At 41.0% G+C, this 112,376-nt stretch carries 113 protein-coding genes, 14 tRNA genes, 1 other RNA gene and 1 pseudogene (1 of these 129 cut by a window edge); 69 read left to right on the forward strand and 60 right to left on the reverse strand.

The window, feature by feature from the left end; genetic code table 11:
* Window positions 1-48, reverse strand: partial view of a TerC family protein gene (locus tag PF027_RS07590; RefSeq protein ID WP_270865458.1) — the beginning only. The gene continues 672 nt to the left of window position 1, outside the view; 48 of the gene's 720 nt are visible here — the first part of the coding sequence; its start codon is at window positions 46-48; the stop codon falls past the left edge of the window.
* Window positions 49-304: 256 nt separating this feature from the next.
* Between PF027_RS07590 and thiD the strand changes: the two genes are divergently transcribed.
* Entirely contained in the window at window positions 305-1,102 is a 798-nt protein-coding gene (gene thiD, locus PF027_RS07595; protein ID WP_270872558.1) for a bifunctional hydroxymethylpyrimidine kinase/phosphomethylpyrimidine kinase, read from the forward strand.
* 2 nt (window positions 1,103-1,104) lie between these two features.
* Here thiD and PF027_RS07600 read toward each other — a convergent pair whose 3' ends face one another.
* Both PF027_RS07600 and PF027_RS07605 read right to left on the reverse strand, forming a co-directional pair.
* Window positions 1,105-1,518 (reverse strand): VanZ family protein, encoded by a 414-nt coding sequence (locus PF027_RS07600; protein ID WP_270872559.1) that lies wholly within the window; start codon window positions 1,516-1,518, stop codon window positions 1,105-1,107.
* Between the two features lie 54 nt (window positions 1,519-1,572).
* Entirely contained in the window at window positions 1,573-2,838 is a 1,266-nt protein-coding gene (locus PF027_RS07605; protein ID WP_270872560.1) for a 3-isopropylmalate dehydratase large subunit, read from the reverse strand.
* A 95-nt stretch (window positions 2,839-2,933) separates the two neighbouring features.
* Between PF027_RS07605 and PF027_RS07610 the strand changes: the two genes are divergently transcribed.
* The 5 genes from PF027_RS07610 to PF027_RS07630 all read left to right on the forward strand — a co-directional run bounded on the left by PF027_RS07610 (window position 2,934) and on the right by PF027_RS07630 (window position 6,865).
* Complete coding sequence (locus tag PF027_RS07610; protein ID WP_270872561.1) at window positions 2,934-3,458, forward strand: nitroreductase family protein; 525 nt, start codon at window positions 2,934-2,936, stop codon at window positions 3,456-3,458.
* A 3-nt stretch (window positions 3,459-3,461) separates the two neighbouring features.
* Entirely contained in the window at window positions 3,462-4,778 is a 1,317-nt protein-coding gene (locus PF027_RS07615) for an NFACT RNA binding domain-containing protein (RefSeq protein ID WP_270872562.1), read from the forward strand.
* A gap of 49 nt (window positions 4,779-4,827) precedes the next feature.
* Window positions 4,828-5,589 carry a phosphatidate cytidylyltransferase gene (locus tag PF027_RS07620; RefSeq protein WP_270872563.1) on the forward strand — a complete coding sequence of 254 codons (762 nt, stop codon included), beginning with the start codon at window positions 4,828-4,830 and terminating at the stop codon, window positions 5,587-5,589.
* Complete coding sequence (gene dxr, locus PF027_RS07625; RefSeq protein WP_270872564.1) at window positions 5,583-6,668, forward strand: 1-deoxy-D-xylulose-5-phosphate reductoisomerase; 1,086 nt, start codon at window positions 5,583-5,585, stop codon at window positions 6,666-6,668. The genes PF027_RS07620 and dxr overlap by 7 nt, the downstream gene beginning before the upstream one ends.
* A 121-nt stretch (window positions 6,669-6,789) precedes the next feature.
* Window positions 6,790-6,865 (forward strand) — tRNA-Val (locus PF027_RS07630).
* 178 nt (window positions 6,866-7,043) lie between these two features.
* Here the strand turns inward: PF027_RS07630 and PF027_RS07635 are convergent.
* The 9 genes from PF027_RS07635 to PF027_RS07675 form a co-directional block, all read right to left on the reverse strand.
* Window positions 7,044-7,118: transfer RNA gene (locus PF027_RS07635), tRNA-Asn, on the reverse strand.
* A 12-nt stretch (window positions 7,119-7,130) separates the two neighbouring features.
* Window positions 7,131-7,215 (reverse strand) — tRNA-Leu (locus tag PF027_RS07640).
* 47 nt (window positions 7,216-7,262) lie between these two features.
* Window positions 7,263-7,339 (reverse strand) — tRNA-Arg (locus tag PF027_RS07645).
* A gap of 16 nt (window positions 7,340-7,355) precedes the next feature.
* Window positions 7,356-7,432, reverse strand: a tRNA-Arg gene (locus PF027_RS07650).
* A 5-nt stretch (window positions 7,433-7,437) separates the two neighbouring features.
* A tRNA-His gene (locus PF027_RS07655) sits at window positions 7,438-7,514 on the reverse strand.
* A 5-nt stretch (window positions 7,515-7,519) separates the two neighbouring features.
* Window positions 7,520-7,596, reverse strand: a tRNA-Pro gene (locus PF027_RS07660).
* Between the two features lie 98 nt (window positions 7,597-7,694).
* Complete coding sequence (locus PF027_RS07665; protein ID WP_270872565.1) at window positions 7,695-7,820, reverse strand: hypothetical protein; 126 nt, start codon at window positions 7,818-7,820, stop codon at window positions 7,695-7,697.
* A gap of 11 nt (window positions 7,821-7,831) precedes the next feature.
* Window positions 7,832-8,596, reverse strand: coding sequence for a hypothetical protein (locus PF027_RS07670; RefSeq protein ID WP_270872566.1), 765 nt, complete (start codon window positions 8,594-8,596; stop codon window positions 7,832-7,834).
* Window positions 8,597-8,658: 62 nt separating this feature from the next.
* Window positions 8,659-9,291, reverse strand: a complete 633-nt coding sequence (locus tag PF027_RS07675) for a non-canonical purine NTP pyrophosphatase (protein ID WP_270872567.1) — start codon at window positions 9,289-9,291, stop codon at window positions 8,659-8,661.
* Window positions 9,292-9,381: 90 nt separating this feature from the next.
* On the opposite strand from PF027_RS07675, the gene PF027_RS07680 reads away from it, so the two are divergent.
* Entirely contained in the window at window positions 9,382-10,695 is a 1,314-nt protein-coding gene (locus tag PF027_RS07680; RefSeq protein WP_270872568.1) for an MFS transporter, read from the forward strand.
* On the forward strand, window positions 10,685-11,884 hold the full coding sequence (locus PF027_RS07685; RefSeq protein WP_270872569.1) for a molybdopterin molybdotransferase MoeA: 1,200 nt from the start codon (window positions 10,685-10,687) through the stop codon (window positions 11,882-11,884). The genes PF027_RS07680 and PF027_RS07685 overlap by 11 nt, the downstream gene beginning before the upstream one ends.
* Before the next feature lie 76 nt (window positions 11,885-11,960).
* Here PF027_RS07685 and PF027_RS07690 read toward each other — a convergent pair whose 3' ends face one another.
* The 6 genes from PF027_RS07690 to PF027_RS07715 all read right to left on the reverse strand — a co-directional run bounded on the left by PF027_RS07690 (window position 11,961) and on the right by PF027_RS07715 (window position 17,726).
* Window positions 11,961-12,767 carry a hypothetical protein gene (locus PF027_RS07690; RefSeq protein WP_270865681.1) on the reverse strand — a complete coding sequence of 269 codons (807 nt, stop codon included), beginning with the start codon at window positions 12,765-12,767 and terminating at the stop codon, window positions 11,961-11,963.
* A gap of 13 nt (window positions 12,768-12,780) precedes the next feature.
* A complete protein-coding gene (locus tag PF027_RS07695; RefSeq protein WP_270876296.1) occupies window positions 12,781-14,490 on the reverse strand; it encodes a hypothetical protein in 1,710 nt (569 codons plus the stop codon).
* A gap of 79 nt (window positions 14,491-14,569) precedes the next feature.
* Window positions 14,570-14,887 carry a hypothetical protein gene (locus tag PF027_RS07700; RefSeq protein WP_270872571.1) on the reverse strand — a complete coding sequence of 106 codons (318 nt, stop codon included), beginning with the start codon at window positions 14,885-14,887 and terminating at the stop codon, window positions 14,570-14,572.
* Window positions 14,887-15,054 carry a hypothetical protein gene (locus tag PF027_RS07705; RefSeq protein WP_270858667.1) on the reverse strand — a complete coding sequence of 56 codons (168 nt, stop codon included), beginning with the start codon at window positions 15,052-15,054 and terminating at the stop codon, window positions 14,887-14,889. The genes PF027_RS07700 and PF027_RS07705 overlap by 1 nt, the downstream gene beginning before the upstream one ends.
* Entirely contained in the window at window positions 15,041-17,128 is a 2,088-nt protein-coding gene (locus PF027_RS07710; protein ID WP_270872572.1) for a mechanosensitive ion channel family protein, read from the reverse strand. The genes PF027_RS07705 and PF027_RS07710 overlap by 14 nt, the downstream gene beginning before the upstream one ends.
* Window positions 17,097-17,726: a carbonic anhydrase gene (locus tag PF027_RS07715; protein ID WP_270872662.1), complete on the reverse strand. Its 630-nt coding sequence runs from the start codon at window positions 17,724-17,726 to the stop codon at window positions 17,097-17,099. The genes PF027_RS07710 and PF027_RS07715 overlap by 32 nt, the downstream gene beginning before the upstream one ends.
* A gap of 165 nt (window positions 17,727-17,891) precedes the next feature.
* On the opposite strand from PF027_RS07715, the gene PF027_RS07720 reads away from it, so the two are divergent.
* The 6 genes and pseudogenes from PF027_RS07720 (at window position 17,892) to PF027_RS07745 (ending at window position 21,549) form a co-directional block, all read left to right on the forward strand.
* Window positions 17,892-18,593, forward strand: coding sequence for a Bax inhibitor-1/YccA family protein (locus PF027_RS07720; RefSeq protein ID WP_270872573.1), 702 nt, complete (start codon window positions 17,892-17,894; stop codon window positions 18,591-18,593).
* Between the two features lie 90 nt (window positions 18,594-18,683).
* A pseudogene (secG, locus tag PF027_RS07725) lies at window positions 18,684-19,004 on the forward strand (preprotein translocase subunit SecG); the annotation flags it as partial.
* A gap of 359 nt (window positions 19,005-19,363) precedes the next feature.
* On the forward strand, window positions 19,364-19,921 hold the full coding sequence (gene frr, locus PF027_RS07730; RefSeq protein ID WP_270858664.1) for a ribosome recycling factor: 558 nt from the start codon (window positions 19,364-19,366) through the stop codon (window positions 19,919-19,921).
* A 2-nt stretch (window positions 19,922-19,923) separates the two neighbouring features.
* Window positions 19,924-20,532, forward strand: a complete 609-nt coding sequence (gene pyrE, locus PF027_RS07735) for an orotate phosphoribosyltransferase (RefSeq protein WP_270872574.1) — start codon at window positions 19,924-19,926, stop codon at window positions 20,530-20,532.
* A 38-nt stretch (window positions 20,533-20,570) separates the two neighbouring features.
* The gene (locus PF027_RS07740) at window positions 20,571-20,996 is read left to right on the forward strand and encodes an RDD family protein (RefSeq protein ID WP_270872575.1); all 426 of its coding nucleotides are present in this window, start codon (window positions 20,571-20,573) and stop codon (window positions 20,994-20,996) included.
* On the forward strand, window positions 20,989-21,549 hold the full coding sequence (locus PF027_RS07745) for a ribonuclease HII (protein ID WP_270872576.1): 561 nt from the start codon (window positions 20,989-20,991) through the stop codon (window positions 21,547-21,549). Before PF027_RS07740 ends, PF027_RS07745 begins: the two co-directional genes overlap by 8 nt.
* A gap of 60 nt (window positions 21,550-21,609) precedes the next feature.
* On the opposite strand, the gene PF027_RS07750 is transcribed toward PF027_RS07745, so the two are convergent.
* Window positions 21,610-21,969 carry a hypothetical protein gene (locus PF027_RS07750; protein WP_270872577.1) on the reverse strand — a complete coding sequence of 120 codons (360 nt, stop codon included), beginning with the start codon at window positions 21,967-21,969 and terminating at the stop codon, window positions 21,610-21,612.
* Between the two features lie 434 nt (window positions 21,970-22,403).
* Between PF027_RS07750 and PF027_RS07755 the strand changes: the two genes are divergently transcribed.
* Window positions 22,404-23,033 (forward strand): DUF4197 family protein, encoded by a 630-nt coding sequence (locus PF027_RS07755; protein ID WP_270872578.1) that lies wholly within the window; start codon window positions 22,404-22,406, stop codon window positions 23,031-23,033.
* A 3-nt stretch (window positions 23,034-23,036) separates the two neighbouring features.
* Complete coding sequence (locus PF027_RS07760) at window positions 23,037-23,999, forward strand: DMT family transporter (protein ID WP_270871124.1); 963 nt, start codon at window positions 23,037-23,039, stop codon at window positions 23,997-23,999.
* Here the strand turns inward: PF027_RS07760 and PF027_RS07765 are convergent.
* The 3 genes from PF027_RS07765 to PF027_RS07775 are packed head-to-tail and all read right to left on the reverse strand — an operon-like array spanning window position 23,943 to window position 26,396.
* Window positions 23,943-24,746 carry a metal ABC transporter permease gene (locus PF027_RS07765; protein ID WP_270871125.1) on the reverse strand — a complete coding sequence of 268 codons (804 nt, stop codon included), beginning with the start codon at window positions 24,744-24,746 and terminating at the stop codon, window positions 23,943-23,945. The genes PF027_RS07760 and PF027_RS07765 overlap by 57 nt on opposite strands.
* Window positions 24,739-25,503 (reverse strand): metal ABC transporter ATP-binding protein, encoded by a 765-nt coding sequence (locus tag PF027_RS07770; RefSeq protein ID WP_270858657.1) that lies wholly within the window; start codon window positions 25,501-25,503, stop codon window positions 24,739-24,741. The genes PF027_RS07765 and PF027_RS07770 overlap by 8 nt, the downstream gene beginning before the upstream one ends.
* Window positions 25,500-26,396 (reverse strand): metal ABC transporter solute-binding protein, Zn/Mn family, encoded by an 897-nt coding sequence (locus PF027_RS07775; protein ID WP_270872579.1) that lies wholly within the window; start codon window positions 26,394-26,396, stop codon window positions 25,500-25,502. The genes PF027_RS07770 and PF027_RS07775 overlap by 4 nt, the downstream gene beginning before the upstream one ends.
* Window positions 26,397-26,473: 77 nt before the next feature.
* Here PF027_RS07775 and PF027_RS07780 point away from each other — a divergent pair, with 77 nt between their 5' ends.
* Genes PF027_RS07780 through PF027_RS07790 form a run of 3 tightly spaced genes read left to right on the forward strand, consistent with a single transcriptional unit; the run spans window position 26,474 to window position 30,545 of the window.
* A complete protein-coding gene (locus PF027_RS07780) occupies window positions 26,474-27,205 on the forward strand; it encodes a class I SAM-dependent methyltransferase (RefSeq protein WP_270872580.1) in 732 nt (243 codons plus the stop codon).
* The gene (locus PF027_RS07785) at window positions 27,168-28,028 is read left to right on the forward strand and encodes a cytochrome-c peroxidase (protein ID WP_270872581.1); all 861 of its coding nucleotides are present in this window, start codon (window positions 27,168-27,170) and stop codon (window positions 28,026-28,028) included. The genes PF027_RS07780 and PF027_RS07785 overlap by 38 nt, the downstream gene beginning before the upstream one ends.
* Before the next feature lie 9 nt (window positions 28,029-28,037).
* Complete coding sequence (locus PF027_RS07790) at window positions 28,038-30,545, forward strand: sensor domain-containing phosphodiesterase (protein ID WP_270872582.1); 2,508 nt, start codon at window positions 28,038-28,040, stop codon at window positions 30,543-30,545.
* 376 nt (window positions 30,546-30,921) lie between these two features.
* Here PF027_RS07790 and PF027_RS07795 read toward each other — a convergent pair whose 3' ends face one another.
* Window positions 30,922-31,896 carry a DUF475 domain-containing protein gene (locus PF027_RS07795; protein ID WP_270872583.1) on the reverse strand — a complete coding sequence of 325 codons (975 nt, stop codon included), beginning with the start codon at window positions 31,894-31,896 and terminating at the stop codon, window positions 30,922-30,924.
* Between the two features lie 83 nt (window positions 31,897-31,979).
* Here PF027_RS07795 and PF027_RS07800 point away from each other — a divergent pair, with 83 nt between their 5' ends.
* Both PF027_RS07800 and PF027_RS07805 read left to right on the forward strand, forming a co-directional pair.
* Entirely contained in the window at window positions 31,980-33,320 is a 1,341-nt protein-coding gene (locus PF027_RS07800) for a Na+/H+ antiporter family protein (protein WP_270858651.1), read from the forward strand.
* A gap of 218 nt (window positions 33,321-33,538) precedes the next feature.
* Window positions 33,539-34,510 (forward strand): alpha/beta hydrolase, encoded by a 972-nt coding sequence (locus PF027_RS07805; protein WP_270876302.1) that lies wholly within the window; start codon window positions 33,539-33,541, stop codon window positions 34,508-34,510.
* A gap of 38 nt (window positions 34,511-34,548) precedes the next feature.
* Here the strand turns inward: PF027_RS07805 and PF027_RS07810 are convergent, their stop codons facing one another.
* From PF027_RS07810 to ruvC, 3 genes are read right to left on the reverse strand one after another with little or no spacing between them, the layout of a single operon-like run.
* A complete protein-coding gene (locus PF027_RS07810; protein ID WP_270873413.1) occupies window positions 34,549-35,076 on the reverse strand; it encodes a cysteine hydrolase family protein in 528 nt (175 codons plus the stop codon).
* Window positions 35,073-35,834 carry a nitrilase-related carbon-nitrogen hydrolase gene (locus PF027_RS07815; protein WP_270876295.1) on the reverse strand — a complete coding sequence of 254 codons (762 nt, stop codon included), beginning with the start codon at window positions 35,832-35,834 and terminating at the stop codon, window positions 35,073-35,075. Before PF027_RS07815 ends, PF027_RS07810 begins: the two co-directional genes overlap by 4 nt.
* Before the next feature lie 13 nt (window positions 35,835-35,847).
* Window positions 35,848-36,327, reverse strand: coding sequence for a crossover junction endodeoxyribonuclease RuvC (ruvC, locus tag PF027_RS07820; protein ID WP_270862630.1), 480 nt, complete (start codon window positions 36,325-36,327; stop codon window positions 35,848-35,850).
* Window positions 36,328-36,437: 110 nt separating this feature from the next.
* Between ruvC and dnaA the strand changes: the two genes are divergently transcribed.
* From dnaA to PF027_RS07850, 6 genes are all read left to right on the forward strand, one after another.
* Window positions 36,438-37,775 (forward strand): chromosomal replication initiator protein DnaA, encoded by a 1,338-nt coding sequence (gene dnaA, locus PF027_RS07825; protein ID WP_270876294.1) that lies wholly within the window; start codon window positions 36,438-36,440, stop codon window positions 37,773-37,775.
* A 151-nt stretch (window positions 37,776-37,926) separates the two neighbouring features.
* Window positions 37,927-39,009, forward strand: a complete 1,083-nt coding sequence (gene dnaN, locus PF027_RS07830) for a DNA polymerase III subunit beta (RefSeq protein WP_270862632.1) — start codon at window positions 37,927-37,929, stop codon at window positions 39,007-39,009.
* Window positions 39,010-39,029: 20 nt separating this feature from the next.
* Complete coding sequence (gyrB, locus tag PF027_RS07835) at window positions 39,030-41,345, forward strand: DNA topoisomerase (ATP-hydrolyzing) subunit B (protein WP_270876293.1); 2,316 nt, start codon at window positions 39,030-39,032, stop codon at window positions 41,343-41,345.
* Complete coding sequence (locus PF027_RS07840; RefSeq protein ID WP_270876292.1) at window positions 41,345-42,796, forward strand: EAL domain-containing protein; 1,452 nt, start codon at window positions 41,345-41,347, stop codon at window positions 42,794-42,796. Before gyrB ends, PF027_RS07840 begins: the two co-directional genes overlap by 1 nt.
* Before the next feature lies 1 nt (window position 42,797).
* Window positions 42,798-43,178 carry a preQ(1) synthase gene (gene queF / locus PF027_RS07845; RefSeq protein WP_270858643.1) on the forward strand — a complete coding sequence of 127 codons (381 nt, stop codon included), beginning with the start codon at window positions 42,798-42,800 and terminating at the stop codon, window positions 43,176-43,178.
* Window positions 43,175-44,410: an HD domain-containing protein gene (locus tag PF027_RS07850; protein ID WP_270864643.1), complete on the forward strand. Its 1,236-nt coding sequence runs from the start codon at window positions 43,175-43,177 to the stop codon at window positions 44,408-44,410. Before queF ends, PF027_RS07850 begins: the two co-directional genes overlap by 4 nt.
* Window positions 44,411-44,413: 3 nt before the next feature.
* On the opposite strand, the gene ffs is transcribed toward PF027_RS07850, so the two are convergent.
* Window positions 44,414-44,511, reverse strand: an RNA gene (gene ffs, locus PF027_RS07855) — signal recognition particle sRNA small type.
* A 47-nt stretch (window positions 44,512-44,558) separates the two neighbouring features.
* Between ffs and PF027_RS07860 the strand changes: the two genes are divergently transcribed.
* The 4 genes from PF027_RS07860 to PF027_RS07875 all read left to right on the forward strand — a co-directional run bounded on the left by PF027_RS07860 (window position 44,559) and on the right by PF027_RS07875 (window position 48,728).
* Window positions 44,559-44,978 (forward strand): hypothetical protein, encoded by a 420-nt coding sequence (locus PF027_RS07860; protein WP_270858641.1) that lies wholly within the window; start codon window positions 44,559-44,561, stop codon window positions 44,976-44,978.
* Between the two features lie 60 nt (window positions 44,979-45,038).
* On the forward strand, window positions 45,039-46,847 hold the full coding sequence (typA, locus tag PF027_RS07865) for a translational GTPase TypA (protein ID WP_270872588.1): 1,809 nt from the start codon (window positions 45,039-45,041) through the stop codon (window positions 46,845-46,847).
* Between the two features lie 640 nt (window positions 46,848-47,487).
* A complete protein-coding gene (locus PF027_RS07870) occupies window positions 47,488-48,075 on the forward strand; it encodes an HAD-IB family hydrolase (RefSeq protein ID WP_270877259.1) in 588 nt (195 codons plus the stop codon).
* Between the two features lie 56 nt (window positions 48,076-48,131).
* Window positions 48,132-48,728 carry a hypothetical protein gene (locus PF027_RS07875; protein ID WP_270865703.1) on the forward strand — a complete coding sequence of 199 codons (597 nt, stop codon included), beginning with the start codon at window positions 48,132-48,134 and terminating at the stop codon, window positions 48,726-48,728.
* Window positions 48,729-48,882: 154 nt separating this feature from the next.
* On the opposite strand, the gene nikR is transcribed toward PF027_RS07875, so the two are convergent.
* The 3 genes from nikR to PF027_RS07890 all read right to left on the reverse strand — a co-directional run bounded on the left by nikR (window position 48,883) and on the right by PF027_RS07890 (window position 51,572).
* Window positions 48,883-49,302, reverse strand: coding sequence for a nickel-responsive transcriptional regulator NikR (nikR, locus tag PF027_RS07880; protein ID WP_270877260.1), 420 nt, complete (start codon window positions 49,300-49,302; stop codon window positions 48,883-48,885).
* A 10-nt stretch (window positions 49,303-49,312) separates the two neighbouring features.
* Window positions 49,313-50,584, reverse strand: coding sequence for a hemolysin family protein (locus tag PF027_RS07885; RefSeq protein ID WP_270864646.1), 1,272 nt, complete (start codon window positions 50,582-50,584; stop codon window positions 49,313-49,315).
* Window positions 50,585-50,756: 172 nt separating this feature from the next.
* A complete protein-coding gene (locus PF027_RS07890; protein WP_270872592.1) occupies window positions 50,757-51,572 on the reverse strand; it encodes a M48 family metallopeptidase in 816 nt (271 codons plus the stop codon).
* Between the two features lie 92 nt (window positions 51,573-51,664).
* On the opposite strand from PF027_RS07890, the gene PF027_RS07895 reads away from it, so the two are divergent.
* Together PF027_RS07895 and dsbI are read left to right on the forward strand one after the other, a co-directional pair.
* Window positions 51,665-52,360, forward strand: coding sequence for a thiol:disulfide interchange protein (locus tag PF027_RS07895; protein WP_270872593.1), 696 nt, complete (start codon window positions 51,665-51,667; stop codon window positions 52,358-52,360).
* The gene (gene dsbI / locus PF027_RS07900) at window positions 52,353-52,985 is read left to right on the forward strand and encodes a protein-disulfide oxidoreductase DsbI (RefSeq protein ID WP_270872594.1); all 633 of its coding nucleotides are present in this window, start codon (window positions 52,353-52,355) and stop codon (window positions 52,983-52,985) included. The genes PF027_RS07895 and dsbI overlap by 8 nt, the downstream gene beginning before the upstream one ends.
* Here dsbI and PF027_RS07905 read toward each other — a convergent pair.
* Window positions 52,982-53,575 carry a Crp/Fnr family transcriptional regulator gene (locus tag PF027_RS07905; protein WP_270858633.1) on the reverse strand — a complete coding sequence of 198 codons (594 nt, stop codon included), beginning with the start codon at window positions 53,573-53,575 and terminating at the stop codon, window positions 52,982-52,984. The two genes, dsbI and PF027_RS07905, sit on opposite strands and share 4 nt — an antisense overlap.
* A 133-nt stretch (window positions 53,576-53,708) precedes the next feature.
* On the opposite strand from PF027_RS07905, the gene PF027_RS07910 reads away from it, so the two are divergent.
* From PF027_RS07910 to PF027_RS07930, 5 genes are all read left to right on the forward strand, one after another.
* Window positions 53,709-54,293 carry a cytochrome C gene (locus tag PF027_RS07910; protein ID WP_270864651.1) on the forward strand — a complete coding sequence of 195 codons (585 nt, stop codon included), beginning with the start codon at window positions 53,709-53,711 and terminating at the stop codon, window positions 54,291-54,293.
* 10 nt (window positions 54,294-54,303) lie between these two features.
* Window positions 54,304-56,820, forward strand: a complete 2,517-nt coding sequence (locus PF027_RS07915) for a molybdopterin guanine dinucleotide-containing S/N-oxide reductase (protein WP_270872595.1) — start codon at window positions 54,304-54,306, stop codon at window positions 56,818-56,820.
* Window positions 56,821-57,092: 272 nt separating this feature from the next.
* A complete protein-coding gene (locus PF027_RS07920) occupies window positions 57,093-57,380 on the forward strand; it encodes a hypothetical protein (RefSeq protein ID WP_270872596.1) in 288 nt (95 codons plus the stop codon).
* Between the two features lie 65 nt (window positions 57,381-57,445).
* Window positions 57,446-57,793: a peptidoglycan-binding domain-containing protein gene (locus PF027_RS07925; RefSeq protein ID WP_270872597.1), complete on the forward strand. Its 348-nt coding sequence runs from the start codon at window positions 57,446-57,448 to the stop codon at window positions 57,791-57,793.
* 96 nt (window positions 57,794-57,889) lie between these two features.
* On the forward strand, window positions 57,890-58,753 hold the full coding sequence (locus PF027_RS07930) for an LptM family lipoprotein (protein ID WP_270872598.1): 864 nt from the start codon (window positions 57,890-57,892) through the stop codon (window positions 58,751-58,753).
* A 321-nt stretch (window positions 58,754-59,074) separates the two neighbouring features.
* Here the strand turns inward: PF027_RS07930 and PF027_RS07935 are convergent, their stop codons facing one another.
* Both PF027_RS07935 and PF027_RS07940 read right to left on the reverse strand, forming a co-directional pair.
* On the reverse strand, window positions 59,075-59,572 hold the full coding sequence (locus PF027_RS07935) for a DUF805 domain-containing protein (protein WP_270872599.1): 498 nt from the start codon (window positions 59,570-59,572) through the stop codon (window positions 59,075-59,077).
* Between the two features lie 9 nt (window positions 59,573-59,581).
* Window positions 59,582-60,628, reverse strand: coding sequence for a TM2 domain-containing protein (locus PF027_RS07940; RefSeq protein ID WP_270872600.1), 1,047 nt, complete (start codon window positions 60,626-60,628; stop codon window positions 59,582-59,584).
* Window positions 60,629-60,746: 118 nt separating this feature from the next.
* Here PF027_RS07940 and tpx point away from each other — a divergent pair, with 118 nt between their 5' ends.
* Window positions 60,747-61,244: a thiol peroxidase gene (tpx, locus tag PF027_RS07945; protein ID WP_270862651.1), complete on the forward strand. Its 498-nt coding sequence runs from the start codon at window positions 60,747-60,749 to the stop codon at window positions 61,242-61,244.
* A 55-nt stretch (window positions 61,245-61,299) separates the two neighbouring features.
* On the opposite strand, the gene PF027_RS07950 is transcribed toward tpx, so the two are convergent.
* Genes PF027_RS07950 through PF027_RS07985 form a run of 8 tightly spaced genes read right to left on the reverse strand, consistent with a single transcriptional unit; the run spans window position 61,300 to window position 70,378 of the window.
* Window positions 61,300-62,817, reverse strand: coding sequence for a hypothetical protein (locus PF027_RS07950; RefSeq protein WP_270872601.1), 1,518 nt, complete (start codon window positions 62,815-62,817; stop codon window positions 61,300-61,302).
* Window positions 62,805-64,607, reverse strand: coding sequence for a hypothetical protein (locus PF027_RS07955; RefSeq protein ID WP_270872602.1), 1,803 nt, complete (start codon window positions 64,605-64,607; stop codon window positions 62,805-62,807). The genes PF027_RS07950 and PF027_RS07955 overlap by 13 nt, the downstream gene beginning before the upstream one ends.
* Complete coding sequence (locus PF027_RS07960; RefSeq protein ID WP_270858624.1) at window positions 64,607-64,939, reverse strand: hypothetical protein; 333 nt, start codon at window positions 64,937-64,939, stop codon at window positions 64,607-64,609. Before PF027_RS07960 ends, PF027_RS07955 begins: the two co-directional genes overlap by 1 nt.
* A gap of 9 nt (window positions 64,940-64,948) precedes the next feature.
* A complete protein-coding gene (locus PF027_RS07965; protein WP_270858623.1) occupies window positions 64,949-65,545 on the reverse strand; it encodes a 4Fe-4S dicluster domain-containing protein in 597 nt (198 codons plus the stop codon).
* Window position 65,546: 1 nt separating this feature from the next.
* A complete protein-coding gene (locus PF027_RS07970) occupies window positions 65,547-67,805 on the reverse strand; it encodes a molybdopterin-containing oxidoreductase family protein (protein ID WP_270877261.1) in 2,259 nt (752 codons plus the stop codon).
* Window positions 67,802-68,932, reverse strand: a complete 1,131-nt coding sequence (nrfD, locus tag PF027_RS07975; RefSeq protein ID WP_270877262.1) for an NrfD/PsrC family molybdoenzyme membrane anchor subunit — start codon at window positions 68,930-68,932, stop codon at window positions 67,802-67,804. Before nrfD ends, PF027_RS07970 begins: the two co-directional genes overlap by 4 nt.
* Window positions 68,929-69,474: a molecular chaperone TorD family protein gene (locus tag PF027_RS07980; protein WP_270862658.1), complete on the reverse strand. Its 546-nt coding sequence runs from the start codon at window positions 69,472-69,474 to the stop codon at window positions 68,929-68,931. The genes nrfD and PF027_RS07980 overlap by 4 nt, the downstream gene beginning before the upstream one ends.
* Entirely contained in the window at window positions 69,464-70,378 is a 915-nt protein-coding gene (locus tag PF027_RS07985; protein WP_270875500.1) for a sulfurtransferase, read from the reverse strand. Before PF027_RS07985 ends, PF027_RS07980 begins: the two co-directional genes overlap by 11 nt.
* Before the next feature lie 248 nt (window positions 70,379-70,626).
* Here PF027_RS07985 and PF027_RS07990 point away from each other — a divergent pair, with 248 nt between their 5' ends.
* From PF027_RS07990 to PF027_RS08030, 9 genes are all read left to right on the forward strand, one after another.
* Window positions 70,627-71,727, forward strand: a complete 1,101-nt coding sequence (locus PF027_RS07990) for an efflux RND transporter periplasmic adaptor subunit (RefSeq protein WP_270877263.1) — start codon at window positions 70,627-70,629, stop codon at window positions 71,725-71,727.
* Between the two features lie 6 nt (window positions 71,728-71,733).
* A complete protein-coding gene (locus tag PF027_RS07995) occupies window positions 71,734-74,880 on the forward strand; it encodes an efflux RND transporter permease subunit (RefSeq protein ID WP_270877264.1) in 3,147 nt (1,048 codons plus the stop codon).
* Entirely contained in the window at window positions 74,870-76,321 is a 1,452-nt protein-coding gene (locus tag PF027_RS08000) for an efflux transporter outer membrane subunit (RefSeq protein WP_270877265.1), read from the forward strand. The genes PF027_RS07995 and PF027_RS08000 overlap by 11 nt, the downstream gene beginning before the upstream one ends.
* Window positions 76,322-76,402: 81 nt before the next feature.
* A tRNA-Ser gene (locus tag PF027_RS08005) sits at window positions 76,403-76,490 on the forward strand.
* A gap of 81 nt (window positions 76,491-76,571) precedes the next feature.
* Window positions 76,572-77,993, forward strand: a complete 1,422-nt coding sequence (locus tag PF027_RS08010; protein ID WP_270869840.1) for an SPFH domain-containing protein — start codon at window positions 76,572-76,574, stop codon at window positions 77,991-77,993.
* A 95-nt stretch (window positions 77,994-78,088) separates the two neighbouring features.
* Window positions 78,089-78,529, forward strand: coding sequence for a MarR family winged helix-turn-helix transcriptional regulator (locus PF027_RS08015; RefSeq protein ID WP_270858614.1), 441 nt, complete (start codon window positions 78,089-78,091; stop codon window positions 78,527-78,529).
* A 16-nt stretch (window positions 78,530-78,545) separates the two neighbouring features.
* Window positions 78,546-79,076 (forward strand): ester cyclase, encoded by a 531-nt coding sequence (locus tag PF027_RS08020; protein WP_270871330.1) that lies wholly within the window; start codon window positions 78,546-78,548, stop codon window positions 79,074-79,076.
* A 19-nt stretch (window positions 79,077-79,095) separates the two neighbouring features.
* Window positions 79,096-79,482, forward strand: a complete 387-nt coding sequence (locus PF027_RS08025; RefSeq protein WP_270862665.1) for a cupin domain-containing protein — start codon at window positions 79,096-79,098, stop codon at window positions 79,480-79,482.
* Window positions 79,483-79,595: 113 nt separating this feature from the next.
* On the forward strand, window positions 79,596-79,940 hold the full coding sequence (locus PF027_RS08030) for a phenylpyruvate tautomerase MIF-related protein (protein ID WP_270871331.1): 345 nt from the start codon (window positions 79,596-79,598) through the stop codon (window positions 79,938-79,940).
* Window positions 79,941-80,020: 80 nt separating this feature from the next.
* On the opposite strand, the gene PF027_RS08035 is transcribed toward PF027_RS08030, so the two are convergent.
* From PF027_RS08035 to PF027_RS08060, 6 genes are all read right to left on the reverse strand, one after another.
* A complete protein-coding gene (locus tag PF027_RS08035) occupies window positions 80,021-80,560 on the reverse strand; it encodes a hypothetical protein (RefSeq protein WP_270871332.1) in 540 nt (179 codons plus the stop codon).
* Between the two features lie 121 nt (window positions 80,561-80,681).
* Window positions 80,682-80,769 (reverse strand) — tRNA-Ser (locus tag PF027_RS08040).
* 6 nt (window positions 80,770-80,775) lie between these two features.
* Window positions 80,776-80,928 carry a hypothetical protein gene (locus PF027_RS08045; protein WP_270858610.1) on the reverse strand — a complete coding sequence of 51 codons (153 nt, stop codon included), beginning with the start codon at window positions 80,926-80,928 and terminating at the stop codon, window positions 80,776-80,778.
* A gap of 18 nt (window positions 80,929-80,946) precedes the next feature.
* A tRNA-Cys gene (locus PF027_RS08050) sits at window positions 80,947-81,020 on the reverse strand.
* An 18-nt stretch (window positions 81,021-81,038) separates the two neighbouring features.
* Window positions 81,039-81,128: transfer RNA gene (locus PF027_RS08055), tRNA-Leu, on the reverse strand.
* A 24-nt stretch (window positions 81,129-81,152) separates the two neighbouring features.
* Window positions 81,153-81,227 (reverse strand) — tRNA-Gly (locus PF027_RS08060).
* 115 nt (window positions 81,228-81,342) lie between these two features.
* On the opposite strand from PF027_RS08060, the gene PF027_RS08065 reads away from it, so the two are divergent.
* Window positions 81,343-81,418, forward strand: a tRNA-Ala gene (locus tag PF027_RS08065).
* 237 nt (window positions 81,419-81,655) lie between these two features.
* Complete coding sequence (locus PF027_RS08070) at window positions 81,656-82,108, forward strand: type II secretion system protein (protein WP_270862674.1); 453 nt, start codon at window positions 81,656-81,658, stop codon at window positions 82,106-82,108.
* Between the two features lie 59 nt (window positions 82,109-82,167).
* Here PF027_RS08070 and PF027_RS08075 read toward each other — a convergent pair whose 3' ends face one another.
* The gene (locus PF027_RS08075; RefSeq protein WP_270858608.1) at window positions 82,168-82,974 is read right to left on the reverse strand and encodes a transporter substrate-binding domain-containing protein; all 807 of its coding nucleotides are present in this window, start codon (window positions 82,972-82,974) and stop codon (window positions 82,168-82,170) included.
* Window positions 82,975-83,198: 224 nt separating this feature from the next.
* On the opposite strand from PF027_RS08075, the gene PF027_RS08080 reads away from it, so the two are divergent.
* Window positions 83,199-84,197: a putative transporter gene (locus PF027_RS08080; protein WP_270877266.1), complete on the forward strand. Its 999-nt coding sequence runs from the start codon at window positions 83,199-83,201 to the stop codon at window positions 84,195-84,197.
* Between the two features lies 1 nt (window position 84,198).
* A complete protein-coding gene (locus tag PF027_RS08085) occupies window positions 84,199-85,335 on the forward strand; it encodes an Mbeg1-like protein (protein ID WP_270877267.1) in 1,137 nt (378 codons plus the stop codon).
* 53 nt (window positions 85,336-85,388) lie between these two features.
* Here PF027_RS08085 and PF027_RS08090 read toward each other — a convergent pair whose 3' ends face one another.
* Together PF027_RS08090 and purB are read right to left on the reverse strand one after the other, a co-directional pair.
* A complete protein-coding gene (locus tag PF027_RS08090; RefSeq protein WP_270872611.1) occupies window positions 85,389-87,764 on the reverse strand; it encodes a ribonucleoside-diphosphate reductase subunit alpha in 2,376 nt (791 codons plus the stop codon).
* Window positions 87,765-87,949: 185 nt separating this feature from the next.
* Window positions 87,950-89,278 carry an adenylosuccinate lyase gene (gene purB, locus PF027_RS08095; protein ID WP_270877268.1) on the reverse strand — a complete coding sequence of 443 codons (1,329 nt, stop codon included), beginning with the start codon at window positions 89,276-89,278 and terminating at the stop codon, window positions 87,950-87,952.
* 70 nt (window positions 89,279-89,348) lie between these two features.
* Between purB and PF027_RS08100 the strand changes: the two genes are divergently transcribed.
* The gene (locus tag PF027_RS08100) at window positions 89,349-90,254 is read left to right on the forward strand and encodes a pseudouridine synthase family protein (protein WP_270877269.1); all 906 of its coding nucleotides are present in this window, start codon (window positions 89,349-89,351) and stop codon (window positions 90,252-90,254) included.
* 199 nt (window positions 90,255-90,453) lie between these two features.
* On the forward strand, window positions 90,454-90,891 hold the full coding sequence (locus PF027_RS08105) for a hypothetical protein (RefSeq protein WP_270872614.1): 438 nt from the start codon (window positions 90,454-90,456) through the stop codon (window positions 90,889-90,891).
* A 128-nt stretch (window positions 90,892-91,019) separates the two neighbouring features.
* Here the strand turns inward: PF027_RS08105 and rlmN are convergent, their stop codons facing one another.
* From rlmN to hisF, 3 genes are read right to left on the reverse strand one after another with little or no spacing between them, the layout of a single operon-like run.
* Window positions 91,020-92,087 (reverse strand): 23S rRNA (adenine(2503)-C(2))-methyltransferase RlmN, encoded by a 1,068-nt coding sequence (gene rlmN, locus PF027_RS08110; protein WP_270872615.1) that lies wholly within the window; start codon window positions 92,085-92,087, stop codon window positions 91,020-91,022.
* On the reverse strand, window positions 92,084-92,593 hold the full coding sequence (locus PF027_RS08115; RefSeq protein WP_333720401.1) for a purine-nucleoside phosphorylase: 510 nt from the start codon (window positions 92,591-92,593) through the stop codon (window positions 92,084-92,086). Before PF027_RS08115 ends, rlmN begins: the two co-directional genes overlap by 4 nt.
* A 2-nt stretch (window positions 92,594-92,595) precedes the next feature.
* On the reverse strand, window positions 92,596-93,354 hold the full coding sequence (gene hisF / locus PF027_RS08120) for an imidazole glycerol phosphate synthase subunit HisF (protein WP_270858598.1): 759 nt from the start codon (window positions 93,352-93,354) through the stop codon (window positions 92,596-92,598).
* Window positions 93,355-93,441: 87 nt separating this feature from the next.
* Here hisF and rsmA point away from each other — a divergent pair, with 87 nt between their 5' ends.
* The 7 genes from rsmA to ybaK are packed head-to-tail and all read left to right on the forward strand — an operon-like array spanning window position 93,442 to window position 100,958.
* A complete protein-coding gene (gene rsmA, locus PF027_RS08125; protein ID WP_270858597.1) occupies window positions 93,442-94,245 on the forward strand; it encodes a 16S rRNA (adenine(1518)-N(6)/adenine(1519)-N(6))-dimethyltransferase RsmA in 804 nt (267 codons plus the stop codon).
* The gene (locus PF027_RS08130) at window positions 94,226-96,280 is read left to right on the forward strand and encodes a ribonuclease J (protein ID WP_270862686.1); all 2,055 of its coding nucleotides are present in this window, start codon (window positions 94,226-94,228) and stop codon (window positions 96,278-96,280) included. Before rsmA ends, PF027_RS08130 begins: the two co-directional genes overlap by 20 nt.
* A gap of 10 nt (window positions 96,281-96,290) precedes the next feature.
* Entirely contained in the window at window positions 96,291-97,250 is a 960-nt protein-coding gene (locus PF027_RS08135; RefSeq protein ID WP_270872616.1) for a KpsF/GutQ family sugar-phosphate isomerase, read from the forward strand.
* A gap of 2 nt (window positions 97,251-97,252) precedes the next feature.
* The gene (locus PF027_RS08140; RefSeq protein WP_270872617.1) at window positions 97,253-98,023 is read left to right on the forward strand and encodes a pseudouridine synthase; all 771 of its coding nucleotides are present in this window, start codon (window positions 97,253-97,255) and stop codon (window positions 98,021-98,023) included.
* Between the two features lie 9 nt (window positions 98,024-98,032).
* On the forward strand, window positions 98,033-99,211 hold the full coding sequence (locus PF027_RS08145) for a hypothetical protein (protein WP_270872618.1): 1,179 nt from the start codon (window positions 98,033-98,035) through the stop codon (window positions 99,209-99,211).
* The gene (locus tag PF027_RS08150; protein ID WP_270872619.1) at window positions 99,211-100,464 is read left to right on the forward strand and encodes an HNH endonuclease; all 1,254 of its coding nucleotides are present in this window, start codon (window positions 99,211-99,213) and stop codon (window positions 100,462-100,464) included. The genes PF027_RS08145 and PF027_RS08150 overlap by 1 nt, the downstream gene beginning before the upstream one ends.
* 2 nt (window positions 100,465-100,466) lie before the next feature.
* Complete coding sequence (gene ybaK, locus PF027_RS08155; RefSeq protein ID WP_270867867.1) at window positions 100,467-100,958, forward strand: Cys-tRNA(Pro) deacylase; 492 nt, start codon at window positions 100,467-100,469, stop codon at window positions 100,956-100,958.
* Between the two features lie 44 nt (window positions 100,959-101,002).
* Here the strand turns inward: ybaK and PF027_RS08160 are convergent, their stop codons facing one another.
* The 3 genes from PF027_RS08160 to PF027_RS08170 are packed head-to-tail and all read right to left on the reverse strand — an operon-like array spanning window position 101,003 to window position 103,436.
* On the reverse strand, window positions 101,003-101,956 hold the full coding sequence (locus tag PF027_RS08160; protein ID WP_270872620.1) for a hypothetical protein: 954 nt from the start codon (window positions 101,954-101,956) through the stop codon (window positions 101,003-101,005).
* Window positions 101,953-102,876, reverse strand: coding sequence for a DUF3137 domain-containing protein (locus tag PF027_RS08165; RefSeq protein WP_270872621.1), 924 nt, complete (start codon window positions 102,874-102,876; stop codon window positions 101,953-101,955). The genes PF027_RS08160 and PF027_RS08165 overlap by 4 nt, the downstream gene beginning before the upstream one ends.
* Complete coding sequence (locus PF027_RS08170) at window positions 102,876-103,436, reverse strand: LemA family protein (protein WP_270872622.1); 561 nt, start codon at window positions 103,434-103,436, stop codon at window positions 102,876-102,878. The genes PF027_RS08165 and PF027_RS08170 overlap by 1 nt, the downstream gene beginning before the upstream one ends.
* Window positions 103,437-103,551: 115 nt before the next feature.
* Here PF027_RS08170 and PF027_RS08175 point away from each other — a divergent pair.
* Window positions 103,552-103,628 (forward strand) — tRNA-Met (locus PF027_RS08175).
* A 31-nt stretch (window positions 103,629-103,659) separates the two neighbouring features.
* Here the strand turns inward: PF027_RS08175 and PF027_RS08180 are convergent.
* The gene (locus tag PF027_RS08180; RefSeq protein WP_270872623.1) at window positions 103,660-104,556 is read right to left on the reverse strand and encodes an AraC family transcriptional regulator; all 897 of its coding nucleotides are present in this window, start codon (window positions 104,554-104,556) and stop codon (window positions 103,660-103,662) included.
* Between the two features lie 138 nt (window positions 104,557-104,694).
* On the opposite strand from PF027_RS08180, the gene PF027_RS08185 reads away from it, so the two are divergent.
* Window positions 104,695-105,837, forward strand: a complete 1,143-nt coding sequence (locus tag PF027_RS08185) for an iron-containing alcohol dehydrogenase (protein ID WP_270872624.1) — start codon at window positions 104,695-104,697, stop codon at window positions 105,835-105,837.
* Window positions 105,838-105,879: 42 nt separating this feature from the next.
* Here PF027_RS08185 and PF027_RS08190 read toward each other — a convergent pair whose 3' ends face one another.
* On the reverse strand, window positions 105,880-106,323 hold the full coding sequence (locus tag PF027_RS08190; protein WP_270872625.1) for a hypothetical protein: 444 nt from the start codon (window positions 106,321-106,323) through the stop codon (window positions 105,880-105,882).
* 29 nt (window positions 106,324-106,352) lie between these two features.
* Window positions 106,353-107,336 (reverse strand): phosphoribosylformylglycinamidine cyclo-ligase, encoded by a 984-nt coding sequence (gene purM / locus PF027_RS08195; protein WP_270872626.1) that lies wholly within the window; start codon window positions 107,334-107,336, stop codon window positions 106,353-106,355.
* Window positions 107,337-107,417: 81 nt separating this feature from the next.
* On the opposite strand from purM, the gene coaE reads away from it, so the two are divergent.
* The 5 genes from coaE (at window position 107,418) to PF027_RS08220 (ending at window position 110,814) form a co-directional block, all read left to right on the forward strand.
* Window positions 107,418-108,014 (forward strand): dephospho-CoA kinase, encoded by a 597-nt coding sequence (gene coaE, locus PF027_RS08200; RefSeq protein ID WP_270872627.1) that lies wholly within the window; start codon window positions 107,418-107,420, stop codon window positions 108,012-108,014.
* Complete coding sequence (locus tag PF027_RS08205; protein ID WP_270872628.1) at window positions 108,011-108,862, forward strand: diaminopimelate epimerase; 852 nt, start codon at window positions 108,011-108,013, stop codon at window positions 108,860-108,862. Before coaE ends, PF027_RS08205 begins: the two co-directional genes overlap by 4 nt.
* 9 nt (window positions 108,863-108,871) lie before the next feature.
* Window positions 108,872-109,246: a VOC family protein gene (locus PF027_RS08210; RefSeq protein WP_270867877.1), complete on the forward strand. Its 375-nt coding sequence runs from the start codon at window positions 108,872-108,874 to the stop codon at window positions 109,244-109,246.
* A 46-nt stretch (window positions 109,247-109,292) separates the two neighbouring features.
* Window positions 109,293-109,814: a hypothetical protein gene (locus PF027_RS08215; RefSeq protein WP_270872629.1), complete on the forward strand. Its 522-nt coding sequence runs from the start codon at window positions 109,293-109,295 to the stop codon at window positions 109,812-109,814.
* 664 nt (window positions 109,815-110,478) lie between these two features.
* Entirely contained in the window at window positions 110,479-110,814 is a 336-nt protein-coding gene (locus tag PF027_RS08220) for a hypothetical protein (RefSeq protein ID WP_270872630.1), read from the forward strand.
* Here the strand turns inward: PF027_RS08220 and PF027_RS08225 are convergent, their stop codons facing one another.
* Window positions 110,815-111,939: an AAA family ATPase gene (locus tag PF027_RS08225; protein WP_270872631.1), complete on the reverse strand. Its 1,125-nt coding sequence runs from the start codon at window positions 111,937-111,939 to the stop codon at window positions 110,815-110,817.
* 236 nt (window positions 111,940-112,175) lie between these two features.
* Here PF027_RS08225 and rpsJ point away from each other — a divergent pair.
* The coding region (rpsJ, locus tag PF027_RS08230) for a 30S ribosomal protein S10 (RefSeq protein WP_270877270.1) at window positions 112,176-112,376 on the forward strand (201 nt) is incomplete at its 3' end.

The raw sequence follows: 112,376 nt of genomic DNA on the forward strand, positions 1-112,376 counted from the left end.
CGTAGCTAGGCTTATCCACGCCTCAGGCGAGCTGATCCAATCAAACATTTTAATCCTTAAATTTAAAATAAACTCGCTATTATAGCGATGAAAATTTAATTTTTAGCAAGGTGAAATTTTATGAAATTTAAAAAATTTGCGCACGAAGTGCGCCACCGCTAGCGTCGGTCAGGTGGGGGTGCGGGGGCGGGCGACCCTCGCAACTATGAGCGCCGCCCCCACATAAAAAGGATTAGACTAAAAAATTTCCAAGCGGTAAATTTTGTAAAGTATAATTAATAAATTTTTGAGTTAAAGGAAAGCCATGAAAAAGGTTCTTACAATCGCGGGTGTCGATAGTAGCGGCGGCGCAGGTATTTCAGCCGATATCAAAACCATAACCGCCCACAAAATGTATGGCGAAAATGTCATCACAGCCCTCACCGCCCAAAACACGCTTGGCGTGCAAGGCGTGCTAAATATCGAGCCTGAATTTGTCGAAGCCCAGCTAGAAAGCGTATTTTGCGACATCGTCCCAGACGCTGTGAAAATCGGTATGATTTCTACTGCCGAGATTGCGCAAACCATAGCCAAAAGCCTTAAAAAATTTGGCGCGCGAAATGTCGTCACAGACCCTGTCATGGTCGCTACAAGCGGTGGCGTGTTAATGCAAGATAGCGCAATGAACGCGCTAAAATTCGACCTTTTTGGCATTTCAGCGATTATCACGCCAAATATCAAAGAAGCAAGCGCGCTAAGTGGCGTTAAAATCGAAAATTTCGACGATATGAAAACAGCCGCGTTAAAAATCGCCGAATTTTACGGCGGAGCGATTTTGGTTAAAGGCGGAGATTTAGAAGGCGCAGGCGAGGCGCGCGATATACTCTACGAAAATGGCGAATTTAGCGAGTTTAGCGCGCCCAAAATCATCACCAAAAACACTCACGGCACAGGTTGCACACTCTCATCAGCTATCGCTTGCGCCCTAGCGGCGGGGCTTGGCGTAAAAGAAGCGGTTGGTAGTGCGAAAGAATTCGTCCGCACTGCGCTAATGCAGGATTTGCACATTGGCAGGGGCAACGGCGCGATAAATCACTATTTTCGAATCCCAGAGATGTTTTAAATCTAAATTTGGCGGAATTTTAAAATTTCGCCAAATTTTACCCCCAAAAATACCCCAAAAACATTTAAAATTAAATCATCAAGCTCGAAAATTCCGCTTTTAAAGACAAATTGTGAAATTTCGATTATTAGCGAGAGCAAAAGGCCAAAAATCAAAATTTTTCGCATGCTAAAATTTGGGAAAAAATATCGCGCAAAGAGCCCAAACGGCACAAACCAGACTATGTTTCCCGCAAAAAGATAGATAAATTTTATCGCGCCAAATTTCAAAGTATTTGCGTAATCGCTAAATGGCACGAGATTATATTCGCCGACACGCCAAATTTGATCGAGCCTAAAATTTGCCCTAAAAATCGTGATTTTAAAGAGCGTACAAAGATAAATTATAAAAAGAAAACAAGCTTTGGATTTTTTCATTTGAAATTTAAAATTTGGGTAAATTTTGCCATTAAAAAATGGCAAAATTTTAGGTTATAAATCCCTAGGATCCGCGATTTTACCAGCGATTGCGCTAGCTGCTGCGACGGCTGAGTTTGCTAGATAAACTTCGCTTGTGCGATCGCCCATGCGGCCTACGAAATTGCGATTTGTCGTGCTCACGCATCTCTCTCCATCGCCCAAAATACCCATATATCCGCCAAGGCACGCTCCACAGGTTGGGTTACTCACAACGGCTCCTGCGTCGATGAAAATATCCATTAGCCCTTCTGCCCACGCTGCACGGGCGATTTTTTGCGTTGCAGGTGTGATGATAAGCCTTGTTTTTTTAGCGACCCTTTTGCCTTTTAAAATCCCAGCAGCAATTCGTAGGTCGCTAAGTCGTCCGTTTGTGCAACTTCCGATAAATGCTTGATCTACTGCTAGGTCATCTTTTACGGCTTGACGAACGCTTTTGCCGTTGCTTGGCAAGAAAGGATAAGCAATAACCGGGTCTAAATTTGCCGTGTCGATTTCTAGGACGCGCTCGTAGTTTGCCCCCTCGTCTGAGTAGTGAAATTTCGGCTCGCTTCGTAGCGTTCGCCCAGCCAAAAATTCTTTTGTTACCTCATCGCACGCGACGATTCCGCTCTTTCCGCCAGCCTCGATTGCCATATTACAAAGCGAAAATCTACTATCCATATCAAGGTGCGCAATCGCCTCGCCAACAAATTCTAGCGCTTTGTAGCGTGCGCCATCAACGCCGATTTGGCGGATTACTTCAAGTATCAAATCCTTGCCGTAAATGTGCGCACCCGGTTTGCCTTTGAAGATGACTTTTATGCTTTCTGGCACCTTAAACCAGTTTTTGCCCGTAATCATCGCATAAGCCAAATCCGTGCTTCCCATGCCGGTAGAAAACGCACCAAGTGCGCCGTGCGTGCAGGTGTGGCTGTCCGCTCCGATGATGACATCACCCGGCACAACTAGCCCTTTTTCAGGCATTAGGGCGTGTTCTATTCCCATATCTTTTTCGTCAAAATAGTTTTTTAGGTTGTGTTTGTAGGCAAATTCGCGTGAAATTTTGGCTTGATTTGCGCTTAAAATGTCCTTTGTAGGGATATAGTGATCCATCACAATCGCAAAGCCGTCTGGATTTGCCAAAGCTTTTGCGCCGCTTAGCTCAAACTGCTTTATCGAAATCGGCGTTGTGATGTCGTTGCCGATAACCATATCGATTTTGCTTTCTACTATTTGCCCTGCGCTGACCACTTCGCCTACATGTTCGCTAAAAATTTTTTCTGTGATTGTCTGTTTCATAACCTGTCCTTAAAAAATTTGGGCTAAATTCTATCAAATCTAACCATAAAACTTTATAATAAAAGGTATAATTTTGCTTTTGGAAAGGAAAAATCATGGAAATTTTAGAGATTTTAAAAGCCAGGCGCAGTGTGCGAAAATACGCTCCTGGCGAGATTAGCGATGAAATTTTAGACACAATCTTAAAGGCTGGTTTGCTAAGCCCTAGCGGACATGCAAGGAAATCTTGGGAGTTTATCGTAGTCAAAGATAAAGCAAACCTCGCCAAACTAAGCCTTGCGCGCACGGGCGCAGCCGATATGCTAAAAGGTGCAAATGCCGCTGTGGTCGTAATCGCCAATGAAAGCGTGCAAGATGTCTGGATCGAGGACGCCTCTATCGCTATGGCCTACATGCACCTGTGCGCGAGTGCGCTAGGCGTGGGGAGCTGTTGGATACAATGCAGACTGCGCGAGGCGCAAAATGGCGCGAGCAGCGAGGAATACCTGCGCGAAATTTTGGGTTTTAAGGGGAATTACAGAGCCTTAGCGATTTTATCACTTGGAAATCTAATCTCCACGCCCGCTCCACACGAGCTAGAAAAGCTAGAATTTAGCAAAATTCACAAAGAGAAATTTTAGGTTATGAAATACCAACACCTAATCCAAATTTGCGAATTTTTGCAAAATTTCAAAACTCTAAGCCACATAAAGCGCGTCGGCGACAATCTTTTTAAGCTTAGCTTTGATAGCTATGAGCTGTTTTTTGATATGAATAAAACCGCGTGCAATATCCACAAAAACGGCTCTTTCGTGGAAAATAAAATTTACAAAGCCCCATTTGACGGGGTTTTGGCTAAACGGCTTGTAAAATCGAAAATTTTGCAAATTTGCGTAGTGGAAAATAATAGAATTTTGCATATCAAAACTGAGCTAAAAGCCAGCTACAAGGCGTTTATCACAAATTTATACTTCGAATTTACAGGGCGATTTACAAATGTGATAATAACTGATGGAAACGGCATAATCCTAGAAGCGCTCAGGCACCTAGATAACGATGTGCGAAGCGTGCGCGTAGGGCGGGTTTTGGCGCCACTTCCGCCATATAAAATCAAAGAAAAAGATGTAGAAAAAATAGAGAATTTCGATGAATTTTTCGTGGGCGAGTTTAAAAAACTAAATTTGGCAAATTTGGCCCAAATTCGAAATTCAAAATTAACCCAAATTGATAAAAAAATCGAAATTTTGCATGCAAATTTAAATGCCGTGCCAAAAGAGAGCGAACTTTTATCAAAAGCCGAAAATTTGGCGAATCTCGGGCAGGTATTATCGGCGAATTTGTATAATTTAAGCGACTGGCAAAGGGAATTTTGCCTAAATGACGAAAACGGCGAAAGCGTGGAATTTCACCTAGAAAATCCGCCAAAAATCGCAATGAACGAATTTTTTAACGAAGCAAAAAAATTGCGCCAAAAAGCCGCAAATTCGCATATCCAAATCGCAAATTTAAACGAAAAAATTGAATTTTACGAAAATTTGAAAAATTTAATCGCAAACGCAAAAAGCGTCGAAGAGCTTGAAATTTTGCTCCCCAAAAAGCGAATTAGCGCGAATTTGAAGGAAAAAAACGCCGAATTCGTGCAGAGCTTTTATATCGGCGAGTTTAAAATCAGTGTGGGCAAAAATGAAAAAGGCAACGAATTTTTGCTAAAAAACAGCGCCAAAAACGACTTTTGGTTTCACCTAAAAGACCGAGCTAGCGCGCATGTCATCGTGAGAACAAACAAACAAAATTTAAGCGAAGAAATCGCAAATTTTGCTGCTAAAATTTGCGTAAATTTTAGCGTCAAAGAGGCTGGAAACTACCTCGTTGATTACACCAAACGCCTAAATGTAAGCCCCGTAAAAGGCTCGTTTGTGCATTATGTGGATTATAAAACTATCGGCGTTTTAAAGCCGTGATAAGGCGAAATTTTATATAATCTCGCGAAATCAAATCTAAGGAAATTTTATGAAACAAAGATTAGTAACTGGCGGAATTTTGCTCGCCGTTTTTTCTGTTTTAATCCTGATAAATAGCAGATTTATCAACTTTTTCGTATTTGCCATAATGCTTAGCATAGGGCTTTTGGAGAGCTACAAGCTCTATGGGCTAAAAAATGTCAGCCTTAAATGGCTAGCCCTTGCGCTCGCATTTTTCGCGCTAATTCCGTTTGCCCAAGACGACGAGCCATTTATCAGCGCGGTTAAAGTCTGTATCGCCTCGGTAGTCGTGGCGGCTTCGATTGTGGCTTTTAAAAAGCTTGAAAACGCGAAAATTATCCTGCCTTTTATCTATCCTTTCGCTCCGATTTGCCTAATGTGGGCGGTTTATGATGATTTGGGGATTTTCCACTTCGTCTGGCTTATCATCACCATAATCGCCTGCGATAGCGGTGCGTATTTCGCTGGCAAAAGCTTTGGCAAAACCCCATTTAGCCCTAGCTCGCCAAACAAAACCATTGAAGGCATTATCGGCGGAATTATTTTTGCATTTATCACAAGCTTCATTTACGCGCGTATTTTCACAAACCTGCCGCCGCTTGAAATTTTATGCAAAACCATAGTTATCGTAATTTTTGGCATTTTTGGCGATCTGTTTGAAAGCTATCTCAAACGAAGCGCAGGCGTCAAAGACAGCGGCAGCTTATTCCCAGGACACGGCGGCGTGCTAGACCGCATTGACGGGTATATGTTTGGCGCAGTGGCTATGGTGGTCGTGTATTCATGGTAGTGCTAGGCTCCACCGGCTCGATTGGCACAAACACCCTAGATATCGCGCACAAAAAGGGAATTTTAATCGAGGCTTTGGCGTGCGGGAAAAATGTGAGTTTGCTAAACGAGCAGATTGCTAAATTTCACCCTAAATTCGTCGCTATCGGCGAAGAGAGCCTAAAATCAGCCGTCAAACACGACAAGGTTTTTGTCGGTATGGAGGGGATTTTGGCAATGCTCGAAGAGTGCAAATCTAGCACCGTCGTAAATGCCCTAGTGGGCTTTGCTGGCATGCTCCCTAGCCTAAAAACGCAAGAACTTGGCAAAACGCTATGCCTAGCAAATAAAGAAAGCCTAGTCGTGGGCGGGAAATTCCTTGATATTTCAAAAATTCACGCCATTGACAGCGAGCATTTCGGGCTAAAATTTCTAATCCAAAACGCAAAAACCCCTATTTCTAGGCTAATCATAACAGCCAGCGGTGGGGCGTTTTACGATACCCCACTAACCGAGCTTGGAAGTGTGAGTGCCAAAGACGCGCTAAGGCACCCAAACTGGCAAATGGGCGCAAAAATCACAATAGATAGCGCAAGCATGGCAAACAAGCTTTTCGAGGTAATCGAGGCGTTTTGGCTATACGGCACGAAAAATATCGACGCCGTGATCGAGCGCACATCGCAAATCCACGCCCTAGTCGAGTTTATAGATGGCTCGACCACAGCGCACATTAGTGAGACTGACATGCGCCTAGCCATAGCGCACGCGGTTTTAGAGGGCGCGATTAGCGAGCAAATCGTAAAGCCCGTGAATTTGCTGGATTTAAGACCGATCAAATTCGCTCCAATCGACACGCTAAAATACCCTATTTTTGGGCTCAAAGACGCGCTTTTGGATAATCCGAATTTTGGCGTGGTGATAAATGCGGCAAACGAAGTTGGCGTTTATGCGTTTTTAGAAGGGCGGGCGAGATTTAGCGATATTTCGCGCGTAGTGCTAAAATCGGTAGAGAAATTTCACTCGCCAAACACGCCAGACGCGCATGCCCTAATCGAAATCGACCGAAGCGTGCGAGCGTATGCAAATGAGTTTTTGCGCTAAATTTGGAAAATTTGGCGCAAAATTTGGCACAAAATTTAAAAATTTTGGCAAATTTGTTTAAATTTTACATTTTTTAAATTTTATATTAGCTTTTTTTGCTATAATGCAAACTCTTATTTTTGGCCCCGTAACTCAGTTGGTAGAGTGTCACCTTGACATGGTGGAAGTCGTTGGTTCGAGTCCAATCGGGACCACCATTTAATCAAGCCTTAGCTTCAAGTATTTCAATTTTATTTCTTATCCAAATTTTAAATGCAAATTTTAATAATATTATGCGTGAGCGGAAATAAATTTTTTAAAAGGGTCAAATTAGGGGTCAATTAGTTTCCTTAAACTTCACAAACTACGATAAAATGGGGATTTCATAAGATAAAGTGGCTCCGGATGCTGGATTCGAACCAGCGACCAAGCGGTTAACAGCCGCCTACTCTACCGCTGAGCTAATCCGGAACGAGTATTAAATGGTGCGGATGAAAGGACTTGAACCTTCACGCCGTAAAGCACCAGATCCTAAGTCTGGCGTGTCTGCCAATTTCACCACATCCGCAAAAAAGAAAGCGCATTATAGCCAAAAGCTCTTAATGCTAGCTTAAATGGTACGCCCATCAGGATTCGAACCTGAGGCCTACGGCTTAGAAGGCCGTTGCTCTATCCAGCTGAGCTATGAGCGCATAAAAAACAAATCAGTGGTACGCCCGAAAGGAGTCGAACCTTCAACCTACAGATCCGAAGTCTGTTGCTCTATCCAATTGAGCTACGAGCGCGAAAGTGGGGTGAATTGTGGGAATCGAACCCACGACCCTCAGGACCACAATCTGATGCTCTAACCAACTGAGCTAAACTCACCACAATGGTCGGAGCGAAAGGATTCGAACCTTCGACCCTCTGGTCCCAAACCAGATGCGCTACCAGACTGCGCTACGCTCCGATAAATGATGTGGATTGAAAAAGGAAACTTGATTATATATAATTTTTAAAATTTTGTCAATGAAATTTAGCTTAAAAATTTAAAATTTAGAAAGAATTTTATTTATGGCGAATTTGCAAGCGACACAACACAAAAAACTCAAAGTTTTTCTTTGTTAAAAGTCTAGCTTCTGCTTTGTTTAGCTCAACTTCTGCTTTTGACACTCTTTTGCTTGAATTACTCATAGCAATCTCCTTTAAAAATAGATTTTTTCAACATTATCAATGTTTATGTTGTGTAAATTTAAAAAATATTCTTTAACTTCGCTATATTTACTGTGGTTACAAATTATTAAAGAATAGTATTGTGGTAAAAAATTACCAGCACTATACGGTATAAAATATGGCTCAGATAGTGCTATTTTTGGAAAGATTGTAAAAAATCTATCACCTTTTTTACCAATGATTATATAAAGAATAAAATTTGCCAATATAAAGCCAAACAAGCCAAATATTAAAAATCCTAAAAACCACAAAAAAGACATACTAATAGACATAATCAGAGCACATATAGCAAAAATACCAAATTTTACTTTATAATTTTCATTGCGTATAGAATAAACAGTAAAAGGCTTATAAATATTTTCTTTAATATCTTTTAATTCCACAATTCTTTTTAATTCTGAATTATTAAAAAAAATAGTTTTTTCATAAAATTCAACAACGGAATTTTTTATTAAAATTTTATTCTTAGAAGGTTTATTAAATATAAATACAGCAAGAAAAATCAACAATACCATACCAAATATTATTGCATTTACAAAAATTATATCAATAATGTCTTCGTTATCAAATATTGCATTGATATTTGTTGGTATAGAAACGCCAAATAAAAATGGGACAAGCAAAATGACAGCATTATGTAAAACTTCATAATCGTATAATTCAATCGGTTCTTTGTCATAATCCCTCAAATTCTTATTTTTATTAAAAATATCGTTTTTGAAATTTCTGTTTTCCAAATTTAATCCTTTTATAAAATCTCGGTCAGTATCTGTGATACTGAAATTTTAAATTTTATAAATCAGATGTTTTTAAAAGAGTTTATCAAAATTTTCATCAAGCTCAAACCTCGTGAGCGGTGCGAAATTTCGCCCTTAATCCGCGCTGGAAGCTCGCCTATGGTTTTGCCCAAATCGCCATCTCCAAGCTCTTCGTAGCGACGCGGAATAAACATAAAATCATACCCAAACCCATTTTCCCCGCGCTCTTCGCAAATCACTTCGCCGTGCATAAATCCGTGCGTGCAGTATTCACCAAAGTGCGATTTCAGCGCGATTGCAGCCACATAGTGCGCCCCTGAGCTATGCACGCCACGCGCGATTAGCTCGCTAGCTAGTTTCGCGCGATTGCTAGCGTCCGTCGCGCCCTCGCCACTAAATCTGGCCGAATAAATCCCAGGCGCGCCACCTAAAATATCCACGCAAATCCCGCTATCATCGCTCATCACGAGATATTCGCGGTGCAGGTCTCGCGCTAGTAGCCTCTCATAGACCGCGCGCACCTTTATCAGCGCATTTTCTTTGAAACTCTTGCCGTCTTCAATGATTTCAAAAGGCTCCAAAACCTCGCCAAGCCCGTAAATTTCGTCATTTTTGAAAAATTCTCTAATCTCGTTGAGCTTATCTTTGTTGCCAGTGGCTACTAAAATTTTCATATCAAATCCTTGCGTAAAAACGCTTATTTTATCCAAATTTGACAAAATTTTAGCTACAATCACGGACAAAAATAATCTTTAAGGCTTTCGATGTTAAATACAATTTTGCCACTTAGTTTTATCGCAGCGACCCGCTTTTTTGGGCTTTTTATCCTGCTTCCGGTGCTTAGCTACTATGCTTTGGAGCTTCGCGGTGCCAATGAAAAACTAGTCGGCGTTTTAATCGGCGTGTATGCGATTATGCAAATGCTCTTGCAGACCCCATTTGGCGCGCTTAGCGATAAAATCGGGCGCAAAAACACTATCGCAATCGGACTTGTGATTTTTATCGCAGGATCTGTGTTTTGCGCCTTTGCTAGCGACATTTACACTATGATTTTGGGGCGATTTGTGCAGGGTTGTGGGGCTATCGGAGCTGTGGCTACGGCGCTGATTAGCGATTTTACCACGGAAGAAAACAGAGGCAAGGCAATGGCGATAATGGGCGCGATGATAGGCTGTGCCTTTGGCGCGGCGATGATTTTAAGCCCGGTTTTGAGCGCGAAATTTGGGCTGGCAAGCCTTTTTTGGCTAAGTGTCATTTTGACGATTTTTTGCCTGATTTTGCTTTTTTCTCTCGTGCCAGCTGAACCCAAAATTCGCTCCAAAATGCCCAAAAAATCCTCACTCGCGCTTTTGCGAGATAAAAATTTATCCTTGCTAAATTTAAGCAATTTTTTCCAAAAAGCCTTTATGACGACCGCATTTTTCCTAATCCCCATAATGCTTCACTCTAAATTTGGCTTTGCGCAAGACGAATTTATCAAAGTCTATGGCATAGCTATGATTTTTGGCTTTTTGGCTATGGGCGCAAGTGGCGCAATTGGCGAAAAACGCGGACTTTCAAAGCAAATTTTGCTTCTTGGAATTTTATTTTTTATTGTTTCGTATTTGATTTTTGCTTTTGCAAACAACCCTTATTTTTTTATTTTTGGCGTGATTATATTTTTCGCCGGATTTAACGCGCACGAGCCCATTATGCAGAGCCTTGCGTCGAAATTCGCCAAAACCGCAAACCGCGGCGAAGCACTTGGAATTTTCACTTCGTTTGGGTTTTTTGGCAGTTTTATCGGGGGCGTGTGTGGCGGAGTGGCGTATGGCTGGGTCGGTATTTTGGGTATCGGGCTAGTCGTGGCAGTGCTTGGGGCGGTGTGGTTTGCGATGATTTTATCACTGCCAAATCCGAAAATTTTTAAAAATTTATATTTTGATAAAGCACTAAATTTCGATTTTAGCGCCATTAGCGGACAGGCTGGGATTGTCGAAATTTACGAAAACGGCGAGAATTTCGTCGTCAAATACAACTCAAAAATCATAAGCACAGAAGAGATTAAAAATTTGCTAGGAGCCACCGATGCAGTTTGAGAGTTTGCAAAGCGCGGTTGCGAGGTTTAAAGCCAGCGTCGCGCCCGAGAAAAAGAGCGAAATTTTGCCCCTAAACGAGGCTTTGGGGAGAATTTTAGCCGATGAAATTCGCGCACCATTTGCCAAGCCAGCGCACCCTACCGCCTCCATGGACGGATACGCACTAAATAGCGCAAATTTGGCGTGCGGGGCGAAATTTAAGGTCATCTCGCAAACTCCTGCTGGAAGCATGCCAATGTCTTCCCCGAAATCTGGCGAGTGCGTCAAAACCTTCACAGGAGCGATTATGGCGGAGGGTGCGGATACTCTCGTGCCTGTGGAAAATGTCAGTGTCTGCGACGATGAAATCATAATCGACAATCCTGTGCCTGCTGGCTTTGCCGTGCGAAAAATCGGTGAGAGCTACGAAAAGGGCGAGGTTTTACTAAGCGCAAACTCACGGCTAAATTTTGCAAGCATTGCGCTTTTGGCTGAGCTTGGCATGGCTAGTGTGGCAGTGTTTGCGCGCCCAAAAGTCGCTATAATCGCCACTGGAAGCGAAATCAAACGCCCGGGCGAGAGCTTAGAAAACGAGGCGCAAATTTATAGCTCAAACAACTTCGCGCTTTTAAATTTGGCGCGTGCAATGGGGTTTGAAGTGGTGAGCGAGCAAATCATCAGCGACGATAAAGACGCCCTAAAAAGCGCGCTCTTTGGCGCACTCACGCGCGCTGATATCGTAATTACAAGTGGCGGAGTGAGCATGGGGGATTATGATTTTATGAAGGCTTTGGTGAGGGAGAATTTCGAAATCCTAGTCGATAAAATCGCCATAAAACCGGGGCGCCATGTAAAAATCGCCAAATTTGGCGAGAAATTTATCTTCGCGCTGCCTGGATTTCCGCTTTCTAGCATTGTTACTGGGTTTTTGTTTTTGCGTGCGTTTTTGAGCGCGAAATTTGGGCTTGATGACGGGTGCGAGAGTAGCGCGATTTTAAGCAACGATTATGCGAAAAAATCGCCGTTTTTGGAGTTTGCACTTGGCGATATCAGCGTCCAAAATGGGCAAATTTTTATCTCTACTGCGGGTAAAAAGCAAGGATCTAGCGCGATTTTGAATAATTTTGGCCCAAATTCTGCCCTTCTAATCGCAGAGCAAAATTTAAGCGCAAATTCTGTGGTGAAAATTTTGCAAATCCCAAGGTGGTGAGGTTTGGAAAAAAATAAAATTTTTAAAAATTAGGCTAAATTTTGAAAATTTAAATTTTTTCAATCAAACTAAAATTTTAAATTTTACCGCCTAGAAGCATAAAAATCGCAATACCAAGAGCTAAAACTGAAACAATTAACGAAACTATGCTTATCAAACCATTGTTTTTAAGCTTAGATATTTCGCTTTCGAGCTTGGCTATTTGCCTGCTTTGTTCGGTGTCTAGGCTATCTTTTTCATCAAGTCTTGTTTTATTTGAGCTGATATTTATGGCATTTGCTCTTATATCTTTACTCTGTTTATCATCAAGCATATCTTTTTCATCAAGGCGTTTTGAATTTTGAAACACTTGTTTTCTTGTATCCTCAATTTTTTCTTCATTAGCTTTTAATCTAGCAACATGTTTCTTGCTACTCTCAATGATACTTATAACGCTTTGTTTAGATTGTTCGCTGAGTTCTAAAATTCTACCATCGCGCGTCGTAAAACCATCAGTTAGCATACCGCCCATTGTATCTATCATATACTCTGTATATTTTATAGAACCACAAGTAAGCCCAATAGAGCTTTGCACTATATTGGCTAACTCGCGAGTTGCTTCTGCATTTAGCTCGTTCATATCAGCAAGTAACTCGTCTCTTTTTTTACTACCATCATCCATTATGCCAAATGTAGCTTTATTTCCAATAAATCTAAAAAACCCACCGGTATCTTTACTGCGCCTAGATAAAGAACGAATTTCATCTAATTTTTCATCTATATTATGCAATTTTGCAAAGATATTTTGCTCTATAAATTCATTAACTTTGGCTTGTATCTCATCATTGCTTACCCCGTTTTTTATAGCCTGTTCTATTATAGTAACCGCTTTGTTGTTTTCCATTTTTTATCCTTATTTATAAATTTTCTAACTCACTAAGAGCATTATTAATCTCATCAAAATTTGATTTTATTTTATTTGAAGTTTTTTCGTCGCTTTGTCTTATCCTTTCTTTGGCTGTTTCAAGTGTTTGCTTGGAGTGAAGTGTGCTATCTAATAGCGTCTTATACCCATCGCCTAAGACAAACCAGCTTTGTGCTATGCTAAGCTGAACCACTTCACCACTTTTTGCCATTAACTGAAATTTGAGTTTTGATTGTTTAGCGTTTGAACGAAATTTATCCATATAATAAAGCACGATAGTAGTTAAAAGTCCGCCAAGTAACGCACTTATTGTTACCGAAAGGGCACTACCTACTGTGCCATGCTCCGAAAAAGGCAAAGGCAGAGCCATTATGGCATTTAGCCCCGGCACACTTGCTAAAAGCGAGTCGATCCCAGCAGAAAGCCCAAGCGAAGCCCCGCCTATAATGCCTGTAATCAAAATTTTAAAAGCTTCATAATAAACATCGTCTTTATCTACATTTTCTGGCGGATTTACTATCATTTTAATAGCCTGAACTAGCGAAACAAAACCGGCTCTAATTATGCTGACTATTTTTTTGAGCGTTGTAGTAACGAGATTGATTGCAAAGACTAGCAAATTTGAAAAAAATGCCGTTATAGCACCTTCAAGTGAGCCTTTTAATATATCTTTCCATTTGGCTTTGATATTTTCCCAAATTTCGCCAAGACGAGTTTTGAAACGCTTCGAAATTTCAGAAAAACTCTCATCGCCAAAATTTTTAAGCGTTATTTTTATTTCATCGATTGTAGCTTCGATAAATTCCCTAAGTATGAGCGCAAACACAGAATACACAGCCATTTTAACAGCATCTTTTCCACCTGTTATAGCAAGTTCTTTTCCGTCTTTTTTGACTTGGGCTTTGAATTTTTCCATATTTACGAATTTACGAGCCTCTTTATCTTTTTCGAGTGCAACCTTTTCATCCAAGCCAAAGTGTTCCGCGTTTGTTTTGCCGTCATCATTTCGTTTTTGTTTTATCCAATCTTTCATTTTTTTATTGCCTTTTGACTGATTTGGGCTATTTTTTACGGCAGCTAGATTTATCTTGTTTGTAGCTATTTTGGCTCTTTGCTCTGGTGTCATATATAAATTTAGTGCTGGGTCAAATTCTATTTCGTGAGCTGAGACAATATGGTCGATATTTGTATCGTTTCTCGAAATTTTACCGCTTCCATACTCGCAATCAATCGTATCGTTATTTGCAAATAGTTCGTTTTTCATTTTATCTAAACCATTATCGTAACCCCTATCTTTTCGCAAACCTTTACCTTTTTTGCTCCATATCTTTTCTTTATTGTTTTCCCATTCTTCGTATTTTTTTCTATCTTCGTCGTTTGCCGTTATACCTTGTTTGAAATTATGGGTTGTTGTTACGCTACCGCCGTCTTTGCTGGATATTACAAGACTAGCAAGTCCAAATTGTGAAGTGATTGTATTGATTGCATTTTCTTTGCAAAGTTCGAGCAACTTTGCACTATCGCCTTGCGATAGTTTATCTTTTAATTCGTTTAATTCAGTTATTGCTATTTCTAGCTCACCGCTTAACCGAATTCTAAGCGCGTCATAATCGAAGCCAGCTACTCTCTCTCTCTCTCTCTCGATTTCAAAAATAGAATTGTCGCTTAATTTTTCATCAAGCCAATCAATTTGTTTTTCCATTTATGCTCCAAATTCAATAAGAAATTTTAAAAATATATAACAAAATCTCTAAATTCTAGCGAATTTAGAGATTTCAAATTTACAAATCCGCTAGTTTGCAACTAGAAGTTATCGCAAATTTGGTCAAAAATGCCTTGTTTTCGCGATCGATCCTGCGAAGCTCGTCGATTTGAGCTGGGTCGTATTCGTGCGCAAAATCAAGGTCTTCTAGCGGAAATAGCGCCTTTTCAAGCTCCTTGCTCAAAGCCTTTATGCGCGCGCCGTCTTTGCAAGCTTCGAGCGATTTATGCAAATCTTGCATGATTTGTTCTGCCTTTTGGGGCGCGACCTTCATCGGCGTAAATTCCGCACCAAAAACGCAGGCGCAAAACGCGCAAATTAAAGCGATTTTTCTCATTAGTAATCATCTCCGTCGATGTTGTTGTAGTTTAACCCCTCGCCATCATCATAGCTATAATCGTCCTCGTCATAAGCGTAGTTATAGCCCTCTTCGCCCTCGATTATATCCTCATCGTAATCGTCCAAATCCTCGTATTCTTCGAAGTCTTCGTCAAACTCTCTCATCATCTCCTCCTTCACTAAATTTCGGGTTATCATAATCAAATTTTGGTAATTTTTCAACATACAAGCTCTGCGACGGGAAGGCAAATTCTAGCCCGTTGTTCTCGACAATCTGCATGATTTTAAACAAAATATCCTCTTTAATCTGCAAATAATCATCTCTCATAACGGTTTTTGTGAAGCAATACACTAGGATATTTACCGAGCTATCGCCGAAGCTATCGAGCACTACATTCATCGTGCTTTTATAGCCCGCTAGATCGTCGATCGAGACCATGTTTTGGCGCGAGCGCATACGAAAATCGCGCGAATTTGTCGCGCTATCGCCAGATTGAGCGATACGAGGGTGCGCTTTTAGCATTTCTTTGATATCTTCGATACACTTCCTGAGTTGCTCTGATCTAGCAGAGTATGTTACGCCCACGATGATATTGATATGGCGGCCGACCTTGCGGCGATTCCAGTTTTTGATATTTTGCGCCATAATGTTTGCATTTGGCACGAAAACAAGGGCATTATCAAAGGTTCTAATCGTGGTTTTTCTAAACCCAGTCTCCACGACCGTGCCCTCTATGTCGCCCACTACGACATGATCGCCTTGTGAAAATGAATTATCAAACAAAAGCATGATTGATTGGAAGAAATTTGCGATAATATCCTTGGTCGCAAACGCAATCGCCAAACCTCCGATTCCAAGCGAGGCTAGTATCGCGCTGACATCGAAACCTAGCCGTTTTAAAATAAGCAAAAGAGCAATTATTACTACGATGATATATAAAATTTTGATAACCAAATTTATAACATCTTTTCTAACGCCCTTTTTAGCGATATTTCCTAGCACGATTATGCCGTATCCGTCGATGATTTCGATGATGACCCACGCCCACAAAACGACATAGATTATCGACAAAATGCTAGCAAACCTTATCGGCACAGGGGCTGGATAGAAAAATATCACCAGCGAAATATCTATCGAATACGCTATCAAAAGCACGCCAAGCGGGCGTTTTATCGTGGCTACGACCTGCTCTTTTATGGTTTCTTTATCAATGGCTGTGGAGCGATTTATGATTTTAAAGACGAAATAAATCAAATTCGCTAACACCCTGCGAAGTGAGTAGAAAAAGAGCATTATCGCGCTAATTAGCACGATTTTGCCGAAATTTATGCGTCTATCTTTGATAGGGGAAATTTCATTTATGCTATCAATTGCGGATTTGAAATTTAGGCTAGTAAAAATCACGCTAGACGCGAGTAAATCGGCATTTGAGTGCAAATAGGATAAAATTTCCTCGTAAGTTGCTTTATCATTTTTAAGCTCGCTAAATTTAGCCACGAAATTTTCGGCATCTTCTTGCGATTTTAGGGCTTCTTTTAGCTTGGAAGTTTTATCTAGTGAATACTCCGAAATCCTGCTAAGCGCGTCCTCTAAGCTCATTTTTAGCTCATCTTTGCTAGCACCATTTACAAAAAGATTATCAAGTTTTAAAATTTCTTGATAAAAAATATCCCCAAGCGCCATTCTATCGGCACTAACTGCTGCGCTTACATACTCAATCGAATTTTGCTTTTTCGCAAATTTCGCCAGCGTATCCTCGATATTTTTCTTAATCTCAGCGTATTTTAAAAGCCCTTCCCTACTTAGCGTATTATTCGTAATCGCCATAGGAACGCTCTCTAAAAGCCTTGCTTTGTTTTCTTTGAGAGTTTTTAGCGAGCTATCTGTGGCGTTGGCTTCGCCTTTTGGCGAGATAGCAAGGATTTTTTTATTTATCTCTTTGATCTCATTTACCACGCGATAAAAGGAATTTGCGCCATTTGTTTCGTTTGCGTTAAGTTCGTTTTGTGCGACCTTATTTACGATCATATCATAGACTTCGCTTTTGTTCGCATCGCCCCCTGAAACCTCGCTCAAAAACTCTTCGACTTCCTTTTTTTTCTCTTCTAAATTTGGCGCAGGAACTGCGCTTTGGCTCGAATTTTGCTCGGTTAAATTTTGGTCGCTTTTATTCGCTTCTGCGTAGATAAAATTTAGGCAAAGCGCACTAATCAAAAAGCTGATGAGAAATTTTTTCATAGTCATAATCCTTGTTTAATAGCGCAAAATGGTCATTGTGCGGGTCGTAGTTGAAAATTTCGCCCGTTTCGATGATATAGTGCCAGCCAAAAATTTTAATCTCTCCTGCCATATAACCATCTTTGACATTTGGGTAGCTTAGCAGATTTCGTATCGAATTTACGATATTTAGGCGTTCGGCTAGCCACTCTCTTTTAGCTTTATCGTTGGCGCAGTGCTTTGAAATTTGATCTTTTACCCCAGACATCAAATTTATCCATTTTTTCACATTTGGGGTTTTTTGTAGTTTTGCCTCGTCATAAAACAGCGCCGCGCAACCGCCACAATTGCTGTGTCCGCAAACGATGATTTGTTTGATCCCTAAGGCATACAGCGCGTATTCGATAGCCGCTGTGGTAGCGACGAAATCATCACTAACGCGATATGGTGGGACGATGTTTGCGATATTTCGCACTACAAACATTTCGCCCGGTTTTGTCGAAGTTATGAGCCCTGGCACCACGCGCGAATCCGAACACCCGATAAAAAGCGTGTGTGGGGTCTGCGTATTTGCCAAAGAGCTAAAAAGCTCGGCGTGCTCGGCGTAGTTTTCTTCCATAAATTTAATTGCACCATTGATTAGTTGTTCAGCCAAAATTCTCTCCTTTTTAAAAAACGGCTGATTATATATTGCTTTTTTAAATAGAAAAAATTTTAGCTATTTATTATATATTTGGTAAAATTTTGCTAAACTCCCTACCCAAAATTAAAAAAAGGAGAGAAAATGAGTCTTTACGATAGAAATCATCTTACTAGCGAATACGACGCGAGCTACGATGCGCCATTAGAGCAAGGCAGAGTTAGCAAACTCATCAAAGAAACTTATGCTCTTTTAACAGCTTCTATGGTCGCAGCCGCCGCTGGTGCGTATGTAGCGATGAGCACAGGCGTAGCAATGGGACTAAATCCGTTGCTATATTTTATTTTGATGATTGGTTTGATTTTTGCAATGCAATTCGCCGTCAATCGCGGAGCTAACAGCCTTGCATTGGTTTTGCTTTTTGCCTTTACATTTATCACAGGTCTTACGCTAGGTAAGGTTTTATCGCTTTATATCGGTGCTGGTATGGGCGGCGTGGTAACGCAAGCTTTCGTGGCTACTGCGGTTACATTTGGCGCACTTACTGTGTATGCGATGAACTCAAAAGTCAATGTCGATAGCTGGGGCAAACCGCTATTTATCTCGCTAATCGCAGTGATTATCATCGGATTTTTGAACTACTTTTTCTTCAAAAGTTCGCTTGTAAGCTTGGGAACTTCTTGTTTTAGTGCGCTTTTGTTTTCGTCTTATATCATTTATGATACCAAAAATATCATCAACGGCGTCTATACTTCGCCAATCATGGCAGCTGTGGGTATGTATCTAAATATCTACAACCTTTTTATGTCACTTCTAAATATCCTTGGTTTTGCAAACAGGGATTAAAATTTAGGGCGCAAATTTGGCGCCCTTAACTTAAAATTTATATTTTTTTCATTATAATGCCAAATTCAATTTTTTTCAAAGGTTAATATTGTGACTACTTTATTTTTGGTTTTACAAGTAATTTTTGCTATCGTAATAACAATCGCCGTGTTGTTACAAAAAAGCTCATCTATCGGTCTTGGCGCATATAGCGGAAGCAACGAAAGTCTATTTGGCGCAAAGGGACCTGCTGGATTTTTGGCTAAATTTACAGCGTTTATGGGAATTTTATTTGTGGCAAACACTCTTGCTTTGGCATATTTTTATCAACAAGACGCAAAATCATCAGTAATCGACCGCGTCAAAGTAGAACAAAAACAAAGCGAAGCGCCTAAAAACGCCGTTCCAGCCGTGCCAAGCGCACCAAAGGCAAATAGCTTAAATGTAAAACCTTCGTTTGATAACGCAGCTAATGCTTTGCAAAGTGGAGCAGAAAAAATTTCAGAAGCAGTTGAAAACAACGCTAGCGCGGCAGTAGAAGCTGTGAAACAAAGCATAGAGGGCGTAGAAAACAATATCTCACAAGCTAGCGAAAAAATCGAACAAAAAGCTAGCGAGCTTGGCGCAGCAATCGAGGGCAACGCCACAGAGGCTCTCAAAACTCTAAGCGATCAAAATCAATCAAAATAATTCTAAATTTTTGCATTTAAAAATGTCAAATTTCGCATTTTTAAATGCAACTCTTATTTTTTTTACGCTACAATTCACAAATTTTTCTTAAAAGGATTTTAATGTTAGACTCTATTTATAAAGACCAGAAATCGCACTGCGACAAAGCTATTGAAGCCCTTAAAAAGGACTTTGGGACACTTCGCACCGGCAAGGTAAATATAAATATCCTAGACCACATTACGGTTGATTACTACGGAAGCCAAACCCCACTCAATCAAGTCGCTACCGTTTTGGCGACAGACGCTGTTACGATCACAATCACGCCTTGGGAAAAACCAATGCTAAAAACGATTGAAAGCGCGATTGCAGCGGCAAATATCGGCGTAAATCCGAACAACGACGGCGAGGCTGTGAAGCTGTTTTTCCCACCGATGACGGTAGAGCAAAGACAAGAAAACGCCAAAAAAGCCAAAGCAATGGGCGAAAAGGCAAAAATCAGCATTAGAAATATCAGAAAAGACGCGAACGACGAGGTTAAAAAACTAGAAAAAGACAAAGCTATTAGCGAAGATGACGCTAAAAAAGGCTACGATGAAGTGCAAAAAATCACCGATAACTACTCAGCCAAAATCGATGAAACCGTAAAAGCCAAAGAGGCAGAGTTATTGAAGGTTTGATAATGGAAATCGAAAGAATTTACAAAGAAAACGGCGCGTATTTGCACGGGCATTTTTTGCTCAGTAGCGGAAACCACTCCGAATACTACCTCCAAAGTGCAAAAGTTTTAGAAAACCCTGCCCTAGCCGGGGAGTTAGCAAGCCAGCTAGCGGGCGTCATAAAAAATGCTGGCATTAGCTATGATAGCGTCTGCTCGCCAGCACTTGGCGGAATTTTGGCTGGTTACGAGCTAGCCAAGCAAGCTGGCAAACGCTTTATTTTCACTGAGCGCGTCGAAAAGGTTATGAGCCTAAGACGCGGTTTTGAAGTCAAAAAGGGCGAAAAATTTGTAATCTGCGAAGATATCATCACCACAGGCGGCTCTGCCTTAGAGAGTGCGAAAATCATCGAGAGCCTTGGTGGCGAGGTTGTAGCTTTTGCGGCCCTTGCAAACCGCGGATTTTGCGCAGTGGCAAATTTAGGCAACTCGCGCCATGAAAGCTGCAAACTCCCATTTGATAAACCACTTTTTACGCTTGGAAATTTCAGCTTCGAAATTTACGAGCCAAATTCCTGCCCACTTTGCAAAAACGGAAGCGTGGCAATCAAACCTGGTTCGCGCGGAAACTAAATTTCGCGCGAAATGCAAATTTATTCAAGGAAATTTAAGTGGCAAAGCAAAAAGCGGTAATCGCGCCGGTGTTTTTACGCGTAAAGGCCTTTATCGTCGATATGTTTTTCATCGCAATGCCACTTTTTTATATCACGACCTACCTTGTTTTGGGCTCGAAAGAGGCTTTTCAAAGTAACCAAATCGCAATCGCACTAATCTGGCTAGCTTACGGGGCAATCTGCGCGGTTTTTTACGTCAAATCAGCCCAAAGCCCTGGCTATAAATTTTCAAATATCTATCTTATTGATCTTCGCTCAGGGCGCAAAATTTCATTTTTTCGCGCGTTTTTGCGCTTTTTGTGCTTTATTTTGGCGGGATTTAGCATGATTGGGCTATTGATCTGCTTTTTTCGCAAAGACAGGCTCTGTCTGCACGATATCCTAACCCACACAGCAGCTGTGAGGAAAAGCGACAATGGCTGAGATTTGCGGTATCGACGAGGCTGGCAGAGGCTGTATCGCAGGGCCTTTGTGCGTGGCAGGCTGTGTTTTGCATGCCCAAATTTCAGGGCTAAATGACAGCAAAAAACTAAGCGAAAAAAAACGCGAAGAACTATTTGAAAAAATCGTTAAAAACTCAAATTTTAAAATAGTCGAATTTTCTAGCGCCAATGTCGATGAAATGGGGCTTAGCGCATGTTTAAAAAGCGCGCTTGAAGAGATTGTGGCGCACTTTGGGGAGCAAAATTTCGACATTATTTTTGACGGAAATTCCAAATTTGGCGCAAGTGGATTTCGCACAATGGTTAAAGCCGATGCTAAAATCGCAGAGGTAAGCGCAGCCTCGATTTTAGCGAAGGTTACCCGCGATCGCAAAATGAGAGAGATCGCAAAAGCTTGCCCGCAATACGGCTTCGCAAAAAACAAAGGATACGGCGCAAAAGCCCATATCGAGGCGATTAAAAAATTTGGCTACACAGAATTTCACCGCAAAAGCTACCATTTAAAGGCGCTGGAAAAGTCGCTGTTTGATTGAAATTAATTTAAGTTATAAAAAAGATTAATTTTGCCAAATTCTTTGAATTTGGCAATTTTTTTAGCATTTACCTGCTTTTCTTAATAGCTTGTTGCAGTTTGCAGAGCCTTTTTGGCTAGATGAGCCACCTACCTTTGTGCATAATGAATCAGATTTTGTGCCGCCAAACAATGTGAAATTTCTCTCGAAATAGCAGCGATATGTATTGCCTTTTTTGTCTTTTACTTTGTAATTCACGGTATTATACATCCCGCTACCTTCGACATTGACGGAGTTTTCGACAATGGTTAGATTTGACTGATCGACGCCAGTTGCCATCTCTGCACTGTTTAAAATCTCGCTGGTTTGGGGTTGCTTGGCAGATCCACAGCCAGATAGCCCAAGTCCTGCGACTGCGCATAATAAAATAAGTTTTTTCATAGTGAAATCCTTTGAAATAAAATAGGTGCGTATGTTACCCCGCCCCCCATTAATTTTCGCTGAAATTATCATTAAATTTTTTTGGATTTTTTATAATACTGCGCTAAAATTTTAAATTTTAAAATGCAAAATAAAATTTCGGCGCAGTATTTAGGGCTTGGTGCGCCGAAATTTTACGCAGAAAATTTACGCTAAATTTTGCAACGAAATTTTGTGCAAAATTCCGCTAAAATAGGCAAAATTTAGCCGTTCCGCCCAAATTTCAGCTTTCGCCTTTTTTCATTTTTGCGATTGCTTCGAGGGCGGATTTATAGGCTCTCTCGCCGATTTCACGAGCCTTAGAGGCGACACTTTTTGATTAAAATTTTAAATCGCATTGAATAAACATTAAATTTTTTGCCATAAAATAGCGAAATTTTTTATGGGGGCAAATTTTGCTTAAAAAAATTATTTTGATTTTCGCGCCATTTTTTTTAATGGCTAGTTGGGAAGAGGTCGCTGTAAAGGGACTAGATGTGATGATAAGCGCCAATGTCGGCGACAGCGAAAATTTCAAACGCTCTCTTTCTTCGCTCATCGAGCGCGCCGCGAGAGAATACGCCAAATCAGGCATAACGCAATACGAGCTGGATTTGCCAAATTTCATCGCCAAAAAAACGAGCTCAAACTCCCCTGCTGCGCGCACCATGCGTCGCTCGCTAACCCAAAGCCTAACCCCTGCAATCCCAAATTTAAAGCAAATTTTGCAAACCAAAATCTCAGCTATGGACGAAAACTCCACGCAGGCCATAATGCGTGGCGAGCTAAGCTTAGCGCATTATATGAGAGTTAATGCCTTTAATGAAATTTACGCCGCCCTGCGCCCAAATATCGAAAACCTTGCCAGCGACACAAGCTTTGCCAAAAGCTACAAAAACGCCACAGGAAGCGAGATCGGCGATGATTTTGCGAACGAATTTACAAGCGAATTTTTAAACGACGCCTTTGATAAACTAGTCGCCCACGAGCGCGAATTTCGCAACAGCACAGAGGCGATGTTTAATATCCTAAAAACTATTCGCTAGCTTATGCGCTCTAAATTTAACCAGCCAAATTCAACCCTTATTTGGGAGCTTGCCCTAATTTGCGTCGCACTGATTTGGGGTAGCACATTTATCCCCGTTCAGCGCGCCACTGCAAACGCTGATATTTTTAGCTTTTTGTTTTGGAGATTTTTGCTCGCTAGCGTTTTTATGTATCTAGCAAGCCTGAAATTTAAGCCTAAATTCGACACAAAAACCATATTTTTCGGCATTTTTTGCGGGCTAATGCTATTTTTTGACTTTACCTGCCAGACCTTTGCCCTGCGCTACACTCTATCATCATCGGTGGCCTTTATTTTGGGGCTTAATGTCATTATGGTGCCATTTATGATGTATGCGTTTTTTCGCAAAAGTGTCGGAATTTTCGCTTTTTTGGGCGCTGGCGTGGCAGTTTTGGGGCTATTTTTTCTAAGTGGGGCTAGCAATGTTGGCTTTAACCTTGGCGAGCAACTCACGCTGATTTCTGCCTTTATGTATGCCCTACACATCGTATTTACCGGTGTTTGCGCTAGGAGGTGCAACCTGCACGGCTTTGTGGTGATGCAGTTTGTTTGCGTGAGTGTTTGCACACTTTTTGCCGCGATTTCCACGCCACACGAAAATTTCGCAAATTCCATAAATTTAATCGGAAATTTGACATTTTCCTTCAAATTTGACTTCATTTTCGCCCTGATTTTAACCTCGATTTTCGCCACTGTTTTTGCGTTTTTTATCCAAACACTAGCCCAAGAAAAGGGCGTCAGCGAGATCAAAACGGTGCTTATTTTCACACTCGAACCCCTTGGCGCTGGCGTGCTGGGATACATTTTTGGCGAAAAGTTAAGCCCGCTTCAAATCACGGGCGCAGGGCTCATACTAGGTGGAATTTTACTAAGCGAACTTGGCGGGATTTTAAGCGCGAAATTTAGCAATAAGCGCACTGGCGAAAAAGCAGACCGAAGCGATTAAAATTATCGCCGCACCGCTTGTGAGATTGTAAAAATAGCTTAGCGCTAGCCCGCTAAGGCAAAAAATCGCAGAAATTATCACAGCACTTATCATCATAATGCCTAAATTTTTCGAAATTTTCTCCGCGATAAATGGCGGGATCGTCATCAGCGAAATGACTAGTATCAGCCCCACAATCTGGATCGCGCTCACAATCGCAAAGCTCGCCATTATCACCAAAACATAATAAAACACGCTCGTATTTACCCCACGAAGCGTGGCAAACTCCCTATCGAAGCTAATTGCCAAAAACTGCCTATAAAAGCAGATTATAATCAGCACAAAAACAGCGTCGCAAATGAGAGTGAAATTCAAGGTCGCGCTATCAATAGCCAAAATCGAGCCAAACAAAAAGCTCATCAAATCGCTTTTATAACCCGGCGCAAGGTCAGCAAAAATAATCCCCAGAGCCATACCAAAAGCCCAAATTGCGCCGATTATGGCGTCAAATCGTTCATTATTTCTAGCCGTGATATAAGCGATTATCAGAGCCAAAAGTAGCGAAAACACGCTCGCGCCCAAAAGTGGCGAAAATCCAAAATATATCGCCATACCGACCCCGCCATACGCCCCGTGCGCGATTCCACCGGCGATGAAGCTCATTTTATTTATGACGATCAGCGAACCTATCACGCCACAAATCACGCTGACTAAAAGTGCGCCTATTAGGGCATTTCGCATAAATTCCAAAGCCAAAATTTCACTCATGCTCGTCCCCACAGTGGCAATCATTTAGCGCAAGCTCAACCGAGCAAAAATGCCCATGCTCCTCGCGCAGGTGCTTTAAAAACTTCGCCCTCCCACTCGGATGCACGCTGTGCATGTGAAGCGAACCACCACTGACATAAACAGCGCGGTTTGCGTAATTTAACGCCAAATTCAAATCATGACTAATCATAATAATGCCCGTGCCCTCTGAATTTAGGCTTTTTAATAGCTCATAAATCTGCACCTGCCCCATAGTATCGATACTAGCCAAAGGTTCGTCCAAAAGCAAAATTTTCGCATTTGCGCACAGAGCGCGCGCGATATAGACCCGCTGTCTCTGCCCCCCACTTAGCTCGCTGATTTTTGCCTCGCCAAGATCTCTCATACCCACTCGCTCCAAGGCTTCAAGGGCTTTTAGGCGATCTTTTTTGGTGTAAAATCCAAAAATTTTTTTATCTATTAGCCCCATTAAAACCACATCAGCCACGCTGATTGGAAAGCTTTTGTTAATAGCGATGAATTGGGGCACATAGCCGATTTGCTTCCTAGCAGCAACCGGGGATTTGCCAAGCACCTCGATTTTGCCACTATCTGGCCTTAAAAGTCCCAAAATCAGGCGCAAAAGCGTGCTTTTGCCACTGCCATTAGGGCCAAAAATTGATAAAAAATCGTTGATTTCATACTCTAAATTTATCGAATTTAAAATTTGGCGCTTTTCGTAAGAAAACGAAAGGTTGCTAAGCTTTACGGCGCTCATTTTTGCGCCCCCGCAGCCGAGATTTCATCTATTAATTTTTTAAGCTCGCTTTGCCACTCATAGCTTAAAAAATCGATTTGTGTGAGCTTTGCGCCTGTTTGGGTGGCTAGGATTTGCGCTGCCTTGCTTGCAAACTGCGGGCTAGTGAAGATCACGCCGATTTTTTCATCATTTGCTAGCTTTATCAAATCCGCCAAATCAGCCGGTTTTGGCTCGCCCCCACCTTGCTCGACTGCGATTTGTATGAGTTCATACCTGCGCGCAAAATACCCAAGTGTAGGGTGATAAATGATAAATTTCGCCCCAGATAAATTTGATAAATTTTGCAAGGCATAAGCGTGAAGCTCGTCTAATTCTGCCTCAAATTTAGCCAAATTTTGCTCGTATTTGGCGCAGTTTGCGCTGTTTAATTCGCATAAATTTTTAGCGATATTTTGCGAAATTTGTTTTACCAAAATCGGATCTAGCCAAATGTGCGGATCGGCTCCGTCGTGGGCGTGCTCGGCGTGGTCGTGTTTTTCGGCATAGTCGTGTTCTTCGCCCTCTTCGCCTAAATTTTCGAAATTTACCTTCTCTATCCCTGCGCTTAAATCATAAAATTTCACCCCGCTAGCGTTTGCGCTAAACCTTTTTAGCCACACCTCATCAAACTCCGTGCCTATGCCAAAATACGCCACGCTCTTTGCGATATCACGCATTGTGGCGGGTTTGGGCTCGTATGTGTGAGGATCGGCGCTCTTATCCACGACGCTTTTTATCACAAAATCATCATCTGCGATTTTTTGCGCGAAATATCTCACAGGCTCGATTGTTACGCTAATTTGCGCCAAATCTTGGGCAAAATTTGCGCTAAATAAAAATGGGATTATCAAAAATTTGGGCAAAATTTTCATAAATTCTCCTTGTAAAACTGACGATTATATCATTTATAATAGAAATTTTGGTATTATTGCGAGAATTTGAGGTCGTTATGGAAAATATCTGGGACAAAAAAGCCGAAACTTACGCTAAATTCGATACAAATTTAAATGAATTTGGACAAAATTTATTTAAATTTATCGAAGATGAGGGCATAAATTTCGCAGGCAAAAGCGTCATCGACATAGGCGCAGGAACCGGCGTGTATTCGCTATATATCGCTACTTTGGGCGCTAAGCTTTACGCTCTTGATAGCTCGGTTGCAATGCTTGGCGAGCTAAAAATCAGCGCGCAAAAACATGGCATTAATGTGGAGCAAATCATAAACGATGATTTTGCCAGTTTTACCCAGAAAAATGAGCTTAAATTTGACATTGCGTTTTTGAGTATGAGCCCTGCACTGCGCACTAAGCAGGACTTTGATATGTTTTTAAATCTAGCAAAACGCAAAATTTATGTAAATTGGGCGAGCGAGCGAAATTCCTCGATGTTGGCGCCGATTTTCGCGCATTTTGGGATAAAAAAATCTAGTCTAAATTTAACCACGCAAAATTTCGAGTTAAATTTAAAAAACAAAAATATCCCTTACAAATCGCGCGAGATTAGCGAAAGGCGCATACAAAGGCGAAATTTGGGCGAAGCGGTGCAAAATGCGCTGTGGCATTTGGGGGTAAATGGCGCAAATATCAGCGAAAAGGCGCTAGAAAATCTTTTGGAAAAACAGGTAAAAAATGGGATTATCACAGATGAGATCAACGCTACTTTCAAAGCTTTTATTATTTAGTATTGTCCCTATTTTAGGCATTTGCGATGATATTTTCATACCGCTAAAAATGCCAGCGTTTAGCCCCGAAAAAGCTAGCCTTGGCATGAAGCTTTACCGCGACGCTAAATTTAGCGAGCAAAAGCGCTCTTGCGATAGCTGCCACAATCTCTACCTAAACTCATCGGGCGCTAGCGTGCGAAATGGCGAAATCCCCACAATCCTAAACGCTTATTATATCGAGCGATACTCGGGCGGAAACTTTTTCCCTAGCCTAAATGAGCGCATTAAAACCTCGGTTTTAAGCCCCAAAGAGTTAGCCTCATCAAAAGAGAAAATCGAGCTAATAATCACCCAAAATATAGCCTACAAACGCGAATTTAAAAAGCTCTATGGCAAGGCAAATTTCGAAAATTTCGTCGATGCCCTAGGCGAGTATCTGAAATCAAAAACCACGATAAATTCTAAATTTGACCGCGTTTTGCGCAATGAGGAAAAATTCAGCGAAAGCGAATTTAAGGGCTATTTGCTCTTTATCGAGCTGTGTTCGTATTGCCACAATGGCGCGAATTTAGGCACCAACTCATACGCCAAAGTGCCTAATAAAAACCTGAATTTCAACCCAAACACAAGGATTTCAAACCATCGAAGCCACACTTACAACTATCGAAGCCACACTTACAAAAGAGTGCCGACCCTGCGAAATATCACCAAAACAGCCCCTTACATAAACGGCGAGTATTCGCTAGCGCGCTCGATTAAATTTTTGTTCCGCGATGTGTTTGATTACAGCTTAGATGATGATGATTTGCAAAATTTGCTGGATTTTTTGGCGACATTATAAGGAGTTATGATGAAAAAATTATTTTCAAATTTTAACCAAATTAGTAAAGACACCATAAACTGGATAATCATGAGTATTATCATGATAATAAGCCTTAGCTTCGCGCTAAGTTACTTTATCTCGCTAAAAAATGTCTCAGACTACAACGCCGTAACACGCCAAATGACGATGATTTATGATGCGAACACTAGGCTAAATACGCTCTTTTCCTCTGATAAACCTAGCCGCGATTTTAGCTCGATTAACGAAAATATGAAAGTCGTGTATAACACCCTAGATACGCTGGGACAAAATCCGCTGATTTTGGATAATTCATTTAGCAACGATGTCGAGTATCTAAAAACAGCCTTTGCTGAAAAAATCAAACTCATCGACGAGCTAGGCGCGCTAAATTCGCAAAATAGCGTCATCTTGCACGCGATAGAGCAAAAATACATCAACCCAAACTCACGCTACGAAGTGGTAAATATTTTCTCGCAAATCACGCAGCTAAACTACAATAACTACACCGAAATTTACGCCCTAAAAGAAAAAATAAAATACATAACTCCGCAAAATTTAACCGAGCAAAATTTCTTAAAAAACGCAAATTTGGTGCTTGATAATCTCACTAAGCTAAATTTAATCATCACCCGAAATGAAAGCGCAATCAACGGCAAATTCAAGGATTTAAGGGAAAAATTTGCGAATTTCAACGCCGAATTTTACAACTCGTTTTCCGAAATGACTATGGTTTTTACCGCGATATTTTTGACATTTTTGCTCATCACCTACATGGTAAATTCAGACGCAATCAGCAAAAAACAAAAACTCCGCCCATACAAAGCCCTAGTCGATAGGGACGAAAACGCCGTATTTTTGCTAAATCATAAATTTCAAATCACCTACGCTAACAAGCAAGTAACCGAAATGTTTGGCTACAAACTAGACGAGCTAAAAGGCAAGGATATCGGCATAATCGCAGCTAGCGAGGACCATGCCAAATTCGAAAAAAAACTTAAAGAAGAAAGCGATAAGATTGGATATTTCACGCAGCAGCTGCGTTTGCTAGATAAAAATGGCACGCCGATTAACTCCAAAATAAAGCTCTCAAAATTAGACGAAAAGTCCAAATACCCACACTATGGCGTTTTTATCAAAGATATGCGCCCAAATGAAGCTATGCAAGCTAGCCTAGCAGCAGCAGAGCAAACCCTGCTCGAACAAGGCTATGTCGATAAAATGACAAATTTCGGTAGCGAACTAGCCCTAAATGAAAGGATAATCAAACCAGAGATAGAAGGCTATATCATCTACCTAACAATCGCGAATTTTGATAATCTTAGACTATTTTATTCTAGCGATATTACTAGCCAAATCATAAAGGTATTTGCAAGGTCGCTTGATTTGTTTTTGGTCACAGAAAAAATCCCAGCCCAGCCATTTCGTATGCAAGGCGATGAATTTTGCCTATTTTATCCCGTTCATAAAGCTAGCAAAGAAAATATCGATAATAGAATTATTGTCGCAAATCATGTGCGCAAAATCATCGCAAAATTTACAAACCAACAGACCAAAATCGCAACCAAAGCTGGCGACATAAGCGTAACGATAAATGTCGTGGCTGGCGTAAGTAGCAATAAAGACAATAATCGCGCTACAAGGGTGTTTCAAGCGGTCATGGCGATGTATGAAGCACAGCAAAAAAACGAAAATTTGGAGTATTACCGCCCAAACAACCCAATCGAGCTAAAATACGCCCAAAACCAACTGATGATAAATACAATCCAGCAAGCGATCAAAACAAACCATGTCTTCGTGCTAGTCCAGCCGATTTTCGATATCTCAAAATCAGATCCAAACGGCAGAGAATACGGCACGCAAAGGACAAATTTCGTCCCTCTTGTCTATGAAATTTTAATCCGTCTAATCGATGATTCTGGCAGGGTTAGGCACCCGGGCGAGTTTATGGATGTCGCAAAACAGGCCTCACTTTACACTTCGCTGACAAAAATCGTAATCGAGGAGGCATTTAGGCTAATCGAAAATTTCCCAAATTCGAAATTTAGTATAAATTTGTCGTTTTTCGATATCGCAAACAACGAAATTCGCGCACTTTTGGAAGAAAAATTAGCAAAGGCAAAAAACGCGAAAAATCTCTTTATCGAAATTTTAGAGAGCGAGGAATTCGACGATTACGATAGCCTGCGAAAGTTTATCGCCACAGCCAAAAACCGCGGCTGCAAGATAGCTATCGACGACTTTGGCTCGGGGTATTCGAACTACTACCGCGTTTTGACGCTCGATGTGGATTTCATCAAAATCGACGGCGCACTCATCAAAGATATCGTAGCTGATGAAAGCTCGCGCGCGATTGTGGAGACTATCACAGCCTTTGCAAAAAACAGAAATTACGAAATCATCGCAGAATATGTCGAAAATCACCAAATTTCGACGATTTTGGAGAGCATGGGTATAAAATACATGCAAGGATTTTTTTACAGCAAACCAATGGAACCATCAAAAATCGCCGTGTAAGCTATATTTGCAAGGAAATGCGAAGCATTTCAGTAAAATTAAATCAGCTAAATTTAAAGCGAAGCTTTAAATTTAGCCACCTTAAAAGCGTCGTCGGGGGTTGGGGGATTGTAAGGGGGAAGGGGCGCGACCTCGCAATTCAAGCCCCATTCCCCCTTACGAGAAAAACACGGCGCAGGTTAAATTCAAAAAATAATTTAATGCTAAATTTAGGTTGAAATTTGAATTTAAATTTTACTGGATTGCTTCGGCGATAAATCGCCTCGCAATGACAAATCAAACAACACGCTCAATCTGTCATTGCGAGAATTTTGCGTAAGCAAAATTCGTGGCAATCTACGAACATAAAATTCAGGGGCAGTGTTTTTGCGGAATTTTACCCATTTTTTCTGTTATACAAAATCGAGCAAACAAAGGCAGAAAAAATAAAAATTATCCCCAGTGTGCCGGTTATCACCTCGCTGATTTCAAATTCGAGCTTGATAAACATAATCGCTGCAAGCGTGCCAATCGCATAATGCGCGCCGTGTTCTAAAAAAATAAACTTCGCCAGCGTGCCACGCTCGACCAAATATATCGTGAGTGAGCGCACAAACATCGCCCCAGCCCCAAGTCCTAGCATGATGATAAAGATATTGTTGCTTAGCGCAAACGCCCCAATCACGCCGTCAAAGCTAAAACTAGCGTCCAGCATTTCGAGGTAAATAAAGCCGTTTAGGCCGTTTCTAACGCCACCAGCACTAAAAATTTTATCAAACGACTTTATCAAAATAAACAAAATTATCGCGCTAAAATATGCGATAATCGCCGTTTTTGAGGGGATTAAAACAGCCAAAACTACGCCTAAAATCACAGCGAGTAAAATTTCAAATTTTGGGAAATTTTTGAGCCTTCTTACCAAAGCATTTTCTTCTAAAACCCGTATCCAAGGCTCTCTATCCTCATCGTCGAAGAAAAAGCTCAAAAACACCATCATCAAAAACGCCCCGCCAAAAATGTAAATGCCGTCTTTGTTTTCTTCTAAAATTTCACTATACCGCGCAGGGTTGTTTAGTGCTAAATTTAGGCTCTCGAAAAGCCCCAAATGCGAAGCAGCACTTACTATGATAATCGGAAATGCGAACCTCATACCAAAAACCGCCACAGGTATGCCCCATACGATAAACCTTTTGCGCCAAATCGCGTTCATATCCGCTAAAACTTTGGCATTTACCACGGCATTATCAAAACTTAGGCTGATTTCTAAAATCGACAAAAGCGCGCAAATATACGCCCCAGCAAATCCGCCTAAAAAAAACCCTACCAAAACAGCTATAAATAATATGAAAAATGATGAATAAAAATAACGCAAATTTTTCCTTTTTTTGAGCGATTTTAGCGTAAATTTGCCTTGAATTTAATATAATTTGCCCAAATTCCACACAAAGGCAAAAAATGTTAAGCAACCCAGTGTTTTTAAGCATACTTTTGATGAGTATTTTGTGTTTGCTTCGCTGTAATGTCATGCTAGCTATCCTAATCAGCGCGATTTGCGCGGTGCTGACTAGCCATATCCCGCTAATGGACGCCATAGGCTATTTCATCAACGGCAACCCGCAAACTGGCAGTGTCGGCATGGGCGGAAACTTGGAAACTGCGCTATCGTATATCCTACTTGGCGTCATCGCAAGTGCCGTAGCTCGCACAAATTTGACGGCGATTTTGGTGCGAAGCGTGGCTGGATTTATCAGCGATAAAAAATTTATTTTCATCGCTATGATTGCCTTTATTTCGTGTTTATCACAAAATTTAATCCCTGTTCATATCGCATTTATCCCGATACTAATCCCGCCACTTGTAAAAATTATGAACTCACTAAAACTCGACCGCCGCGCCATAGCCTGCGCGCTGACATTTGGTTTGCAAACCCCGTATATGGCGTTTCCTGTGGGCTTTGGTCTGATTTTTATGGGAATTATCCAAAAAGAGATGAGCAAAAACGGCATGGATGTAGGTATCAGCGATATCGCTGGGGTCATGTGGATGAGTGCCATACCTATGGTAATTGGCCTTGTTTTAGCCATGCTTTACTACCGCAAGCCACGAAGCTATACTCAAACCAAAGAGAGCATTGAAGCGCATTTTGAGGAATTTAAAATGCAAAAACGAGAATGGGGCGTGCTAGCTGGGATTATAGTGTGCTTCATCGCTCAACTTGTCCTTAGCATGGTAATCCAAATCGACGCTGGCTCAATGCCCTTTGCCGCTCTGGCTGGAATCCTTACAATGCTACTTTTAGGCGGTATTCCATGGGGCGAGTTAGATAGCATTTTCGACCAAGGCGTGCATATGCTAGGATACATCGCGTTTTTGATGCTTGTAGCTGGCGGATTTGGCACGATTATCAAAGAAACAGGCGGCGTGGGCGAGCTAGTAAGCGCAGTGGCTAGCCTAAGTGGCGGCAAAATCGGTGGAGCCGTGCTAATGATAGGCATAGGGCTTCTTGTAACAATGGGAATCGGATCTAGTTTTGGCACAATTCCGATTATCGCGACGATTTATTGTCCTTTGGCAGCTGAGCTTGGATTTAGCGTGGCTGCGACGATTTTTATCATCGGTGTGGCAGCAGGTCTTGGAGATGCTGGAAGTCCAGCCAGCGATAGCACGCTAGCCCCTACTGCTGGGCTAAACATCGATGGCGAGCATAACCATATCTGGGATACCTGCGTCCCGACATTTATATTTTTCAATATCCCGCTAATCATCTTTGGCGTAATTTTTGCGATAATTTTATAAATTTTTAGGGTTAAATTTCAAAATTTAACCCTAGATAAATTTTGAAATTTGCAGAATTAGGCAATAAATTTGGATAATCTTTCTAACTAAAATTTCTTAAATTTGCTAAAATTTTCTCACTAAATTTCAATCAAGGAGAAAATATGAAAAAAGTCCTAATCTCGCTAGCTCTCGGAGCTGTTTTAGCCACCACTGCAAGTGCCAAAGGCGAAGCGGATATGCCAAAAAATGTAGTGAGTGCGTGGGATAAAACCTTTGCAAAAAGCGACAAAGTAAATCACAAAAAAGTAGCCTTCAAAAACCGCTACGGAATTGTAATCGTTGCGGATTTATACACTCCAAAAAATATGAACGGCAAACTCCCTGCAATCGCCATTTCTGGCCCTTATGGCGCAGTCAAAGAGCAATCTAGCGGACTTCACGCGCAAACCTTAGCCGAGCGAGGATTTGTAACACTAGCCTTTGATCCAAGTTTCACAGGCGAGAGCGGTGGCGATGTGCGCGACATTTCTAGCCCTGATATAAACACAGAGGATTTTAGCGCAGCCGTGGATTATCTGGGCGTGCAAGACTTCGTCGATAGAGAAAAAATCGGAATTTTAGGCATTTGTGGCTGGGCTGGATTTGCGCTAAATGCTGCTATCAGCGATACTCGCATAAAGGCCGTTGCGACCACGACGATGTATGATATGACCCGTGTAACCGCAAAAGGATACAACGACAGCGTAGATGAAAATGCTAGATTTGAGGCCAAAAAGGCGTTAAATTTGCAACGCTGGACGGACTTCGAAAAGGGCGAGGTAGAGTATTTGCCAAGCGGAAATATCGACCCTAAAACCATTACCGAGCAAACACCAAAATTTGTCGCTGACTACGCGCTGTATTATAAAACCGAGCGTGGTTACCACGAGCGCGCAATCAACTCAAAAGAGCATTTTTGGAGCAAAACAGACGCGTTAGCGCGTATGAGCGATAAAATTTTAACTTACGCAAATGAGCTTCGCGCCCCTGTTTTACTAGCGCACGGCGAGGTCGCGCACTCACGATATTTTAGCGAGGACGCATTTAAAGAGCTTGGAAGCAAAAACAAAGAGCTTTTTATCGTGCCGGGTGCAAGTCATACGGATTTGTATGATAAAAAAATTCCGTTTGATAAATTTGAAGAATTTTTCAAGGCAAATTTGAAATAAATTTGGCAAATTTGGCGCGAATTTGCGCCAAATTTAACTTAAATCACCAAAATTCCAGCATTTCTCATTAAATTTAACGCGCACTTTTCATAATACTCGCGCTCATGATTTGGCGCGTCGTATGTCGCCACACACTCGCTTGGCACGACAATGTCCTTATTAATGTCATTTTCGTTGAAATATGTGCGAAGCGCAAGGGCAAATTGCAAAACGCAAATATCCGTGCAGCACCCCGTAATCACAAATCTATCAAATTCGCTCAAAATAGCCTTATCAAGGGCATAAAAGCCGTTTGTCGAGCGTTTTTTGGTGGTGTTTTGGGGGGTGGCAAATTCGGCTAGCTCGTCGATTATTTCGGCCTCTGGCGAGCCCTCGATGCAGTGCGCTGGGTAGCGTTTCATCTCCAAATCCCGCTCGCCGTGCGCGTCGCAGATGAAATGCACGCCTGCACTTCTGCGGATTTGCGAAGCGATTGCGGGTGCGATTTTAGCGATGTTTGGATCTGCCATTGCGCCAAATTTCGCAAAACCATTTACCATATCGATTACAAAAACTAAATCCTTCATAAAATCTCCTTTAAAATCTCTTTTCGCTCATCTTTTAAAATATCCATTTGCGCCCGAACTAGCGAAATTTGGGCTAGATTAATACCGCAAATTTCACTTTCTTGCTCCACTCCAAGCTCGCACAAAATCTCTCCCTCAGGGCTAATCACGCACGAATGCCCGCCAGAGGCGCTATTTAGGGCTACTAAAAAACACTGCGCCTCAATCGCCCTAGCCCGCGCGAGAGTGCGGAAATGCTCTATGCGAGAGTGCGGAAACTGCGCGATGACAAAGATAATTTGCGCGCCATTTTTGGCAAGGTAACGGAAAATTTCGCCAAATCGCAAATCATAGCAAATCGCAAGTCCGATTTTTACGGGTTTTTCATCATGCAAAATTTCACAAAGCCCGAATTTATCGCCAGCGCGGACAAATTTATTTTCACCTGAATTTGAAAAAAGAAAAATTTTATCGTAATGATAAATTTCACGCCCGTTTTGATACACCAAGGCACGGTTGTAAATTTCGCCATTTTCGTTCAGTGCTAGCCCAGCGATTGCGACTTTTTGCGCTGAAATTTCGCGTAAAAATTCGCGCGCTTTTTCGTTTTGCTCTGGCAAAATTTCGCTAAAAATTTCAGGCGCAAATCCGCTTAAAAATGTCTCAGGAAGCACGATAATATCGCAATCCCTCGCCTGCGAAGTCAAATTTCGCGCATTGGATAAATTTTGCTTGAATTTTAAAATTTCGCTTTTAATCTGCGCTAGTGCGATTTTCACTTTTCTACCCCTCTTATTTTTCTAGCCCTCTCATAGCGTTTGCGTGAGTGAGCGCAACCGCGATAGCATCGGTTATATCGAGCGGTTTGATCTCGCCTTTGAGCCCTAGTATTCGCTTAACCATGAAGGCGACCTGCTCTTTTGCGGCCTTTGCCTTGCCGGTTACGGATTTTTTGATTTGAAGTGGCGTGTATTCGGCGAAGTTACCATAAACTTGCAAAATTTTTAGCCCCAAAGCCCCGCGAAACTGCGCTAGTTTTAGCACGGATTGGGGATTGTAGGCGTAAAACATACTCTCGATTGCGACCTCATCGATTTTGTGTTGCGAAAATATAAGATCAATCGCCTCTGCCATTTGCGTCATCTGAAACTGCACATTTTCGGCCTTCATTTTCACTAAACCTGCTTCGACGAGCGAAATTTTATTCACATTTTTTTCTAAAATCGCATAGCCTAAATTTCTAGTCCCCGGATCAATTCCTAAAATTTTCATCACAATCTTTCACTTTAATTCACGCCTTATTCACTTGTGAATTACTTTATAAATTTAACACAAATTTAGCGAAATTTTGCTAAAATTAAGGATTAAACAAAGGAAAATTTATGGCAGAAACTCAACCACAAGAAATTTTATTAAGTTTAGCGGGCGAAATTCCACCACTAGACTTCGAAAGATATATCAAAAATTTAAAATTTAATGAAAAAAACTCTACCTCTGAATTCTTTGTTTATCACACAAACAACGAGCTTGTGGCTAGATATATACAGAGTAAATACGCCGTGAAAATTAAAAATGCGCTAGTTAAAAAATTTGGCGTTAGCAATATCACGGTCAAAATCACTTCAAAAGCCAAAATTTCCCCAAAAGAAATTTCAAAAATGATCCCGCAAGACAAGCCAAAAAGCACGATTGTCAATGAAAATTACACATTTGAAAATTTCGTCGTGGCTGATTCGAACAAACTCGCATTTTCCAGCGCAGTCAGTGCCGCCAAAAACCCCGGCAACAAAATGTATAATCCGCTGTTTTTATACGGACCGAGTGGGCTTGGCAAGACCCATTTGCTCCAATCGATCGCAAATCACTGTATCAAAAAAAATCTAAGCGTCATTTGCGTAAGCAGCGAGGGGTTTGTAAAAGAATTTATTTCAAGTTTAGAAAATCAAACAATGGATAAATTTAAGCACAAATACCGCAACTGCGATATTTTGCTAATCGATGATATTCAGTTTTTGGTAGGCAAAAGCTCGACGATTGAGGAATTTTTCTTCACTTTCAACGAACTAAGAGAAAAAAAATGCCAAATCGTCCTAACCAGCGACATCGCGCCAAAATACCTAAAAGGCTTTGAGGAGCGCATGATTTCGAGATTTAGCGACGGGCTAATCGCTGATATCATGCCGCCAGAGTTAGAGACAAAAATCGCAATCATCAAGCGCAAAAGCGAGGAAAATAATTTTTATCTCCCAAACGATGTCATACAATACATCGCCACAAATATGGGCGATAATATCCGCGAAATCAATGGCGCAATAAACAAACTAAACGCATTTTCATCAGTTATAAAAGTCAAAATTGATTTACCATTTGCCAAAATCGTACTTCAAGATCATATCAAAGAACACTACCAAAATGTCGATTTGGAGCAGATTATAAGCGTGATTTCAAAAGAGCTAAATGTCAAACCAAGCGAGCTAAAAAGCAAAACAAGGGCCAAAAATGTCATCGAAGCGCGCCAAATTTGCATATATTTAGCCAAAATTTTAACCAAAAATTCAATGCCAAAAATCGCGTCGTATTTCAATCTCAAAGATCACAGCGCCATTAGCAAAAATATCAAAAAAATCAACGAAACGATTGAGAAAGATGAATTTTTTAAAATCAAAATCGAAGAGTTAAAAAACAAAATAACCCAAAAGGAAAATAATGAAAAAATATGAAATAAAATCAAAATTTGTGAATAATGGTGAATAAAATGGCAAATTTAATTCACAAAGCAAATTTCGCTAAATTCAGCATTTGCGCGGGGTATTCACTAAATCCCACACTCTACTATAACAAAAACAAAAATTTAAAATTTAAAGGACAACTATGAAAGTCATAATTGCAAAAAAGGTTTTAGAAGACATTGTTTCAAACACCAATCCTTACCTTGACAAAAAGGATTTAAGCTCAATTACTTCTCACATTTTAATCAGGGCTAGAAACGGCGAACTAAGTATTAAAGCCACAGATCACGAAATCGGCCTTAGCTATGTTTTGCCTTATGCTATGATCGAAGAAGAGGGCGAAGCCACAGCCAATGGCTCAAAACTTCTTAGCGTAATCAAGGGTTTGGGCGACGAAAATGTTACATTAGAGACAATGAACGGAGCGCTTTTTGTAAAACAAAAAAAATTAAAATACAAACTCCCTATGTTTGACTCAAAAGATTTCCCAAATTTCCCTACAATCGAGGGCAAAAACAGCTTCAATGTAAATGCTTTGGTGCTTGGCAGAAGTCTTAAAAAAATATACTCTTCAATCGACACAAACAACCCAAAATACGAGCTAAACGGAGCTTTGATTGATGTAAAAGACGGGTATTTAAATTTAGTCGGAACCGATACTAAACGCCTTAGTGTCTTTGTGCTAAATACAAATATGGGCGAATTTGCCAAAAAAGATACCCAAATTTTAATCCCTAAAAAGGCAATTGGCGAAATTCAAAAGCTATTTTCAGATAAAATCGAAATTTATTATGACGAAAATGTCCTTTTAGCAGTGAGCGAAAATTTCGAATTTTTCACAAAATTAATCAACGGAAAATTCCCAAATTATGAGCGTGTAATCCCAACTGAGACAAATTTTAAAGTGATTTTACCACGAGATAAATTTGTCGGTGGCGTAAAAGCAATCAACGCAATGTGCGAGGAAATGAAGGTTACGATTAAGCCTGATGGCATTATTTTTGAGAGCATAAACGAAGATAATTCTGAGGCAAAAGCCGAAATTGAGGCAAATATCGCAGTTTCATCAAATTTGATTTTTGGCGTTAAAAACAGATTTTTACTCGATTTTCTAAACAGCGTCGAGGACGATATGTTTGAGCTAGATTTTAACAACTCAGAAACAGCATTTGTGCTAAGCTCAGGCGAACTAAAAACGGTCGTAATGCCGATTAATAAAATTTAAGAAATTTAAGGGAAAATTTAATGGAACAACAAAATTACGGTGCAGGAAATATTAAAGTTTTAAAAGGTCTTGAAGCGGTTAGAAAACGCCCAGGAATGTATATCGGCGATACAAATATCGGAGGACTACACCACATGATTTATGAGGTTGTGGATAACTCTATCGATGAGGCTATGGCTGGGTATTGTGATACTATCGATGTAGAAATCACGCGCGAGGGCAGCTGTATCGTCACAGATAATGGCCGTGGAATCCCAGTAGATATGCACCCCACAGAGCATTTGCCAGCAGCGACTGTGGTTTTGACCGTTTTGCACGCTGGTGGTAAATTTGACAAAGACACTTACAAGGTCAGTGGCGGACTTCATGGCGTGGGTGTAAGTGTCGTAAATGCGCTCTCATCAAAGCTTGTGCTTACAATCAAACGCCAAGGCAATGTTTATCGCCAAGAATTTTCACAAGGCAAGCCAACTACCGATTTAGAAATCATAAAATCCACAAACCGCACTGGAACGACTGTGGAATTTTGGCCAGATGGCGAAATTTTTGAAATTTTAGAATTTAATGCCGATACTTTGTCAAAAAGATTTAGAGAATTAGCATATTTAAACCCAAAAATTACCATAAATTTTAAAGACCAAAGAGACGGCAGAAATGAGAGTTTTCATTTCGAGGGCGGATTAGAAAGCTTCGTAACTGATATGAACAAAGCCTCACCAGTTAGCAAGGCAGTTTCATTTAGCGATAGCGTCGAAGATGTCGCTGTGGATATCGCGCTAATGTATAATTCAACCTACGATGAAAAATTATTAAGCTTTGTTAATAATATCAAAACCCCAGACGGCGGAACGCACGAAGCTGGATTTAGAGCGGGACTAACTCGCGCTATCACAAACTATATCGCAGCAAACGCAGCCGCACGCGAAAAAGACACCAAAATCACCGGCGATGATGTCAGAGAAGGCCTAATCGCAGTCGTAAGTGTCAAAGTGCCTGAACCGCAATTCGAGGGTCAAACTAAGGGCAAACTTGGTTCAAGCTATGTCAAACCAATCGTGCAAAAAATGACCTTTGAGGTGCTTTGCAAATATTTCGAAGAAAACCCAAATGAAGCACGAGCGATTATGGAAAAGGCTCTTTTAGCTGCCCGTGGTCGCGAAGCAGCGAAAAAAGCGCGCGATTTAACGAGAAAAAAAGATAACATAAACTCAGTCGGCACACTTCCAGGAAAACTCGCTGATTGCACCAGTAAAGATGCTAGTATGAGTGAAATTTTCCTTGTCGAGGGCGATAGTGCGGGCGGATCTGCCAAAGGTGGTAGAGATAGGGATTTTCAAGCGATTTTGCCTTTGCGCGGTAAAATTTTAAATGTCGAAAAAGCGCGCTTGGATAAAATTTTACAATCCGAAGAGATCAAAAACATGATAACCGCCTTTGGTTGTGGCGTGGGCGAGGAATTTAACGCCGATAAACTTCGCTATCACAAAATCATCATTATGACAGATGCCGATGTCGATGGTAGCCATATCCAGACCCTGCTTTTGACATTTTTCTTCCGCTATTTGCGTCCGATTATCGAAAACGGCTATGTTTATATCGCTCAACCGCCACTTTTCAAATACAAAAAGGGCAAAAAAGAAATTTATCTAAAAGATGAGCGCGCATTGAGTGAATTTTTGATCGAAACTGGTATCGATATGGGCGAATTCGAAGGAATCGGCAACCAAGATTTAATCGATTTTCTAAAAATCGTTTCAAACTACCGCTCACTTTTAAACGAGCTTAAAAAGCGTTTTAGCGTCATTTCTGCGATTAGGTATCTAATCGAAAACGACGAAGCGCGCTCTATGGAATATTCTGCGCTTTTTGAAGTGATTAAAACGCGCTTAGAGAGCGAGGGATTTAATATTTTAAATTCAAATGTCAGCGAGAGTGAAATTCGTATCTATGTCCAAACTCCAAATGGTTTGGAGCAACTAAATATCAACGAAGCCTTGCTTACAAATCATATTTTTGCCGAAGCAATCCGCGTGTATGGGCTAATCAAAGAGCGTGAGGTCGATTTTGGCAGGGATTATATCGAGGTTTTGGACGAGATTGAGCGAAATTCGAAAAAAGGTGCGTATATTCAACGCTACAAAGGTCTTGGCGAGATGAACCCAGATCAGCTTAGAGAGACCACGATGAGCAAGGAAAATCGTCGTTTGCTTCGCGTGGGTATAGCTGATGCGCAAAGCGCTAGCGATACATTTAACCTTTTTATGGGCGATGAAGTGGAGCCTAGGCGAAACTATATCCAAGACCACGCAAAAGATGTTAAAAATTTGGATATTTAATGGGTAAATTTATCGAAAACGAAGTAATTCTAGTCTCAGAGCAAAAAGAGCGCGAAAATAGATTTGCAACGGCACTTAAAATTTCAGTGCCATTTGTCCTAGTGCTGATTGCCTTTGGTTACACTATGTTTAAGGAAAATCACTTTCATAGTGACGATGTGATACTTTTTTCACTACTTTTGATATGCAATGTGTATTATGTAATTTATCAAATTTACTTTGGTTTTAAAAAGACGCTAATCGATCCAGTCAGCCATGTATTCGTGCGCGATGAGATCGAGCGAATTTTAAAAAAACAGATGAAAAAAAACAAAATCAACCATGTGGTTTTGCTTCGTATCAAAAATATCGCCGATATCAACGATAGATATGGTTATCAAAACGGCGACGATATTTTGTATAATTTTTGCAAAGAATTTGCGAAATTTATGGCAAATCAGGGCTTTAAAAATTTGCATATTGGGCGTTTTATCAACGGCCACTTTATCTTTGGGCTTAATGGCAAAATGGCGAATTTAACGCACATTTTGAAGATGTTCGAGCATAAAATTTCAAACCAAAGCATAAACAATATCGAGATTAAAACCGAATTTGAAATCATGCCTACTTCGTATGACAAAAATCTCAGCAATATCACAAACGCGCTATTTTTTAAGATAAATCGCAAAGAGGTCGAAGAGGAAAAATCCAGCGAAAATATTGATTTGAATAAAATTTTGCTCGATGATTTTAACAAAGATGTCGTTGATGCGATTGACAATGAGAGTTTTAGCTTTAAATTTCAATATGTCGCGGATAAAAATGGCGTTAAATCGCATATAAACTTAATCCCAAAACTAGATCTCAGAACCGGCGATAAGGTTACAAAAAGCCGAATTATTGATATTTTGCACTTTAATAATTACGATATCAAATACGATATTGCGATGATTAAGCAAATTTCGCGCATTATCTATTTTAAGGATATCGAGCATAAAATTTTTATCGAAATCATGCCTCAGACACTGCGAAATGCCGAGTTTCGCAACGAAATTTTAAAGCTAATTGACAATAATTTAATCGATCCAAGCAAGATTGTTTTGGAGTTTAACGAGGAAGAAATTTACTCTGAAACAAAGCGATTTGCCGAAATTTTGCTTAAATTTAAAGAGCTGGGATTTAGCTTTGGACTTAGCCAGTTTGGCGGTGCGAACGCGAGTTTCGAGTATTTTAAATTTTTCGATATTGATTTTGTGATTTATGATATCGAGTATAATAAAAATTTAGGCAACGAAAAAATAAAAAATGTTTTTATGAAATTAAACGAAATGTGCCAGAAATCGGGCATTAAAAGCATTATTCGCTTCGTAGATAAGCCGAAATTCCAAGACGAACTCTACGAGCTTGGGGTCGATTTCGTGCAGGGTTTTTGCGTAGGCAAACCAGAAGATATTATAAATTTAAGGAAATAAAATGCGTTATGGCGAAAAAGAGATAAAAGAATTTGACATAGAAAAAATGGAAATTTGGCCAAATAAACACGAAAATGATTATTTGATCAAAATCACGCTTCCGGAGTTTTGTTGCCGCTGTCCGCGCTCAGGATACCCTGACTTTGCGACGATATATTTAGAATACATACCGAATAAATTTGTCGTAGAGCTCAAAGCAATCAAACTCTACATTAACTCATTTATGGATCGCTACATCTCCCACGAGGACAGCGCGAACGAAATTTACGCTACCTTGCAAGAAAAATTGCAGCCAAAATACCTAAAAATCGTGGCTGACTTTAACCCGCGCGGAAATGTGCATACCGTGATTGAAATAAATTCGGATAAAATTTACAAATGATAAGTTCAAATTTAGTAGAAAAAATCTTTAAAAGTGCGAGTATTTCGCGCTGGAACGACTACCCAAAAATGGTAAATTTAGTCGAACTTGACAAACAAGCGCACAAATTTATCATTGCCTATTTTATCGCTAGTTTCGAGCGCGATATAGATATGAGCTATGTCATCGAGGCTGGGATTTTTGATTTTCTCTCACGCATCGTAGTAACTGATATCCGCCCAGATGTCTTTCATCAAATTCAAAAAAGTAAAAAAGATCAAATTAACAAATGGGTTCTCTCACAGCTTGAAAACGACCTTTCTAGCGTGCAAGATGGCGAATTTTTAAAACGATTTATAGCCTATCAAAACGGCTACTCACACGAAAAAGAAAAGCTCATTTTAAAGGCGGCAAGTTATCTGGCTACGAGGTGGGAATTTAATATCGTTTATCAAACTAGCCAGTTTTTAAACGATATCGAAGAGCTTAAATTTAAGGTCGAAGAGGAATTAGAGGATTATTACGAGCTAATCGGCGTGCGTAAAATCGTAATGAATAAAAAACTAGCTCGAATTGTAGATCTTAGCGGTAGATTAAGGTTTCAAAAGCGCTGGGCGCAAACCCCACGCATACCTGAGACTAGCGTGCTAGGTCACATGCTAATCGTGGCGATTTTAAGCTACTTTTACTCGCTAAAAGTCGGCGCGTGCAAGAGTAGAATTTTTTATAATTTTTACTGCGCGCTTTTTCACGATCTGCCTGAAAGCCTTACCCGCGATATCATCAGCCCCGTAAAATACGGCGTGGCTGGGCTTAGCGACATCATCAGCGAATACGAAATGCGCCTAATAGATGATAAAATTTTGCCCTTCGTGCCAGAGCATATCAGAGATGAGTTTAGCTATATTTTGGGTATTAGAAATGACGGCGAGAAATTTATAAAAGATGAGTTTGAAAACAGAATTTACGAGCTTGGCGGTAAGCCAAATTTCGCAGACGGCTCGCTTGGTGCGTATAACGAGGATAAATTTCGCGCAATCGACGGCAGAGCGCTTAAATTTTGCGATAAACTAGCCGCGTTTTTCGAGGCTGGAATTTCGATAAGTTATGGCGTCAAAAGCAAAGAATTAGTCAGCGGATATAACTCAATGCTCGAAAATTTCAGACGAAATAAAAGCATAGAAGGCGTCGATTTTCACAGCGTTTGTGATGATTTCATCGAAAATTTTGGATTGGATAGGGTTGAGTTTTAAAACCCCTTCCCAGATGACTGCGGCACACGATAGGTAAAAGTGCTCTGCTGTGTTCCCACCCTGAAGCGGTGTTTTTAAAAACCGTTGCACAGGTCTAAGAAAGGGCGAACTGGATTATAATTAAAAGTTTCTTAAAATAAGGTTATAAATGAATTTAAAAGATTATATTTTTTCGGTTTTTCGTGAAATTTCGATTTCTCACCACCGCTCTATCGAATTTAGAGCGAAAATTTTCGCTGCAATGTTGCTTGCTAAAAAAAAGCAAACCGATGAGGATTACGAAAACCTGCGTGAAATCGCAAGCGAAATTTATAGCGACGATTCGCGCAGAGTGGGGGTTTTGGTATCGATTGTGAGCGAATATATCCAAAAGGCCCACACCTACAAAAGTCTAAATTTAGACTCGCTTTTAGTAGAAATCGACAAAGAGATAAAAAATGCGCCTCGCTATGTCAAAAAGATCGATTTCTCGCACCTTAGACGCCTCATTAGCGATGATGAAAACGACGCTTTAATCCAGCAAAGAGTGTATGAGTATTTGGTAAATGAGGTCAAAGAGTATTCTTAGAATTTAAGAATTTTTAGTGTATAATCATCAGTTTTTAAACATAAAATTTTGGAGTAAAATTTGGAAAATATTAGAAATATCGCAGTTATCGCCCATGTCGATCACGGAAAAACCACAATAGTAGATGAACTTTTGAAACAATCAGGCACATTTAGCGAGCACCAAGAGGTCGGCGAGCGCGTAATGGACAGCAACGATATCGAAAAAGAGCGTGGAATTACCATTTTGTCGAAAAATACAGCGATTCGCTATGGGGAAACAAAGATTAATATCATCGACACCCCAGGCCACGCGGATTTCGGTGGCGAGGTCGAGCGCGTGCTAAAAATGGTCGATGGCGTTTTATTGCTCGTCGATGCACAAGAGGGCGTAATGCCACAAACCAAATTTGTCGTTAAAAAGGCCCTATCTTTGGGACTTCGCCCAATCGTCGTGGTAAATAAAATCGACAAACCAGCCGCAGATCCAGATCGTGTGGTAAATGAGATTTTTGACCTTTTTGTCGCACTTGATGCAAACGACGAACAGCTCGAATTCCCAGTCGTGTATGCTGCGGCAAAAAACGGCTATGCTAAACACAATCTAAGCGATGAAAATGTCGATATGAAGCCACTTTTCGAGACGATTTTATCTCATGTGCCAAGCCCAAGCGGTAGCGATGAAAACTCTTTGCAACTTCAAGTATTCACCCTTGATTACGACAACTATGTCGGTAAAATCGGAATTGCTAGAATTTTCAATGGTAGAATTTCAAAAAATCAAAGCGTAATGCTTGCCAAGGCTGATGGCACAAAGGTAACGGGCAGAATTTCGAAGCTTATCGGATTTAACGGCTTGGAGCGTATCGATATCGACAACGCCGGCACTGGCGATATCGTCGCTATCGCTGGATTTGATGCGCTTGATGTAGGCGATAGCGTGGTAGATCCCGCAAACCCTATGCCACTAGATGCGCTTCATATCGAAGAGCCAACTCTAAGCGTAATTTTTAGCGTAAATGACGGTCCGTTAGCGGGAACTGAGGGTAAATTTGTAACTTCAAACAAAATCGATGAGCGCTTAGCGGCGGAGATGAAAACAAATATCGCAATGCGATATGAAAATGTCGGCGAGGGTAAATTTAAGGTTAGCGGTCGTGGTGAGCTTCAAATCACGATTTTGGCTGAAAACATGCGCCGTGAGGGATTTGAGTTTTGCCTAGGTCGCCCAGAGGTCATCATCAAAGAAATCGACGGCGTGAAATGTGAGCCGTTCGAGCACCTAGTAATCGACGCTCCTGATGATTGCACAGGCACAGTTATCGAAAAACTCGGCCGCAAAAAAGCCGAAATGAAGGTGATGAACCCCACAGGCGATGGCCAAACTAGAATCGAGTTTGAAATCCCTGCTCGTGGGCTAATCGGATTTAGAAGCCAGTTTTTGACCGATACTCGTGGCGAGGGCGTTATGAATCACAGCTTTTTGGAATTTCGCCCGTTTTCAGGCGCAGTCGAAAAACGCCAAAACGGCGCACTAACTAGCATGGAAAATGGCGTCGCGCTGGGATATAGCCTATGGAATCTCCAAGATCGTGGCGTGCTATTTATCGCTCCACAAGCCAAGGTTTATGTTGGTATGATTATCGGCGAACACAGCCGTCCAAACGACCTAGATGTCAATCCAATCAAAGGCAAAAACCTAACAAATGTCCGCGCTAGCGGTAGCGATGACGCGATTAAGCTAGTTCCGCCAAGAAGCCTAAATTTGGAGCGCGCATTAGAGTGGATCGAAGAAGACGAGCTAGTCGAGGTTACTCCGATAAATATCCGCGTGCGCAAACGCTACCTAGACCCGACCACGCGCAGACGCATGTCGAAAACTAATTCGTAAATTTTAAAATTCGTGCGAAATTTGGCTAAATTTTGCACGAATTTTGCTCAAATTTTTCTAAATTTTACTCCTTAAATTCCGCTATCGCAACCTTGAAATACTGCCCCGAATTTTAAAATTCCAAAAATCTCGTAGGGTGGGCATCCTTTCCACCATAAATTCTAAATTTTGCCTACAATGCTGTCATTGTGAGGAGCACAGAAAAGTGTCAAGAGCTTTTCCCACGACGAAGCAATCTGGGGAAATCGTTGAATTTTGAAATTCAAAATTTAGTCAAATTTGCTTTTAAGTGTCATTGTGAGCCGTGCGAAAGCACAGCGTGGCAATCTACAAAGTCGAAATTAACGGCAGGGCAAATGGCAGAATTTTGAATTTCATTAAATTTGACTTTTAAAATTCTGCCATTTGCGCGGTTAGATTTTTAAATTTTGTAGATTGCCACGCCCGCAAAGCGGGCTCGCAATGACACTTAAAAAACAAAATTTAGCGAAATAAAAATTTCGGCACAGTGTTTAGAATTTGCGATAGCTAAATTTTGCCTGCAAAATTTGGTAAATTTCCCGTAAATTCGGCTATTAACACACCATAAAATTTCCGAATTTTTATTCTAGTTTTGTAAAATTTAACCAAAAGGATTTTTATGAAATTAGTTTGTTTTGACTTCGACGGGACGATTACCAGAGACGATTCGTTGCTCGAATTTATCGCCTATGTCGTGGGGTTTAAGAAATTTTTACGCGGGATTTTTAGGCTTAGCCCTATTTTGCTGGGCTACAAGCTTGGGCTGTGTTCGAATAATTTCACGCGCAGGCGGCTAATGGTGCATTTTTTTGGCGGTATGAGCGTGGATAAATTCGCCAAAATTTGCAAAAAATACTCCACCACGCACATTGAAGATATTATCAAATTTGAAGCCATGGCAAAAATCAAAGAATACATCGCAAATGGCGATAAAGTCGTCATCGTAACGGCCTCTTTGGAGGATTGGCTAGCCCCTTGGTGCAAAGAAAATGGGCTCGAACTTTTGGGCACAAAAATTGAGAAAAAAGGTGGCGTAATCACCGGCGAAATCGATGGTTTAAACTGCTACGGGGCGCAAAAGGTGGCGCGCATAAAAGAAGCTTATGATTTGAGCGAATTTGAAAAAATCATCGCTTATGGCGATAGCAGGGGCGATAAAGAGATGTTAGAATTCGCAGATGAGGCGCATTTTAGGGCGTTTGAGTGAAATTTTGCTAGTGCAAATTTGGGATATCGCGTCGAAAATCTAATAAAGGAGAAAAAATGAAAAAAATTTTAATCCCAAGCCTTGTGGCTATGGGTTTTGTGTGTGGGTATGCGGATGAAGGGCCAAGAAGCTATGAATACTTCGCGGCAAACTTGCAAATCGCTAAGGCAAGGGTGCAAGAGTGCGCGAAAACGGGCTCTGTGGCTTATATAGACGCGGTCGAGTGCAATAATGCTAGCAACGCCGTAAGCGAAGCGAACGAAAAAATTATGGCGAAGCTCCCACGCGAAAGAGTAGAAATTTTAAATGGTTTAAGAAGGATTTCGGTCTTGCTTGATGATTTTTACGCATACCACACTGCTATGGGAAAATTTGAAAACCAAGTTGAGCAAATGACAAATATCCCAAACCCTATCGCCGTAGCTGGTAAAAACTGCGCCAAATACGCTACCATTGGCTCCCACGAAGTAGAAATCGCAATAGATAAAAATGACGAAATTTGCAAAGGGCTTGCTAGCGAATTTGAGAAAAATTTCGGGCAAAATAGTGCGTTTTCGCGCAAAGAAAATAGCGAAAAAAGCGATATTTGGACATTTGATGTCACGAAAAAATCTAGTAATTTTTACTATATTTTCTTAAACGCTGTGGAGTAACTTAGAAAAATTTCGCTTCGCAAACCTAGATACTGGCGCGGGAATTTTGAATTTGGCGATTGCTTCGAATTTTGCAAAGCAAAATTCTCGCAATGACACTAAAAAGCAAAATTTAAAAATTCCGCGCCAAATTTCAAATTTAAAATTTCAAATTTCACGCTTTCGTAATTGCAATTTTGACAAGTTGCGAAAATTTCACACCTTTAAGTCCGCCGATTTTGGCGCTAAATTTCTCGATTTCGCCCATTTTGCCACGCACATTTATGGTCTCTAAGCAGTTATCGTGATCGACATGGATATGGTTCGTGCAGACAACATCGATTTTAGCGTGGTGTTCGAGCTCGATTAGGTTTTCGAGCAGGTCGCTTTGGTGGTGCGAATACGCTATACAAATCACGCCAAGCCCCTCGCTGTCGCTGTTTTCATCGCTCCATTTATCATTTACGATTTTCTCGCGGATTAGGTCTCTGATATACTCGCTCCTGCTAGGATAGCCCTTACTTTGCACGCGCGAGTTTAGCTCGTCAAATAGCTCCTCTGGCAGTGAAACGCTAAATCTGATTACATTATCCATTTTCGCCCTTTTAATTTTCTTTTTTCTTGACCCTAAGCGAGGCTATCGAGGTGCCGTCCATCGCAAGCACGGTGTAATCGCAGTTTTCGTCGCTTATCTCATCGCCATTTTCTGGCAAACGACCAAAGAGATTAAAGACATATCCACCGATCGTGAGCTGCTCGGTCTCGTCGTCAAAGGCGATTTCCATTATCTCCTCGACATTTTCGATCTCGAAGCGACCTTTAAATTCGTAAGTATTATCGTCAATGCGGGTGAAATTTTGCTCTATATCGTCGTATTCGTCCTCGATTTCGCCAAAAATTTCCTCGATTATGTCCTCCATGGTCAAAAACCCCGCCGTTCCGCCGTATTCGTCGATGACAAGGGCGGCGAAAATGCGCTCTTTATTCATCATTGATAAAATTTTCGTTATCGGGGAGTTTTCTGGCACGATAATGAGTTTGCGCACGATTTTATCGAAATTTTTCTCGCCGTTTTGTTGCATGATATCGCGGATATGGATTAGTCCTAGCACCGTGTCTTTGCCTCCGTCGATGTATGGGAAGCGGGTAAATTTCGACTCCAAAACTACGCGGTAATTATCCTCGTAGCTTTCGTTTTTATCCAGGCAGACCATATCCTTGCGCGGAGTCATAATCTCCTTTGCCACAGTATCGCCAAAATCCACGGCGTTTTTGATGATTTCGGTCTCCACGCTATCTAGCACTCCGCCTTTTAGGCTTTCGCTAGCGATGATTTTGATCTCTTCTTCGGAGTGGGCGACCTCGCTATCTTTGACCGCGCGGATTCCAAAGAGCCTAACCACGCTTGATGCGACGAAATCAAATGCCTTAATCGCGGGCAGACACAAAACCCAAAAACAATAAAGCGGTCTAGCTATCCAAAGCACGATTTTTTCGGATTTTGCGATTGCGATTAGTTTTGGGGCCTGCTCGCCTAGGACGATATGCAGTGTCGTAATGATACTAAACGCGATAATCACAGCCACGGTATGCACGCTAGCCTCGCCTAAATTTAGGCTAGCAAGTGGCTTGCGGATTAGGCTAGCTACGGCTGGCTCGCCTATCCAACCAAGGGCGAGGGAAGCCAGCGTAATGCCGATTTGGCAGGCGCTTAGGTAGGTATCGATTGAGTTTGTCATTTTTAGAGCGAGTGAGGCGTTTGCGACCTTGTCTTTGACGAATTCTTCGAGTTTTGAGCGTCGAACTTTAACAAGGGCAAATTCAGATAAAACAAAAAAAGCATTTAAAAAAATTAAAACAAAAGCGAGAAGTAACATAAAGACCGAACGATCCGTGTCCAAAATTTAATCCTTTGAATTTAAAATAAAATGCAGATTATAGCAAAATTAAACTAATTTTCACAAATTTTTTTAAATTTTAAAAGTGCGGAATTTTGAAATTTAGCTGGTGCGAAATTTCACAAATTTCGCACCGATGAAGCTTACGAAGCTATTTTTTACCTTTTTTGGCTTGTTCGTATAGTGGCATGACGAGCGGGATTGTTTTTTCTAGGTTTTTGATACGGGTTTCATCGCCTGGGTGAGTTGAGAAAAACTCAGGCGTTTTGCTACCACTTTCTAGTTTCGCCATTTTGCGCCATACATTTGGGGCTTCGTTTGGATTGTATCCAGCGCGCGCCATAAGCTCTAAGCCCATGATATCGGCCTCTGTTTCGTGTGAGCGAGAAAACGGCAGACTAAATCCATACTGACCTAAAATCGCTAATCCAGTCGCGCCCAAATCCCCTAGCCCAGCGGCTTGCGCGCCGATTGAAATGCCTAGGTTTTTTATAGACTCTGTGCTGGCTCGCTCTCGTGAGTGTTCGCGAAGAGCATGAGCGATCTCGTGTCCTACGACAGCTGCTAACTCGCCATCAGTTAGGCTAAGCTTATTGATAATGCCTGTATAAACGGCAATGCGACCCCCTGGCATGCACCACGCATTTACGGTCGGATCTTCGATGACATTTACCTGCCAGTTCCAGTTGCGCGCATCTGGTCTGAAAACGCCTACTTGGTTAATCAATCTATTTGAGATTGTTTTGACCCTTTTGGTTTGTTTGGCGTTGGTGTTTAGCTTTTTTTGGCTTTTTGCTTGGCTGATTACTTGCGTGTATGAGCTTGCCGCTGCCTTGTCAAGCTCGGCTTCACTTACCGTGAGTAGCTGGGTGCGATTTACCCCCACAGCGCCGCCTTGGGTCGTGCTAGCACAACCGCCCAAAAAAATCGTGGCGAAAATCGCCAAAATTAAGGAAAGTTTTTTCATCTTTTCTCCTTTGAAATTTGAAAATTTAAATTCGCCAAATTTTAGCCAAAATTTTTAAAATTTCATTATAATTGAGTAAAAAAGGAAAATTTATGAAAAAAAATCTACTAGTTTTTATCCTCGCTCTGCTCGTTGGTTTGGGCGTTGGTGTGTATATGATGGGTGGGACTAACACTCACGGGGACGGCGGAAATGGCGAATTTAGCGCAGGCGAGCATTATTTGGTTTTGGATAAACCACTAAGTGTGGATAAGGGCAGTTTCGTGACGATTTCTAGCTATGCTTGTCCGTTTTGCTATAAATATTATCAAAATGTCCTGCCTGAAATTTTAGGCGAGATCTCGGCTACTTACGAGCCGTTTCACATGCACGCTATGGGCGAATTTGGCGTGAGTGTGAGTAAAATTTTGGCTGTGGCCAGAGTTTTGGATAAAAGAGAAAATATAGCCCCAAACTCGCCAAATTCGAAATTTAAGAAAATTTTATTTGCATATTTTGAGAGTTATCACGACAAAAAAGAGCGCCCGAGTGCCGATATGGACGAGATGAAATTTTTGCAAACAGGCTTTGAAGCAGGCGGGATCACGCGCGAAATTTACGAGAGCGAATTGCAAAATAGCGAAGTTTTGGAGCTACTTGGGCTTTGGGACGAGGGCTATGATGTCGCACTTATTCAGGGCGTGCCGGCCTTTGTGGTGGGTGGTAAATACCTCATAAAAACAGACAAAATAACTTCAACGGCTGAATTTGCGAATTTAATTAATTTTTTAGCGAATAAAAATGAGTAGAGTGCTGTTTAAAATTTGCGCGTGGCAAAACAGCGCGAAGCCTTGGATTTATCTGATTTTCGTCTGCGCGCTTTTGATTATTATCGCGCACTATTTTTTCCAAGAATACCTATTTATGGCGCCTTGCGAGCAGTGTGTGTATATCAGACTAGCATTTTTTGTGATACTTTTGGGCGCGATTTTAGGCACGATTTGCGGGGGAAATTTGCTACTTAAATTTTGCGCTTATGGCGTGTGTTTTGTGGGCGCATTTTATGGAATTGCTCGCTCAATCCACCTATACAAGGTGCATAGCGCGATTTTAGGTAATCTGCCTTTTGGCGTGCATGGTTGCTCATTTAAGCCAAATTTCCCGCTAAATTTGCCACTTGATGAGTGGTTTGCTAGCTTTTTTAAGCCAACTGGCGATTGTGGCTTAGACGCGCCCATAATTCCGCTAGGAACGAGCCTAGATTCTATTCAAAGTTTTTTTGTGGATTTGTATTCTAATGGCTGGTATTTGATCCCGGGCGCGAAATTTGGCACAATGGCTGAGTGCATGATTTTAGCCTTTGGCGTGATTTTAGCGGTTTTATTTGTGATGATGAGTGCGCAAATTTACGCTATGTTTTCAAAGAAAATTTAGGGCAAAATTTTAAAATTTTGATGATCTAATTTTTGGATTTTTTTATTTTTGATTAGCTTATTTACAGCCACGGAGACATTTTGGCGCGGGGCTCCGACGAAGCTTGCGATTTCGCTGACACCGCCATTTACATGCGCGACGCCCTCTTGTGAGATTTGGAGCAAAAATTTATATGTGCGGGTTTCGACGCTATCAAAAACCAGCTCTTTTATCACATTTTTTTGCATTGTCATATTTTTCAAAAACGAGTTAAAAAGATAAATCGCAAAGTCTTGGTTGAACTCAAACAGATCAATCACGGTGGATAAATTTGCCTCTAAAATTTCAGCGTCTTTTGTGATTTCAAATGACGAAAAGGTATCGACTAGCACGAAAGAACCCGCCCCAAAGTAGCTTAGCACATACTCCCTGCCGCTTTCGTGGTAGGTATTTAGCTTGCCCTCGCCTTTTAGGATTATCATAAAAAGCTTTTTTTGAGCGTAAATCATCGAGCCTTTTTGATAGGAAATGCGTCTGAATTTATCCAAATCCTCTTTGCCGAAAAACGATAACTCCTCGCCCTCAAAAACCCCTGTCGTCCTAGTCCCCATAAAATGCCTTTTTATTTTTATTATCTCACAAAAAGGTTAAGTATCGATAATAAAAACTAAATTTGTCATAAAAATGACAAATTTTTATTTTTGTTTTTTATAAAATTTATCAAAATTTTACAAAGGAGAAAATTTGAAAATTCTAAATTTAGCTCTTTGCTTAGGTCTTTTAACCTGCGCCGCAAACGCCCTTAGCGTGGGCGATAGCGCGTATAGCGTAGCTGTTAAAAATATCAGCCTAAGTGCAGATTTAAGCGAAAGTGTCGGAAGATTAATGCCGACAAATGAGATCAAAATCATCGAAGCAGATGATAAAAAGGTCAAATTTAGCCTTGAAGGCTACCAAAGCGCAAAGGCGCAAAATATCATTTATTTTACCCCTAAGGCGAGAATTATCTCGGTTGCTTTTTCAAAACAGGCGAAATTCGACGCTGAGGTTTTGGAGAATTTAGGCGAGTATAACAAGGTAAAAATCACAGCCTATACTTCACCAGACGCGCTAGAAACGGATTTGAAAGCGATTTTTAGCACAGCGAAGAAAAACCACGAAGAAAACTGCGGCACCTGCCACCCGCTTCACAGAGGCGAAACTCAGGTCGCAAATAGATGGCCTGCGCTGATTAAATCAATGCAATCACGCACGCCATTAACCCAAGATGAAATTTGGGTTATCACTCAGTATTTACAAAAACATTCAAAAGACATTAATGTCGATTAAAGGAGAAAAGATGAAAAGACGAAGTTTCTTAAAAGGCAGCGTCGCTCTGGGTGCTGCTAGCGCAATTCCAAATTTTGCCCTTGGGGCAGAGGCAAATACCGCTTTGGTTAAAAACGGCGAAGTTCTCACTGCGGCGCACTGGGGAATTTTAAAAGCTACCGTAAAAGACGGCAAAATCGTAAAATCACAGGCTTGGAAAAAAACTTCAAATGTGCCAAATCCTTTGCAAACAGCCATGGACGATTTGGTTTATAAAGCAAGAATCAAAGCCCCAATGGTTCGCAAAAGCTACCTTGAAAACCCAGATAGCCCAAAACCTGAGCTTCGTGGCAAGGACGAGTGGGTCGAAGTGCCTTATGAAGAGGCTATCAAACTTGTCGCAAGAGAACTTAAAAAAACACGCGAACAAAAGGGTATGAATAGCATTTGTGCAGGAAGCTACGCTTGGCAAAGCTCAGGCGCACTTGGCATGGCAAGAACACTTCTTCATAGATTTATGAATATGACAGGTGGTTTTGTGGGCGTTACCGGGGATTTTTCAACCGGAGCTGCGCAAGTGATTTTACCGCATGTCGTGGGATCTAGCCAAGTCTATGAGCAACAAACCGTTTGGCCTGTGGTTTTAGAAAACTCAAAAGTCGTTGTGCTTTGGGGTATGAATCCAATCGGCACTTTGCGTTTGTCATTTACGGTTTCTGATGAAGGCTCGTTTAAATATTTTGAAAAATTGCGCGATAGCGGTAAAGAAATCATTATAATTGACCCGCTCAAAACAATCACAACTAAATTTTTCGAAGGCAAAGCTACTCATATCAGACCTACTCCAAATACCGATGTCGCGATGATGTTAGCTATGGCAAATCACCTACTAAAATCAGGTAAATATGATAAAGAATTTTTAAGCACTTACACCGTTGGCTTTGATAAATTTGAGCAGTATTTACTAGGCAAAGAAGACGGCGTAGAAAAAACACCTGAGTGGGCAGAGAAAATTTGCGGAATCGAAGCAAAAGTTATAAAAGAATTAGCCGAAAAATTCTTTGATAATCGCACTATGATTATGGCTGGTTGGGGTATGCAAAGAGCGCACCACGGCGAACAAGTGCATTGGATGATAGTAACTCTTGCTAGTATGCTTGGTCAAATCGGGCTTCCTGGTGGTGGATTTGGTTTTAGCTACCACTATGCAAACGGCGGAACTCCAAGTTGCGTTGGTGGCGTGATTAAAACAATCAACGCAGGAAGCGTAGGCGTTATCAAAGACGGCAAATATATGGGTCCTGCTAATGCTGATGGGGCAAAAGAAAATGCAGCGCAATCTTGGCTATCTAATACTGCTTTGATGTCATATCCTGTCGCAAGAAACGCGGACGCTTTGCTAAATCCGGGTGCCACACTTGATGATAACGGAAATAAAATCACATATCCTGATATGGATTTTATCTACTGGGTCGGCGGAAATCCGCTCACACAACAACAAGACACAAACAAAAATGTCAAGGCTTGGCGAAAACCACGAACTATCGTCGTAAATGAAATTTACTGGACACCGACAGCAAAAATGGCTGACATCGTTTTCCCTGTAACTAGTTCTTATGAAAGAAACGATATTTCTATGACAGGGGACTATACAAATATGCATATCGTCCCACAAAAACAGGTCGTAGAAAAACAATTTGGCGCAAAAGATGATTATCAAGTTTTCGTTGATTTGTGTAAAGCTTATGCGGACGGACTTGCAGAAGCCTACACAGAAGGCGGCAAAACCGAAATGGACTGGATAAAAGAGTTCTATGAAACAGCGGCAAATCAAGTAAATGCAAACGAAGCTTTGGGAATAAAAATGCCAAGTTTTGAAGAGTGGTGGAACAAAAACGAACCGACTGAATTTTTCCCTACAATGGAGAGCGAAAGCTATGTAACTTTTGCAGATTTTAGAGAAGATCCGATTTTAAATGCACTTGGCACACCAAGCGGACTAATCGAAATTTACTCTGAAACTATCGAAAAAATGGGCTATGATGACTGCAAGGCTCACCCGACATGGTTTGAGCCAATCGAGTGGCTAGGTATGAAGGATAAACCAGCCAGATTCCACATGATAAGCCCACACCCAAATGATCGCTTACACTCACAACAAAACCAAACTAAGCTAAGAGATAGCTATGCAGTAGCTGGAAGAGAGCCGATTTTCATCAACGAAGAAGACGCAAAAGAGCTAGGTATAAAGGGCGGCGATTTGGTAAGAGTTTTCAACGCTAGGGGTCAAATTTTAGCAGGTGCGGTTGTAAATGATGACACGCCAAGAAATGTCGTAAAACTATGCGAAGGTGCTTGGTATGATCCAAACGAAAACGGACTTTGCAAAAACGGCTCGGCAAATGTGCTTACTATCGATATTCCGACAAGCAAACTAGCTAACGGAAATATCTCTCACACTTGCCTTGTAAATATCGAGCCTTATAAACCAAAAGACGGCGAAGACATTACGCTAACTGCGTTTATGCCGCCAAAAGGCGCGAAATAAGCAAAATTTGGCTAGGATTTTCTAGCCAAATTTTAAAATTCTACAAAATTTTGCAAATTTCAAAATTCCGCTATCGCAAATTTGAAATACTGCCCCGAAATTTTGCTTTTTAAAATCCAACGAAATTTCTACGAATTCCTCAATTTACAAAGTTACTTCGCAAGCTTATAATAAATCAATACAAAATTTTGCACCACATAATCAAAATTTCAACCCATTTTAAGGGGGGGGGGGGGTAGAATAAAACTTTATTTTTTTTCAAGGAGAAAACTATGGATGAAGAGCTACACTTAGACTGCCCATTTTGTGGCAAGGACGACATCAAATACGGAGTATCAGTTTGCAGTGGTTGCCAAGCTGAGATTAGATATGGTGTATCGTGGGCTCCAACTTTAATTTTGGGTGTAATATTGTTTATCGTAGGTGCTGCTATGGGTAGCGCTATTGGTGGCCTTGTTTGTATCGGTGGATTGGTCGGTATCGTCATAGGTGCATATAGATTTTTACAAAATTTAAGCTATAAAAAAGGTCCTAAATTTTTCAGACGAGAATTTCGTTAATTCTATGTTTATTTGTAGGTATCCAAACCTACAAATAATCGTTTATGTGATATTAGAGGTTCAATATGGCTTATTATGACATGTGGGGAAATCGGTATGAAAAAGTTAGCAGTGGTGGAGGCATTCTTGGATTACTTCTCATAGTTGGTTTTATATGGCTTGTTTCAGGCGATAACACACCCTCTAATACACCGACAGATAACAAGGTTATCAAAAGTATAAATCTAAGCAATAGAGAAAAAACCATGCAAATCCAGCGAATTCTTATCAAAAACGGCTATAAACTCAAAGCCGATGGCGTTTTTGGGAAAAAGACAATCAGCGCTGCAAAGAAATTTACAGGGCTAAATTCTGCGGATTTAAACACACTTTATATTGCTGTTAAAAATAAAGCAGACGGCAAAAAGAATTAATATAATATCATAGGGTGGGCATTTTGCCCACCATAAGGTTGCCGAATTTTCGGTGCAAAACGCCCACCCTACAACACTTCTAACCAAAGGATGGATATGAAAAATTTATTTTCATTTATGTTGGCTAGTGCGCTGTGCGCGGTGCTAGCAGGATGTGGTGGCGACGATAGCCAGTCTAGTGCAAATGCTGGGGGCGAGACCGAGAAACCAGCGCAAGAAGTCGCTCAAAAACCAATCGAGAGATCGGTAGAAAAGCCAAAAGACCCAGCGCTTGAAAAAGCAGAAAAAGAGGTCGAGGCGATGAGTTTGAAGGATTTTGTCGTTTTGTTCGAAAACGATGGTTGCTTTAAGGTAGATACGAACCAAACCGCCAAACTCGCTTGTGAAGGCAAATTTGAACCATATGCAAAGGAACTTTATAGTTCACAAAGCAGTCTTAAAAATGGTGCAGATAATGTACTATATTTATATTATGAGTTGGATTTTATAAATGATTATTTTAAAAAAAATAAAAAGCTAGGCTCTGTTTCGGATATGCTGGCTAGTAAGTCAAATATATCAGATATTAACAAAAACATATGGCGAAGGGCTGGTGTTATATTTATTAATGGGTATGGTAAGTATCTAATCATACGAGATAGTGATATCGATGTTGAAAATTCTACAATTACGCTTTCTGAAATGGACCAAGATATATACGATAAAGTTGATAAAATAAGTAAAGACTTGGGAGACACATATTTCATCACTTCAGATCATTATTTCTCTAATTTTCACAACAAAAAGCTTGCTCGCGAGGCCGAATTAAAGGATATATACCGAGAGTTAGCCTATGAAAAAGGCGAGCTAAAAGGTGCGGTTTTTGAGATAAAAGATGGTAAATATGTAGTTAAATTTCCACTTGCAGATGCGATGAAGGCAAATATTAAAAAAGCAAGGCAAATATTAAAAAAGCTATGAAAAGGTGAGCACTAGTAAAATAGCTCATATAAATTTCACTTTGCAAGCCGTGGTTTAAACTGCGGTTTGCAACTCGTAATAGAAATTTTAAATTTCAAATTGCTTTTATAAATTTTTGAAATTTAAAATTTCAACCAAAAGCTATTTTGTGTTGCAGTTTCGTAGGGTGGGCATCCTTGCCCGCCCTAAATTAAAATTTTGCCCATATCTTAAAATTTGAAATTTCAGACGCAGTATCTACAAAGCAAAATTTAACGAGAGTAAAATTTAAAGAAAAGCAAAATTTGGAAAAATCCAAATTTTGCTAGGAATTTAAAAAGATTAAGGCACGAAAATATTCCCACCGGCGCGCGGATTTAGCGGATCGTCGCCGTATTTGTTAGCTCCGTCGGTGCCTTTTAAAATCGTAGAGATAAAAATAAAAATTATAAGCCCCACAGCAACAAATAAAAACAGCATAGCCAAAATTCTAATTCCATCAGCAAACATTATCCCAAGCACGCATAAAAGAAAAATTGCGCCAAAATACCACCCGCTGATATCTCTATCATGCAGTCTTCTCCACAAAACCGCAAATGATGGCACAAGCAAGCCCAAAGCAACCACGCTAGCTACGATTCCTATGACCTCTGGGTTGCCGTTTTTGTCAAAGCCCAAAACGATATTTGTGCCAAGCACAGCGTCGATTACGGAGGTTGCGACATTTACTAAAACGCTAAAAAGGTAAAACCACCAATATTCGCTTCTGCTAGCCCTGCCAGAAAATGTGGCGTATTTTTGTTTGAGGCAAACGCTAATCGCCTCGCCAAAACTCATCATTTTTTCTCCTTATGATTTGATTTTGTTAAATTCGCTAATGTGAAATTTCAAATTCGTAAAATAATAGTTGTTTTTCGAAATTTCGAAATTTCGGCTATCTTTGGCACAAGCAATGATAAAAAGCGAATTTATAATCGAGCAAATTTGCACCGCGATTATCGCTAAAATCGGATTAAAATAGACTAAAACTAGCCCAATCACGCACGAGAGCGCATATACAAAAAACGCCTTAACGAAAATTTCGCACCCGCTCGTCTGGAAAAGCTCTTTGTAAATCAGCAGAGCAAAGCATGCGCCAAGCCCCGTAAATACTGCGCCGAAAACAAATACAACCAGGCTTTTATCCCCAAACATCATCATCAAAAACGGGATTAGCGCAAGGCCGTCAAATACGACAAAAAGGGTTAAATTTCGCAAAAGCGTCTTTGAGCAAATTGTGCTAGCGATGAAATACGCGCTCATTGCAAGGCAGATTTGCCCCGCTGTTGAGGCGAGTTCGGCGCCATTAATTTTGGTGCCAAAAATGTTTAAAACTGCCATTAAAATCAAAAGTCCGCACCCAATGTAAGCTAGCTGTCTAGCCGAGGCTAAATTCGTGCTTTTTTCTTCGAAATTTAGGCTTTGGCTGGGATTTTCGCTGGGATTATCGCTTAAATTTTCGATCTCGCACCCTGCGCTAAGATTTGCGCTATCTACCATTTTTTCTAAATTGAAAAAATCGTGTATTATCCACGCCAAATAGGCTAAATTTGGCAGTGCAAAGACCATAATCGGTTTTATTAAATTTTCCCTAGCCCTAAGTGTATCTTGGTCGTCAAATTCGAGGCTTGGCCTTATGGAGCGCAAAATTTCGAGCGCGCTATCGTTTGATATCAAAGCATACGCCACCAAAAAGCAGACAAAGATGATAAACCCAAGTCCGCCAAGAAGCTGGAAAATCGCGCTTACATTTTTTTTCAGATAAAATCTGTGCGCGCTAAAAACCCCTAGTGTCAAATAGAGCGTGTAGGCGGTGTTGAGGTGAAATTTAGGCGCGTTTTGCGGGAGGGTTTGCATGGATTTCCTTTTTTTAAATTTGGGCGAAATTATAGCCAAATTTTAAAATTTTGCGCCAAAAAATAATTTATTAAATTTTATGAGATAAAATGTGTTTTATTTTTTACAAGGAGAAAAAATGCAAGTAAAATTTTTAGGAAACCCCGTAAATTTGGGCGGAAATGAAGTAAAAGTCGGCGAGGCTGCGCCAGAAGTTGTAGTCGCTGGCAAGGATTTAGAAGATATCGTAATTGGCAAAAGCGAGAAAAAACAAATCATCGTAGCCGTTCCGTCGTTAGATACGCCAGTTTGCGCTAGCGAGGCTCGCAAATTCAACGAAAAAGCAGCAAGCTTGCCAAATACCGAAGTAATCGTGGTTTCAATGGATTTGCCGTTTGCAATGGGTAGATTTTGCACGACAGAGGGTATCGAAAACTTGCGCACAGCGAGCGATTTTAGAGCGAAAAAATTCGCCAAAAGCTATGGAATTTTAATCGAAGATAGCGCGCTAGCAGGGCTAAATGCAAGAGCGGTTTTCGTCATCAGCGGCGGCGTAATTGCATACAAAGACATCATGGCTGAAATCACCGAAGAGCCGAACTACGAAGCAGTTTTAGAGGCTGCAAAAAACGCATAAATTTTTAGCTTCCCCCTTAAAAATACAGCGAAATTCCGCAAATTTTGCGGAATTTCTAATTTAGATTTAAAATTTCCTTCGCTCTTGTTTTTTTGTATAAAATCGACTTCAAATTCTGCATTTCACGCTCGTTTAAAGGGCTAGCGTCAAGCAGTTTGGCGCATTTTTTTTGCCTAGGGTTTTCGCAAAATTTAGGCGCGAAAAGCTCGCTAATACCGCCGTGAGTTTCTCCGCTTTGGAGCGGATTTTCGTGGCAGGCCTCGCAGGATTTGCCGATTTTTTGCACGCTATGAGGCGAAAACGGCTTCCAAACCTCGAATCTCTCGCCACTCTCGCCAAATTTAGCCACGCTAGCATTTTCATCTTTTATGCCAAGATTATAGCCAAACACAGGACGCGCTAGGGCGATTTTGCCGTTATTTTTGCGCACCAAAAGGACATTTTCGAATCGTTCTAAACTAAACGCGCTATGCCAAATTCCAGGTTTTCTCTCGCCTCCAAGCGTGCGCGAAAACGGCGCAGGGCGCGTATTTTGGCGCAGGGCGCGTGCGTTAAATCGCTTGACGCTTGCGTCAAATTCGATTAAATTTTGCCAGTTTTCGTAATCCTTGCTAAAATCAAGCATAGCATTTAGTTCGTAAAAACTCCCGCCCCACGCGCTGTGGCAGGTGGCGCACTCCAAATTTTGGTGGAATTTGTGCGAGGTGTTATTTTGCGTGGCGGTTTCGTGGCAAGCCTCACAGCTTTTGGTTTCGCTCATTTTGTGGCAATCCGCGCACACTAGCCCCGCGCTAAAATGTGCGTCAGGGCGCAAATTTGCGTATGTCACGCCATGCCGTAGCCCTGGGAAATTTCCATTTTTTTGCAACGGCGTGCGGTAGTCTTTGTGTGTATTTTGTGGGAAAAGCCCCATAAAATCGGTGCCGATGAAGTATTTGTTGTGGCAAGAGGCGCAAACTTCATTATCCGCGCGCGAGAGCGTGTGTGTGCGCGAGTGTGGGCGCGCGCTAGTATTCGCGTCGCTGCCGCTGTATTGTGCGCTGGGTGCGTAGCTAGCGTGGCATGCCATGCAACCCTTTCCGTGAGCCGAAAAAAGGGATTTCTCGCCGTTATCATAGGCGTGGCATTTTAGGCATTTGCGCTCCACGAAGTCCGCCACCACGCGCTCTTTCGCGCTTAAATTTGGCAAATTTTGGCTTAAAAAATCTTGCAAACTAAGATTTAAATCCATGTTAAATGCGCTAAAAATCGTTTTTATCTCGTTTTTGTGCGTGAAATGGTTGCTTTTTTCAAATTCGCTGATTTGCTTGGCGTGACAGCTGCCACAAAACTTGCCATAATGCGCGGGGCTTGCTGGGTGAGCGATGATATTTTCGTGCGAAAATCCGCCAAATTTGGCTAAGCTTTGCGGGAAATCTGAGGGTGAAATTTTGCTTTTGTGACAACTTTCGCATGAAAAATTGTGATTTTGCGCGTCAAATTTCTCCACGCTATGGCAGTTTTCGCAGGATAAATTTTGAGAAAAAGCGAAATTTAAAAGCGCAAAAAATATCAAATTTATCACTCTAAACATTTCGTCTCCCCTGCCCTAAATTTGGCCTTTGAGGCGTTAAAATCGGCATAAATTTTATCATCGTAGCGATCGTGACAGATAGCGCAGGCATAGGCGTCAAGGATTTTTTTCATTTGAGTTAAATTTAGCGTGGAATCGTTTTTAGAAATGATTTGATTTTGCGCTCCTGTGGGGCTAGCAAAGGCGTCAAGGGCGAAATTTAACTCGCCAAAATTTGCCAAATTTGGACTAAATGAAATCTCGCCGTTTTTATAGCCCAAAACACCGCGCCCAAGCCCTAGCGAAGACGGCGAGAAGTGGCAAGCGGCGCAGGTTTTGCTCTTGCCAACGCTGTGTTGCGCCCAGCTGGCTAGGCTAAGGGCGTCAAAGTGCTTCGTGGCGCCATTTTCGTAGATACTAGCCACGACTTGACAGCCTGGGGCGAGGTTTGCGATTTTGCCGTCATTTCTCACGCCCAAAGCTGGGTCTTCGAAGCGCAAAAAACTACGCATTTCGCTCCACGCACCCTCGCTGTATTCGCCCTTTTGCCACTCAAACTGCTTTGCGCCCGCAAATCTTTGCTCGTGGCAACCAAAACAGCTTGCCACACTTTTTTCGTGGCAGGCTTGGCAGGATAAATTTGCGTGCAAAGGCTCGTGTGCTGGGTGTTTTAGCGCTGAAATTTCAAATTTTGCTCCGTCTTTTTTGCGCGTAAGGACTGCTTTTTCGCCCACTTTGGCGACATTGTAAAGCGGGAAATTTCCCTTTTTTGTGTAGGCAATGAGCGCGCTATCTGGGATATTTGGATTTGTTTTGGCTAAATTTCGCGCCATCTCGTTTGGTGGGGCAAAATTTGGCGCGTGGCAGTCCTCACATGCGATAATCACGGCGTGGCGCATATTTGCGTGGTTTTTCTTATCGCCCATTACCCCAAGGCTAGTGTGGCAATCCACACACCCTAACCCTGCCCTTTCATAGTGAATATCGGCGCGCAAATCGTGAAAATGGCGCCCGTCGGAGAGCGTATGGCTCTGCTCGAAAGGCGCCTTGCTTCCCTCGCTTTCGAATTTTCCATAATACGCAAAACCAATGCGAGCCGAGCGGTTGTGGCAGGCTAGGCAGTTTTGGCTAGGGATTGCGGTGGAAAATCGGGTGTGGGTTTTGGGCGCAGTGTTTGGGGAGGTTGCGTGCGCGCTGGAATTTACACTGGAATTTATGCTTAAATTTGGCGCAGAATTTGCATTTTTGCTAGCAAAAAACGGGGAGAGCAAGAAATTTTCATCTAAATTTGAAGCCTTATGACACGCCCCACACCCGCCACCTTTGGCGATATTTTGATTTATAAAAACCTCTTTTTCTTGCGAGATATGACAACTGGCGCAGGCTTTGGCGTAGTGGTCCTTGGCGAATTTTTCGATTTGCTCTGCGTTAAAATCAGAGCTTGCGCCCTGCTTCGCCCACTCACCTAGCAAATTTTGCTTGATTGGATTTTGGGTTTGCATTACTGTGGTGCTAACGCGGGCGATTTGGTCCTTGTGACAGCGCGCGCAACGGCTTTTGGCGTTTTCTAGCGTGGCTGGATTTGGGATTAGGGCGATGTGAGCGAGCGATTTTTCGCTAGCAATCTCGTTGCCCCCATGGCAACTCTGACAGGCAACCTCATCGTGTGAGGGGCTTAGTGAGCCGTAATTTTCGTGGCAGGCGGTGCATGAGTTTATCTGCGAAAATGCGCTTACGCAAAAAAACAAAATAGCAAAATTTGCGAAAATTTTAAAATTTAGCCCTTTTAAAATTTCGCAAATTCTTCTCACTAGCAACCCTCAAACTGCGCTGGTGCGCCACTAGGTTTCGGCGCGGCGGCTTCGCTTTCATCGGCTTTGGCGCCAAATTCGTCTATCATACCTTCATCGGCTAGGCGTTGGATGACATCATCATAGCTTTCCCACGCTTTTTTGTTGTAAGCGTCTGCTTGAATCGCCTTTTTTGCGTATGCCCTAGCAAGTGTGAGATTATTTTTTGCCACAGCTTCGCGTGATAAATTTACAAAATGCTCCGCCTGCGCTTTTGAAGTATTGTAGCTTTGCAAATTCTCCGCAAAACCAAAACTGCAAAGTAAAACCATGCTTAAAATTATCTTTTTCATCATTTTCTCCTATGAATTTATCGTCACATAATAAACATTTGGTTCAAGTCCGTCGCTCTCTTTTAGGCGAGTTATACTTGTCGCCTTAGCCAAAATTTGCGAAACATCACTATTTGGGTCATTTAAATCGCCAAAATTTCGCGATTTTCCCACGCAGGTGGTTACACAAGCCGGAAGCAAACCTTTATCCACTCTTGGGGCGCAAAATGTGCATTTATCGACGCTTTGCTTGTGTTCGTCGTAATATCTGGCATTATACGGACAGGCTACCATACACGCCTTGCACCCTATACAAAGAGAGGGATCGACGATGACGATGCCGTCTTTTTCGCGCTTGAAACTAGCTTCTGTCGGGCAAACTGCCACGCAAGGGGAGTTTTCGCAGTGGTTACAAAGCACAGGCAAGAAATTTAAAATCGGATTTCCTGCGTTGTCTTCGTTTTCGACTTCAAAAACCCTTGTGCGATACGCTTCTTTGAAAAGCGGCACTTCCCACTCGGTTTTACACGCTACATAACACGCATCGCACCCGATACAGCGATCGCCGATAATCACCATAGCTAGGTTTTTTTCTTTTTTGTGATTTTTATTTATTAGTGAGTTCATCTTACGCCCTTTCAAGTCTAACAAAGCCGTTGTTTAAGCCGCTACAACCACTAACAGGATCAATGTCGTTACTACAAAAATAAACATCGCTAATGCCTTTATCAAAGCCGTTACTCCACTCTTTGCTAACATGCCCAAAGCCGTGGTGGATAAAGACATTGCCTTTGGTTATTCGCTTTGTGATTTTTATATTTTGCGGTTTTGATTTGAGCCCTGTTTTAGCATTTATCATTATGACTTTATCGCCAGTTTTTAAACCTAAATTTGCAGCATCATCAGGATTTATCCAAATCGGGCTATCATCTTCAAGTTCGAGTAAGAGCTTGTTATTTTGGCTTCTTGCATGTGAGTGAGCAGGGCCTCTACCAAATAAAAGTCTAAATTCGCCTTCTTTTGGCTGTGGCGGTGCTACCCAAGTAGGCAGTGGCGCGCAGACATCGCCGTATTCCTCATACATTTTTTCCATATCAGGGTTGTATAGATGAATTTTGCCCGTGCTTGTCGGGAAGCTTAGTGGTTTTCCGCTACTTTGCGGATACGCATCGGCTAAATAATCGCACAAAATGCCGTCTTTTTCAAATTTTTCTTTATCTTCGGGGCTGAGTGAATTTACGAAATTATTTATCGCGTCGCTTGGCGAAATGGTAAAATACTCGTCCATATCAAAGCGTTTGCAAATCCCACGCACTATGTCAAAAACATGCTTAGTATCGTATAGCGGCTTAATCGCAGCCTTTCTTACAGCCACAAACGGCACATCGTATTTTTGGATATATGGGCCGTCGTCTTTTTCTAAATATGTGCTTTCAGGCAAAACTATGTCGCAATATGCGCAAAAATCGTTCATCTGTGTATCTATCGACATAATAAAATCTAGCTTTTCGATTGATTTCATGACGCCGTTTGCTTCGACTGCCGTGTGTCCTAATGGATTTGTATCGTAGGTCAGCCACGCTTTTATCGGATATGGTTGTTCGCTTAAAGTCGCGCGATAAATTTCGCCACTTAGTCCTAAATTTGGCGGATTAAACGGCCACCTTGTGCCAACGCCATCAGCCCTTGGCTCCCTTACAGCCGGTGCTTCATCATCTTTTGGGAGCTTAGCTAAATTTATACTTTGATTTACCCAAGTTCCGCCCTTTACGCCGTAATTTCCCATAATCGCATTTAAAATCGCAATTGCTCTTGCTGTTTGCGTGTCGTTTGCGTATCTTGAAAATCTACGCGGTGCGATAGCTAGGACATGTGGAGCAAATCTGGCAAATTCCCACGCTACTTCTTCAATAGTTTCAGCCTTTATACCGCAAATTTCTTCTGCCCATTTTGGGGTGTATTGTTTGACATGACGGGCTAGTTTATCAAAGCCGTAGCAGTATTTATTGATAAATTCCATATTTGCTAGATTATCTCTAATTATGACATGGATTAGCGCTAGTGCTAGTGCCATATCGCACCCCGGTTTTATGCGAAGCCATTTGTGCGCTCTAACGGCACTTTCGCTCTGGCGTGGATCTACATAGACAAGTTTTGCGCCATTTGCTAGGCCTTCCATAAAATCTCTTGCTTCTCTGACTTGAATCGCTCCTGCCATATTTCTGCCAAATAAAATCATATATTTGGTGTTTGCCATGTCGTAGTTTTCATGACCCCCGATACCGCCGCCGCCAAATGTCAAAGACCAGCCAATCGCTCTACTGCCACGACACTCAGAAAATGAAGCGTAGCTTACATTTGGAGTGCCAAGCAAGCTAGCAAATTTGTGAAAATAAGAAGAACAGCTTCCATGAGCAAAGGCTGCAATGCTTTTTGCGCCGTATTTGTCGATGATTTTTTCTAAATTTTCATGCACGAAGTCAAACGCTTCGTCCCAGCTGACCTTTTTCCATTTGCCTTCGCCCCGTTTGCCGACTCTAATCATCGGGTATTTTAAGCGATCTGGATCGTAAGTAGAATAAACCCCTGCATTTCCCTTAGCGCAAATCGTGCCGTAATTGTATGGATTTAGCTTGTTTCCTTCGATTTTGTGAATTTTGCCCTCTCTTGTAAAAACATTTACGCCACAATTCCAAAAGCACATTTCGCAGTAATTTGGAGTTTTTACGCCTTCGTCGTATTCTAATAAATTTGAAAGCTCGGGCGAATTTTTGTGCGTTTTTGCCATTAGCGGATTTGGAAGCCCTGTGATACCTGCCGTGCTGGCAACTGCGACGCTAGAAGCCATTTTTAGGAAATTTCGTCTTGTTATTTTAAGCTCTCTCATTTTTCACTCTCCAAATTTAAAAATGTTTTTCCAAGTGCGTAAATAAAGAGCATTACGCCAATGCCTGAGATAAAAATCGTGATTTCTGCCACGCTTGGGCAGTATGAGCCAAACTCTATCTTGCCTAAAAATTCGCTCTCTACTCTTACTAGCTGACCGCCCACAATGCCGTCAAACCTAGCAAAAAATACGCCGATAATGGCTAAAATTCCAGCCAAAAATGAAATTTTTAAATTTTGAAATTTAGACAAAATAAGCAAAATCATCGGCAGCAAAATTCCAATGCAAATTTCAAAAAAATAGAAATTAAACGACAAATTTCCGTTTGTAAAAACTTCGAAATTTTTTGCCAAATAACTTCCTGCGCCATAGCTTGAAATCACTGCGTTCCAAAAATTTATAAATAAAACAGCCAAAAGAAGCAAAAACATAAGAATATTCAAATTTCGCAAAATTCGCTCATTTAGGGCTTTTTTGCTTAAAATTACAAAGGCAAAAATCACGCTTATGCCACAAATCAAAGCTCCTAAAATAAATGAAATGGTAAAGCTTGGCGTATGCCAGATTGGTCTAGCTGAATTTACGGCAAAGACCATTGAAAGTGTGCTAAAAGCGATTATTCCCATTATAAATGCGACAATTCCTGCGTAAAACGAAGCTTTTTCGCTGTTTTTTAACATTAAAATTAGCTCGATTATTAAAAGCGGAGTTTCGATGAGATAAAAAGTGCTCATCCACCAAATCGGGCTTTCTACTGCGAAATTAAAGTAATATCGCACGAAGCGCAAAACTTGCAGTTTAAACGGGCTTCCAAGCTCCCAAAAAATCAGCCAAAATGCCGCTAAAAGCGCAGCAATAGCTAAAAGCTGTAAATGGCGTGAAATTTTAGAAAATGCGTGAAATCCAAAGAGATGATCAGCCGTAGCGATTGTGGCAACTCCCACGCTAATGCCCACAAAAAAGGCATATCCCATAAGCAAAAGCCCAAGCGGAACCTCGCGGCTGACATTGTAGCTAGCCTCTTGGCCATTTAAAAACACGCTACAAATCCCAATAAGCCCCACTGCGCACAGCGCAAGTGATAGAAAAAGAAGCCCAAATTTCGGGGTTTTGGCGACTTTTGTCATCTTTGCTCCTTTAAATTTGATATTAAAAATTTGGCAAAATTTAAAATAAACTCAAATTCTTTTAAATTTTCAAAATTTGCTAAATTTTTACTCAAAGGCTCTAAAAAGTCTAAAAATTTAGTAAATTTCAAAAATTTTTCCCACTCGCCCTGCTCTGCTAAAATCGCGCAAAATGCGAGTAAATTTGAGGCGTGGTCGCAGTTTTTTTCTACCACAAAACCACAAATTTCATAAAATTTGCAAATTTCATTATAACTCTCGCCAAACATTTTTTTATCTAACCACACCCCAGCTAGAAGCGAAGTGCCGAATTTGGCTGAGTTTAAATCAAAATAAAAAATGTAATTGCTGATAATTTCGTCTAAATTTGGCGTTTTTAAATCGTTAAATTTGAAATTTGAAAATTTATTGAAGCGCTTGGCAAATTCGCCGTTTGCAAATTCGCCAAGCGCGCAGTATTTCTCGCGCCAACCCTCCGCTGGAAAAGCGAGCAGGTCGGCGCATAAGTCTAGGCAATCAATCGAAATTTGATTATTTTTCATCGCCTTTTAGCACTTTTCTTTTTGGCAAGTTCGAATACTCGACCATGCTTGCTTCGTAGTTTTTGACTTTGTCATTTCCCATGATATATTTTGTCGCAAACCAGCCACCACTTGCGTGCCAGCCTGTGTTGCAATACCAAATTTGTGGTGCGTTTGGATCTAGACCTGCTGTTTTAAATAGCTCGCCAACAGCTTCTTTATCGGTGTTGATATAAAAAACGCCGTCGTTTTCTTTGGCAAGTTTGCCGATAAAGATATTTCCATCAACGCCCTCTAAGTGCCCTGCTTTGGCTGCTTTTGGGTGAGCTTTTTCGCCAGAGTATTGAGCTTCGATTCTGCCGTCAATTAGCGCTACGCTGTTTGTAACCACAGCCTCGTCGATATCGTAAGCAGTCGCAACGATGTCTTTGTTAAATTTAGTGATTTTAAAATCGCTTTTTTCTGGTGTGACGGCCTCTGTGCTTAGCTCGCCACCAGCTTTTTTCCAAGCGTCAATTCCGCCGTTTAAAATCGCTGTGTTTGTAAGTCCGTAGTATTCAGATACGAATAGAGCCAAAGTTGAAAGCGTATAATCAGGAGCGGCTTTTGCGTCGTTATAGAAAACTACTGCGCTAGTATCTTTGATACCGCTTTTTTGAAATAATCTCTCAACCGTAGTCGGAGAAGCGATAAATCCTGGCATTTCGCCTCTTGCCTCTCTGAAATCAGCCTCTTTCCAAGCAACTGCACCTTTGATATGACCTGCGCCGTATCCTTCGCCTTCTTGAAGGTCGATTAAAACTAGGTCTTTATCAGCCAAATTCGCTTTTAGCCACTCGACATCTACGACCTTGTTTTGTGGTAAATCTAGGGCAAATGCGCATGTGCAAGCAGCCGCTAGTAATGATGAAGTAAGTAATTTCATGATATCTCCTTAAAAAATGAAATTGTTGCAAAAAAAAATTGTAACAAAATTTAGTAATATTAAATTAAAAATTTATCGAAATTTTATAAGTTAGATTAAAATTTTCCGTGATTTTGTCACAAAAAATGTGAAAAATTTAGAAATATTAAATTTTCATTTACTTTTGTGTTAATAATTTGTTATGCAGAATTTGGATAAAATCGACAGCTTTTTACTTTAATTATTAAAATTTAATAACCGAGGTTTGTATGAAGAAAATTTTCTCACTAATTGCGACGCTAGCACTGCTTAGCGGATGTTCGTATTTCGAAAAAAAAGAAGAGGGCGCAGGAGGGGGTGCCAAGGGCGCTGGCGGTATGCCGCCGCTTCAAGTAGCTGTTTTTAAAGCCCAAAAATCCGATGTTCCAATCGCACTAAAATTTAACGGCGAAACCGCGAGCGATTTAGATGTAACGCTAAAATCACAGGTTTCTGGCACGATAGAAAAACAGCTTTTCACCCCTGGCGTGCGCGTAGAAAAGGGCGAGGGGCTCTATGAAATCGACAAATCCCGCTACCAAGCGATTTTTAATAGCGCAAAAGCTAGCCTAAACAACGCTAGCGCAGATTACGAGCGCGCTAGGAAATTAAAGGCGAGCAATACCATTTCAGCGCGCGAATTTGACGGCGCAAAATCAGCTTACGAAGTGGCTAAGGCAAATTTCGAACGGGCGAAAATCGACCTTGATAATGCCCTTGTCAAAGCCCCGTTTGACGGTATTGTAGGCGATACGCAAAAAGACACTGGCTCGTTTGTGGGCGTGGGTGAAAATCTAGTCAGACTTACAAAACTAAATCCAATTTATGTGAAATTTGGAATTTCTGATACCGATAAGATGAAAATTGATAGAAATTTAGCCAGCAGCGATTGGTATATGAAAAATACAAAGGCTACAATTTCCTTTAATGACAAAATTTATGAAGGAAATGTAGTTTTCATCGATAGCGTCGTAGATAGCGCGACTGCGAGCGTGAGCGCCAAAGCGCAATTTAACAACCTAAATTATGAAATTCAACCAGGAATTTACACTAGAATTTCAGTCGATGGTTTCGTGCAAAAAGATGGCTTCCAAATTCCGCAAATCGCAGTTTTGCAAGATTTAAGCAACTCTATCGTTTATGTCGTAGATGCAAACAACACTGTGGCTAAAAAAATCGTAAAAGTTATAGCTCAGGATTCTACGACGATGACCATTTCAGAGGGTTTGAGCGAGGGCGATTTGATTGTTTTGGATAATTTTTCAAAAATTCAAGTTGGTGCTAAGGTAACCCCGCTTCCGCCAGAAACAGACGCGACAAAGGCTAGGTAGGCAAGTATGTTTTCTAAATTTTTTATCAATCGCCCAGTTTTCGCAAGCGTTATTTCGATTATTATCGTTATTGCTGGAACGATTTGTCTATTTATCGCCCCTGTGGAGGAATACCCGCAACTAACCCCGCCTCAAATTTCAGTTACAGCCACATATAGTGGCGCAGACGCGCAGACTATCTCAGATACCGTCGCTTCGCCACTAGAAAACGCAATTAACGGCGTCGATGATATGATTTATATGAGTTCATCATCTAGCTCGTCAGGTAGGGCAAATATCAGCGTGTTTTTCAAGGTCGGCACCGATCCGCAAGAAGCACTCGTAAATGTAAATAACAGAGTAAATCCAGCCCTAACCACGCTTCCAGCCGAAGTGCAAAGAATGGGCGTTAGCGTTACGGAGCGTTCATCATCTATACTTTCTGCGTTTTTCTTTTATGACCCAACAGGTCAAATGAGCCCACTTGAAATCCAAAACTATGTCAGCATTAATGTCGTCGATGAGCTAAAACGCGTTAGCGGTGTGGGCGACGCGCAGGCCCTTGGCACGAAGGATTACTCAATGAGAATTTGGGTAAATCCAGGACTTATGGCCAAACACAATGTCGTATCATCTGACATAATCGCAGCCATTAGAGAGCAAAACAGCCAATACCCAGCCGGAAAGCTAGGCGAGCAACCAAACGATTTAGGTAACCCTTATGTCTATGCAATCCAGCCAGAGGGGCGTTTGAAAACGGTCGAAGAGTTCGAAAATGTAATCATTAGAGCCAGTGATGATGGTAAATTTTTGCGTGTAAAAGATGTCGCTAGGGTCGAGCTTGGGGCTGAGAGCCTTATCATCAATGGTAAATACCAAGGATACGACGCAACGCCAGTTTTCATCTATCAACAAAACGGCGCAAACGCCATTGCTACGCTTGATGCTGTGACTGCGCGTTTAGAGCAGTTAAAGCAAAATTTTCCAGGTGCGCTGACTTATAGCAACGGATACGACACGACAGAATTTGTCAAGGTTTCTATCGAAGAGGTTATTCATACTTTTATCGAAGCGATGATTTTGGTCGTTTTGGTTATTTATATGTTCTTAGGAAATTTCCGCGCGACGATTATTCCAATGCTAGCGGTGCCAGTATCTATTTGTGGCGCGTTTATCGGAATTTACGCTTTTGGATTTTCGATAAATTTAATTACCCTTTTCGCCCTAGTTTTGGCTATCGGTATCGTCGTCGATGACGCTATTATCGTTATCGAAAATGTGGAGAGAATTTTGCATGAAGAGCGAAATTTAAGCGTCAAAGAGGCCACGATTAAGGCAATGGACGAGATTGTAAGTCCGGTAATTTCAATCGTGCTTGTTTTGGCGGCGGTTTTCGTGCCAGTTGCTTTTATGGAGGGCTTTGTCGGCGTTATCCAAAGACAATTCGCGCTCACACTTGTCTCATCTGTGGTTTTCTCCGGATTTGTCGCCCTTACTCTAACCCCTGCGCTGTGTGCGCTTTTACTTCGTAAAAAAGAGGCCGAGCCGTTTTGGTTAGTGCGTAAATTTAACGAATTTTTCGATTTTTCAACCCGCCTTTTCTCAGCAGGTGTTGCAAAAATTTTGCGCCATGTGATTTTATCGTTGTGCCTTGTGGGAATTATTATTTTTGTGATGTTAGAGTTATTTAAAATTACTCCGGGCGGACTTGTGCCAGCCGAGGATAAAGGCTATGTAATGGGCTTTTCGACACTTCCGTCGGCTAGACCTTTGGTAGCTACTGAAAAGCACATGGATTTCTTGCGTGGCACACTTTCACAAAACCCAAATGTCGAAGCAATCACCACAATCGCGGGATTTGATATGATGGCAGGTGGTGCTAGGGAAAATTCAGGCGTATTTTTCTCTAAACTCAAACCTTGGGGGGTCCGTCCTGAGGCAAACCAATCAGCCCAATCAATCGCAAACGCGCTAACTGGACAGCTTTTTGTCATGGATAGAAGCGCGATGACCTTTGCCCTAACCCCACCTCCAATCAATGGTCTATCAATGACTGGTGGATTTGAAGTGTATGCAGAAAATACTACGGGCAAAAACTATCAACAAATCGCCGATGATATGGCGCGAATAGTCGCCAAAGCTTCGCAAAATCCAGCTTTGCAAAATGTCCGCTCTACGCTAGATGTAAATTTCCCGCAATACAATCTAAGCCTAGATAAGGAAAAAATCAAAATGCTTGGAATTTCAATCCCTGATATTTTTACGACGATAAATTCGACTATCGGACAATACTACATAAACGATTTTAACCTTTTGGGTAAGACATACCGCGTCTATATGAGAGCAGAACAGCTCTTCCGCGATACGCCAAATGATTTAAGGACGCTTTATGTGCGCTCGGCTAGTGGAAATTTGGTTTCGCTTGATTCGGTTGTAAATTTAGAACGCGCCAAAGGCCCTGATATCGTCGATCGTTTTAATGGTTTCCCAGCAGCTAGACTTATGGGCGATCCTGCCCCTGGATATACTTCTGGTCAGGCAATTGACGCTATTAGAGATACGATTCTGGGCGAATTCCCTACTGGATACACACTTGGCTGGTCAGGCACGGCTTATCAAGAGGTAAATGCAGCAGGAACTGGCGCAAAGGCATTTGCGTTTGGACTTTTGTTTGTATTTTTGATTTTGGCGGCGCAGTATGAGAGGTGGCTAATGCCAATGGCGGTTCTTACAGCCGTGCCATTTAGCGTGTTTGGTGCGCTTTTATTCACATGGGCTAGGGGATTAAATAACGATATATATTTTCAAATCGGACTTATTTTGCTTATCGGACTTGCGGCAAAAAATGCGATCTTAATCGTCGAATTTGCTATGCAAGAGTATCAACACGGCGGAAAAAGTATCGCAGAAGCGGCGATTAGTGCAGCAAAAATGCGTTTTAGACCGATTGTTATGACATCTTTGGCTTTTGGTCTTGGTGTTTTGCCTATGGTACTTGCCACAGGAGCAGGTTCTGCTAGTCGCCACGCGCTAGGAACTGGCGTGCTTGGTGGAATTTTGGCTGCTTCGACGATAGCGATTTTCTTCGTGCCGCTATTTTTCTACCTTTTGGAGAGCTTTAATGCGTGGCTAGATAAGCGAAAAATAAAATCAGAGGAAAAAGATGAAAACTAAAATTTTACTAGGAATTTTAACTGGCGCACTGATTAGTGGTTGTAGCTTTAAGCCTGATATGCCAGTTCGTCATATCGAGTATAGATCTGGATACGAGGCGACAAATGTGAGCCAAATGTGGTGGAAAAGCTACAACGACACCCAGCTAAATGCGCTAATTGATAGTGCTTTGGCGAATAATTCTGATTTAATGCTGGCTTTGAATAATATCGAGCGCGCAAGGCTAAATTTGGGTCTAAGTAAGCTTGAATATCTGCCAAATATCGGAATTTCAGGCTCTGCAATGCGCCAGAATAATTATGCTAATATGCCTGATTCAAATTCTCACGCTTCTTACGCGATTTCAGCGCCACTTAGCTATGAGATTGATTTTTGGGGTAGGGTGCGAAACAGCGTGGGTGCTAGCGCGGCGCAGTATATGGGGACTAAATACGATTATGAAACAGCTAAAAACACAATCACTAGCGCGGTTGCAAGCTCGTATTTCACGCTTTTATCCCTAAAAGAGCAAGAAAGAATTCTAACTAAATCGCTTAAAAGCTACGAGCAGACGCAAAATTACCGCAAAAAAGAGCTAGAAGCTGGCGCGATAAATCAAATCACGCTTAGCCAAGCAAGTGCTGCTGTGCAAAACGCCAAAGCAAGCCTAATCGCCGTGCAAAACCAAATTTCTCAGGTGCAAACCTCGCTTGCGATTTTAGCCGGCAAAAGCTACGACGGGGTCGTAAATCCGCAAATCCTCACAGCCGCAAAACTGCCTAATGCTCCACAAATCCCAAGTGGCGTGCCAAGTGATGTTTTGCTTCATCGCCCAGATGTGGCAAAGGCCTTGGAGGATTTGCGCGCTAGCAATTTCCTAGTCGGCGTTGCCAAGGCAGGGTATTTCCCGACTATCTCGCTAACTGGGGCGTTTGGCTATGCAAGTAGCGATTTTGATAGGTTGATTAGCTCGACTACCAGCTCGTGGAGTATCGGTGGCTCGCTCGTGGGACCTTTGCTTGATTTTGGGCGAACTAAAAAGAGGGTCGATATCGCAAATGTCGATCAAAATTCATCTTTTATCGCTTATGATAAGGCGCTAAAAACGGCTCTTGGCGATGTCAAAGACGCCCTAACTACGCTTAAAAACGCAAAAGAACGCAAAAAAGCGATGAACGATTTGCTAAGCTCGCAACGCAAAATTTACAAAGACGCGACCGAGCTTTACAACGCTGGATATTCTAGCCATTTAGAATTCCTAGACGCGCAACGCAATCTTTTGAACACAGAACTTGCCAAAGTGGGCGCTGATTTGGAAGAGCTAGAAGCTAGCGTAAATGCTTACAAAGCGCTTGGCGGGGGATTTAGCATAAGCGACGAGGAGCTAAAAGAGATTTTAGGGGCTGATGCCGATACTGCGCCTGATATGTCTGCTGTGCCGATAGATAGGATATTTAGGTAAAATTTGCGGAATTTTAAAATTCCGCAAATTTTCAAATTCCAGCTTCAAATTTAAAATTTTAGTTATAATCCAAACCTTTTTAGACAGGTGTCCGAGTGGTCGAAGGAGCACGCCTGGAACGCGTGTGAGGTGCAAGCCTCCGAGGGTTCGAATCCCTTCCTGTCTGCCAGAATGCAAATTACAGAATAAATTTTATTTAAATCAAATTTTGCTTATAATTGCGCCTTAAATTTTATTATAAGGAGGGGTGATGTTTTCGCCTGTTTTGATTGGATTTGGTGGCGGTTTGGTCGCTATCGTGGTCATTTGTGTGCTTGCAGCTATGTATTTTAGGACCGTCGTGGAGACAAACGAGGTTCATATTGTCCAAAGCGCGCGCAAAACGCAAAGTTTTGGCAAAGACACTGGAAATGGAAATGTGTATTACAATTTCCCGGGCTGGGTGCCGATTTTAGGCGTTAGCAAGATAATTTTGCCAGTTTCAGTATTTAGTATCAAAATCGAGGCTTACGAAGCTTACGATGTGGGTAGGCTACCATTTGTCGTGGATATCACGGCGTTTTTCCGCATTGCTGATTCAAATTTAGCCGCCCAAAGGGTCAAAGACTTCGACGATCTCAAAAAGCAACTCACAGATATTATCCAAGGCTCAATCCGCTCGATTTTAGCCAAACGAGAGCTAGAAGAAATCCTTACAATCCGCTCAGCCCTAGGCGAGGATTTTACCGTTTCGGTTCAATCCCAGCTCGAAAACTGGGGCATTGCGCCTGTGAAAAATATCGAATTAATGGATATTAAAGACAAAGATGGCGAAAAGGTCATTTTCAACATAATGGAAAAGAAAAAATCCGCTATCGAAAAAGACAGCCGTGTCGAGGTCGCCGAAAACCGCAAACGCGCCCAAATCGCTGAAATCGAAGCCAAAAGAGAAACCGAGATCAAAGAGCAAGAAGCCCTAAAACTCGTAGGCCTTAAAACCGTCGAGCAAGAGCGCGAGGTCGCAATCAGCAAAGAACAAGCCAAACAAGTGGTAAAAGAGCAGGAAAAAATCACCCAAGAAAAGGCAATGGAGGTCGTGCGCGTCCAAGATGTCAAAAAAGCAGAGATTAAAAAGCAAGTAGAAATCGTCCAAGCTGAGCAAGAACAGCGCAAAATCGAAATCGACGCGGAGGCTAAGAAAACAGCCAAAATCAAGGAAGCCGAAGCCCAAAAAGAAAACCAAATCCTAATCGCGCAAGGCGATAAAGAAAGACAGTTTTTGGAGGCGGCTGCGCTTTTAGAAATCAAAGACAAAGAGAGCCAAGGTATCGCAAAAATAGGAACCGCTGAGGCTGAGGCTTTGAGATTGAAAGAGCTAGCCCCTGTCAATGCGCAAATCGAGCTAGCGCGCGAAATCGGCGAAAACGAGGGCTATCAAACATATCTAATCTCAATCGAGCAAATCAAGGCTAACCGCGACATCGGCTTAGAGCAGGCCAAAGCCCTAACTAGCGCAGATCTAAAAATCATCGCAAACAATGGCAATGTAAGCGAGGGGCTAAATTCGCTTGGTGGCGTGCTAAGCGCGAATGGTGGCACAAAAATCGCCTCCATGCTAGAAGGGCTAGCTCAAAGCGAGCTAGGAAAACAGCTTGTCGATAAAATCACCAAGCCAAAAGAGGGCGAGAAATAAAATTTAACCCCAAATTTGGGGTTAAATTTTATAATACTAGACTTGACATTAATTCGAAATCTAACTATAATACGCCCTAAATTTCAGGGGCAAAAATGAAAAAAGAACGCAAAAGCATATTTTTAAGCGCACAGCTTGTAAGAGAGGCAAATGATTACATTATAAACGAATTTAAAAGGCTTGAAATTTTAGGGATTTCACCCAGCCACGGGGATATTTTTCACTATCTTTTTGGGGGTAAAATTTTAAGTCCAGCCCAAATTGCCACTAAAATCAACCGCACAAAAGCAACTGTTACAACCCTGCTTGATAGGCTCGAAATGGACGGCTATTTGGTGCGAGAAAAGGACAAAAACGACGCAAGAAGCGTAAATGTAAAACTCACGCCAAAAGGCGAGAGTTTAAAGCCGAAATTTGATGAAATTTCAAAGAATTTAAATAAAATTTTAGCGAAAAATTTTAGCGAATTTGAATTAGACGCGCTAGATACGCTTTTAAGCCGTGCGATTAAAAATTTTAATAAAAAAATTAATTAGATATCAAAGGAAATTTATGAAAAAATTTACGATTTTTGCTGTTTTTGTGAGTCAAATTTTATGCGCTAATTCAAATTTAGCCCAAAGCTTAGAGCCAAATTTTAACCAAATTTGCTACCAAAGCAGGGTCAAATCCGAGTGCAACAAAGAGGCTATGGCGCACTTCCAAACCGCCATAAATACCGCTGATACCGCCTTGGCAGAGAAGCTAATAAACCAAAACGCTACATTTTTTACCCCAGTTTCCAAAGACCCGCTTTATGGCGGCGCAGGGTATATCTCGGTGGTAAATTTCATGAGACAAAGCTTCCCTGATATCAAATGGCAAATCAAAGATATCGTCGCAAACGACGCTGTGGTGGCTGTTTTGTGGGAGTGTAGCGGCACACACGAGAGGGGCGAATTTTACGGCAAAAAGGCGGACGGAGCGAAATTTTCGTTTAGCACGATGAATTTTTACTATTTTGACGAAAATGGCAAAATCACAAACGATGTCGCAGGCGAGGGGCTTGCGGGGCTTTTAATCGATCTTGAAATTTTAAAATAATCTTATTTAAGGAGAAAAAATGAAAAACTACACTTTTGCAAGGCTCGATAGCAACGAGCGCGTCGAGTTTAAAGAGCTTTTGGGTCTAAGCGGTTGCGAGATTAGCTTAAACACCCTGCCGGCGGGCATTAGCGTGCCTTTCGTGCATGCGCATGTCCAAAACGAAGAGGTCTATATCGTCCTTGAAGGTAGCGGCAAGCTTTTCATCGACGGCGAAGAAATCGCAATCGCTAAGGGCGATATTTTCAAAATCGATCCAAGCGGCGAACGCTGTATCAGCGCTGGCGATGAGACGATTAGATTCCTTTGTATCCAGGTCAAGGCAGGCTCTTTGGAGCAATACACCGACACCGACGGCGTTTTGCGCGAGGGGATTAAGCCAAGCTGGCTATTTAATGTAAAATAGTGGAATTTGGAAATTCCGCTTCGCAAGCTTGTAATACTGCACCCGAATTTTAAAATTCGGCGCAAAATTAGAAATTTGCGAAGCGGGGAAAATTTAAAATTTAAGGGGTTTTTATGCCGTATATCGATGCGAAATTTAGCGCGAAATTTGATGAAAAAACACTACAAAGCGTCGCGGGTGCGCTTTGTAATGCCGTAAGTGAGGCGTTTGGCAAAAAAAGTGAGAGCATAATGAGCGCGGTAGAGTGCGACAAGGCGCTTTTTATCTCGCAAAATGCGGTTGCAAATGGCGCGTATATCGCAATCTCGCTGCTAGGAATTAGCGTAGAAAAGCAAAAATGCGAGGTTTGCGTTAGGCTTGTGAGCGAGGCGTTGCGTGGCTTTGGCATAAACCCCGATGAGGTGTATGTGACATTTCACCCAATCCTGCTATGGGGCAGAGGCGAGAAGATGTTTTAGGGCGAAATGAGCTTTAAAATTTGGATTTAAATTTAGGCGAAAAATTTAGCCAAATTTCAAAATTTGGCTAAATTTTAAATTTACTTGATTTTTTCTATCTGTTCGACTAACTCTTTTGCGATTGCGACAATGGCACCATTTTCGAAATCATCGCTTCTGTTTGCGCCAGCAATCGTTTTTAGGTTGCCAAAAAATCCAGGGTTATATCGCATTTTGTTGTTTTGGGTTACGGCTCTTACGATTTCATTGTTTTTTATGATTTTGATTTCGTAAGTAAAGAAGATATTGCCGATAGAATCGGTTTTTGCAAAGGTTGCCTCCCCTACAAATTCTCTTTGATAATCTAAATCTATATGAATTTGCTCACTAGAATTTGCGTTTAAAAGATTTTTTTGTGCTAGTTGATTTTTGATTTCATTGTTTAACTTGGTTTCTACGACGCTTTTGTCTTGATAAACAACTTTTTCTGGCTGATGATTTTGTATGAAATTTAGATTTATAGCATCAAATTTATACACGCCACTTATCGGCCGGGAGGGCGTTTGTGCGCTATTTCCCACGCAACCTGTTAAAAATAGGCTAAAAATTATAGCCAAAGCAAAAGAAAATAATTTTTTCATAAGGTCTCCTTAAAATTTTCATTAGCAAGGCAGACGCCAAGCTCTGTTTGATTTTTAAATTCGAAAAATGATTTTATCGGTAAAATTTTAAAAGAAAGTAAAAAAAATTGATTTAAAAAAGTGGCCGGGAGATAGGGATTCGAACCCCAGGAGGTGTTACCCTCAACGGTTTTCAAGACCGCCGCTTTCGACCGCTCAGCCATCTCCCGATAGAATTATTCTGTTTTTTCGCTGACCCACTCTGCGCCGTTATGAACCTTTTCCTTCGTCCATTGACCAGCGTTTTTTGAGTCTTGTTTCACGCCTTGCCATGTGTTTGAACACCCGCTAAACGCCAAAACTAAAAGTATCGTAACTATATATTTCATAGACTCTCCTTGTTGTTTTGGAAGCGACACCCGGATTCGAACCGGGGATCAAGGCTTTGCAGGCCCATGCCTTACCGCTTGGCTATGTCGCCACACTAAGCCGTTTTTGGTGGTGCCCGGAGCCGGACTTGAACCGGCACGGAAGAAAAAATTCCGAGGGATTTTAAGTCCCTTGCGTCTACCAATTCCGCCATCCGGGCACATTTTCAACACATACAAAATCATGGAGCGGGAAACGAGAGTCGAACTCGCGACATCAACCATGGCAAGGTTGCGCTCTACCACTGAGCTATTCCCGCGTCAAAAACGAAAGCTGATTTTAGCAAATTAAAACTTAAAATTTTATTTTATTTGCAAAATTTCTCTTTTTTAAATTCATTATAAGCTAAAAAGTGTAAAATTACAGAGCTTTTTGGGGTTATAGCTCAGCTGGGAGAGCGCTTGAATGGCATTCAAGAGGTCGGCGGTTCGATCCCGCTTAACTCCACCATTTTATTTTAAATCCACACTCATTTAACACTGCGCCGAATTTGAAATTTCATATATTTTATCATTGTTGGTGAAGCGAAATAAGCGTGCTAATCTAGTAAAATTTAGAGAATTTTAAAAATTTGAGAATTGAAATTTGTTTGAATTTCGCTATATTGTTTGCCCGCGATGACAAACCGGCCAAATTTACAAAATTTCATCATTAAATGCTATACTCGAAAAAACAAAAGGAAATCCTATGAAAAAAGCATTTAGTATGGTTGAGCTTGTTTTTGTGATTGTGATTGTTGGGATTTTGGTTGGCGTTGCGCTTCCACGCTTACAAGCTTCGAGAGATGATGCCTTGGTCGTGGCGGCCAAAAACGACCTAAAAACCGCACTTAGCGATGTCATCGCCTATAATCTCACGCAGGGGCGGTATTCGACCAATATCAAGGACATGACGAGCGTGGATTTTAAAAACAGCGTTTTTCGCGTGAAAAAGCGGGATTGTTTGAAGTTTATTTTCCACGGCATGAGCGTTATGGAGGTGCGGATTGATAGAGCTGGGCTGTGCGGGAGAGTGCTAGAAGGCTCTGCGGTCGAACCATACCTCAAAATGGACGCAGGAGAGCTCAAACACAGCGATAGCGTATCATATATCCCGCTGGATAGTTCGACGATTTCTGCGATAAATGGAGCGAAATTTTAGTAAAATTCTGCAAATTTCAAAATTTAATGTAAAATTTTGGGCAAATTTTGCCCAAAATTTTAGAAAAACGATTTATAAACATTGTCGAGTAGGAAGTATTTTTTATCAATCGTGCCCTTGTAAAACGGCTCAAAGGTCTCGTTATAGGCTTTTGTGAAAAATCCCTCTTTGCTCAGAGCGATGATTTGCTCGTTTAAAAATTCAAGCAAACTTGTGTTACCTTTTTGGATTGCGATTGATAGAAAAACGGTGTTGCCAAGGTTTGAGAGTTTGACCTCCATTGTGGGGTCAAAAATCGGATAAGCATAGACAAAAAGGTTGTTATTGACATAGCCGTCAAGTTCGCCATTTTTGACTTTTTTATAGCAATCGACGCTGTCGTTGCAATAAGTGATAGGAATCCCCTCTTTATTCAAAAATGCTTCGCCTGTGGTTTTAAGCAATGCGCCGATTTTTTTGCCTTTTAAATCCAAGACAGACTTGATGTCGCTACCTTTTCTGGTGAGAAGACCCAAATTTACAGTAAAATACGGAGCCGTGAAGTCGGCTAAATGGGCGCGCTCTGGCGTTACAGACACAGCGGCAACTATCATATCAGCTTTATTTTCTTGTAAAAGCGGAAAACGCACATCGTTGGTAACGCCCATGAGGCTTATGTGACCTTGTTTCTCGCCAAAAATCCTTTTTGCCAAAATTTCGGCAAGCTCGACCTCAAATCCCTCGAATTTACCATTGACAAGCTCGCCAAATGGCGGTTCAGCGTCATACACGCCGATACGGATTTCACCTCGCGCTCTAATCTCATCGAGCGAATACGAAAATGCGCTTGTCGCAAGGACAGCCAATGCCAAAAGAAACTTTTTCATGGTATTTCCTTTTTGTAGTTTTGCGCAAATCTGCGCCTGGCAAATTGAAATTTGCAACTTTTGCGGGGGGGGATTTACTCCTTTTTGATATTTTATCGCAAAGAGTAGCGAAAATTTAATTAAAATTTGATAATGTAGTTACAAATTTAATTTAAATTTTACAAAAATTCCAAAATTTAATAAAATTCAGTAAAATCACGGATTAAATTTCACAAAGGCAGGTAATGTTTTCATCGTTTTTCAAAAGTCCAAAATGGCGATTGTTGGCCTGGGGCGGACTAATTTTTATACTCGGTATTAATTTATTTCAAACCATTTTAAATGTCAAATTTAACGAGTGGTATAGGGCGTTTTACGATATGGGTGGCGAGATCGACAAGCACACGATTGATGAGTTTTATGAGGCTATGCTTTTGTTTTTGTGGCTTGCGATGTGGTTTATAGCAGCGGCAGTTTCGGAGCGCTATATCACGCGCGTATGGGTGCTAAAATGGCGAGAGGCGATGACATTTTCATACATTGGCTTTTGGCGCAGGGTAGAGCGCGACATAGAGGGTAGCTCACAGCGTATCCAAGAAGATATTTATCGTTTCACCAAAACCCTCGAAGATGTCGGCATGCGAATTGTCTATGCCTTTATGACGCTATTTGCGTTTATTCCGATTTTATGGGGGCTTAGTAGCGGGATAAATTTGCCCTTTATCAAGGATATTCCGGGCTCTCTTGTTTGGATTGCGCTAGCTGTGAGCGTGGGTGGGCTTGGCGTGTCGTGGTTCGTGGGACGCTACCTGCCACGCCTAGAATACAACAACCAAAAAGTCGAAGCAGCCTTTCGAAAAGAGCTAGTTTTTGCCGAGGAGGACAAGGCGAATTACGGAAGCGAGGAGAAACTCATTTCGCTTTTTGACAAGCTTAAATTTAACTACCACAAGCTATTTTTGCACTATTTGTATTTCGATACTTGGCTTCACACTTACTCGCAAATCCTTGTCATCGTGCCATATCTCATCATGGGGCCAGGGCTTTTTACCAAGGTAATCACGCTTGGCGTGCTAATCCAAACGGCAAATGCCTTTAATAAAGTGCGCCAAAGTTTTAGCGTATTTACGGAGAATTGGACGACGATAACCGAACTTCGCTCAATCCACATGAGGCTTAGCGAGTTTGAGAAAAACATAGGATATGATCCAAAACTAGCCTTACAGGCTGAATTTAGGGCGTAAAATGGCGAATATCAACGACTATCTTTTTTGGCGCGGGGATTTGAAATTTAGCGAGCGTAAATTTAACGAGCTAGACGCGCTTGTTTTGGCGAGATTTTCGTATTTGCCGTTTCATAAAATTTCACTTTGTAGTGGCGGAAATTTGGGTGAAATTTGCGAAAATTTGGCGAATTTAAGCGATGATGAGTTTTTGTGGGAGGGCGATAAAACACTCGCGCTAAATTTAGCCCAAAGCGCGCGTTTTGGGGATTTGCGCGTAAGCGATATAGAGCGAGATAACGACAAAGAGGCAATCAGGCAGTTTGGCGCGCTGTGTATTCATTTGGGCGTGGAAGAAATTTTTGTATCGTTTATCGGCACGGATAATTCGATTTTGGGCTGGCAAGAGGACTTTAACATGGCGTTTTTAAAAGAGCTTCTTTGCCAAATTTCAGGGCTTAAATATCTAGAAAAAATCGCGCAAAAATATCCGCATGCGCGCCTTAAAATCGGCGGACACTCAAAGGGCGGAAATGTGGCGATTTACTCGGCGCTTAGGGCAAATCCCGGCGTGCATGGTCGCATAATAAAGGTCTATAACTACGATGGACCGGGGTTTTTGCCGGAATTTTACGAGCAAAATTTGAGTGGCGAAATTTTATCAAAAATCCAAACCTATATCCCAAATGAGAGCATTATCGGAAATCTGCTAAGCCACAAAGAGAGCATAAAAATCGTGCAATCAAGCGCCAAACTTGTCTTTGCGCACGATATTTTTAGCTGGGAGGTGGGCAGGGGGGATTTTATCTACGCCGAAAATCTTAGCAATTCGAGCAAGATTATTGATAAGACTTTGAGCGATTTTATGCAAAATACTACCGCCACTCAGCGCAAAATCGCAATCGAGGCGGTTTTTGAGCTATTTAATGCGACTAGCCTCGACACCTTCGCGCAAATCCCGCATAACCTGCCACTCGCGGTGCCTCAAATTTTGCAAAAATACAAAACGGTTGCAAAAGATGATAAAAAAATGATAGCAAATATGCTTTTGCAAATCGTCTCTGCTTACCTCGAAAATCTCGCCAAGCACACGAACGATAAAATCAAGGATAAAAGGCAGTCTTATAAAGATAAATTCAAGGGAAAATGGCAAATTTAGGCTAAATTTGGCGAAATTTTAAAATTTCGCCAAAAGGTAAATTTAATTGTGCGTTATTGGCAACCTTCGCACTCGATACTTCTGTCTGCGACATCGGAGTTGAAATCATCTGTCGATGGACTTTCGCTCCTTAGATAATATGTCGATTTAATGCCAAGCTCCCACGCAAGGGTATAAATGTCATTTAGCACCTTACCGCTAGCCTTATCAAGCGTGATAAAAATATTTAGGCTTTGACCTTGATCTATCCATTTTTGGCGGATTGCACCTGCTTTTATAAGCAGCCTTTGATCTAGCTCGTATGCCGGAACATAGGCTTGCCAAGTATCGGGGCTTAGATTTGGCACGACCACAGGAATCATACCGCTTAGGTTGTGTTCGAACCATTTTCGTTTATAAACAGGCTCGATAGTCTGCGTCGTGCCTACTAAAATCGAAATCGATGAAGTCGGCGCAATCGCCATTAAATAGCCGTTTCTCATGCCGTCTTTTTTGACTTTTGCGCGAAGTGCGTCCCAGTCGCAAGAGTTATCTTCAAAAAGCCCCCCACGACCGACCAGTTTTTTAGCATTTTCGTTTGCTAAATCGATTGGGAAAATTCCTTGCGACCATTTTGAGCCCTCAAATTCAGGGTATTTGCCCTTTTCAAGTGCTAAATTTGATGAAGCGTAAATGGCGTTGTAGCTTATGTTTTCCATGATTTTATCTATTGTTTCAAAATGCTCGTAACTACCCCAAATAATGCCCTTTTCTGCAAGCATTTGCGCTTCGCCCATTACGCCTAAGCCTATGGCGCGAGAGCGTAAATTCGTGCGTTTTACCTTTGCGTGTGGGTAAAAATTTAGCTCAATTACATTATCTAGCATTCGCACGGCTATCGGCACGACGCGTTTTATGTCTTCTTGGGTGTGAATTTTGCTTAAATTCAGACTTGCGAGATTACAAACTGCCGTTGCGCCTTCATCTACGCCCTTTTCGACGATGAAAATGTCTTTGCCGCCAATTGTATCAAGTGCCGTGATTTTTTTGGCTTTTTTGGTGATTTTGCCATTTACGACGACTTCTTCATTTTCTTCGAAAAGCTCTTCGCTTCCGTCAGCGTAAATCACTTTTGTTTTGTAGTGATTTGGCTGTGTATTTTGGAAAATTTCGGTGCATAAATTCGAGCTTCGAATTAGCCCTTTGTGCGAATTTGGATTAACCCTGTTTGCGTTATCTTTAAAGCACAAAAACGGCATTCCCGTCTCAAAATAGCTAGTTAGGATTTTTTTCCAAAGCTCTTTTGCTAGAACGGTTGATTTGCTGATATTTGGGTCGTTTTCGTAGGCGATATATTTTTGCTCAAATTCTTCGCCCCATACATCGCACAAATCAGCCACATCGACAGGGTCAAAAAGCGTCCATTTTTCGTTATTTGCTAGGCGTTTCATAAACAAATCGTTTATCCACAAAGCAGGGAAAATTTCATGCGCTCTGCGGCGTTCTTCGCCTGAGTTTTTACGCAAATCCAAAAAGTCGTTTATATCCATGTGCCACGGCTCGATATACACGGCGATTGCGCCTTTTCTGGTGCCTAGTTGATCGACCGCAACGGCTATGTCGTTTGTGATTTTTAAGAAAGGTATTATGCCGCCTGCGGCGTTTTTGTGCCCGTCGATACTACCGCCCATGGCTCTAACTTTGCACCAGTCCCAGCCGATACCGCCACCGAATTTCGATAAAAGCGCCATTTCTTTGTAGCTATCAAAAATCCCTTCGATATTATCAGGCACAGAACCAACATAGCAAGAGCTTAGCTGGTGCCTTGTAGTTCTTGCATTTGAGAGTGTCGGAGTGGCTAACATGACTTCAAATTTGCTTATTAAATCGTAGAATTTTTTCGCCCAACTTTGGCTATCTAGCTCATTTTGCGCCAAAAACATCGCAATCGCCATAAACATGTGCTGTGGAAGCTCAATCGGTTTTGCTTGCCTGTCTTTTATGAGATAGCGATCATAAAGCGTTTTAATGCCAAGATAGGTAAATTGCAAATCGCGCTCTGGCTTAATGTAGGCGTCTAGGTCGTCTAAATCGTATTTTTCTTTTAGTCCTAGCATGATGCGACCCTCGCTCTCACCGCGCTCAAAGTAGGTTTGAAGCGATTGATAGCCGGTGAAGCCAGATACTTTGTGATACAAATCATAAAGGAAAAGTCGCGCTGCCACAAATGTCCAGTTTGGGCGGTCTATGTCGATTTTATCGACGGCGGTTTTGATAAGGGTTTGCTGAATTTCCTCTGTGGTAATCATATCGCGAAACTGAATTTTCGCATCGACTTCTAGCTCGCTAAGGCTGACATTTTCAAGCCCCGCTACCGCGTCCCCAGTGAATTTTTTGATTTTTGAAATATCGAGTTCTTCGGTTCTACCGTTGCGTTTAATTACTTTCATTTTTGCGTCCGTTTCTAAGAAAAAATAATTGTGCGATTGTATCTTTTTAAAGCTTATGATTTAAGAAAATTTATCAAAATTTAGCTTTGGAGTTTTGCTAAATTTTTAGTTAAATTATTATGGGAAAATTTGGGTGTTTTTTGATTTTATGACAGAAAATTTAGCCCAATATGGGCTAAATTTATTTACCCAAACACCCTAGCGAAAATTTTATCCACATTTTTTGTGTAATAATTGTAATCAAAGCAAGATTTAATCTCATCTTCACTCAAAGCTTTTCTTAGGTCGTCGTCGGCGAGTAAATTTTGCAAATACAAACTTTGTCCGTTTTCATCGATAGCTTTTTTGCCTTCTTGCAGGTCAGCCCAAACTTTCATCGCATTTCTTTGCACGATCTTATAGGCATCTTCGCGGCTCAAACCTTTTTTAGGAAGTTCCAAAAGCACCCTTTGAGAAAAAACTAGTCCGCCCGTTAAATTTAGATTTTTCATCATATTTTCAGGATAAACGACTAAATTTTCGATCAAATTTGCAAGGCGATTTAACATAAAATCAGCCGTCACAAAGCCATCAGGCAGTATAAATCTCTCAACCGAACTATGGCTAATATCTCTTTCGTGCCACAAAGCGACATTTTCCATAGCAGGTATCGCCATACTTCGCAAAACCCTGCAAAGCCCCGTTACATTTTCGCTAAGCACAGGATTTCGTTTGTGTGGCATAGCTGAGCTTCCTTTTTGTCCGGGAGCAAAATACTCTTCGCACTCATAAACTTCGGTTCTTTGGTAGTGGCGGATTGCCACGGCGATTTTCTCGCAGCTTGAAGCCAAAATCGCTAGTGCGTTCATCACTTGCGCGTAGCGATCTCTTTGTATGACTTGATTTGACGCCGGAGCTGGTTTTAAGCCTAGATTTTGGCAAACTAGCTCTTCAAGTTCTAATGGAGCGTGGGCGAAATTTCCCATTGCACCGCTGATTTGACCCACACTTATGACGCCATAAGCGTGTTTTATAAGCTCTAATGCGCGGTTAATTTCATCATGCCAAATCGCCAAAACTAAGCCAAAAGTTATCGGTTCGCCGTGAATTCCATGGCTTCTGCCGACCATAAGCGTATTTTTGTGTTTCATCGCTTGATTTTTGATTGCTGATTTTAGGGCTTCGATGTCAGCGATAATCAAATCCAAGCTATCTTTTATCTGCAACGCCACAGCCGTATCGATACAATCGCTACTTGTCATACCATAATGCACAAATCTGCTCTCTTCGCCCAAGCTCTCGCTCACGCTGGTTAAAAACGCAATCACATCGTGCTTTGTCGTTTTTTCGATTTCGTCTATGCGTTCGACGCTAAATTTAGCGTTTTTGCAGATTTTTTCGCAATCATCATCCGGGATAAAGCCGAGCTTGTTCCACGCTTTAACTGCGGCGAGTTCGACTTTTAGCCAAGCGTCGTATTTGGCAAACTGCGTCCATTTGTCTTTCATAATTTTTCGTGCGTATCGCTCTACCATTTTTGTGCCTTTATTTGAAATTTGATATAATCCAAAATTATATTAAAAAAGGGCTGAAAAGTTAGTTAATATGGCGTATGAGAAATTTAGTTTAGGCGAATTTAACGGACGGCGAATTTTTGAGATTTTGCTGGGTTTGGGACACGATATGAAAGGCGCTCAAAGGCTGTGTGATAAGGGCAGGGTGCTGGACGGCTCTGGCGTGGTAATGGCAAAAAACAGCGTGGCAAATGGCGAAATATTTTTGATAGATTATAAATGTGAGCCAAAGGGAGTGCGCGCGATTTTTGAATGCGAAGAATTTGGGGTTTTTGATAAACCTAGCGGAGTGCTTTCTCACCCAAACGGCAGGCATTGCAAATATTCACTTTATGATGAAATTTGGTCGCTTTATGGTCGCTCTGCGGCGGTCGTGCATAGGCTCGATAAAGAGACAAGCGGCGTGATACTGGTCTCAAAAAATTTGGTTAGTTTAAATGCGTTAAAAATGCTTTTTGAAAATAGGGCGGTGAAAAAATCATATTTTGCTTTGGCGAGCGGGAGAGTGGAGCGAGAATTTGTAATCGATGAGCCAATAGGCGAGAGTTTGGAAACTGACGAAGTAATGATTAAAATGCGAATTTGCGAAAACGGCAAAAAAGCGATAACTGAGATTTATCCGATAGAATATTTTAGCGAATTTAATGCGACTTTGATTCGAGCCGTGCCGCTGACGGGAAGACAGCACCAAATTCGTTTGCATTTGTTTCATGTGAAACACAAAATTTTAGGGGACCCGCTTTACGGCACAGACACGGCGACTTTTGAAGCGATTTTGGACGAGAAATTAAGCGTGAGTGAGCGGATAAATTTAACAGGCGCTTCTAGGCTTTGTCTGCATGCGGCAAATTTGAGTTTTGAATTTAACGGACAAATTTACGATATTCAAACGAAGGCTGATTTTAAAAGCGAGTTTTTGAAAGCGTTAAAATTTTGAAACAAAAGAGATATAAAAATATTGCTTCAATAAATTCTGTATTTATTACAAATTCCTAAATTTGATAAACTGATTGGTATTATGAAAAAACGGTAGCTAAACCAGCTAAAATTTGCAAATTTAAGCAAATTTTAGGGGGGGGGGGGGTAGAATACGGAAATTGAATTGTGTCAAATAATTTTATTAAAAAGGATTTTCTATGAAAAAATCATATTTTATTTATGGAGCAGTCTTATCTTTTGTTTTGGTTGGTTGTAATTATACTCCGCCACCGAAACACTCAGACATATATTTAAATGATGAAGCTAAAAGCGTTTTACTTAGCGAAGGAACTATGGTAAATTGTCGTGTATTAGGACAGGTTGAAGGTAAAGATGAAAGATATAAAGGAGAATATCCGCCTGCGATTTACACGCAACTTGATGAAAATGCAAAAAATGATTTGAGAAACAATGCTTCTGTGTATAATAAACAAGATAGATTGATAAGCGTTAGAATTTTAAATAAAGAAATTCATTGCTTTGACCCAAGACTTGGCTGGACAAATTGCAGTAGCGCATATATGAAAGCATACCCTAATAGTGCAGTAAAATATGTAAAATATAAAGGTGAAATTTTAGATTGTGGTGAAAGATAAATTTAAAAATTTGCGAATTTTTATTTTAGAATTCGCAAATTTACTCTTTTTTTTCATTTAAAACTACATAAAAAATTCCACAAATGCCGATTATAGCGACGATTGCGATAAAAACTACTTCGATTATATCAAGGGCGGTCATTTTTGCTTCTTTCTTTGAGTTGTCCGCACGCAGCACTTATGTCAAGCCCCTTGCTTTGGCGAATCGTGCAGGTTACGCCATGCGCACTGAGATAATCTTGGAATTTCACCATATTTTCGGTGCTTGGGCGCAGATACGGGCTTCCTTCGTGTGGGTTAAAATATATCAAATTCACCTTTGCTTTTATGCCGTGAAGTAGCTTCACAAGGGTTTTTGCGTCGTTTATGCTATCATTTACGCCGCCCATTACGAGATACTCGAACATCACTCGTTTTCGCATATCTATGGGGAAATTTCGCACGGCGTCCATAACCGAAGCTATGTTGTAGGCTTTGTTTATCGGCATTAGCTTGGCACGAAGCTCATCGGTTACGGCGTGAAGCGAAATGGCAAGTAAAACGCCCAGATCCATTTCACCCAGCTTTTTTATCTGTGTAGCTAGACCGCTCGTGCTGATAGTCTGACGACGCGGAGCAATCGCTAAGCCGTCATTTTCTTTTAAAATTTGCACAGCTTTTGAGACATTTGCTAGGTTGTCAAGCGGTTCGCCCATACCCATATATACGACATTGACGCGTCTTTCGTAAGGGATTTGGTTTGCGATTTTTATGTATAAAATTTGCCCGATGATTTCACCTGCTGTGAGATTTCGCACAAATCCGCCTTTGGCAGTTAGGCAAAACGCACAGCCCATTTTGCAACCTACTTGCGAACTAACGCAGATTGTGTATCTTGCATGGCGTGAAATTTTGCCGTTTTCATCGGCGACTTCGTCTTTCATAGGAAGCAAAACGCTTTCTATGGTTTTGCCGTCTTTTAGCTCGAAAAGATATTTTTTGCTTCCGTCGATACTCTCTTCGCATTTTGCGCATTTTACGGGGTCTAAATAGAAATTTTCGCTTAAATTTGCTCTTAATTCCTTTGGTAAATTTAGCATTTCATCGAAATTTTTAACACCTTTTTTGTAAATCCACTCGTAAATTTGCTTGGCTCTAAATTTTGGCGTTACAAGCTCGGATAGTTCATCAAGTGTGAAATCTAGGATATTTTTCAAATTATTCCTTTTTGTTTTAAGTAATTTTCTAAAATTTCTTTGGCTTTTGCGTGATTTTTCAAAAAATCTGCGTGTGCGTTTTGGTTGCAAAAATTCGTCGCGACGAAAATTCCGCGAGCTGGGATTTTGAAACTTTCGGCGACTTTGACGACAGAGTAAAATTCCATATTTTCGATTTTGTAGCCGAGTGTGGCGAATTTTTGCGCGCAAATTTCATCTGTGGTGATGAAATTTGATGAGTTACAAAATGTTTCATATGAAACATTTGGGTCAAAAATCGGGCTGTATGAATAGCCTAAAATCTCGGAAATTTCGTGGTTTGTGGCCGTTTCGCATTCGAAAATATCAAAAATTTTACCTTCATTATACAGACCGCAACTCCCTACAAACAAAATTTCGCTATGTTTTTCGCTTGCTAAAATTTTGGTTAAATTGATAGCACAATCCACGAGCCCCACGCCGACAGCGCGCGCGAAGTCGAATTCTTCGCCGTTTCCTGCGCACACTATCAACTTCGAACCCTTATGCCGTTTTGCAAAAGATAGGCTTTTAAATCTTTGATTTTTATCTCGCCGAAGTGAAAAATACTCGCTGCGAGTGCCGCGTCAGCCCCACACTCAAAGGCTTCTTTAATATGCTCCATATTTCCTGCACCGCCACTTGCGATGACGGGGATTTTTAGCATTTTGCTAATTTTGCCCGTAACTTCCAAATCAAAGCCGTTTTTGGTGCCGTCGCAGTCCATAGAAGTGAGCAAAATCTCCCCCGCACCGCGGTTTTGCACTTCCTCTGCCCACGCATAAGCGTCCAGGCCAGTATCCTCTCTGCCACCTTTGACAAAGACATTGTAGCCCTCACCAGTTCGTTTGACATCGATTGCCACGACGACGCATTGAGAGCCGAATTTTTTCGCCGCTTCGTCGATTAAACCTGGGTTTGCGATAGCCGATGAGTTTAGGCTAACCTTGTCGCAACCCACATCCAAAAGTCGCGAAATATCGTCGATTTTGCGGATTCCGCCACCTACGGTTAGCGGGATAAAAAGCTGTTTTGCCACGCTTTCGACCACATGCACGATAGTGTCGCGGTTCTCAAAACTAGCCGTAATGTCTAAAAAACAAAGCTCGTCCGCACCCTCGTCGTTATAGCGTTTTGCGATTTCGACAGGATCGCCTGCGTCGCGTAAATTTACGAAATTTACGCCCTTTACCACGCGTCCATTTTGCACATCTAGGCATGGAATTATTCGTTTTGCAAATGTTTTCAAAATTTTGCCCTTTAAAATTTTTGTAAATTTTAGCCAAATTTCGCTTATATAACCATTTTATAAGTAAAAATTGGATAAAATCTCTCGATGATAGTTGCAAAGAAAAAATTCGGACAAAATTTTTTAAAAGATAGTTTGATTTTAGACAAAATTATCCAATCGATTCCCAAAAATGCTGAAAATATCGTAGAAATTGGGCCTGGCTTGGGTGATTTAACTCGTAATCTTTTAAAGAGTTATAAAGTAAAAAGTTTCGAAATTGATAATGATTTATATCAGATTTTGTGCCAAAATTTCGCCACAGAGATAAAAAACCGCGATTTGGAGCTGGTTTTGGGCGATGTTTTGGAAATTTGGGAAAATTCTCTTAGCGAAAAACCATATTTTTTGGTTGCGAATTTGCCGTATTATATCGCGACAAATATAATCCTGCGAGCCATTGAAGACCCGCTGTGTGAGGGTTTGGTCGTAATGGTGCAAAAAGAGGTAGCGCAGAAATTTTGCGCAGTTTCTGGGAAGCGGGAATTCGGCGCGATTTCGGTTTTGGCTAGCCTTTGTGGCGGGGCGCAGTATCTTTTCGAGGTGCCTCCACACGCTTTCGAGCCAGCTCCGAAGGTCATTTCAGCCGTGATGAGGATAGAAAAGACGCGCAATCCTTTCCAAAGCGTGGAGCAAAAGCGTGAATTTGAGGCGTTTTTGAGAGTGTGTTTTGCCTCTCCTAGAAAAACACTAGCCAAAAATCTAAGCGCAATCGCGTCCAAATCAGATATAACCCAAATTTTCGAAGAACTAGAAATTTTTGAAAACACAAGACCGCACGAGTTAAATTTCGCCTTATTTTTAGATATTTTTAAAAAATTAAAGGTGAAAAATGGAAGAGAAAAAAACTAACAACCAAGCGCAAAACTCTGATTTTACAGGCCCTGAGCGCTTAAAAAAGGTAAATAGACGCCGCAGACACAGGGAAAATTTAAAAAAATCGTTTGATGAGAGCAAAAATCAAAAAGACGAGCAAAAAACCCCAGCAAACGAAAACAAAAAAAATAAAAAATCAAAAAGCGAAAAAGCGCAAAATCTATCCAGCGAAACAGCCGCGCAAAGCCCAAATTCAGAGGAGGGCGCCAAAAAGAAAAAACGCTCCAAACGCAAAACAAATATGCCAAAAAGCCTAACCGGTACCGAGCCGTGGCATGTGGCTATGGACGAGGCAATCGCAGCGAATAAGGCCATGCACGAAGCAAGGCTCTATCCACTAAAAAATGCGAATTCTAGTGAAACTATCCGCATAACTCCGCTTGGCGGACTTGGCGAGATTGGCGCGAATATGACGATTTTCGAGACCGCTACGAGCGCGATTATCGTCGATGTGGGTATGAGTTTCCCTGATGATAATATGCCCGGCGTGGATATTTTGATCCCTGATTTTAGCTATGTTCGCAAGATCGCTGATAAAGTCAAAGGTATCATCATCACGCACGCGCACGAGGATCACATTGGCGCAATGCCGTATTTTTTCAAGGAATTTCAATTCCCAATCTACGCTACGCCGTTGCCTTTGGGTATGATTTCAAACAAATTTGAAGAGCACGGCTTAAAGGCGGAGCGAAGCTATTTCCGTCCGGTGCAAAAGCGCAAAATTTACAAAATCGGCGATTTTGAGGTCGAATTTATCCACATAACACACTCGATTATCGACGCTAGCGCGCTTGCGATTACAACAAAGGCTGGCACGATTATCCACACGGGCGATTTTAAAATCGACCACACCCCAATCGACGGCTATCCGACCGATTTAAACCGCTTGGCGCATTATGGCGATCGTGGCGTAATGCTACTGATGAGCGATAGCACGAATTCTCACAGAGACGGCATTACCAAATCCGAAAATTCGGTAGGCAGGACATTTGACGGCATTTTTGCTAGCTCGAAAGGGCGCGTGATTATGAGCACATTTAGCTCAAATATCCACCGCGTCTATCAGGCGATTGAGCGCGGTGTGAAATACGGCCGCAAGGTCTGCGTGATAGGGCGAAGTATGGAGCGAAACCTATTTACAGCAATGGAGCTAGGCTATGTCGAGCTTGATCGTAAAATTTTCATCGATCCAGATGAGGTCAGCAAATACCCTGACAATGAGGTTTTAATCGTAACCACAGGCTCTCAGGGCGAGACTATGAGCGCGCTATATCGCATGGCCACAGACGAGCATAAATATATAAAAATCAAACCCACAGATCAAGTCATCATCTCGGCAAAAGCAATCCCTGGTAACGAAAACAGCGTCTCAACCGTGCTAAATTTCTTACTAAAAAGTGGCGCAAAGGTGGCGTATCAGGATTTCAGCGAAATCCATGTCAGCGGACACGCTGCCCAAGAGGAGCAAAAACTAATGCTTCGCCTAATCAAGCCGAAATTTTTCCTGCCTGTTCATGGCGAGTATAACCACATAGTCAAACACCGCGAAACTGCGATAGAATGCGGGATTGATGAGAAAAATATCTATTTGATGAACGACGGCGATCAAATGGAGATTTGCGAAAAATACCTAAAACGAGTCAAAACCGTCAAAACTGGCAAGGTTTTCATTGACAATCAAATCAATAAGCAAATTTCCGATGAAATCGTAAAACACAGGCAAAATTTGGCCGACGCTGGCGTGGCTGTAATCATCGCTCAAATCGACAAAACAGCCAAAAAGCTTATCAAATCTCGCGTCATTACCTACGGGCTTGTCGCAGAGTCGCAGACATCTGCCTTTACCAAGGATATGGAGGGCTTAATCGAGCAGTTTTTGGCAAATATGAAAACCGAAATTTTGCTTGATAACCGCGTGTTAGAGTCGCAAATCCGCCAAGCCGTGCGAAAGCATATTTTTAGAAAAACGAAAAAATATCCGACAATCGTGCCGGTTATTTACCTAATGTAAGGGGCATTTTATGGGCATTTTAGAAAACGCAAAAGAGGTTTTAAGGCTCGAAGGTAGCGAGCTTTTACGCCACGCAGAGCTTATCGGCGATGAAATCGAAAGAGTTGTAAATTTGATTTTAGAGTGCAAAGGCAAACTCATCGTTACAGGCGTGGGAAAAAGTGGTCATATCGGCGCGAAAATCGCTGCGACTTTGGCAAGCACAGGAACGCCTAGCTTTTTCATGCACCCCACAGAAGCCCTGCACGGCGATCTTGGCATGGTAGGCAAAGATGATTTGGTTTTGGCTATTAGTTTTAGTGGCGAGAGCGAAGAGTTGGTGCGAATTTTGCCCCACATTAAGCGATTTGGCGTAAAAATCATCGCAATGGCAAGTAATAAAAATAGCTCTCTTGGGCGAATAAGCGATGAATTTATCAGCCTAAAAATCGAAAAAGAAGCGTGTCCGTTAGGAGCCGCGCCTACGGTTTCTACCACGCTAACACTTGCACTTGGTGATGCGTTAGCAGTGTGTTTGATGAGTGAGCGAAAATTTCAAAAAGAAGATTTCGCAAACTTCCACCCGGGCGGAAGTCTTGGCAAACGGCTATATCTAAAAGTTAGTGATGTCATGCGAACTAACGATTTGCCGATTGTTAGCGAGAGTGTTAGCCTAAAAGAAGCCATAAATGCGATGACGCACGGCAAACTAGGCACCGTTTTGCTAACTAACACTAACGGCAAACTAACGGCGATTTTAAGCGACGGAGATTTGCGTAGGGCTTTGATGAGCGAGAATTTTAGCCTTGAAGAAAGCGCGATTAAATTTGCCACAAAATCGCCAAAAACCATTGAAAATTCGCAAATTTTAGCTTCCAAGGCGTTAGAGATGATAGAAAATTTCAAAATTCAGCTTCTTGCCGTTACGGACGAAAACGGCACCCCAATCGGCACCGTGCATATCCACGACCTTAAAAACATAGGGCTGTAAAAATGGAAAAAATGCGTTTAAATAAATTTATCTCGCACAACACAGGCTATTCGCGCCGTGAAGCCGACGAGCTAATCAAAAACGGCAAAGTTAGCATAAATGGGCGAGTTGTTAGTGAGTTTGTCGAAGTTAGCGGCGAAGAGAAAATTCGCATAAATGGGCGAATAATCAAGAAAAAAACCGAATTTAGCGTAATTGTCTATCACAAACCAAAGGGTGAGTTAGTCACCAAAAAAGACGACCGCGGTCGCAAGACGATTTATGACAGCTTGCCAAACGGATTTTCTAAATTTGTTAGTATCGGACGGCTGGATTTTGCTAGTGAAGGGCTTTTGCTATTAACTGACGCCCCTGCGATCGCCACGGCTCTGATGAAAAGTGACATCGAAAGGGAATACTACCTAAAAGTCAAAGGCGAAGTAACTGATGAGGTCGTAACGGCGATAAAAGAGGGCTTTTACGCGGACGACGCCACCAAGGGCGCACATGCTAAAAGCAAAATCAAATCAATGGAGTTTAAGCCGTTTTTGGCGTATCGCATAATGCCAAGCAGCGGCGGCTACACCAAAATCAAAGCTATCATAAACGAAGGGCAAAACAGAGAGTTAAGGCGGTTTTTTGGGTATTTTGATCTAGAAGTGGTGGATCTTAAACGCACGGCATTTGGGCGAGTTACGCTGGGAACTTTGAAGCCGGGCAAATGGCGATATTTGGATAGTAGCGAGTATGATGACCTGCGAGACTTTTTGAAGCAAGAAAAGGTTTATTATTAAGAGCGTAAAATGATTATTATAGATATTGAAGAAATTGATTTTCAAGAAATTTTAAATCAAATTTCATCTTATTCAGACGATGCGTTTAAACTAGCATTACAAAATATTTTTAATAAAAAAATATCAAAAGTAATTGAAAAACAAGTAGATTGTTTTGATATTGTTGTTAATACATATATTAGTTCTGAAATTTCATTTGCTGATATAAAAAAGGTTGGCGGCTTACCCATTGATGACATAAAAATATTTTTTAAAAGAAAAGATATAGATAGCCTAGTAGATATAAATTTCCCCAATGAATATAAAAGTGGTTTTTATGTCAAACAGGATAAAAAAATTTTGTATATTGAGCCTATGCCTTATAAAATAGAGCCAATAGTTCAAAAACGAGCAATAAAATATAAAAAGCAAATACAAAATATTATTATTCCAAGCGAAAAATTTATTATAAATTCAAATATTATTAAAAATTGTTTATGTGAATATAAAAATATTTTTCCTATTTTTAAATCTTGTGTTAGAGAATATACTATGTGGTATTGTTGCATTTGTGGAAAAGAATACATTTGTTCTTGTTTTAAAAATGCAATACAAATAATGCAAAAAAAATTTATTGGTGGCTCTATTACACAAAATTTAAAATATGATTTACAAAAGACTACTTTTATGGATAATATTTGTCATATGTGTAGAAAAATTCCATCTTCCCATATTTTTTATCTATATGGTGGCAAAATTGGAAAATATTATCTTCCATATATTATGCGTGAGCAATATGAAAAAAATATTGATTATAAAGAAGCAGAAAATAATATTAGAGTAGAATTGGGTATTCCTAAGATTGGCGAAGGTTGGGTTTCTCAAACACAACTTTACTACACGATTAACTTTTTGTTTCCAGAATATGAAATTCAACGAGAAGCTAGTCCAGAGTGGCTTGGGCGACAAAGATACGATATATATTTTCCAAATGAAAAACTTGCAATAGAATATCAAGGAAAACAACACTATGAGCCTGTAAATTTATTCGGCGGAGAAGAGGGCTATAAAAACACAATAGAAAGAGACAAAGAAAAATTAAAAAAATCAAAAGAAAATGGTGTCGATATTATATACATATCATACAAGGATAAATTCGATGAAAATACGCTATATAAACGCATAAAAAAATATTTGGAAAATAAATAATGGAATTAGCAATATTCTCGCTTAAATTTAGTTTTATATTTGGAATAAATGGCAACAGTGATAAACCATTTTGTGATTTCGTCAAAATTTTTGAATTAAAAATAGATAAAGAAAATAGAATTGTTGAATTAATTAGAGAACAGACATATAGTAAGGAATTAAAAAATAAATTAAGCATTTTTAGAGACAAGTATGTAGAACAAATACCACGACTGCACCAATTGGTTCAAATTTTTCAAAAATTAGAAGAAAATGAATTATTTTATGTATATTCTAGAACAGAATTTGATACATTTGATACGGCTAAAATAATTGAACTCACAAAAGAACTCAACTTGGCTAATAATAATAATTCTTGTGAAGTTATACCAAAAGAATGCGAAAATATCGTAAAAAATTATAATATGATTATTTTTTGTTTTAATGAAAATAGAAAAATCAAAATAGGACATGGCTTAAAAAAAGATAGAGTTTGCAGGTTTTGTGGTAAAAAATATGGCGAAACTACTTTTAATTCCGAAGCTCACGCAATATCAGAAGCTCTTGGAAATAAAAAATTAATTATAAACGATGAGTGTGATGAGTGTAACAAATTTTTTGATAAAAATATAGAAAAAGATTTTATTATATTTAATGATTTTTTTAGAGTATTTTATGAAATAGAAAATAAAAAACATAAAACACCAAATATTAAAAATAATGAATTTAATTTATCAAATAAAGGCGATAATAACATTTTTATTAGTGTAAAAGATAATTTTGACGGCAATAATTTACATTTGCATTTTGGAAATGGAAAGCCGCAAAATTTATATAAAGCATTATGTAAATTTGCAATAAGCGTAATAGATGAAAAATATTTATATAATTTGCAAGAAACCATACAATGGATTATGGGCAAAAAAGAAACAAAAAAACTTCCAAAAGTAATCGAAATTTTTAATCCTTACAATGTTGTAAAAGAGCCTAATATAGTTGTTTTTATTAGAAAAAACAATAGTGATTTACCTTTTATGTTTGCCACGCTGTCTTTTACTGCTATTGCATATACTTTTATAATACCTTTTTCAAACAAAGATAAATTGGATTATACAATCGAAAATAATTATAGTAAATTTTTAAATTTATTGCCTTTTTCTGAAAACAAAAATATAAAATTTCGCGATTTTTCTAGTAATGAAGAACAAGAATTTAATACAAATATAAATTTTGAGCAAAGAAAAATCGATGAAAATCACAAATTTAAGGCTTAGAAATGTCCAAAAAAATCGAAAAAACAAACGCTTGTCGCATACTTGACGGGCTTAAAATTCAGTATGAAATTTTAGAATACGAAGTAGATGAAAACAACCTTGACGCTGTGCATGTGGCAAATTCGTGCCAAAAGCCTATCGAGCAGGTCTATAAAACGATAGTTTGCGAGTGCGGAAATGAATATATCACGGCGTGTTTGCAAGGCGATTTAAACCTTGATTTAAAGGCGTTAGCTAGAATTGCGAAAGTCAAACGCGCCGAACTAATGAACTTAAAAGAGCTAACAAAAATCACAGGTTATGTTAGGGGCGGTTGTTCGCCGCTTGGCATGAAAAAGCACTTTCGCACATTTATCGACTCACGCGCACTAACACAAACGCAAATTTGCGTTAGCGCAGGAGTGCGGGGCAAACAAATTTGGCTAAATCCAAACGATTTAGCGACCGCGACAAAAGCTGAATTTGGCGAATTCGCCGTGAAATTAGAAGGCTAAATTTCGGCGCTCGAATTTACCCTAAATTTAAAAGCTAAATTTCGCTAAGAGCGCATTTCGTTTAGCAAAGCCGTAATCTTTGGCTCTTCGCTTGCTTTGATTTCGCTAGTGGCGAAGGGAGCGAGATTTCGCGCGATTTCTATCATCATATTTATGCTTAAAATCACATTTGCGTTTTGGTTCGTGTCTATGCGAGTAAAGAGCGTGTCGTTCGAAACCGCGATAAATACGGAGTTGCTCACAGCGTGCATTTGCACTGGGGAGTTTAGGCTAATGCTGATGAGTTCGAGTGTGGTTAGGATTTTGCCGTCTTTTAAAACCTCGCTGTCAAAATTCTCGCCAGCGTAAATGTCGAAAATATCGGACTTGGCGATATTTGCCTTTTGGAGTTTGAGGTGCGGGGTTTGGAGCATAAACTCACCCTTGCCAATTGCCGAAAAATCGCTAGCAAAGGCGAGCGGATAGTCAAATTTCGCTATAAATCCAGTGTAAATTTTGCCGTCATTTATGCGCCCCCACTCGAATTTATCGAGCCCTAACAAACTTTTTTTTCGTTTGTTAGTGCGCGTTAGCGCAGCATCGCCAAATTTAGCCTCGATTTCACCTATTTTGCCTACTAGTGATCGTTTGCAAACGCATGTGTTAGCGTCTTTTTTAATCGGAAGCGAGCTTAAATCCTCTAAAAAAAATGCGCCAAAGGGCTTAAAAGTAAGCCCAGTTTCCTTGGCGATCCAAAGCAAAATTTCATTATCAAACGCCTTGTCGAGCAGAGCTGAGAAGTGCTGTTTTTGGTTTTTGTCAAAATACGAGTGCGCCAAAATCCCGCAAATCCCAATCAAACAGCCCAAAATGATTTTAAATTTCAGCGAATATCCGCCACTTAAAATCAAAAACGCCAGCGCACAAACCATGCAAACGACGATAATTAGCCGTTTTTTCGCGCTCGCTTCATTTTCTAAAATCGTCTTTTTTTTCAGCTCAAACGATACTATACTCATATTTTCTCCACAAATGCTTTTTGATTATTTTTCAAAATTTTAGCCAAAATTTTAAATTTTTCCAACTCCTTTTTTAGCGTGACGGCTGGGGAGTTTTCGCCAAGGAGCGGGTATGAAATATTTGGCTCGAAGCTGTTTTTACCAAGCGCGATATATAGCCAAATTTTGCCTCCCTCGCACGCTAGGCTAAGCGGGGCTTTGAAATAATCCCTAAGTGCGATTAGCTGCTCCATAAATTTGGGCGTTAGTATGTAATGCGCGCTGATAGGATCATTTGAGTATGTGCGGAAATACTGCTCAAACTCAGCGTTATCCATACTAACGCGTTTTAGGTGTGAGTTAGCTCTGGCGTTAGTGTCGATGACATGGAGCGTGGAGGCGAAATTTTGGTTAAATTCGGCTATAAGCGTTATGCCATAAAACAGGGTTGTTAGTTTGGGCGTTTGTTTTTGGTTAGTGTGTGTTTGTGTTTGTTTGGCGAGGTAAATATCGCAAAACTGCGCCTTCACGCCCTCGATTTCCCCGGCGAAAAAATCATCGCCTCTATACACGCTAAAACCGCTTTCATAAAACCCGGGCGCGTTAAATTCGGCGAATTCGAAAAATCTCTTGCGCTCGTAGCTTAAATTTTCGTCTTTGGCGATTAGGCTTAGGATTTCGTCCTTAAAACGCGCGTTAAAGGGCGTTATAAGCCTAGCGTGCGAAATACTAAAAAACATAAGCGAGGCAAAAACGCAAATTATGCTAGAAATGAGCAAATCAGGCACAAATCGTAGCAAAATGGGAAGCAGGACGAAAATCAGAGCAAAGGAAGCGACCTTTAAAATGCGTAAATTTTTGGCGATTTTTGCGCGCTTTTTTTCTAAAATTTCCAAATTTTGGATAATTTCTTCGTTTTTAAATTTTAAAATTTTTTCCATTATTTTAGCATTTCTGATAAATTTGGCGCGCGTTTTTCGCTATCATCGGCGGCGAAAAATTCGCTTTTTTTGAAGTGAAAAAAGCTAGCGATGAGGTTTGTGGGAAACATTTCGCATGCGTTGTTATACACCATAACTGCGCCGTTGTAAGCGCGTCTAGCTGCGCTGATTTGCTCTTCGACTTCGCTTAGCGTGGCTTGGAGATGAAGGACATTTTCGTTGGCTTTTAGCTCTGGGTAGTTTTCCACAGCGATTTTTAGCGAGCCAAGAGTGCGCGAGAGTTCGGCGTTTAGGGCGAATTTTTGCGCGTCGTTTGTGGCGCTCATCGCTTCGCTTCGCAAAGCCGTGATTTTGCTCAATACTTCGCGTTCGTGCGTTAGGTAGGCTTTGACAGAGGCGAGTAAATTTGGGATCAAATCGTAGCGTTTTTTAAGCTGTGTATCGACGCTAGAAGCGATATTCGAGACCTGATTTCGTTTGGCGATTAATGAGTTATAAATGCCAATAACGGCAAAAATTAAAACTGCAATTATGGTTAAAAAGATAGTTAAAACGCCCATATTTTCCCTTTGAAAATGAAATTTTGCTATTTTAGCATAAATTATATTTAAAATTTTGCGCTTTTTAAATTTTATATAAGTAAAATTTGGATAAACTCCATTTTTCCTACAATGTGTCAAGGTAGCTCAGCTGGTTAGAGCGCTGGTCTCATAAGCCGGAGGTCGAGAGTTCAAGTCTCTCTCTTGACACCATTTTTTTATACGATTTTAAATTACACCGATTTTAGCTTAGCGTCAATTCTTTTAGCGTTTGGATATGCGCTTTTGGGGGCAGTCCATACATGCGCGCGTATTCTCTGCTAAACTGACTTGTGCTCTCATAGCCCACATCAAATGCCACTTGCGAGACCGAAGTCGTGGTATTTAGCAGCATAAATTTCGCCTCTTCTAGCCTAATTCGCTTTTGAAATTCTAGCGGCGAAAGGGCGGTAAATTTTTTGAAATTGTGGTAAAAAGACGAAACGCTAATGCCGATTTTTTCAGCCAAATCGCTCATATTTATCGCTTCATTAAAATGCGCTGAAATCTCGCTGATAGCGTGTGCGATTTGGTTTTGCATGGTGCCGTTTAGGATAAATTTGTATAAGAAATTCGCAGCCCCCTCATCGCCACTCATCAGCGAATACAAAACCTCTTTTACCGATAGATTTACCAAATACTCGCTGTGCGCGCCACCTCGTTCTAGCAAATGCACCAGCCTAGCGATAGAATCAGCCAAATCGAAGCCGATTTTGCTCACATACAGGCTCTCTTTTAGCTTTTTTTTCGACGGAGTGAAATTTATGTTTTTGATCGCCTCTGCCAAATCATCGACTTTAAATTCGACAATAATTGACAAAAGTGGGCATTGCGTAACCCTGCCCGAAATTGGTATGTGAGTAGGGGTGAGCATGAATTGGTCTTTGTTATAAAAATACTCTTTGCCGTTAAATTTCACTAGCTTGTTTCCGCGTAGAGCGATACAGATACTAGGCTTGTAAATTCCGCTGCGAAACTCGGTAATTTCGTCTGCGCGGTAAAATTTAATCTGCTCGATTTGTGTATCTATAATGCCGTAATTTGGATAATTTTTATCAATAAAATTTGCGATTTCATCTAAAATTTTGTTTTTATCTTTCATTTTTACCCCTTTTGAAATTTTGATTTATTTTAGCAAAGAATTTTAAATTTTGCAGAATTAGGCAATAAATTTGTAAAATTTGTCTATAAGAATTTTGTAAATTCGGTTATAATGTGCGAAATTTTTTAAAGGAGAATTATGGAAAATTTCAGTTTTAAAAACCCTGTGCAGGTCGAATTCGGCAAGGGTAAAGAGAAAAATATCGGCGAGTATATGGCGAAATACGGCGTGAAAAAGGCGCTTGTCGTCTATGGAAGCGATAGAGTGAAAAAATCTGGGCTTTTTGATACAGCCGTAAATTCGCTCAAAGCGCACGGCATAGAATACGCCGAGCTTGGCGGGGTCAAAAGCAATCCAGTGCTTAGCAAAGTCCATGAGGGCGTGAAAATCGCGAAAGAATTCGGTGCAGATAGCGTGCTAGCAATTGGTGGCGGAAGCGTGCTAGATAGCTGTAAGGCAATCGCGGCAGGAGCGTGCTATGAGGGCGATGTGTGGGACTTTTTCTTCGCAAAAGAGGTTCAAAAAGCACTTATGATTTTTGACATTATCACACTTGCCGCGACTGGTTCTGAGATGAATAGAGGCGGCGTAGTCACAAACGAAGCGACAAAGCAAAAATTTGGCATAGATGGCCCAGCTTTGTTCCCAAAAGTTTCAGTTATAAACCCAGAGCTTCAAGCTACCGTAACGCCTGAGTATTTGGTGTATTCGGCTAGCGATATCATCGCGCACTCGATCGAGGGCTATTTCACAGCCACAAAACACCCTGAAATCATCGATATGTATATCGAAGCAAACATCAAAACCGTTATGAAAACAACTGAAATTTTGCTTAAAAACCCTGATGATTACGAGGCTAGGGGCGATTTCGCGTGGGCTGCGACAATGGCGCTAAATGGGCTAACTTATGTGGGCGTGAGCGGTTATAGCTACCCAAATCACATGCTAGAACACGCAATGAGCGCGGTGGTCGATTGTGCGCACGGAGCGGGGCTAAGCGTGATAATGCCAGCATGGATGAAATGGTATAAGAAAAATAATGAAGCCAAATTCGCGCGTTTTGCCAAAGAAATTTTTGGGCTTGACAGCGCAGAGGCTGGAATTAACGCGCTTAAAGCGTGGTTTGATAAAATCGGCACCCCGACTACGCTTGGCGGGGTAAAAATTGGTGAAGCCAATGTGGGCGAAGTCATGGAAATCATCGTGCGAGACGCACCAAAATGGGGCTTACCACAATACGACGCAAAAGCTGTGAAAGAGATTTTTGATCTAGCAAAATAGTCTGAAATTTGGCGGAATTTTAAAATTTCGCCAAAATTTAATTTAATATCCCTCAGATTTTAACCATTCGCAGGCGCTTTGTTCGCCGTTTTTACACCTGCTTCTGAAATGTTCGACTGATGCCAAACCTCTTTGATAAACACTGCAAGCATTATCGGCATGCTCTTTGTCGCAACTTAGTTTTAGATATTTTAGTGTTTTTGGCGAATTTTCCTGTGCGCAATTACCGCGGTTGTAAATGCTGGCTAGTCTTATACAAGCAGTATAAATATGGGCTTCGTTGGAATTACATATTTTTTCATAGTATTTTATGGCTTTTGCGCCAACTTCAAAATTTTTGGTTTTATCGCAACTATTTTCTAAATTTGTCGCCAACTCAAAGCATTTATCTAAATTTCCACCCTCGCACTCTTTTTCGAGCCCTGAAATTTGTGTGTTAGCAAACGCACTAACACACAAAACCAAACAAAAAACAAAATTTTTCATAAATTTGTTAGCCTTTGTTAGCGCGTGATTTACGCCATTATTACGCCATTTCCCTCGCACACTTCGCCGATAACATATCCGTCAGTGTTAGCTAACACAAAATCAGCGTTAGCCTTCGGTGTGACTAACACCAAACCCACGCCGTTATTAAATGTGCGCTCCATTTCGCTAGCTTCGACCTTTTTGGCTAAAATTTTAAAAATCTCAGGCGTTTTGATTGCGTTTTTCTCGATTTTCGCGCCAAGCCCAGCAGGGAATACACGAGGCAGATTTTCTACTAAACCACCACCCGTGATATGCGCGCAGGCGTGAATTTTATCTTTCAGTGCCAAAAACTCTTTTACATAAATTCTAGTCGGCTCCAAAAGCGTGTCGATTAGAGTTTTTTCGCCGATTTTCTCGTCAAATTTCAACCCTAGCTCAGAAACTACTCTACGCGCTAGTGAAAAGCCGTTTGAGTGCAAACCGCTACTTGGCAAAGCAATCAAAACATCGCCACGCTCTACAAATTTCGTGCGATCTATCTCGTCTTGCTCGGCGATTCCTACGGCAAAACCAGCCAAATCGAAATCTTTGCCCTCATACATCGACGGCATTTCGGCTGTCTCGCCGCCGATTAGCGCGCACTGCGCCATTTTGCAGCCCTCGGCGATACCTGCTACTACGCGTTTTGCGCTTGCGATTTCTAGTTTTGCTGTAGCGTAATAATCTAGGAAAAATAGCGGTGTAGCGAAGTTGCAGATGAGGTCATTGACACACATTGCGACTAGATCGATACCCACGCCGTCAAGCTTGTCTGTGTCGATTGCTAGGCGAAGTTTGGTGCCTACGCCATCTGTCGCGCCCAAAATCGCTGGTTTTTTATACCCGCTTGGTAGCGCGAACGCACCGCTAAATGAGCCAATTCCGCCAATCACGCCTGGGGTCATTGTGGATTTGACTAGGGGTTTTATACTTTGCACAAACTCATTTCCTGCGTCGATATCGACACCTGCTTCTTTGTAGCTAATCACGGTTTTTCCTTTTTTTGGATTTATTAGAAAATTAAATTATTTTAGCTAAAATTGCATAAAAACGCTATAAAGGGGTGTGAAATGGCATATAAAAATGGTTATGTAATCACAGGCTCGATAGGATCTGGCAAATCTAGCGTTAGTAAAATTTTGCGTGATTTGGGCTATCAAATCATCGACGCAGACGAAATCTCGCACCAGCTACTGGACAAATCCTGGATAGATATTTCAAAAATTTTTGGCAATGAATACATTATAAAAGACGGCAAATCCGTGCGAATCCGCAGGAAAAAGCTAGGCGATTTGGTCTTTAACGACAAGGCAGAGCTTGTCAAACTAGAAGCAATCTTGCACCCAAAAATCAAAGATGAAATTCTAAGACAATCTGAAATTTTAGAACACCTAAATAAGCCGTTTTTTGCCGATATTCCGCTGTATTTCGAGCGCCAAAAATACGATGAATTCGACAAAATCATAGTCGTATATGCCCCGCACGACTTGCTTATAGAGCGCATTATGGAGCGAAACGCACTAACGCGTGAGCAAGCCGAGCTTAGAGTTAGTTTGCAAGCAGATATCGAATTTAAGCGTGCAAACGCAAATTTTGTTATAGAAAATGTTAGCGATAAAATAACACTTGAAAAAAATGTGAAAAAATTTTTAAAGGAGATAAATTGAATTTTTCAAAGTATAACGCATGCGGAAATGATTTTGTAGTAGTTGAGTTTTCACAAAGTGCCGAGCGTGGCAGTCTAGCTAGGGTGCTTTGCAACCGCGCAGAGGGTATCGGGGCGAATGGATTTATTTCGTTAAGCAACCAAAAAACCCCTGGAAGTAAAGACAATAATATCATTGTGGAATATTACAACCCAGACGGCACTAGAAGCCCGATAAGCGCAAACGCCGCAATGGTCGTGTGTATGTATGCTTATGAGCGATTTTTGGCTGGCAAAAATGTGAAATTCAAAAACGACGCCAATGTAATAAACGGCGAAATTCGCGGATTTGACACAGGCAGAAGCGTGAGTTTTGGCACAAAAAAACGAGATTCGAATTTTGGTCAAATTTATGGCATGGGCTCAAACCGCGCAATCACAGCAAATGTCGAGGTCGAGTTTGATAATGTCAATCGCCTTGGCGAGGGATTTATGAGCAATGGCCACATGTGGTATTTATACGAGGTCGGTATGCCAAATGTCGTAACCTTTGTCAAAGATTTGAGCGCATACAACCACACCCTAGCTACCGAGTTTAGCGAGAAATTTAATGCCAATGTAAGTTATGCTGAGATGAGTAACACGGGGGTTAGGGTGCGCACATACGCACACGGCGCGAAAAAAGAGGTGCTATCATGCGGAACTGGCATAGCTAGTGCATATATCGCGGGCAGAGCGCACTATAATCTGAGCGAAAACGCAAATATGGCGTGCGTGAGTGGCGAAAAAATCGGCGTAAAAATGCGTGGCGAGACTGCGTGCATATCAGGCGATGTCAGACACCTTTTCGACGGCGATTTTATCGCGTAAGGGGAGATTGTGAAAATCAAAAATATCGATCACTTTGTGATTTTAAGCGCAAATTTAGAGGCGACGCTGAAATTTTACGGCGAAATTTTAGGCCTTGAAATCGTGCAAAACGGCGCCAAAATGGCGGTTAAATTCGGAGATTCTAAAATCAATATCCACCAAAAACTAGCCGAATTTCTACCCGTAGCGAAAAATCAAACCTACGGCTCGGCTGATTTTTGCCTAATCGCTCAGGGCGACATCGATGAAATCGCGCGCGAAATCACCTCTCGTGGCGCTGTGATCGAGTTAGGACCTGTGGAACGAACCGGCGCGCTTGGCAAGATGAAAAGCGTGTATTTATACGATCCAGACGGAAATTTGGTCGAAATTTCTGTTTATTAAATTTGGGCTAAAATTTCAAAATTTCATAAATTTATCAAGGATTAAAATGAAAAAATTTCTTAAATTTGGCTTTGCAGTTTGCGTGGCTATGGGGCTTGCGGGCTGTGGCGGCGATAACGAGTGCGCGGTCTTTATCATGAACGAAAACGGACTAAACGAGCCACCATATATAAAAGAAGGTAGCAAAGCGGGCGTGTATGCGTGCAAAAGCGCCATGAGGATACGCACTATGGATATTTTGCGCCAAAGATCTTTCAAAGATAGTAGCAGAGGGAGCGCAAGTATGTTTAGTGTGTATGCTAGCATAGAAAAAGAGGAGCTAAGAATCCGGGCGAAGCGGGGCGAGATATTTTCTGATATCAACAAAATCACTAATGGAGTGCAAATCACGCCGGAGATAAAAGCTAAATTTGAGCAGGCAGATAAGGCGTTTGCGCTGCTAGAAAGCAAATCTAGCGAGAGTGAGTTTCACGATAATTTCGTGGAAGCCTTAGGGAAACTGGGCGAGTGCGATAAAGAAATAAGGCGTCAAAAAAAGGCAGATGAGGCCAAAGCAGGGGCGAAATAGTAGAATTTGGCGCGAAAACATAGCTGGTTGTGCGTGAAACCTGCGCCTTGTGATGACAAATCGAAGTAAATTTGCACCATTGTCGAAGTGGTTTAGGGAAATTTATATTTCGCTTTTAAGTGTCATTGCGAGGGATTTTGCGCCAGCAAAATTCCGTGGCAATCTACAAAGCCTAAATTACCAGCCACAAAAATGGCAAAATTTTGAAATTCTAAAAACGCATGAAATTCAAAAATTTTGCCATTTACCATATTGTTTATTTTGACTTTGTGGATTGCTTCGTCGCTGTTTCACAGCTCCTCGCAATGACATTAGCGAACGAAATTTGTATAATCTGTCATTGCGAGCGAGTGAAACGAGCGTGGCAATCTACAAAGCATAAATTACCAACCGCAAAAATGGCAGAATTTTGAAATTACAAAAACCCATGAAATTCAAAAATTTTGCCATTTGCCTTATCATTAATTTTGACTTTGTAGATTGCTTCGTCGCAAAAAAGCGTCTTGACGCTTTTTTATCCTCCTCGCAATGACATTTAAATGCAAAATTTTGCATTTATAATAAAAGGTAAAATTTCGGCGCAGTATTACAAGGTTGCGTAAGCAAAATTTCAAAATAAAATTTAAAAGTTGTATAATCACGGACTTTATTTTAAGGATTAAAAATGAAAAAATTTTTGATTTTGTGCTTTGTTTTTATTGTAATGCAAGCTTCGCAAATAGGTGATGCGAAAAATGATTTTGTGTCAGCGATTAACCATTTTTACAAGTATTTTTTAGAAAACGGACAATTCGATGAGATGGCGCAAAATATGACAAAAATCGTGTTGCCGATTAAGGTAGATGGCGTAGTTTGCGTTGATTTTGATGTAAACAACAAAAGCGAACTTGAAATAAAAATGAATAAAACTGATGAAAAATGTAGGGATTTTGCACGAAATAGTGGCAAAGTTATCGATATTAAGGGCGCACAAACTAAGGGCAAAATTATTACTCGATAATCACAACCCAAGTGCGAAGCTGTGAAACGGCACGACTTCGCACTTTATCCCCTCGATTTCAAGCGCGCCTGTATTTGCCATAGAGATCACGGCAAGGCGTGTGATTTTGAGCCGTTTTAGCTCCAAAATCAGCTTTTTAAATCTCAAAAACACAATCTCGCTCGCGCTAAATGGCACGACCAAAACCCCTAAATTTCTGCTTGGCAGGTAAAAATCCAAATCCTTGGTGTAATAAATGGGCGCGCCCAAATTTGCCAGCTCGCAATACACGGCGTTTAAAAATTTTTTCACAAAATCCTTTTTGAAACCGAGAATTTCTTTGAGATTGAAATTCGAAAAGAACATCTTTTTCGCCGCTTTTTCATCGCCAAATTTTGGGATAAAATTTATGAAATTTTCATCGTCAAATTTCGCTATGGCGGCATAGACGCTGTCCTTTGAAATGCGGATTTTTTCCTTTAAATTTGTATAAATTTTATTCGTGCTAAATGACGCTGCGACGAAAGTAGCGCACTCTTTTAAAATTTTAATCTCGTTTGCGCTTAGAGCCGATTTTAGCGCATTTTGCTCGGAATTTATGCTCCCTGCTGAGTGCAAAAGCGAACCACCCACGCTACCGCCTTGCGAGAAAAATGCCGAAATAATGGCGTTTATCTCGCTGTGTCGTTTATCAAAAGCGATAAATTCCTCAAAACAAAGTGGCGTAATTTTTAGCTTTGCAAAATTTTTTAGCTCAAAGCTACTTTTGCGCGTGGAGATGATAATGCTTTGCAAATTTTGCGAGGCGCCAGAGTTTAGTAAATTTTGCAAATGCGAAATTTCACTCGGCGAAATTTCATCTAAATTATCCAAAAAAAGCGCGATAATCTGCGAATTTTGCTCTAAAAATTTAAAAATTTTATCAAATTCATCGCTTAAATTTGAAATTTCATAACGCAAATCTGCGAAATTTATATACAAAAACTCGCCCTTTTTGAAATTTGAAATATAATCAAACAAAATCAAGCTTTTTCCCGCACCTAGCGCGCCATAAAGTATAGTTTTGGGCGTATCAATGGAGGTTTTTCTAGCTATAAATTTCGCCTCTTCTGGCGGATTGTCATAAAAATATTCTAAATTTTGCATAAAACGCATTTTAAAATTTTCCTTATTAAAAGGAAATAAATTCAGCAAAATTTACAAAATTTTAAAATTTCAAAAATTTTGCTCTAAATTTCAGAATATTTCCTTATTAAAAGGAAAAAATTCTATAAAATTCACCGAATTTCTTGACAAAATTTTGCCTTTTTCATATAATCCCAGTCTTTTGTTTTTAAGGCAAAAGGTCACGCGTTGTGACAAGTTCTTTTTAAGGAAAGCAGATGCAAAAAATCAGGTTAAAGTTAAAAGCTTATGACCATAGGGTTTTAGATCGCACAGTTGCGGCAATTGTAGAAGCCGTCAAGAGAACAGGCGCCGATGTGAGAGGTCCAGTTCCAATGCCTACGAAGATCAAACGCTACACAGTCTTGAAATCTCCACACATTAACAAAGATTCGAGAGAGCAGTTTGAGATGAGAATT

Origin of the sequence: Campylobacter sp. VBCF_01 NA2 (assembly GCF_027797205.1) — a bacterium.
Classification (GTDB): Bacteria; Campylobacterota; Campylobacteria; order Campylobacterales; family Campylobacteraceae; genus Campylobacter_B.

Excerpts from the sequence above, each read along its gene's own strand:
- PF027_RS08075 (WP_270858608.1), bottom strand. The coding sequence starts at position 82,974 with ATGAAAAAGTTTCTTTTGGCATTGGCTGTCCTTGCGACAAGCGCATTT.
- PF027_RS07940 (WP_270872600.1), bottom strand. The coding sequence starts at position 60,628 with ATGCAAACCCTCCCGCAAAACGCGCCTAAATTTCACCTCAACACCGCC.
- dxr (WP_270872564.1), top strand. The coding sequence starts at position 5,583 with ATGGTAGTGCTAGGCTCCACCGGCTCGATTGGCACAAACACCCTAGAT.
- PF027_RS08045 (WP_270858610.1), bottom strand. The coding sequence starts at position 80,928 with ATGAAATATATAGTTACGATACTTTTAGTTTTGGCGTTTAGCGGGTGT.
- PF027_RS08180 (WP_270872623.1), bottom strand. The coding sequence starts at position 104,556 with ATGAAAGATAAAAACAAAATTTTAGATGAAATCGCAAATTTTATTGAT.
- nikR (WP_270877260.1), bottom strand. The coding sequence starts at position 49,302 with ATGGATAATGTAATCAGATTTAGCGTTTCACTGCCAGAGGAGCTATTT.
- PF027_RS07675 (WP_270872567.1), bottom strand. The coding sequence starts at position 9,291 with ATGAAAATTTTAGTAGCCACTGGCAACAAAGATAAGCTCAACGAGATT.
- PF027_RS08150 (WP_270872619.1), top strand. The coding sequence starts at position 99,211 with ATGGAATTAGCAATATTCTCGCTTAAATTTAGTTTTATATTTGGAATA.
- PF027_RS07920 (WP_270872596.1), top strand. The coding sequence starts at position 57,093 with ATGGATGAAGAGCTACACTTAGACTGCCCATTTTGTGGCAAGGACGAC.
- PF027_RS07765 (WP_270871125.1), bottom strand. The coding sequence starts at position 24,746 with ATGAGTGAAATTTTGGCTTTGGAATTTATGCGAAATGCCCTAATAGGC.
- PF027_RS07895 (WP_270872593.1), top strand. The coding sequence starts at position 51,665 with ATGAAAAAAAATCTACTAGTTTTTATCCTCGCTCTGCTCGTTGGTTTG.
- PF027_RS07805 (WP_270876302.1), top strand. The coding sequence starts at position 33,539 with ATGCCAAAAAATGTAGTGAGTGCGTGGGATAAAACCTTTGCAAAAAGC.
- PF027_RS08090 (WP_270872611.1), bottom strand. The coding sequence starts at position 87,764 with ATGAAAGTAATTAAACGCAACGGTAGAACCGAAGAACTCGATATTTCA.
- PF027_RS07980 (WP_270862658.1), bottom strand. The coding sequence starts at position 69,474 with ATGAAAAATAATCAAATTTCGATTGATTGCCTAGACTTATGCGCCGAC.
- PF027_RS07860 (WP_270858641.1), top strand. The coding sequence starts at position 44,559 with ATGAATTTAAAAGATTATATTTTTTCGGTTTTTCGTGAAATTTCGATT.
- PF027_RS08145 (WP_270872618.1), top strand. The coding sequence starts at position 98,033 with ATGATTATTATAGATATTGAAGAAATTGATTTTCAAGAAATTTTAAAT.
- PF027_RS07950 (WP_270872601.1), bottom strand. The coding sequence starts at position 62,817 with ATGTTTAGAGTGATAAATTTGATATTTTTTGCGCTTTTAAATTTCGCT.
- PF027_RS07915 (WP_270872595.1), top strand. The coding sequence starts at position 54,304 with ATGAAAAGACGAAGTTTCTTAAAAGGCAGCGTCGCTCTGGGTGCTGCT.
- PF027_RS07990 (WP_270877263.1), top strand. The coding sequence starts at position 70,627 with ATGAAGAAAATTTTCTCACTAATTGCGACGCTAGCACTGCTTAGCGGA.
- PF027_RS07705 (WP_270858667.1), bottom strand. The coding sequence starts at position 15,054 with ATGAGAGAGTTTGACGAAGACTTCGAAGAATACGAGGATTTGGACGAT.
- PF027_RS08080 (WP_270877266.1), top strand. The coding sequence starts at position 83,199 with ATGTTTTCATCGTTTTTCAAAAGTCCAAAATGGCGATTGTTGGCCTGG.
- PF027_RS07610 (WP_270872561.1), top strand. The coding sequence starts at position 2,934 with ATGGAAATTTTAGAGATTTTAAAAGCCAGGCGCAGTGTGCGAAAATAC.
- PF027_RS07890 (WP_270872592.1), bottom strand. The coding sequence starts at position 51,572 with ATGAAAAAACTTTCCTTAATTTTGGCGATTTTCGCCACGATTTTTTTG.
- dnaN (WP_270862632.1), top strand. The coding sequence starts at position 37,927 with ATGAAAGTCATAATTGCAAAAAAGGTTTTAGAAGACATTGTTTCAAAC.
- tpx (WP_270862651.1), top strand. The coding sequence starts at position 60,747 with ATGCAAGTAAAATTTTTAGGAAACCCCGTAAATTTGGGCGGAAATGAA.
- PF027_RS07870 (WP_270877259.1), top strand. The coding sequence starts at position 47,488 with ATGAAATTAGTTTGTTTTGACTTCGACGGGACGATTACCAGAGACGAT.
- PF027_RS07785 (WP_270872581.1), top strand. The coding sequence starts at position 27,168 with ATGAGATCAACGCTACTTTCAAAGCTTTTATTATTTAGTATTGTCCCT.
- PF027_RS07850 (WP_270864643.1), top strand. The coding sequence starts at position 43,175 with ATGATAAGTTCAAATTTAGTAGAAAAAATCTTTAAAAGTGCGAGTATT.
- PF027_RS08225 (WP_270872631.1), bottom strand. The coding sequence starts at position 111,939 with ATGCAAAATTTAGAATATTTTTATGACAATCCGCCAGAAGAGGCGAAA.
- PF027_RS08100 (WP_270877269.1), top strand. The coding sequence starts at position 89,349 with ATGGCGTATGAGAAATTTAGTTTAGGCGAATTTAACGGACGGCGAATT.
- PF027_RS07925 (WP_270872597.1), top strand. The coding sequence starts at position 57,446 with ATGGCTTATTATGACATGTGGGGAAATCGGTATGAAAAAGTTAGCAGT.
- ybaK (WP_270867867.1), top strand. The coding sequence starts at position 100,467 with ATGTCCAAAAAAATCGAAAAAACAAACGCTTGTCGCATACTTGACGGG.
- PF027_RS07800 (WP_270858651.1), top strand. The coding sequence starts at position 31,980 with ATGTTAAGCAACCCAGTGTTTTTAAGCATACTTTTGATGAGTATTTTG.
- PF027_RS08015 (WP_270858614.1), top strand. The coding sequence starts at position 78,089 with ATGAAAAAAGAACGCAAAAGCATATTTTTAAGCGCACAGCTTGTAAGA.
- PF027_RS07770 (WP_270858657.1), bottom strand. The coding sequence starts at position 25,503 with ATGAGCGCCGTAAAGCTTAGCAACCTTTCGTTTTCTTACGAAAAGCGC.
- PF027_RS07680 (WP_270872568.1), top strand. The coding sequence starts at position 9,382 with ATGTTAAATACAATTTTGCCACTTAGTTTTATCGCAGCGACCCGCTTT.
- frr (WP_270858664.1), top strand. The coding sequence starts at position 19,364 with ATGTTAGACTCTATTTATAAAGACCAGAAATCGCACTGCGACAAAGCT.
- PF027_RS07995 (WP_270877264.1), top strand. The coding sequence starts at position 71,734 with ATGTTTTCTAAATTTTTTATCAATCGCCCAGTTTTCGCAAGCGTTATT.
- PF027_RS07905 (WP_270858633.1), bottom strand. The coding sequence starts at position 53,575 with ATGGGGACTAGGACGACAGGGGTTTTTGAGGGCGAGGAGTTATCGTTT.
- PF027_RS07620 (WP_270872563.1), top strand. The coding sequence starts at position 4,828 with ATGAAACAAAGATTAGTAACTGGCGGAATTTTGCTCGCCGTTTTTTCT.
- PF027_RS07665 (WP_270872565.1), bottom strand. The coding sequence starts at position 7,820 with ATGAGTAATTCAAGCAAAAGAGTGTCAAAAGCAGAAGTTGAGCTAAAC.
- coaE (WP_270872627.1), top strand. The coding sequence starts at position 107,418 with ATGGCATATAAAAATGGTTATGTAATCACAGGCTCGATAGGATCTGGC.
- PF027_RS08135 (WP_270872616.1), top strand. The coding sequence starts at position 96,291 with ATGGGCATTTTAGAAAACGCAAAAGAGGTTTTAAGGCTCGAAGGTAGC.
- PF027_RS08085 (WP_270877267.1), top strand. The coding sequence starts at position 84,199 with ATGGCGAATATCAACGACTATCTTTTTTGGCGCGGGGATTTGAAATTT.
- PF027_RS08130 (WP_270862686.1), top strand. The coding sequence starts at position 94,226 with ATGGAAGAGAAAAAAACTAACAACCAAGCGCAAAACTCTGATTTTACA.
- PF027_RS07810 (WP_270873413.1), bottom strand. The coding sequence starts at position 35,076 with ATGAAGGATTTAGTTTTTGTAATCGATATGGTAAATGGTTTTGCGAAA.
- PF027_RS07745 (WP_270872576.1), top strand. The coding sequence starts at position 20,989 with ATGGCTGAGATTTGCGGTATCGACGAGGCTGGCAGAGGCTGTATCGCA.
- PF027_RS08185 (WP_270872624.1), top strand. The coding sequence starts at position 104,695 with ATGGAAAATTTCAGTTTTAAAAACCCTGTGCAGGTCGAATTCGGCAAG.
- PF027_RS07875 (WP_270865703.1), top strand. The coding sequence starts at position 48,132 with ATGAAAAAAATTTTAATCCCAAGCCTTGTGGCTATGGGTTTTGTGTGT.
- PF027_RS08215 (WP_270872629.1), top strand. The coding sequence starts at position 109,293 with ATGAAAAAATTTCTTAAATTTGGCTTTGCAGTTTGCGTGGCTATGGGG.
- thiD (WP_270872558.1), top strand. The coding sequence starts at position 305 with ATGAAAAAGGTTCTTACAATCGCGGGTGTCGATAGTAGCGGCGGCGCA.
- PF027_RS08190 (WP_270872625.1), bottom strand. The coding sequence starts at position 106,323 with ATGAAAAATTTTGTTTTTTGTTTGGTTTTGTGTGTTAGTGCGTTTGCT.
- PF027_RS07840 (WP_270876292.1), top strand. The coding sequence starts at position 41,345 with ATGGGTAAATTTATCGAAAACGAAGTAATTCTAGTCTCAGAGCAAAAA.
- PF027_RS08160 (WP_270872620.1), bottom strand. The coding sequence starts at position 101,956 with ATGAGTATAGTATCGTTTGAGCTGAAAAAAAAGACGATTTTAGAAAAT.
- PF027_RS07780 (WP_270872580.1), top strand. The coding sequence starts at position 26,474 with ATGGAAAATATCTGGGACAAAAAAGCCGAAACTTACGCTAAATTCGAT.
- PF027_RS07965 (WP_270858623.1), bottom strand. The coding sequence starts at position 65,545 with ATGAACTCACTAATAAATAAAAATCACAAAAAAGAAAAAAACCTAGCT.
- PF027_RS08020 (WP_270871330.1), top strand. The coding sequence starts at position 78,546 with ATGAAAAAATTTACGATTTTTGCTGTTTTTGTGAGTCAAATTTTATGC.
- nrfD (WP_270877262.1), bottom strand. The coding sequence starts at position 68,932 with ATGACAAAAGTCGCCAAAACCCCGAAATTTGGGCTTCTTTTTCTATCA.
- PF027_RS08000 (WP_270877265.1), top strand. The coding sequence starts at position 74,870 with ATGAAAACTAAAATTTTACTAGGAATTTTAACTGGCGCACTGATTAGT.
- PF027_RS08165 (WP_270872621.1), bottom strand. The coding sequence starts at position 102,876 with ATGGAAAAAATTTTAAAATTTAAAAACGAAGAAATTATCCAAAATTTG.
- PF027_RS07760 (WP_270871124.1), top strand. The coding sequence starts at position 23,037 with ATGCGCTCTAAATTTAACCAGCCAAATTCAACCCTTATTTGGGAGCTT.
- PF027_RS07885 (WP_270864646.1), bottom strand. The coding sequence starts at position 50,584 with ATGTTACTTCTCGCTTTTGTTTTAATTTTTTTAAATGCTTTTTTTGTT.
- PF027_RS07605 (WP_270872560.1), bottom strand. The coding sequence starts at position 2,838 with ATGAAACAGACAATCACAGAAAAAATTTTTAGCGAACATGTAGGCGAA.
- PF027_RS07970 (WP_270877261.1), bottom strand. The coding sequence starts at position 67,805 with ATGAGAGAGCTTAAAATAACAAGACGAAATTTCCTAAAAATGGCTTCT.
- PF027_RS07715 (WP_270872662.1), bottom strand. The coding sequence starts at position 17,726 with ATGGAAGAAAACTACGCCGAGCACGCCGAGCTTTTTAGCTCTTTGGCA.
- PF027_RS08105 (WP_270872614.1), top strand. The coding sequence starts at position 90,454 with ATGAAAAAATCATATTTTATTTATGGAGCAGTCTTATCTTTTGTTTTG.
- PF027_RS07700 (WP_270872571.1), bottom strand. The coding sequence starts at position 14,887 with ATGAGAAAAATCGCTTTAATTTGCGCGTTTTGCGCCTGCGTTTTTGGT.
- PF027_RS08010 (WP_270869840.1), top strand. The coding sequence starts at position 76,572 with ATGTTTTCGCCTGTTTTGATTGGATTTGGTGGCGGTTTGGTCGCTATC.
- PF027_RS07935 (WP_270872599.1), bottom strand. The coding sequence starts at position 59,572 with ATGATGAGTTTTGGCGAGGCGATTAGCGTTTGCCTCAAACAAAAATAC.
- PF027_RS08035 (WP_270871332.1), bottom strand. The coding sequence starts at position 80,560 with ATGAAAAAATTATTTTCTTTTGCTTTGGCTATAATTTTTAGCCTATTT.
- PF027_RS08140 (WP_270872617.1), top strand. The coding sequence starts at position 97,253 with ATGGAAAAAATGCGTTTAAATAAATTTATCTCGCACAACACAGGCTAT.
- PF027_RS07750 (WP_270872577.1), bottom strand. The coding sequence starts at position 21,969 with ATGAAAAAACTTATTTTATTATGCGCAGTCGCAGGACTTGGGCTATCT.
- PF027_RS07615 (WP_270872562.1), top strand. The coding sequence starts at position 3,462 with ATGAAATACCAACACCTAATCCAAATTTGCGAATTTTTGCAAAATTTC.
- purB (WP_270877268.1), bottom strand. The coding sequence starts at position 89,278 with ATGGTAGAGCGATACGCACGAAAAATTATGAAAGACAAATGGACGCAG.
- gyrB (WP_270876293.1), top strand. The coding sequence starts at position 39,030 with ATGGAACAACAAAATTACGGTGCAGGAAATATTAAAGTTTTAAAAGGT.
- PF027_RS08170 (WP_270872622.1), bottom strand. The coding sequence starts at position 103,436 with ATGGGCGTTTTAACTATCTTTTTAACCATAATTGCAGTTTTAATTTTT.
- dnaA (WP_270876294.1), top strand. The coding sequence starts at position 36,438 with ATGGCAGAAACTCAACCACAAGAAATTTTATTAAGTTTAGCGGGCGAA.
- PF027_RS07960 (WP_270858624.1), bottom strand. The coding sequence starts at position 64,939 with ATGAAAAAGATAATTTTAAGCATGGTTTTACTTTGCAGTTTTGGTTTT.
- PF027_RS07985 (WP_270875500.1), bottom strand. The coding sequence starts at position 70,378 with ATGAAATTACTTACTTCATCATTACTAGCGGCTGCTTGCACATGCGCA.
- queF (WP_270858643.1), top strand. The coding sequence starts at position 42,798 with ATGCGTTATGGCGAAAAAGAGATAAAAGAATTTGACATAGAAAAAATG.
- PF027_RS07695 (WP_270876296.1), bottom strand. The coding sequence starts at position 14,490 with ATGGAAAAACAAATTGATTGGCTTGATGAAAAATTAAGCGACAATTCT.
- ruvC (WP_270862630.1), bottom strand. The coding sequence starts at position 36,327 with ATGAAAATTTTAGGAATTGATCCGGGGACTAGAAATTTAGGCTATGCG.
- PF027_RS07720 (WP_270872573.1), top strand. The coding sequence starts at position 17,892 with ATGAGTCTTTACGATAGAAATCATCTTACTAGCGAATACGACGCGAGC.
- PF027_RS08025 (WP_270862665.1), top strand. The coding sequence starts at position 79,096 with ATGAAAAACTACACTTTTGCAAGGCTCGATAGCAACGAGCGCGTCGAG.
- PF027_RS08220 (WP_270872630.1), top strand. The coding sequence starts at position 110,479 with ATGAAAAAATTTTTGATTTTGTGCTTTGTTTTTATTGTAATGCAAGCT.
- PF027_RS07790 (WP_270872582.1), top strand. The coding sequence starts at position 28,038 with ATGAAAAAATTATTTTCAAATTTTAACCAAATTAGTAAAGACACCATA.
- dsbI (WP_270872594.1), top strand. The coding sequence starts at position 52,353 with ATGAGTAGAGTGCTGTTTAAAATTTGCGCGTGGCAAAACAGCGCGAAG.
- PF027_RS08070 (WP_270862674.1), top strand. The coding sequence starts at position 81,656 with ATGAAAAAAGCATTTAGTATGGTTGAGCTTGTTTTTGTGATTGTGATT.
- pyrE (WP_270872574.1), top strand. The coding sequence starts at position 19,924 with ATGGAAATCGAAAGAATTTACAAAGAAAACGGCGCGTATTTGCACGGG.
- PF027_RS08030 (WP_270871331.1), top strand. The coding sequence starts at position 79,596 with ATGCCGTATATCGATGCGAAATTTAGCGCGAAATTTGATGAAAAAACA.
- PF027_RS07930 (WP_270872598.1), top strand. The coding sequence starts at position 57,890 with ATGAAAAATTTATTTTCATTTATGTTGGCTAGTGCGCTGTGCGCGGTG.
- PF027_RS07775 (WP_270872579.1), bottom strand. The coding sequence starts at position 26,396 with ATGAAAATTTTGCCCAAATTTTTGATAATCCCATTTTTATTTAGCGCA.
- PF027_RS07690 (WP_270865681.1), bottom strand. The coding sequence starts at position 12,767 with ATGGAAAACAACAAAGCGGTTACTATAATAGAACAGGCTATAAAAAAC.
- PF027_RS07600 (WP_270872559.1), bottom strand. The coding sequence starts at position 1,518 with ATGAAAAAATCCAAAGCTTGTTTTCTTTTTATAATTTATCTTTGTACG.
- PF027_RS07685 (WP_270872569.1), top strand. The coding sequence starts at position 10,685 with ATGCAGTTTGAGAGTTTGCAAAGCGCGGTTGCGAGGTTTAAAGCCAGC.
- PF027_RS07710 (WP_270872572.1), bottom strand. The coding sequence starts at position 17,128 with ATGAAAAAATTTCTCATCAGCTTTTTGATTAGTGCGCTTTGCCTAAAT.
- rsmA (WP_270858597.1), top strand. The coding sequence starts at position 93,442 with ATGATAGTTGCAAAGAAAAAATTCGGACAAAATTTTTTAAAAGATAGT.